This window comes from Vibrio sp. QJM3NY_15, assembly GCF_057785995.1.
Map to the genome: position 1 here is coordinate 865,072 of NZ_CM173518.1, position 115,343 is coordinate 980,414.

The window sequence follows — 115,343 nt, forward strand, 5'->3', positions numbered from 1 at the left end:
TTAACCGAAGTGTACGGACGAGATCTGCCACAGCCATGGTATTTCGGATCTGAGTGCGATGGTGGCTTTGCTGAGTACACCAAAGTGTCTGCGAAACACGCTTATGCGGTGAACAGTACTATGTCGGATGTTGAGCTAGCGTCTTTCCCATGTTCTTACTCAACAGCAGAGAACATGCTGACTCGCGCGAATGTGGCTGAAGGTGATCGCGTGCTTATCTCTGGTGCATCGGGCGGTGTGGGTTCGGCGGCGATTCAACTGGCGAAAGCTCGCGGTGCTTACGTGATTGCAATTACCAGCCCAAGCAAAAACCAGCAGTTATTGGAACTGGGTGCTGATGAAGTGATTGCTCGTGATGCTGATTTGGTTGAGGTTTTAAGCGCAAACAGTGTGCATGTGGTTATCGACTTAGTCGCCGGTGATAAGTGGCCGGAATTCCTTGAGGTGCTGAAACCACACGGTCGTTATGCCGTGTCTGGTGCGATTGGCGGTGCGATGGTTGAGCTTGATGTGCGTACTTTATATTTGAAAGATTTGAGCTTCTTCGGTTGTACAGTGTTGGAGCCTGAAGTGTTCCAAAACTTGGTTGACCGCATTGAGAAACAGCAGATTGGCGCAATTGTCGCGGAGTCGTTCCCACTTGCTGATATTCATACAGCACAAGACAAATTCTTGAAGAAAAAACACGTCGGTAAGATTGTGCTGGAAGTGGCTCAGCGTTAACTTTAGATAGAGTCACAAAAATAATCTATGAAAGAGCGAGCAGCGTTATTTGCTCGCTCTTTTTGTTTCTGGCCAATACCGACTAGCCTAGTCTTGTCGTCTGCCGAGTAACAGATCCTATACAGCGAAGAAATAAGTGATTCATTTATCATTGTATGGTTTATGAATTGTGTGTGCGATAATCGCCGCCGTTATATATCCCGATCTATGTTGTATTCATCTAGGAGCCGTATTGATGTTTAAAAGGGTATTGCAGGCACTATTTTCGCCTTTTGTTGATTCAAAAAACAAACCCTCTGCAGAGCCTGTCCAAAAAGAGCAACAACAAACCGTTGCTACTGATTCTGTTCAGTCTTCAATCTTTGTTCCGCCTTCGTCCGCCCAGCCATCATCATTAATCGTCGATAAGACACTTAGCCTTCACGACGGTGAATTTCTTGATTATCTGTTTGGCGAGTCACGTCTGAGAACAGAGTCAGACCCGTTTAGCAATTTTGTCGCCTGCCAAATCGAGCGCTTGATTCGCTCTCCAAAAGCGTTGCTTAACGAACTGCCAGTGATGCCAGCCTCTGTGACCACGTTAATGGCCGAATTACAGAGTGACGAATTTGATGTCGATGCATTGCTGAAAGTGATTGAGCGCGAGCCAAGCATGGCTGCCGATGTGATAAAACTGGCTAACAGTGCTTTTTATAAACGTGGTGAAAAACAGGTTACTGACCTAAAAACAGCATTCCTAAATATGGGTTCTCAAGGGCTTGTAGAAGGGGTAGTGAATAGCTACATGAAGAACTTCACGCCGGGCAACAATATTTACTGGCGTCATTTCGGTGAGAAAATTTGGAATCACAGTGTCCAAACGGCCTCTTTTACTAAGGAGTTGATGAAAGACTCTTCATCCCAAGAAGATCAAGCCGCGGCATATTTTGTTGGGTTGATTCGTAACTTGGGCAAGATGATCATTTTCCAGATGATGGTGGAAGCATTTAAGCATGTTGACCCTTCAGTGCCGCCTAACTCGTTGGCATTGAAGCGATTGATGAACAGCTATTCTATTCGCCTGACTTACACCATTGCTAAATTCTGGGAATTGCCAGAATCTGTACTGACCGCGATTGGCTACCAAGAATCGAGCCGATACGAATGTACACCACTTGGGCAAGCGGTGTTTGAGGCGAACTACTTAAGTGAGCTGCAATATCTGCTGGAAGTCAAAATGATTACGGCTGAAAATTTTGAAACCAGATGCCAACAAACGATAGCTACGCCTGCCGCCAACCTCGTGGCTAATCGTTTACTGAAAGAGTCCGAGCTAGCGCTTGTTGATTAGGTGAATCTGACTAAGAGATAAAGAAAATCGCCTCTCGAATTGAGAGGCGATAGATTTGAAGTTTGCTTAAGTAGACAAGCGAAGCAGGTGCGTGAAGCTAGGCTGACAAGTATAAAGTAGACGTATCAATGCAGCGTCGCGATGCTTATTGGATCTCAGCCAGCTCTTCCACTAAACGGTCACGTTCTGCAATTTCGTCTTCGATTTTACGTTGGTACTTTTTCACCTTCTGAGTCTTACCAGACTGTTTCGCTTCTTCGAGATCTTCTCGGTATTCTGCGAGATCTTCTTCACTCGATTCTATTTTTTCAGCGATTTTGTCTTTCAAGCCGTCATTGGTGCAGTTAGCTTTCACTTCTTTCAGTGCTTTGGTTAAGCCATCAACTTTGTGTTGATTGCCGTATTCCTTTGCTTTGTCTATTTGATACTCGATTTCACAGCTCTTTCTTTCACAGCCGGATAAGTCTTCACACTGCGAACTCGCAAAACTATGGAATGATAGAACGCATAGAGACAGTATTGAGCTCTTTAGAAGTAGTTTCATGCTTTAACCGTTTGATTTATAAATTGAGTTTAAGTGGTGCGATGTTATCAACAACACGAATAATTAGTTTGGCTCAACGTCACTTAATTTCCAGTCCGCCAAAGCTCTAATGTGTTTCGGCCCGATGCCACAACAACCGCCGACGATATTCGCACCCAGTGCATGCCAGCGTTTTGCGTAAACTAAGTAACCTTGGCCATCCAGCTCACGCATTTCTTGAAGCATGTCATTGGCCTCATGTTCGCTGCTGATCGGCGCAAAGTTGTTCGCATAGACACCGATTTCCAGATCACAGCCTAGTTCTTCGATCACTTTTTTAGTATCGATGATGGCTTGATCCATCACTTCAGGCACTGAGCAATTAAACATAATGCCTGTCGCGTTGGATTGGCAGGCCAGTTTGATGGCGTCTGTTACGCTCTCGCCAGAACGAATGCTGGCAGAATCGCCCTTGGTGTCTTCCAAACTAAAGGCGTAGTAACACGGTTTGTTTGATTGCTTGAGTACTGCATGAATGGATTCGAATTCTTGCAGGCTGCAAATCGTTTCCACGATCCAAAGGTCGATGTTTGGGTCTTGCGCATCATAAAGGGTTTGAATGATTGGCGCCGCCTCCTCTACCTTGAACAAGTCTGGTCGGTAGCTGCCAAATGGTGGTGGAATCGCGCCTGCTACTTTCACTGTGTGAGGGGCATTGTCAGCAACGGCTTTAGCCAGTTCGCCAGATAGCGCTGCTAATTCAAAACCTTGTTGTTTGAACAGCTCTTCACCCAAGTGAAAAGGTACACAGGCATAGCTATTGGTGATTAGGATTTCGGCACCTGCATCGACAAAGTTTTGATGCGCTTGGCTAACAAAATCGGGTGCCTCAATCAGCGCTTGAGCACTCCAAAGCGGTTGAGAAAATGGCGCGCCAATTTCTTTGAGTTCTCGGCCCATGCCGCCATCAAGTATGGTTAGTGTTTTCATATTCAATACTATCTAAACAATTGCTGAAGTTCTGCCGTCACCATATCAGACAACTTTGCTAGACAGAAGCCATCAAGACTCTATGTAATCGAGAATAAATCATGGCTTAAAAAGAGTAGTTGTAACTATGGTTGAGCACGAATAGAAGGAACAACCACTTTTAAGGTGCTTAACAATAGCTAACTTAATGGGAAGTTCAGAGTGATAACGAGCCTTTCGTAGGAGGTAATGTGTGCGTGAACAATTTCTCACTTAAAGTTTATGTTTTTCTATATATTACTCAGTTGGTTATAGGCAATCTTTTTGATATGTTTAGCTAAAGAATTCGTGCTCGCACGATGTTAAAATGTTAAGTGCAAGATGTACATTGGAGTTGTTTGTGATTATTGAGTTTCCGACAAAAGATGACTTTTATCATGCTGCTGATGGCTTCCTAAATTCCTCGTGGGACTCAGTGACTGAGCACTTATATGAATTTGAAGCGTTACGTGGTGTAATTGATGGTTTAGATCACGAAGATGAAAGTAATCGTTATTGGGCTTCAGCAAAACAGACGTTGGTCAGTGCCACGGCTTTAGTTCAACAAGCTGTTGAGTTTTATATTAAAGGGCGGATTGCAAATGTTTCACCTTATTTACTTATCTCAGGTAATCCCCAAACATGGCCAAGAGGCGCTAACAAAAAAGATATAGAGTTCTCAGCATTCCGCACTTTGGATGCTCAAGATTTAATAAAAGTTCACGATACAGTGTGTCCTGAACGTTTTAGCGATCAGTTTATTCAGTGGAATGAAGATATGAGAACAATTCGAAATAAAGTCATGCATACAGTCGATAAGTCTTTGGCTGTAACTCCGGAAGAGGTAATCAACTTCATCCTATACACGCATAGTTACTTTAATGCTTCAGAATGTTGGTTTAGTTCAAGGCGAAAGTATCTTGAAAATACACCTGCAAACTCGATGAAAAGTATTCGGTCTGAAGAAGATTACGAGTCTCATTTGGTTCACAGTCTTTTAATTAATTATCGTTTAACTATTGATGTATTGCCTCCTGCAGCATGCAAAAAGTATTTTGGCTACGATAAAAAAGCTAAATCATTTTACTGTCCAAGTTGTTCTCATACCGTTTCCCGCATGGATTTTTGGGATGATGAATTTATTCATGATTGTGCTAAAACCTATCAAAATCTACCTGAATCAGAAGTATATTTGTGTAGGCTGTGCGGACATGAGGGAAGGGTACTAGAGCGGAATTGTGAAGAAGACGGTTGTGAGGGAACTCTGCAGGATAGTGAGTACGGTACTTGTTTCTCATGTTTTGCGGAAAATGCGCTATAACAAAGCAATTAAGGTGACCCGTTACACTCGGCGGTTTTGGTATGAAGTTCGGTGTGCTTTGTTGGTTCAGGGCGGGGCGCCTTATTGCTGGTGTTATAAAGATGGAGAAGTCGAAGCATGGTTGATATGGTCATGAAGTACATTGAACAAGGAAATTACTCGTTTGTTTTCATTGTAATCGCGTTGTCTCTGGTGGTTAACCTTGAAAAAATAATCTCACTTTTTTCAGAGCATCGAAAGCAACGCTTAGCTACACTTGAGCAGACTTCTTCAATTAAAAATCTATCTCCTCGTTTACGAAAGCATATTGATGATGAAGTACAAGTTGAGGTTTTTTATTTAGCTCATGGTTTAAAGGTTAGTAAAGTAACTTTGAACGGTCTGTTAGCTTTAGAGGAACGAGTAGGGGCTCGAATTTCATTTAAGCATATCCTGCGCGTTGGCAGGATAGTACCTGATCTTGAAAAAGTGAAAGAGCAGACATTTCAAATAGAATTACCATGGTATGACAAACTTTATTCACTGTATAATTTGGTCATAGGATTCCCCGGTTTTATTCTCAGTATATTTTGGTTTGCATACAGCCTTTCAATTATTTTTACTGTTCCAAACTATCCCAGCTTAGTCGTTTCATCACTTGCTGTTGTGATTAGCTTAGGCCTGCTATATCAGGGCGCGCCTTATGTTTCTACAAGAATAGTCAATGCTGAATTAAGAAACATAAACGAATGTGGTACCGTCGAAGAATATTGATAACAAACGACTATGGCGTCAATGATTAGTTTTTGGCTGTGTTTTCATCCCACATGGCGCCATCTCTCAGCATAGAATTAAGGGTCACAACCATCTTTCGAACACACGCGATTATTGCGACTTTCTTAGGCTTTCCGGCAGCTAAAAGTCGAGCATAAGTCGCTTTGAATACGGGGGTTACATTGCATGGCTGACATCATTGCCATATATAACACAGTGCGTACTTGCGCTCGATCGCCTTGGATCACGCGCTTACCTTTGTAGCGTCCACTTTCGCGTGTGATTAGAGGGACACTAATGAGTACATATTTGCTATTGTAGTCAGTAGTTTAGAGCGGGTTACCGACTTATGAAGTATGACCTTACCATTTTGGTCTATGGCATGAAGACTAAAGTGGTTTTTAGCTAGGTCGATACCGCAGAAACAAGAATAATCAGACATGGTGCCTCCGATGCATTTAAGTACCACATAAGTGTGGCAAATCCTCGGTAGGAGGGAATCCATGTCATTCGTTATGTTACTAAGGAATATAGGAACACCGGTGAATAAAAACGTATTAGTTGGTTGTACATTATTAGGGGTCGTTGCTCTATTTCTTGTCGGTAAACGAGATGGGGAGGAGCTATCACTTCCTGTTTGTGAGTCAGCTGAAAAGGTAGAAACACCTGTACACTTCTTCACTGATGACTCCATTAGCGAGGATAGAATTAATGAGTTTATCGATTACTCTAACCTTGTCCTTGATAACTCATGTATCCCCATGAAACGCACATTGTCAGGTATTACTAAGCTTGATTTAAATGATTTTCAAAGCAAAGGAATTGGTAGCTTACATCAACAATTAGCGTTAAGTGTTGGTCATTCGACTCTGAAGCCAATGCAGCATGCGGGTAGCTATTATGTGCTGGTTCTTCCTAAGAATGCCCCTTTTTCTCAAAATGGTGCTGGAACGGCTCATATCAATTTCAGTCGCAGTTTTTTAGTTGTATCTTCTGATGCCGAAGCTTATGTTCTAGAGCATGAGTTGGGCCATTTAGCATGGGCGTGGCATAACGATACGCCGGAGTACTGGCTCAAAGGGCAACTCTTAGCTGAGCACCATAAACGCATTAAACCTTATGCATTTGGGGCATTGTGTCGTGAAGCAGGTACAATCATGACGTATGCAGATAAATCACTACCAGTCTATTCATCACCGAATATTCAATATTATGGTAAAGCTTGTGGTGATGCAGAAACAGCAGACAACGCACGACTTATGCGAGAGTTCGCTCAATCATTAAGGTCAGCACCGTAACATAACAAGGCACTCAAACTGGCCTCCAACATGTGGCATTTTTGCTTCGCAAAGTGTAGCCACATGTTTGCGGCAGCTTAGTGCAGCGTTATATTTCAAGGGGAATTATGTCAGTTAATATTACTATTTTGGATGCTACTGGAAAGCTTGCGAAGTATGAAAAGTTTCTAATGTCGCAATTAGATATGGCGGTTGAAGTGATAGGTTCTCACATAGAGATTAGTGATTTAGATGTCACAGTTAGTCCATTTTCTAATGAAAAAGTATCACCGTTTGGGATTGGTGGTTATGCGCTGAGTGCACATAGAGTTGAAGTGTTCTTGGACGTTAGTCGTGATGATATCGAAGATATTGTCGAAAACGAGTTAGTTGCTGTGTTGGGGCATGAAATTAATCATGCATTAAGAAAAAGTCATGGGCATAAAAATTCAACTCTTTTAGATAATTTGGTGATGGAAGGTTTGGCGTGTCATTTTGAAAGTGTTTTAAATAATGGGGGGGTGTCATCGATGTTCGTGGATATACAGGATGAAGACTGGATTCCTATCTACCAGAGAATGAAACCATTTTTAGAGAGCTCAAGTTTTCCATTTGAACAAATGTTTTTAGGTACAAAACTCGACGAATATCCACGTTATGCTGGGTATTGGGTTGGATATAATTTAGTCACTCAGTACTTGAGTAGAGTAAATACGAATATTTCCGATATTGTGGCTCTTGATTCATCTAGCTTTGTAGAAGCAATATAACAAGCGCTTCAAGTCGATTCGTAACGCTTAGCAATTTGGGTGTCAATTTCGGCTTATGTGATTACGATGTCCAAGTTAGGTTCAGTGTTGCGTTACTCACAACTTAAGCGGGCGTTAGGCAAATAGGAATAAATATGGATATTGCTGTACTAACTTTTAACGGATTTAATGAACTGGATTCATTTATAGCTGCGGGCATTTTGAACCGCATGAAAGACGCCGGTTGGAATGTGCAAATAACGAGTCCAACTCAATACGTCACTTCAATGAACGGAGTGACAATCAAATCTCAACAGCCTCTCGAGTTTGCTAACCAAGCCAACGTCGTATTATTTGGTAGTGGTGCACTAACGTGCGATATTGCGAAAGACAGAGATATACTTTCAAGGCTAAAGCTAAACCCTGCAACTCAGTTAATTGGTGGACAATGTTCAGGTACGTTGCTCATGTCAGTACTTGGTTTACTGCATCAAATACCTGCTTGTACCGATTTAACAACGAAACCTTGGGTTGTCGAATCAGGAGTTACCGTTTTAGACCAACCCTTTTATGCTAAAGGTAATCTTGCGACAGCAGGTGGTTGTTTGTCATCAAAGTACTTGGCTACCTGGGTAATTAGCAAGTTGTCGAGTAGGGCGGATGCTGAATCGGCAATTCATTATGTCGCGCCAGTCGGTGAAAAAGAAAGCACGGTTCAGCACTGTATGTCAGTAGTCGGTGCGTATCTGTAAATTTTGCCTAACAAACAACTATAGTGCCAATAACTAAATTTTAGTGCTGTTTTCATCCCACATAGTCCCATATGTCATCAACCACCCCAGAACGTTAAATGGTAAGTCACCACAATCTGTAGAGGAAAAGTGCATTGAAGTTAACGAATAAACTCGTACGTTACCCGCACATTGATGTTGATCGTGCGTTTGAAAAAGAAGATGAGTTATTGCAGCAGATACAGGCCGGTGAGATTGGACAAGCGTTGATGCTTTGGCAAGCAAAAACGCCGACACTCGTATTGCCTGCGGGTAAAAAGTGGCCAGTGACGTTAGAGTCTAGAAAGCAACTTGCGGCACAAGGCTGGCAACTCACCTCACGGAAAACAGGTGGCGCTCCCGTTCCTCAACTACCGGGGATCATTAACCTATCGCACATTTACCATTGGCCTCGCGATGAAGCCTACAATATCCAAAAAGCGTATCGACATTTATGCGATGTATTAACCCTGTTTTTTAAGGAACTGGGCATCGATGTGGATGTACACGCAACCCCCGGTTCTTATTGTGATGGTGACTACAACCTCAATATCAATAAACAAAAAATAGTGGGTACTGCGCAGCGTGTATTGCTTAAACAAGGGGGCGGCCAAATTGTACTTTCGCAAGCTTGTATCTTGTTAGATGCTGACTTAGAGAGCATCGTTGCGCCTGTGAATTTTTATAATCAGATTTGCGATAACCCGACCGTGGTGGATGCGCAGGTTCATACACTGTTGTCCGCACATTTGACGAGCCTCCCCAACGTAGACTCACTCTTTCAGCGGTTAAGCCAAGCTTTCATCAAGCATGCGTAATGTCTTCTTTTCGTTAACGCCATGCTAATTTGCCAAAGGGTGAACCATTTCAATACTATGTGTCGATGAGAACGAATGGGTTGAACTTGAGGGGGTGAGAACTTTATAATGTTACTTGTAACATAATAAAGAGTTCAAATAGTTATGACAGAACAGCAGAAGAAAACTCGAACCACACTTCAAGATGTTGCAGACCAAGTGGGGGTCACAAAGATGACCGTCTCTCGTTACATGCGCAATCCCGATTCAGTCGCAGCCAAAACGCGCGTTAAAATTGCTGCGGTTATTGAAGAGATGGGATACATCGAAAATAAAGCGCCAGCCATGCTCTCGAAGTCGTCGAGTAAAGCGATCGGTATCTTGCTCCCTTCGTTATCAAACCAAATCTTTGCCGCGTTTGTTCAAGGTATCGAAACGGTTACCAAAGAGAATGGCTACGAGACGTTACTTGCTCACTTTAGCTATGATGCTGTGGAAGAAGAGGAAAAAATTGCTTCGTTGCTTTCGTATCAAGTTGATGGGTTGATATTGACGGAAAGCCACCACACCCCCCGCACGTTACAGATGATCAAGAATTCAGGTGTTTCTGTTGTTGAAACAATGGAACTACCAACCAATCCTATCGATATGGTTGTTGGTTTGGACCATATTGATGCTTCTTACCATGTCGTGAAGCGAATGATTGAAGCTGGTAAACGCTCTATTGCTTACTTTGGCGCTCGACTGGATGCGCGAACTAAGCTGCGTTTGCAAGGTTATGACAAAGCGATGCATGAGGCTGGATTAAAGCCTAAGCATGTGTTGACTGAACAGCACTCTAACTTCTCTTTGGCTGAAGATCTGCTTGATCGCGCTCTTGCGGATTATCCAGATCTAGATGGCGTGTTCTGCACCAATGATGACATCGCGATCGGTACCTTGCTCATTGCCCAGCAACGTGGAATCCAAGTGCCGCAACAGCTATCTGTGGTGGGCTACAACGCGTTAGATATCGGTCAAACCATACGGCCAAAACTGACTAGCGTGGATACGCCACGTTATGAAATAGGTAAGAAAAGTGCCGAGCTACTGCTTGCCCGATTGAAAGGTGAGCAAGTCATGGAAACGGTAGTGGATATGGGCTATCGCATCACTGATGGTGAAAGCGTTTAACCAAGTATCGTGGGAACTGAAAGGGGCATCGAAATGATGCCCCTTTTGCTTTTACATTTAAGCGATGACACAGTTAGACGATAAAACTCGCCCCTTGTTCTGCACTCGAAACGCTTTGGCGCATCACGTTAAATAAGTTACGCCCCATGGTTTGTTGGTTGGCGTCTGCCTCAAATACCTTCGCTTGGCGAGATTGCATGTCGTTGAGGTTATTGAGTTCACCACTCGCGCAATCTAAGCGCAGGGTATCGCCTTCGCGAATAAGCCCAATGGCTCCGCCTCGAGTAGCCTCTGGTGAGACATGAATTGCGGATGGGATCTTTCCTGAGGCTCCGGAAAGGCGACCATCAGTAACCAGAGCCACTTTAAACCCTTGTTTCTGAACATTCCCCAAAATAGGCATGAGTTTGTGCAGTTCAGGCATACCGTTCGCAGCTGGGCCATTGTTTATCACCACAACAACGCAATCTTTGTTGAGTTGACCTCGTTGGTACGCGGCTTCTACCTTATGTTGGCAATCAAAAACTACCGCAGGTGCTTCGATAACACGTTGCTCTTCTGCGACAGCTGACACCTTAATCACTGCGTTGCCAAGGTTCCCTGAAAGGACTCGAGTTCCACCTGTGCTTTGGAATACTTGTTCTGGACCTGCAATTACCTCTGCGTCTGCTGACTGTTCGCACTTTTTCCACGTTAGCTTTCCATTTTCCAGTTCTGGAATACTCATTTGATCTTCAAACGAGCCAAAGGTAGGTGTGACATCTCGGTGCAGTAAGTTGGCTTGATCTAAACGGCGTAACAGCGCGGGAACTCCTCCAGCCGCTTGGAACGCATTCATATCTGCTGGGCCGTTGGGATAAACTCGAGCAAGTAAAGGCACCACATCGGATAGATCGCTGATGTCTTGCCAAGTCAGAATAAATCCTGCTGCGCGTGCTACCGCGACCATGTGAATGCTGTGGTTGGTACTGCCACCCGATGCGAGTAGGGCAACAATGCCATTGATTAAGCTTTTAGCGGTAAAGACTTCAGAGAGCGGGCGGAAGTTTGTGGCTTGTGGTGTCATTGAAGCAATTTCAATGGCGGCATGCTGAGTGAGTAATGCGCGCAATTCAGAGTCAGGATGAATAAACGCTGAGCCCGGAAGCATCAGCCCCATCGCTTCGAATACTAGCTGATTGGTATTGGCTGTGCCGTAAAAAGTGCAGGTGCCCGCTGAGTGATAAGCGTTGCACTCCATATCCAGTAAGGCACTTTTTCCTACGTTACCAGCCGCGTATTCTTGGCGAATGTGTACTTTCTCATCATTGCTGATGCCCGTTGCCATCAAGCCTGCCGGAACAAAGGCGGTTGGTAGATGCGCAAAAGAGAGCGCGCCCATCAGTTGTCCTGGAGCTATCTTGTCGCAAATGCCAAGTAATAGGGTTGAATCAAACACGTTGTGACTCAGTGAAAGAGCCGTCGACTGAGCAATCAAGTCCCTTGAAAACAAAGACATATCCATGCCTGGTTGCCCTTGAGTTACCCCGTCGCACATCGCGGGAACGCAGCCCGCTACTTGAGAGGTGTGGCCGAACTTAGCTAACGCCTTTTTGATCTGATCTGGATAGTGTTGATACGGCTGGTGGGCGCTTAACATATCGTTGTAAGAGCTGATTAACGCTACATTGGATTTAGTGAGATCAAGAATCGAGCGTTTCTCATCGGAACAAGAAGCCGCGACAGCGTGAGCCAAGTTGCCGCAAGAAAGCCCTTTGCCACCTTTGCCAGCAGAGGATTGATGTTGAGTTCGGTTTAGAAACGCTTCACGAGTCTCTTTGCTTCGTTCAATTAATCGTTGAGTCACCGCTTGGATGGTTGGAAGGGTCATGCTGTTTCTGCCTCATCAGTCATTGAAAGCACAATCGCAGCACAGTCCACAACGTCATCAATATCACCATCAATGCTGATGACAACCGTATCTGGTTCGTGATCGGGTCTTTCTAATGTTTCGAATTGGCTTTTAATCATGTTCTCTTTCATGAAGTGGCCTTGGCGCTGACGCATTCGATGCAAGATCAGGTCAACGTCGCCATCTAAAAAGAGAAAGGTGAGGTTCTTGTTCCCTTCGCGAATTTGGTCGCGGTACTTCTTCTTCAACGCAGAACACACAATAATGCCGTGCTCATTTTTACTTTCTAGGCTGTACGCTGCATCACGAACACGTTCCAGCCATGGAATGCGATCATCATCATTAAGAGGTTGGCCTGACGCCATTTTTTGAATGTTTGCTCGAGGATGAAGGTCGTCACCATCAATAAACTTACGCCCAAGTTTTTTTGCCAACTGCTCGCCTATCGTGCTTTTCCCGCAAGCACTGACACCCATGACGATGACACTACTACCAGCCATAACTCAATCCTCTTAACAAATTTGCGCGTGATCTCAATTTTGAACATCGCTTGTAAATATGGCTTTATCTTATAAGTGTTATCGGTAACATGTTACCGGTAACTTAAGGAAGTGTGATGAAGGACACAAAACAACAATTCACAACAATTGTGATTGTTTTTGCATCCTACTGACGGAAAATTAGTCACATCTCACTATATTCGCGTTTAAAAATCACTTGAAAGAGATCTTTGGGGGATAAAATGGCCAACGATTACCGCGCAATTGCGAAATCTGTTGTTGAGCATCTTGGGGGCAAGACAAATGTGGCTGCCCTAACACACTGTATGACTCGACTACGATTCGTTTTACACAGCCAAGATGGCGTCGATATCAACAAACTAAAAGCACTGAAAGGTGTGATGGGTGTTGTTGATAATGGAGACAAAGTACAAGTTATCATTGGTAACGAGGTATCGTATGCATACAAAGAAGTGATGGCGCTTTGTGAGCTATCCACTGTATCTGAGTCAGAGGTTCCTGCTAAAAAAGAGAAGCTAACGGCTAAATCAATCGGTGCGAAAATGTTGGACGCACTGGTAGGTACCATGTCGCCTCTTATCCCAGCAATCATTGGCGCTTCAATGGTCAAACTGCTCGCCATGGTACTTGAGATGCTGGGCTGGGTTGAGCCAAATGCGCCTACCTTGATTATCTTGAAAGCGATTGGCGATGGCGCCTTCTTCTTCCTACCGGTTATGGTTGCCGCTTCCGCATCGATCAAATTCAAGACCAACATGTCTCTTTCCATTGCGATTGCTGGTGTCTTGATTCACCCGAACTTTATGGAATTGATGGCGCAAGCTGCAGAAGGCAAGCACGTTGATTTCTTCGGTATCCCAATCACGTCAGTAAAATACACCTACACGGTTATTCCTGTACTTGTGATGACTTGGGCTCTTTCTTACATAGAACGTTGGGTAGATAGCATTACCCCTGCTGTGACTAAAAACTTCCTTAAACCTATGTTGATCGTATTGATTGCAGCTCCGGTTGCTATCGTACTTATCGGTCCATTTGGTATTTGGGTAGGTACTGCACTTTCAGCGCTTGTTTACACAATTCATGACACATTAGGTTGGTTGTCAGTTGCTATCATGGGTGCATTGTGGCCACTACTTGTTCTGACTGGTATGCACCGTGTATTTACTCCAACGATTATTCAAACGATTGCCGAGACTGGTCGTGAAGGTATGGTTATGCCTTCAGAAATCGGTGCCAACCTTGGTATGGGTGGCGCGTGTCTGGCTGTTGCTTACAAAACCAAAAACAGCGCACTTAAGCAGACATCATTGGCCGCGGGTGCTTCAGCTATCTTCGCCGGTATCTCTGAGCCTGCTTTGTACGGTGTGCTTGTTCGTCTTAAACGCCCACTTATCGCAACAATGATTACTGGTTTCATCGTAGGTGCATTAGCGGGTATGGGTGGTCTTGCGAGTCACTCGATGGCAGCACCAAGTCTGTTTACGAGCGTTCAGTTCTTCGATGTGAATGATCCGATGAGTATCGTTTGGGTGTTCGGTCTGATCGCATTGTCTATTGTGCTGTCATTTGTTTTGACCCTAGTTTTAGGCTTTGAAGATGTTCCAGAAGATGATGCCGATGAGAAAGCAACTTCAGAGCCAGCAAACAAAGAAGCTGGTAAGGCAGAAGACAAGCCGACAGTAGTGTCCGCGTCTTAATTAGAATTGATTAATTTATTCAGTCACCTTACTTCATCGTAAGGTGACTTTTATTGTTTCCGAGGTATTCAATGTCAAACATTCAATTTCCCGAAGATTTCTTATGGGGTGGCGCTATTGCCGCAAACCAGTCTGAAGGCGCTCACTTAGTGGGTGGTAAAGGCCTAACAACCGTAGATATGATCCCTTATGGTGAGAACCGCATGCCAATTAAGCTTGGTCAGGTTGATAAGGTGACGCTCAGCGAAGACGAGTTCTACCCAAGCCATAACGCGATAGACTTTTATCACCGTTACAAAGAAGACATCGCCTTGCTGGCAGAAATGGGATTTAAAGTCTTCCGCGTATCCATCGCTTGGAGCCGAATCTTTCCAAAAGGTGATGAGCTAGAGCCGAACCAAGCTGGCTTAGATTTTTACCGTGATGTTTTTGAAGAGTGTAAGAAATACGGTATTGAGCCGCTCGTTACCTTGTGCCATTTCGATGTGCCAATGCACTTGGTCAACGAGTATGGTTCGTGGCGTAATCGTAAGATGATTGAGTTCTTTAGCCGTTACGCGAGAACTTGTTTCGAGAACTACAAAGGCTTGGTGAAATACTGGCTAACCTTCAACGAAATCAATATTTTACTAGCGAGCCCGTTTTCTGGCGCTGGGTTGTTGTTTCAGGAAGGCGAAAATCACGATCAAGTGAAGTACCAAGCAGCTCACCATGAGCTAGTAGCAAGCGCTTTGGTAACCAAGATTGCTCATGAAGTTGATGAGCAAAACCAAGTGGGTTGTATGCTGGCGGGCGGTAACTTCTATCCATATTCATGTAAGCCAGAAGATGTGCTTATGGCGATGGAAAAAGACCGCGAGAACCTGTTCTTTATCGATGTTCAATCGCGTGGTTACTACCCATCTTATGCTCAAAAAGTGTTTGATAACAAAGGTGTGGTGCTTGAAACACAAGCAGAAGATTTCGAGATTCTAAAGAACACCGTCGATTTCATCTCGTTTAGTTACTACGCGTCACGCTGTGCTTCTGCCGACATGAATGCGGGTAACACCAGCGCGGCGAATGTTGTTAAGTCCATCAAAAACCCTCATCTTCCAGCAAGTGATTGGGGCTGGGTCATTGACCCGACAGGTCTTCGAATTACGATGAACACACTCTATGACCGTTACCAGAAACCACTTTTCTTGGTAGAAAATGGCTTAGGTGCTCGTGATACCTTGGATGACAATGGAGAAGTGAACGATGATTACCGCATTGATTACCTTCGTCAGCACATTGTTGCGATGCATGAAGCAATGGAAGACGGTGTACCACTGATGGGCTACACACCTTGGGGTTGTATCGATCTTGTTGCGGCATCGACCGGAGAGATGAGTAAGCGTTATGGGTTTATCTATGTGGACAGAGACAACCTAGGCAATGGTACGTTAAATCGTATTCCTAAAAAGTCATTCCATTGGTACAAGAAAGTGATCGCAAGCAACGGCAGCGACTTGGCTTAATTTGTCTGTTTGATAATGAGAGAAATGAACAATGAAAACAATTGAACAGCGACTCAAAGATATTCGCATCGTTCCGGTGATCGCCATTAATGATGTTGCTCAGGCTGTACCACTTGCGAAAGTACTGGTTGAGAATGGTTTGCCTTGTGCTGAAGTGACATTTCGCACAGAAGCGGCAGCAGAGTCTATTCGTTTGATGCGTGAAGCCTATCCTGAGTTACTGATTGGCGCAGGTACTGTGCTGAGCACAGAGCAGGTGGATACTGCCATTGATGCGGGTGTTGATTTTATAGTGAGCCCTGGTTTGAATCCAACCACAGTCAAATACTGTCAGCAAAGAGGGGTTACGATCGTTCCTGGAGTGAATAACCCAAGCTTGGTCGAACAAGCCATGGAAATGGGGCTTAATACACTAAAGCTCTTTCCTGCAGAGCCATCTGGAGGTGTTGCCATGTTGAAAGCACTTACGGCAGTTTATCCAGTTAACTTTATGCCGACGGGTGGTGTGAGCCCAGCTAACGTAGATGCTTACCTAGCGCTAAAATCAGTCGTTGCCTGCGGTGGAACTTGGATGGTTCCTACTGATAAAATGGACAAGGGTGATTGGGATGGAATCGCAGAATTAGTTCGAGCGATAACGACATAGATAGAAAATGAAAGGGCCAGTTGATACTGGCCTTTTTTATTTGCCTTCACTCAGCTCTCTGTAGATCGCCGGCTTGATATCCAATAGCGGTGTGTTGTTCAAGCAGTCCAAGCCTCTTACTGTCACTGTGACATTCTCTATTTTTTCAATCGGTAACACGGCAGCACCTATCGGGTTTGGTCTGTGCGGTGAACGTAGTGCGAAGGTGCCTTTGGCCGGTGTCTCTTCATCCCAGCTTTGTATCAGTTCGTCTCGTTTCGCACCTTCTAACCAATACAAGATCAAGATGTGGTCGCCACGATTTAAGCCGAGCAAGCCTTGCTGGTAAACGTCATCTAAGATGATTTCACAGATTGGGCCGTTGTCCAGTTGGATGTTATTCGGACACTCCGAAATCGAGTGATACGGCGTAGTAATTCGACCAATCAATTTTAGTTCTTCAGACATGTTTAGCTCCTATTTAATTCTTTATTTGTCATCATTTTTCATCGTCACTAAGGTGTAGATGAAGATCGTAATCAAGATCACCACACCACCGATAATACTGGTCGTTGGCGGGATCTCGGTGAAGAAGACAAACGCCCAAACTGGCGCTAACACCGTTTCTAACATCAGAGTCATTGATACCTCTGGTGCGGTAATGTGGCGTGTTGCGACCATAGATAACACTCGTCCAACCGGTGCGGTAAACAAGCCCATCATGCCCATGATTAACCACGTTTCAACGCTGTAGCTTGATGGTGTTGCGAAGAAAAACATCACAACCGCGAGCAACAAGCCACCTAGGCCAACGCTCGCCAATCGGCTGACGTCTTGATATTTACGCAGCAAGGTAAACATCATAGATAAACAGATCACAGCGAATACCGCTAAAGCATCACCCATCCAATTACCTGAAGAAAACGAGCCTGAAACGACAATCGTAATACCAATCATCACAGCCACAATCGCAATTAAGGTCGAGCGGCTGGTGGCTTCTTTCAAGATTAACCAACTGAAAATGGCGGCCACCGCAGGGGCTGCACTGAGGATCACAAAGGTATTAGCGATTGAAGTCATTTTGATGCTGAACACCAAGCCCGATGCGCTGCCGAGCATAAGAATACCCGCTGCCAACAATGGCCAACCGCTTTGTGCTACTGCCTTTCGTATTCCACGTTTATCGTTGAATTTAAGCAAAATCGGCATCGAAATTGCGCTGAATAAGCCGAACAAAAAGGCTGTATCAAATCCGCTGACACCCGCATAACGAATAAAGATGGGGTCAATACTCATTAATACGGCACCTGCGATCGCGAGGATAAAACCGAGGGTTCGAGTGTTTTTTACTTCAGTTTTAGGGAGGTTCATTGTTGTCATTTCTCTATCCAATTATCTGTCATCAATAAATCATACTAGTAAGTATGATTTTAAAAATTAGTTGAGTCAACACAAATCATACTTTAAAGTATGATCTCTGTTTTGGGGTGGATGAAGTAATGAGCAAGATTGAGCAGAACAAAGAGAAGAAACGACAGGCTATTTTGAAAGCGGCTAAAGCTGTTTTTTTAGCTGAAGGTTTTACGCTCGCGAGCATGGATGTGATCGCAAGTGAAGCCCAGATGACTAAACAAACGCTCTATCGATATTTCTCATCAAAAGACGTGTTGTTCAAAGCGACATTGCAGCAAATGGGGGCTCAGTTTGATGAGCATTCCGTCGAGCAGTTAAAAATCTCTGATAATTATCAGGCATTGTATGGGTTCGCGACGGCCTTTTTGGCGTTTCATTTGTCGGACGAACATATCGCTACGTTGAAGCTATTGATTGCAGAAAACGGTAAGTCTCCCGCTATCTTGGAAAGCTTTATGTCGGTAGGTGAAAACGAAACCGATATTGCACTCGCTCAGTTTTTCACGGATAGGTTTGATACCGAAGATGTCGCCACTAAGGTTACTCTTTGGACGGGGATGTTATTGAGCTTAAGAAGTGGTGTGTTAATGGGGATGCCAACCCCAAACCTACAAGATATTGAGCAACATGCTCGCGCAAGTACGGAATTTTTGTTGGCTGCGCTGAATACAGGTTGATGTTATGGGGTGCTCCTAAATATGGAGCACTCATTGTACCTGGCTAGCGAGAGTGGGATTTCAGCTAGAGCTTTTCTGTAAGCAACTGGTCGAGAGCCGTCACCAGCTTTTGATTTTTCTCCGTATTTAATGCATCAGCATGAGGATCTTTAAATAGCCCTGAGTCATTATCAAAATATTTCCCAGAAGCGTTGGAAAACTCATCAGATAATGCCGCTCGGCATAAGATATCAGCGCCGATTCCCAAGTCATTACCTTCTAGACCATACGCATCTTTAACCAATTTACTGCCAAGAAATGAGGCTGGATTAACGGGAATGATTAGGGGCCCTTGCTCTCCTAATTTGTGCGCAAGATGGATTGACCACATCGTTAACGCCAACTTACTTTGTGCGTAGATGGGGCCATCTAAAGCGTCAGGATTTGGGCTGACAAGTGCCTCGAGATCGACCGATGACTGAGCGGCTGAAGATAGATTGACGATGCGACCGTTGGCATCAAAAAGTGGTAGCAGCTTTTGAGTCAGTAAATAAGGGGCAATGGTGTTGACGCTAAATCGGACATCGAGATTGTCTTTGGTGGTGCTCTCGGAAACCTTGTAGACGCCAGCGTTGTTAATGAGTACATCGAGCTGTTCATGCTTCGACTTTATTTGGTTGGCGAGGGCTTCAACTTCAGAAAGAGAAGAGAGATCAGCAACATAACTTTCGATAGTCGCATCCTTGGATAATCGAGAAAGGCCGGTTTCTACTTTGCTGATTTTTGTTGGGTTACGTCCATGGATAAGGATGTGATGCCCTTGTTGGGCTAACATTTTCGCGGTCTCTAAACCGATACCATCTGTCGCACCTGTAATCATGATCTTTTTTCGCATCTTCCTTCCTTGAATAAAGAGTCCGGACAACTTTTATAACAAAGTTTGATTGCACAAAGTTTCTACTACTTCACATGCTGAGATATAGAAAGTACGGATGTGTATTGTGATTGAGAAACCGTGAAACAAGGATGTGGTTTAACAAACACAGTACTGTTTTTCTGGGCTTGATAAGAAGTTTTACTCAATGCTTTTTGAGTGTTGTGAGTAGGGTGTCTTATTTTATTTTCTTGATATCGAATAAAGCTCAAATCAAAAAAGCCTCAACCGGTTTAATGGTTGAGGCTTGGTCGTATTAGCCTTGTTTCAGCCTATTTAGGCCAGTTTGACGTTGTAATTATTTTACCTTAGTGAGCGTGCTCGTGTGAATCTTGGTACAACTCTGCATCAACTTCTTCGCCTTTGTTTGGACGAGGAACAATCTCAAAAGAGGTATCCGCTTCAGTCAATGAAGACAGCAGTTTGTTCAACGATGTTTTGTCTCCTTTCACGCCCGCTTGGCCATCTTCCAATAATTGGTTGAGTGTCGTTTTCTTCAGTACGATGTCTGATACATCTGATTTGTTGATGATCAGTGTGGTATCGGCACCTTGAAGTTCAGTTACTTGAATGTTGTTGAGGTTGCCGTTCGACATCTCTACGTAATAGAACTCTTTCACGTCAGGTAATTGGATATTCATGGTAAACGGCGTGTCTTGCGCCTTCAATGAATCCACTTTTACCGCTAAGTAATCCAGCAAGTTTTCGATGGTCATGTTCGCCAAGACATCCGGAGAAGCCGTTTTTGGTGCGCCCGGCTGTGTGCCGATACGCAGTTCTTGAGCACCCGTTAGGTAGATGTTTCTCCAACCTGCACCTTCTGATTGGTAGCCTAGCTGTTCATAAGTATCGGCCAGTAAACCACGCGCTTTTTTGTTCTCTGGTTCCGCTTGGACAACCTTGTTCAGTGCTGTTGCAACGAAGCGATATTCGCCTTCTTGGAAATCTTTCTGAGCTTTCTCAATCACCGCGTCGCTGCCACCCATGTATTCAACAAACTTAACCGACTCTGGGTGAATCTGTAGCGGGTTCAGATTCGCTGGGTTCATGTCGAAGTAACCAAGGTACATGTTGTACACCGCACGAGCATTGTGAGAGTAAGTACCGTGGTAACCATTAGTGTGCCAAGACTGTTGAATGCTGTCCGGCATTACCTTGTAAATCTCGTCCCCGATGTCTTGCAGAACCACACCGTTATTGGCTAAGCGAAGCGTTTGGTTATGAGTAAAACCGTAAGCGTCACGCTGCATTTTTAGGTAATCAGAGATCTCTTGTTCGCCCCAAATTGGCGATGAGTGAGAGGCAAATAGCACTTCGGTATCTTCACCCCAAGTAACCAACATCTCGTTGATTTTCTTAGACCACTTCAAGCCATCACGTACTTTTGCACCGCGCAATGTGTAGAGGTTGTGCATGCCTTGGTACGTTAGCTCACCAGTCCAAAGTGCCTTCATGCTCGGAATGTAGGTCACCATTTCTGATGCCGCTTCAGTGCCGGATGCGTCCATGAATTGCATTTCTAGGCCATCGATAACCAGCGTTTCAATTTCTTCGTTATGGTTAAGTTCGTAATCCGGCAATACGTAAGTAATGGTACCTGTCGACAAGCCTTTCGCGAGTGCCGCATCCACAATACCGTGCTCATGACGATTCAGTGTTGCGCCATATTGATAAGCGGTACGTCGAGACATCGCATTACCTGCCAGTACGTTTTCGTCGACGATTTCTTTGGTGATGTTTTTAGAACCGTACACTTTTACGTCTGGGTAAGCCTCTTTGATTGCTCGTGCACCACCAAAGTGATCGGCATGTGAGTGTGAGTAAATCATCGCTACGACAGGTAATTCGCCACCATCGGGCACGTTGTTCTTAAAGAACTTTAATGACTTAGCCGCGGATTCTTTTGTGAGAAGAACGTCGTAAGCAATCCAACCATTGTCACTGCGGATGAAAGAAATAGACGCCAGATCAGCACCACGAACTTGATACACTTTGCCTGGGACAACTTCGTATAAACCTTCAGCAGCTTGGTTCAGCACGGCTTGACGCCAAAGTGAAGGGTTCACTGAATCGGGCGCTTGATCGGCATTGTTCACGCTAGGGTCGATGAAGTTGAAGCTGTTACGAATAATATCGCCAGTTTCCTGATCGAAGCTCGCAATCAACCCTTTGTTGTTATTGTCGAATGCGCGAGTGTCTTCGAAGTTCAGCGCTTTCGCGAATTCTTGGTTTGCTTTCGTCGTCATTTCGGTCGCGTTTTTACCACCCTGATCGCCGATATCGCTAAAGTGTGCGTGGTCATGGTTAGCTGCAACAGCAGGAAACGCAAGAGAGATTGCTAGGAACAGTGATGCGTTTTTGAACGTGCGTGAAGTCGTCATAAGAGCCTCTTCAATTCGGGATTTCGTTTCGTTGAGGAAATTATATGACTAAGACATATAGCAAAAAATAAAGTAAGCTTTAGTTAATACATCACGATTGGCTATGTATTGAGTCGTGCAATGGTTAGGGAACGAAGACAAAACCTGACCTATGATTGGTTAAGACCACATTGACAGGGAGAGTAACGGTGAGCGACGTGGAAAAGTTGGATTTAAATCTATTGAGCGTGTTCTTAGAAGTGTATCGATTAAAGTCGATCACGCTTGCATCAGAATCGCTTGGTATGACTCAACCTGGAGTCAGTGGCGCTTTGAAACGGCTGCAAGCACAATTGGGAACAGACCTTTTTATTCGAGAGGGTAGAGGTATAACGCCGACCAATGCAGCGATGCAGTTGGCGTTACGTGTAGAGCCCGCATTGGACGGGATAACCAGCGCGGTCAGCACGCTAAAGCAGTTCGATAATCAGCAGCATCATGTGTTTCGAATTCTGGTCAACGAGATCGGTTTAACCAAGCTTCAGCCCCTTGTGGAAAAGGACGATACGCTTGGTAACATCTCAATTGAATTCAATATGGTGCCAAGCAATGAAGAAGATCTGCTGCAGAGTTTGAGCATGCAACAAGCCGATTTAGCGATCGATATTCACTATCCACAAGTGAATGGTTATATGAACCAGCAAGTGATCGAAGATGAGCTCGTGTTGATAGCCAAGAAAGGGCACCCAAGGATTGATGGATCGGTGACGGAAGCGCAGTATTATCATGAGAAACACATCACCTTCAGAATGCGTCGTTCTCGCCTTTATACCGCGGATTACTTTACGAAAAGCCCGATACAACAGCGAAAAGTCAGCTCCGAATGTGATTCATTAATGACGATGTGTGTGTTGGTCTCTGGCTCTGACTGTGTTGGTAGCACGTCTCGTGATTTTGCCAATCAATTCGCGGAGCGATTCCAACTGCAAGTGCTCGACCAGCCGTTTGAGGTCTTGCCCATGAAGCAGTATATGATTTGGCATAAACGAACAGACTTAAACCCGGCACATCAATGGTTAAGAACCAAAATTCAGCAATACATGACGAGCTCTCAAAGCTGTTAACGATTCAATAAAAAACGGCCTCCATTTGGAAGCCGTTTTGTCTCTGTTACTTGAGGGTTTTAATTAGGACTTTTGGGTTCAACCTGTTTATTGCGCGCGTTTTTGACGAGCGGCTTTGAGCATTTTCATTGGCGACATTCCAGTCACCAACATGGTACCTGTGATAACAAGAATCGAGCCAATGATCGTGTTGATGCCGATGGCTTCATCTAAGAACAAGTTGCCCCAAAGAATACCAAATACTGGAATCAGGAAGGTCACCGACAATGCTGAAGGTGCGCCCAATTCGGAGATGAGATTGAAATAAAGTAAGTATGCTAAACCAGTACACACCGCACCGAGCAAGATGACCGAGGTGGTGATCGTGAGATCGGGTGCTTCTCTCATCGGAATAAAGAACACAAATGGCAATACGGTCAATACTGCCGCCCACATACTGCCGTGTGCGTTATTGAACGCCTCAACTTTTGGTGCTGTTTTGGTGTAGTTAGAGGCGATGCCGTAGCTGAACGCAGCCATCACTGCAGCGAAAATTGGCACAATCGCTTCTTGGCCGATGTTCATCGCGTCCCAACCGACCAACACACATACGCCCGTTACACCGATACCTAACCCGAGCAACACCTTCTTTTCAAGTGCGGTTTTTGTCCAGATTGCCCCGATGATCGCTGCCCAAATTGGCGCTGTAGAGTTCAAGATGGCAAGGGTCGACGCATTTAGAGTTTGAGCCGCATAAGCGAAAAACAAAAAAGGAAGCGCAGTGTTAAACAAGCCAAGAATGAAAAAGTGTTTCGCATGAGAATTAAAAGAGAGCTTCCTTTTCAGGTAAAAAGAAACCAAGAGTAGGGTGATTGCTGCGCACAGAACTCGCGCTTCAATTAGGACTGCTGGGCCTAAAGGATTGGCTGCAATTCTCATGAAAAGGAACGAGCCTCCCCATATGGCAGCTAGCATGATCAGTTTTAAAAAGCTCACAGTTTAAATCTCGGATTGTGTAAAACACTGACTATTGATCAAAGCTATATATTACACAAGCTTAGATGTTAATACTGTGCAGCTAATTGTTGTGATTTTGATAACCAAATAACTTATTAAATAGGAACACCTTTGATGAATTCTGTTCTGTTTATCCTTCCTGATTTGGCGAGTAATCTAGTGTCATACGTAAACATTAGGTGATAAAAATGAAGATAGAACACATCGCAATTTGGACCAAACAACTCGAAGAACTTAAACGCTTTTATGAAGATTACTTTGGTGCGACGTCTAACCAGAAATATCACAATCCAAGCAAAGGCTTTTTTTCATATTTCTTGTCTTTTGAAAGCGGTAGTCGCTTAGAGATCATGGAAATGGATTCGGTTCCTGAATCGAAAGATGATATCTACGATCAGTTCACCGGCTTCATTCATATGGCGATTTCATTAGGATCTGAAGAGGCGGTCGATGAACTCACAAGTCGCCTAATTGAGGATGGATATGAGCGCCTAGACGGACCAAGACGAACAGGTGATGGCTATTATGAGAGCTGTGTACTCGATCCTGATGGTAATCGCTTGGAACTTACCGTTTAATGTAGAGACTTAATTGAGTTACTCATCTACTAACGGAACAGAGGTATGACAATGATGAAGCTTGCTGTGACTTTCCTTTTTAGTCTTGGGCTTGTGGGATGTGCTACCTCAGAACCGGTTTATGAACCAGAAGCTGACTCGAAGCCTGATCAACCATCACAGCCAATAGGTTACCTTGGTTTTAAAGCTCACCAAGAGTGGGCCATTCAATTTAACGACTGTACTGTCTATGATTTTACAGGAGCACAACCCTACCAGTGGTTTGATCGCACTTCAGCCTCTGTAAGCTGTTATACGTTTAAGCCAAACGATGTTATCGAGCCTCTGTTGGTATACTCCGATGCTGACTTCAACAGCAATAAACTGACTCCAATTGACCGTTTTCAAGAGTTGCAGGTATCAGAATCCGGCTGGGGCAGTTTCCCCATCGTCTACGAGACAAACGGCACCAATTGGTTGAGAGTCAAAGAGGGTTGGATTCACCTCACTTTAGCCGATCAGACACTTGTTCAGTTCTATCCTGGAACCCAAGACCAATCTGGCAAATCTCAACATGACCAGTATTTTGAGCAGCATTGATTCGAGAGGAAAGAGAAGCCCCAATTTAATACAATAGGGGCTTGATGGTATGGATGTAGCAGTGATTAGCTTCGAGCTATTTGCTCTTTTTGGCCTTGATTACAAAAGGCATGATGGCACTCAATACGATAACAGCTGCGCCAACTAAGGCGACAGAGTTCGGCAGTTCAGCAAACAGCAAGTAACCTAAGATCATGGAGTAGATCATCTGTGAATATTCGACATTGGATACTACATTGGCCTCGCCCCATTTGTAGGCCGTCACACCAAACCATTGACCAATAGACGAGATCACACCAACCAATATCAACAGCAGGAATTCAGAACCTGTTGGCCATTGCCACTCAATAATTGCCGGAACTAGAGCGACTGCGCCAACGAATATCGCTTGATAAGCCAACACTACAACCTTCGATTCTACATTGGCCATTTTTCTCACACAGATAACCGCTATCGCCGCTCCTAACGCAGCAACTAACCCCGTCCCGATATAGAACAAAGACTCACTTTCTAATGTCGGTTGCACGACCAACATCACCCCAGTAAACCCTGCCAATATGGTTGCCATTCGTGCCCAGCCTACGTTTTCTTGCAGGAACAGGCGGGAAATGACAGCCACAAATAACACCTTCATGAACCCTAACGCGGTCGCGTCGGCAAAGGGAATGTTACTCACGGTTAAGAGGCTAAAGTAGAGGGCGATGAACGCACCGGTGACGCGCCACACATGCATCGACACCATCTTAGGATTGAGCATCGCATCCATGTTACTGACGATAGAAGGCATTAACAGAGTCACAAAAACAAGCTGACGAAACAGTAGAATTTGGAATATGTCGATGGTTTGGCTTAGCTCTCGCACAATCACACCCACTAAAATAAACAGTGCGTTCGAGATAAGCGCGAGTGCAATTCCTTTGGCTGGGTCGGATAGCGAATGAAAAAATGACAGCAGTGGTTGAGGCACTGCAAAGGAACGATTGATAGACATGACATACCTCGATGTAAATTGAGCATGAAGTCTAAAGCCTACACTGGTAGACGGGTCAAACAGGCTTTTCAAAATATTGAGAGAAATTATTAATAAGAACTCATTAACTTGTCATTATTTATATTAATAGAAATCAGATAAAAACATATAAAATATTAAATTCTCGGTTAATAAATGAACATGTTCGTAATTACACGGCGACTTTCATATTTTGACGTAATTAACGAACTGGGTAAGTTCTGAGGGAATAAGCTGAATCATGAATATTCCCTTTTTATTGGTAAGGGTAATTATCTCGAATAGTTCTTGTTAATATAAAAACAATGTAAAATCAGTGATAGTATTAACAGTAAGGATATGTAACGGTGCGAGTCACAACAAATAAACATGCTGATTTATATAAAAAGTAATTCTCTCTCGATGCTGAACATGGCTATTACATGAATAAACTTGAAATGACGTTACATGTGGCGTCTTAAGTTGTTGTTTTATATTGGTATAATTTTTCATTGAATTTTGTGGTGTTGTTAGAGATAAGAAGGCTTGGAAATTTTACATTGATGAAATGATTAATTAAATTATCGCTGTCTGTTTAATCAATTAAATGGCGTGTAAGCAATGGTTATCAGAATGAATAATGGCACTTGTAATATTTTATAATGTGAATTTTAAAATAAGGTAGAGACCTTAGGGTGAATTTAACTATCAAAAAATTGTCATATCCAACGATAACGTTGTCTTTTCTTTAATTTCTTAACGAATAATATTTAAGGTCAACACTATGAATTTTTCGATGAAGAAGTCATTGTTAATAGCAATGTCGGCGTGTGTTTTTTCTAATGTAAGTGTTGCTGCAATTAATGGCGACTATCATGTGGTCGATGATGACTTGACGGCTGATCATAACGAAAGCAACGGTGTGCCGATGCCTTTTTATGCTAACGGGAGAATGCAGTCAAAACTCAGTGTTTCTGTTTCCTTCGCAGATAGCTACGGCAGACCAGTGACCGTATCTAAGAGTGACTTAGAGGGAGCGATATCTTTTTACCTTAAGAATAGCGAACAAGATCTAGGCAAAGATAAAGACTGTACCTATGGAAGAGATTGCTGGGGGTATACATTGAACCCAAATGACTATGCTCATCAAATGGGCAGCAATTATCGGTATTCTAAAGGCCTACCAACGTCTCGTGTTTCATCATCTGATACCAAATTAACCGCTTGGGTTTACAGTAACGAAATCGCTCAGCATCGTGAAGTTTGTATGAAAGTTAAATTTAATACTGGTAGCCAGTATGACAATAACTACTACGATAGCTGTGCTTATCCAAATGAATCAAGTGCCTTCTATCAAAGCGTGCAGCCTAAGTTCTATAGCGCTGCAGACTTTTCGGAGATTGGAGAAGGTGAGAAAGTATGGGAAGAAAGTAATGCTGATGGGTTCTATTTCGACAAAGCTGAGATGTATAACTTCTATGTGACGCCCAAAGATACTTCAGTGAAACTGGTCGAGGTTGCAATGGATAACTTCGACGAGTCGGACAGCGATAAGGTGTTCCTAAACGACGAATGGTTAGGTTGCTATTCAGATTGTCCTGATGATAACCGCTCAGTGAAAGGCTATGTGTTTGTTCCAGGTTCAGAACGCAATGTATCTGATGAGTATGTTTGGAATAGTGCTGCTGGTGAAGGGCGCACGGCGGTATGGCGAGTTAACCAACAACTAAGATCAGTAACTCTTAGCCAACTGCTTTATTCAAATAGCGGGACATCGAACAATGATTCTCAAAAAGAGTACCGATTTACTGTATTTGACCAATACGGAAATCAGGGACCACTAAAGCTTATTTATCCTCAAAGTGAATTTACTGGTGGCGGCCAGAAATGGGATTACACCCATTGGAATCTCGTTAGCCAATAACATCCAGACAAAACAGAGTTAGCTCATCCACTTTGAGCTAACTCAATCACTTTAGGGGAAATTTATGTCTAATTGGACTTCAAACGCTTTTAACTTTGATAGCTTTTGTTCGGGTGGCGTCGACCAAAGAACCAGAAGCTATTCATATCAAATCTTACTTGGCTCTCTCATTGGTAACTGGCTGAAGGGACCAAACCTCGATATATCCATTCAATTCTCACCTTACTCGACAGACAACCTTGGTTTCGGTAAAGGCTGGAAATTGAATCTTCCAAGATACGACATCGAGAACCAACAGCTCTATCTTGCAAATGGACAATCCTACCGTGCTGAATTAAATGCCAATATCGAAATGAGTATTCGCTACAAAAAGCTACTCGATTTTTCGGTATCGTCTAGCGCGAATGGTTATGAAATCACGTATAAAAATGGCCGTACTGATCTTTTAGATAAAGATGGCGACATCATTAAGATCACCCAAAGTAATGGTCATGCTCTCTACTTTTCTTGGCTCAACGTGGGACAAAATAAACGCCTAGATAAAATTTGGGATGGCAGAACAACCAAACAGACCGCACTGTTGTGGGTCGAATATATTTCGGTAGGGCGCGTTAATATTTTTACTAATATTGGCAGTACCCATGAAGCTTATTTCAGTCTTACTCTTAGCAATAACAAGCTCGTCAAATGCAATTTACCAGAACAAGCAGGTAGCTATAGTTTCGGTTATGAAAGCATTGGTTCATATACGTTAATCAATGAGGTAAACCACCCTTGTGGCTTGACCGAGCGTTTGAGATATAAGGCTGATGGTATTCGAGTCAACTCAATGACTTATTTACCAGCAGTGACAGCGCACGATGTCCTTACCCTTAATTCGCCAGTTATTAGCACAACCTACGACAGTGTTGGCACAGATAGTCGTAATTTTATGGGTTATGGCGTGCGTGGTGGTGAATTAAGTGAAGGGCTTGATAATTTGCTTGAGCGTGGTTACGAATATACTTATCGCGTACAAAAAATCGAAAATGGCTCTATTGTCACCGCTCAAACATACAATCAATTTCACCTACTCGTTGAAGAAGCCCGGCAGGTAAACGGAGACCTTGTTCATTTGAAAAGGCTGGAATACCCAGCGATTGATAACCAGCAGTTTTCGGATCAACCTGCTCAGTATTCTTTGATCAGTAAAGAGGAACAAATCTGGTTTTCTGGATCGGCTAGCCAAGCTCAAAGTCGATTATGGGACTACGACGAATATGGCAACATGCTTAAGTTCGTTGATGAGAATGACATTTCTGAACGTTACGAATATTACGCAAAAAATGGTGAAGCAAATTGCCCTGCATCGCCTACTGACATGGTGAATTTCGTAAAATCTCGTACGCTCAACAATGGATCAGAACAGAGAGTGATCTCTTATCAATACGCTTCTCTTGAGGGCTTGAATGGCCATCGTGATGTGGTTCTGAGTTTAGAAGAAGACGTCCAACGCTATAGAAGTCATTACGCTTATCAAACTGATACTGGTGAGACTTACTCTTTCGGCCGATTGGCTTCAGTCCAAAATGACATTCTTCATCCTAACGGCACGTATTCTGCTATTTCTCACTATCGCTATGAGTTGGATAACGATGTCCTGGAAGAACACGAAGAGCTGACCTGTCACGACAATACGAAAACCAATCTTGCGGTTGGGCACTACCTTGATATTGGAGAACTCGCGCGTCATGTCGATTCAGACGGAGTTAGCTGTGCATTTACTTATGATTCGCTTCGTAGAACTACTGAAGAACGGATTGAAGGAAGTGCAGCCCGTTCGTATCAATACATTGTTGATACTGGTATGAGTCGACAAACCTTGTTGCTAACGGATTGCAAAGGCAACTTGTGTGAACAAAGCTGGGATGGTCAAGGGCGCGAGCTAGAGGCCAAAGTTGGTAGCTCGGTCGTATGGACAAAAATGTACGATGCGTTGGGCAGACTCCAAAGCAAGAGTACCTACGATGTGCTGCCTGATCGCAATTCCAGATCGGCGCCTGTGGTGTTAACAGAAAGCTATGAATACGATGAGTGGGATCAGGTTAAAGCGACTCTGTTAGCGAATGGAAAACGTCGTGTCGAGTTCAATAACCTCGCCTCACGTAAGAAAACCCAAGGTATTGAAGGTTTGACCATGACGGTCAGTTCTCTGAATAGCTGGGGGCTAGAAGAGAAAAAAGAGCAAGGTATCAACAGTTGGAATTATGAGTACGACTCATGGGGAAGATTGATTAAAGAAACGAATCCTCTCGCTCGATCCAAGCATTACCATTACGACCGTTTTGATCGTGTTATTCGCATGACTCAAGCGAACGGCGTCGATCAAGATATCACTTACGCTGAACATACCGATCAGTCACAAGTTGTAGATCTGAAAATTGGTGGGGTGACTTTAGGGCAACGCGATATTGATGGATTGGGACGACCACGATCTCTGCGCAGAGGAGCGAGTCTCCAAGCTTCATTGGCGTGGACTTACGCGGATAGCAGCAATATCCCAGAAACTGAAACCAGCATGGCAGCCCCAACAAGGCTATTTACTCGCGATAGCCAATTGGGTGTGCTAAGTGCTAAGTCGTCTGATGGGCAGGCTTCTAGTTACAGTCATGACCCAATATCCGGCTTACCGACAGGGAGTCAGGACAGTGAAGGCAATCAAAGTACCATTACCTACTCGACTAAAGGCTTGCCTGAAGCCGAGGTGAATGATGGTCAGTCTCGCTATTACAGCTACTCCGATGGTGGGGTTATCGCTGCAATTGATAGTGACACGGACACTCGCCAGTATGGTTACGATGAACTCGGACGATTAGTGAAGTTGAGTTCAAATTCAACAACGGTTTACTACGAATATGATGAGTTTGATCGAGTGATACTAGAAACATTGATATCGGGTAATCAAACCCAAGTCACTGAACTCGAATGGGATGAATATAGTCGCGAAGTCAACCGAGCTATAGCCTTGAACGATAATTATATCTTTGAGCAGTCACAAGAATATAACGCGTTAGGGCTGCTTAATTCTCGTAAAAAGGAGTGCGCAACTTTAGGTAATCTGACGGAAATCTATACCTATGATGACCTCTCTCAGTTGACTAAAGTCGAGTTCTTCGGCGCGGGCCCACTGAGCGATTGGTCTCAGTCTATGACGTCTATTGATTGGAGCTATGATGAGCTAGGTAACATGCTGACGCAACGCACAGCTACTGCTGAATCTGAGGATTTCGCTCGTTACTTTTATGAGTCGGATGACCCTTGCCAGTTGACTCGTATTACCCATTCCCACCCACAACTCGACGGTCAGGTAACAGTGAAATACGACTTGAATGGCAACATGATTCAAGATGCGGATGGTCGAATTCTTGAATATGACAATTTCGACCGATTACAGCGTGTGTTAGCTGATAATACCGAATGGCTCTATCAATATGACAGCAACGACCGACTGTCTAAACAACAGTCCGTTTCTGAATCTCGTCACTTTAACTATCTATGGGGTGACCTCGCTTCGATCGAGGAAAATGGCAAACTCACTCAGTATATCTATCACGAAGGAGTGCCTAAATGGTCAGAGATGGACTCGGAAACCACGTTATTGGCAACGGATCAAAATGGTTCGGTAATCGCGTCAAATACGTCGGGTAAAACAGGGTCTATGTACCGTTACTCTCCATATGGGCAACGTGATCAAGCGGGGAATGCAAATGAACAATAAAGACTCGGTATTTATTACCCCACTTAATCGACGTGAGTTCCTGATTAAAATTGGTCAAACTGCAGCGGTGGCTGGTGGTATCTCACTGCTTCCGACTTCGGTTCGTTTGGCGATGGCGCAGTCGATGACCATCTCCCATTCGGAGATTGGCTTTAATGGCGAGTGGTTGGATCCTGTACTGCAAGGCTACCATCTAGGCCAAGGCTATCGCGTTTACCAGCCGAAGTTGATGCGCTTCAATGCACCGGACAGTTTGGCCCCTTTCAATGAGGGGGTTCACAATGCTTATGTGTATTGCCATAACGATCCGATTAACTTTACCGACCCAAGCGGACATCTGAATATCAGTAAGATCTTATTTGGTGCTTTTGGGGTTATCGCGGGTATTGTTGGTATTGCCTTAGCTGCACCAACGGGCGGTTCTAGCTTGGTATTAGCTGCAGGTATCATCGGTGGTATTGCAGGTATGACTAGTGGTGCGCTACAAATTGCCTCGGGAGTTATCGACGATGGGGATATCTCTCATAAACTCGATATTGCGACCATTCCATTCGATATCATTGGTGTGGTGAGTGGCGGATATTCAGCCTACAAGTCGGTTCAGAACTTACGTTGGGTAAGAGCGGGTGGGGCATTGGAAGATGTCACTCAGCCCGGTCTTGGTTCTCGTTTGATGAACAAGATTAGACCTTCTGGTGAGTACAATCTTGCATGGGCCTCTAAAACGAACCCAGCTATGCGTATAGGCAGCTCTAAGGGGCAGGTGATTGCGACCAGAATGACGCAGGGCGGTAAGACGATGACGTACACACCTCCTCCCATTCATGGTGGGTTTACCAAGATTCTTCTTGGACAAGTCAAAGTGGGTGCCCGAGGATATACCATCTATCAAGGCATAATGACGGCGCGCTCGATTGGTGGTTTAGGTTGGTCATCGGTTAAAACGATACCAGGGCGATTAGATCAGGAAAAGTCATCAGCGGATACCATGGTTACGGAAGGTCGGAGTGCCAACCCTGCAGCCAAGAAGACGCAAATGTACGCACTCGAGGAGACACGACAACGAATAAAGTATGGCAATGAGGTTCAGCAGATGATCCGTCAGTTGCCATTGTCGTAGTCTGATTTATTCTTTTTCTCTAACAACACAAAGCCAGCTCAATCCTCATTGAACTGGCTTTTTTGCATTCTGTGTAGGCGTTCTCGAACGTTATCCATCAACCATGAGTACTTTCCTTAGATCCCACTTCGTGATCAAAAAAAGATCAAAACCACCTTGCTGAAACCGGTTTCAATCTGTATCTTTGCTTTTATTGAAATCGGTTTCAGAGTTGTGAGCGCAGCTCTAATCCTGATCTTTTTTGCGAATAACTTGTAGCGAGTAATGGTATGAACAACGAATTTCCGAACGATTTTTTGTGGGGTGGTGCGGTTGCAGCGCATCAGCTTGAAGGCGGCTGGGATGCGAATGGTAAAGGTGTAAGTGTTGTTGATGTATTAACAGCGGGCGCTCATGGCGTGCAACGTCGAATCACCGATGGTGTGATTGATGGTGAAAACTACCCAAACCAAGTCGCTGTTGATTTCTACCATCGATACAAAGAAGACATAAAGTTATTTGCTGAGATGGGCTTTAAGTGCTTTCGTACCAGTATCGCGTGGACGCGTATTTTTCCTAATGGCGATGATGCCGAGCCGTGTGAAGCGGGTTTAGCGTTTTACGATGATCTGTTTGATGAACTTCTGAAATACGATATTCAGCCAGTGGTAACGCTGAGTCACTTTGAAATGCCTTACCACTTAGCCAAAGAATACGGCGGTTGGATGAACCGTAAAGTGATCGATTTCTTCGTTAAGTACTCGACTACGGTAATGGATCGTTATCAGCACAAAGTGAAATACTGGATGACGTTTAACGAGATCAATAACCAGATGAACACCTCGGCAGACATCTTCGGTTGGTTATGTTCTGGCGTGAAGTTCCCACAATGTGAAAAGCCGCAAGAAGCAATGTATCAAGCGGTTCACCACCAGTTTGTTGCAAGTGCTTTAGTGGTTAAGAAAGGTCACGAGATCAACCCAGATCTTCAGATTGGCGCAATGTGTGCGATGGTGCCTTTCTATCCTCGTTCTTCAAAGCCAGAAGACATTATGGTGGCACAGCAAGCGATGCGTGATCGCTACTTCTTCTCGGATGTAATGGTGCGTGGTCATTACCCAAGTTACGCAAAACGCGATTGGGCAATCAAAGGCTTCAACATTGAGATGCAACCTGAAGATGAGCAGATCCTAAAAGAAGGTAAAGCAGATTACCTTGGCTTTAGCTATTACATGTCGAATACCTTGGACTCGTCTTCGCATCAGTCGACAGAAGAAGCGATGGACGGCGGTCATGAAAACTCGGTCGATAACCCGTTCATCCAATCTAGCGATTGGGGCTGGCCAATTGATCCAACGGGTTTACGTTTCTGCTTAGCGTCTCTGTATGAACGTTATGAAGTGCCATTGTTCATCGTTGAGAACGGTTTTGGCGCTGTTGATACCATTGAAGAAGATGGCAGCATTAATGATGACTACCGCATTGCTTACCTTGGTGACCACATCAAAGAGATGAAAAAAGCCGTTGTGATTGATGGCGTTGACTTGATGGGCTACACCCCTTGGGGCTGTATCGACTTAGTGTCGTTTACCACCGGTGAGATGAAAAAACGCTACGGATTCATTTACGTAGATAAGCATAACGATCAATCTGGCTCACTAGAACGCAAACGCAAGAAGTCGTTCGAGTGGTACAAAGGCGTGATTGCATCTAACGGTGCCACTATTTAGAATGCATTTCCCAGCGCAGTTATGCGAACTGTGAGCTGTCATTTTGCAATGAATTAGTCGGCCTATGTCGGCTAATTTTTTATAAAGGAAAAGAAGCCAATGGTAACCATGCTTGATGTCGCAAACCGCGCAGGCGTATCTAAATCGACCGTTTCTCGTGTCTTAAATGGCAAGAACATCGTGCGTCCAGACGTGGTGAAAAAGGTATTTGATGCGATACAAGAAACGGGTTATCGACCAAATCTGTTGGCTCAGCAATTGGCGACCAAGAAGACTAACTTCATCGGCTTTGTAATCACTAATGAGTTGTTCAATGGCCCTTACTTCTCTTCCTTGATGTATCACGCCGCTTCCTACAGTGAAAAGTCGAATCACCAATTGGTGATCACCGATGGTAAACACAGCGCAGAAGACGAAAGAAAGGCGATCAACTTCCTGCTGGATATGAAGTGCGCGGGCATCATCATCTATCCGCAATGCTTAACCGAATGTGAGATTGCAAAGATCATCGAAAGCACAGACACACCGATTCTGGTGCTCAATCGCGAAATGCCATCGAAGCCTGAGCATGCTATCACCACAGACCATTACCAAAGTGCTTGTTTGATGGTTGAACACATCATCGAGCAGGGTCATACAGAGATTGCAGTGATTCGTGGTAAAGCCGGTTCTTCGACCGATGAACTGCGTTACCAAGCCTATCAAGATGTGCTAACCAAGCAAGGTATTGCACTAGATGAAACCAAAGTCGTTCAAGGTGATTGGACAATGGAGAGCGGTTATCACGCGGCTCAGGTTCTGGTAAAAAGCAAAGCAACATTCACTGCTATCTTGTCTGAAAACGATGACATGGCGATTGGCGCGATCAAGGCGTTAACCGAACTTGGGTACTCATTGCCTCAAGATGTTTCTATCGTTGGATTTGATAACAGCAAAGTTGGTGCGTTTCTAACGCCAAGCCTAACGTCTGTCAGCGTGCCATTAGAGCAAATGACACAAAAGGCGATTCTGAAAATTGTCGGTGATACTGAGCAAGCTGAGGCATTAAGTACTACTGGCAGTTTGGTGATTCGCGACTCGGTTGCCCCGCGTGTTTAGGCTCAGTTAACCGTGATTGAGTTTCATATTTTACCTACAAAAAGTGACGAGCTACGCATCTCTGAAACAGTGCTTAAACCTTGATTATTCACTGTTGTTTAGATGTGCGATATTGCGTTTTTTGGTGGTTGAGTTGACCATCATTAGGTAAGTAATGTGAAAGAGTAGGTAAGTAACGTGAAAACAGAAAAACAAAAAATGCTAGCGGGTGAACCTTATAAAGCTTGGGATAAAGAGCTTTATTCAGCGCGAATTGAGTGTAAGAAAACGCTTCAAAAACTTAATAACAGTATTCCCGATACACCAGAGTGGGAAGCGGCGACGCAAGAGCTGATTCCGGGTTGCGAGAACGCGCACTTAGAGCCCCCATTTCGTTGTGATTACGGCTCAAACATCAAGCTGGGTAAGAACTTCTACGCTAACTTTAATTGCGTGATTTTAGATGTGGCTGAAGTGACTATTGGTGACAATGTGTTGCTTGGCCCGAACGTTCAAATTCTTACCGCAGGCCACCCACTCGATGTGAAAGGCCGCGTTGAAGAAGGCGTTGAATTTGGCACGCCAATTAACGTTGGTGACAATGTTTGGTTAGGTGGTGGTGTGATCATCTGCCCTGGCGTGACCATTGGCGAAAACAGCGTGATTGGCGCGGGCAGTGTCGTAACTAAAGACATCCCAGCCAATGTGGTTGCAGTAGGTAACCCGTGTAAGGTTCTGAAAGCGATTGATAACGAGTAAGCATCGTTATTTTCGTTCGAGTGTAAGACCTACTTATATTTCAGGTAGGTCTTTTTGTATGTGTAATCACGATAACTCATCGAACCATAGGGGCTATGTGACGCTCCTTTGAACTTCAATAACTGTCGCCGTAGTTGCTCAAACTCATTGGTTTAGATAAGGGAACTTTGAACTAAATTTCGCCCTTGATTTTTAGCTTGATACAACATTTCATCTGCGGAAATAATGGCCTCTTCAATCGATTGCCCAGTCGATAAATCCACAAGCCCAAGCGAAGCTGATATTCCGCCTTTAATCATATTTCTGAGTTGTGGGTCGTAGGCGATTTTATCTCGGATACGGTCTGCCAGTTTAATGATATCTGATTGACTTTCTGTTTTGAGAATTACGATGAATTCATCTCCACCGATACGATAGCATTCATCGTTGTTTCTTACATTTTCCAATAATATCTCGCTTACCCGAACTAACACGTTGTCGCCGACATGGTGCCCGTAGTTGTCGTTGATCCGTTTGAAATGGTCTAGATCAATGGCAATGACTCCGATACAGCGATTGTTTTTACTCGTTCCATTATGACGAATGCGAGAGTTTGCACTTTCTAAGTAAGAGCGGTTCTTCAACCCTGTTAATGCATCTGATTCTAAAGCAATTGAAGTTCGATATTGATAATGAGAAAAGGCAATCAGTAACACATAGCCGATTCCTAACAATGCGATGACTTCAACAAAGCTTTGAATATCCCCCTTTATCTCAGCGACGGAACTGGTCATATTATCAAAGATAAAAAGGGTCGCACGGAGTTGTGGCAAAGGAACTTCAACGAGATGGAAGTACCGAGAATTGTCATTATTTAATCGGAAAAATATGACGTTTAGTAGTTTCACTTTACTTACATAGAAAGCGGAGTTTTCTGAAGTTTGTATGGCGTGCGTATTCGAGAAATCCAGATTTATCTTTTCTCCAGAAGGCATAAAGTATTGATGTTGATTGTCTCTTATCAAAAGAAGCGTATTGACCGTACCCTTGACTCCTGGGAAGTAATATTGCAGGTCGACACTTGCCTCGTGGTAAAGGGATGACTGCCGCGACACGAGCCCTGCGATTAAGCTGGTATGAGGCTTTGGATGATTGAAGTTAAATCCCCAGAGTGTCGTTTCCCCATTCTTCATGGCAAGAAATTGAGGTGATGACGTGCTGACATTGAATCGTTGTGCGATGCGTTGAGTGTCAGAATTTGAGAAAGGTTGTGCAGGCTGATAATAAACACCGCCCAGATTGGGTTTGTTGGAGTTTGTCGCTCCAGAGCGCAAAGAAGCGCCTAAAATATTCAATGTTCGAACGACATTACTTTGAACCAGCGTTTGAATGAGCTCGCTTCTGTGAGTTTGATCTTTTTCGATATAATGAATGGTTCTACGTATTTCACCAATATGAATATAAAGGATGACCAAAGCGAAGCAAGCCATTACCCAATGTCTTTGTTTCATAGCTAAATTGATAGCATTCATATTGGTGTACCTTTGTTAAAAATGTCACTGCGCTACTTTAGTAAATAGGATCTATTGCTTTCACTTGGATATGTAATTCGTCGCGGTAACTTCCTGCTCGTGACAGGTTGGTGTTGTCAGTGATCGAGAGTGAAAAAGGAATGATGTGCTGACCGCGATTATAGGTTTTTATGGATGTCATACGGTGCAATCTAGAGACCTCTGTTCCATCGGCGGTAAGCTGATAGGTAATAGTCCAATCAGGGTTCTGAGTGTTGATCAGTTTGCCATGTCGAGGTTTAACCCAAAGCTCTGTTTGAGAATTAGAACGGATCACAAAGTCCGCTTGATAGCGCTTGCCACTATATAGTTCACCGAGTTGCCAACTGTATCCTGTTGCTGAGCGGTGAATGTTGTTTCCACGGCCTGACCAATCAAAGGTAACGAAAGACTTTATCTTGTAAGTCGCGGTGCTTGTTAGCGTTGATACTGGGTTGTCCTCATACTTGAGCTTGGCAATAAAAGGTACGATGTATCTTGCAGCGTAGTTAATTTTTGCTCTCGGATCGACCAAGTAAAAACGGACAGGAGAATTGTATTTTGCGTATAGCAAGTACTCTCGTTCTTTGGGATCGTAAGCAAGTAATGTTTGGCTTTGGTTGACGAAATAAGGTCCGTTTTTGTCCTGTGTATTGAGGATTTTCAACCGAACCGATTTTAATGAACATTCGCCGCTTTGAGTGCGTAGCTTTTTGAGCTCGTATTGAATTTTCGCAAATCCCGATTTATCAAAGTCAATCGGACCATTGTTAAGTTGGGTTAAGCTCCATACTCCGTTGCAACTCTGCGCTAGCAATGGTGAAGGCAGCCAGAGAATGCATAATGTGAGCAGCCAATTAGTTTTTTTCATTGGAGGTACTTTGAACATTGTTTGCTCCTTGTTTTAGTTGAATATCAGAAAGCCTCAACAGGTTATCGTCTGATTCAGGGATGCTGATGCTCCCCGTTGCATCGGAGTTGATCGTTTCGATTCGATAATCACCGCTGCCTATACCTTCAATAACGAACCTTCCGCCTTTGTTGGTGAAGAATGGATAAGATGTGTCATCGAGATCGGTTAAATAGCCTTGAGTTAACGCAAGCGGTTGACCGTTAGCTAGCAGTAACTTGCCTATTATGGTTTTAGATTTATTGGACCCAACGGTGATGAGATGACTGGTATAGGCACCTGGGGTGATGTTGTACATATAATTGCCGATGTCATAACCAACAGGTGCGTCTGGCGCATCAACAGTAAAACTCTGAGTGATATGGGCTGTAGAGAGGCTGATAGCATTGGGGTAACCTTGCTGAGAAATCGCTTCTGCATGCGCGTCTTCATCGCTGTTTATCAGGGCATCCGACTCTAAGCTTTCATGAACTTGCACTAAAGCCGCCGCACCGTATATTGGGCGTGACCAAGAGAGATTGCTGTCACTAATCGTGAATGCTGTGCTGGGTCTGAACGAGGTGACTACAGTGTCTTCGGTATTGGTCGAGTTGTAATAATTGATGTCTCCATCATATCTAACCCGGTTGCCTATGTAGTCACCACGTAATTGGTACTGCCCTTGGCTTGATTCGATATCAGCAGATAGAGAATAGCCATATTGGCCGACTTGGTTTTTACTTGGCTTACTGAAGCTTGCTCGTAAGATCTCAGTATCGCTGGCGTATCCTGCATCTGCGGTATATTGGCCGTCATCAGAACTCCATGTCCAATCGACAGACACGATCCCCTCTGTGTTCGAAATCCCCTCATTTGGGTCTTCTTCATGAGTGATACCTAAACCAATCACTACATTGGAGTAAGACCAAGACGTTGAGGCTTCTGCGCTCCATTCCGTATCGAAACCACTCTGTTTATCAAGGTTATATGAGAGGGATAAGTAAACATCATCGATAATGCTTAAGGTATAGCTGACAGCTGCCGAATGGCCTGTCGTTCCTTCTTCTGTCCAGGGTTGATAGGAATAGGTATCATAAGATTCAAGCGCGATACGTAAGTTGGGGGCACTGTAATTGTTTTGATCCCAGAGCGAGGCGGCATAATCGATGCTTGCGATATAACCGGTTTCATCATATTCACTCGATTGGCTGCCTGATAGTCGAAAGCCAAGATTACCGATGGGGGTACCAAACGTAGAGATCCCTCCCAGTATGAATCCGTCTTTATGATAAAAGCCATTTAACCCAAGCGTTAAGTGTTCGGTTAAGCCATAGTCATAATAGGCACTGGTGATTAAACTTTGGGTATCGTACTTATAGTGGCTGTCTGCTATTTCTGAAGGAGCACCAAAATACACGCCAAAGTCAGATATACCCTCTTTAAGCAGTTTTGAATTGTAGAACACGCTGTAGAGAATGGAGTCTCGTCTTCCTGATTGATATTCAATATCCAAACGAACGTCGTTGCTACCTGAAGACAGCGGCAAGTTATCGAGCATGTAACGTCCTGGTGGAAGTCGAAACTCTGTCACGTAAGAACCATTAATGTACAGTTCGATATCGGCAGACTCTTCAAGCACTAAGGCTTGAGTGCCTCCTACCTGAATACTGCGATTCGGTTGTAATGCTGAGTAATTACGTTCGAACCCGATTCCGCCAAATTGCTGGCTAGGCAGGTGACCTGAAGTGCTGTTGACTTGGTCGCCAAAAGTCACTCGATAAGGGATTTCTGCACGATCAATAAAGGCCGATATATCACCACGATAGAAAGTTTGTTTCTCATCGGTGCCACCATCAAAATAGCCTGAAAGTTTATAATTAACTCCTCGTGCACCAGCAAAGTTCCCCGTAGAGACCCACTCTATATTCCACTTTTGTTCTTCACTTTGAGTCTCAACTCCTCGTGTATCAGATAGGCCAAAGTTAAAGTTATTGATGTTGGTGAAGAAGGCCGACGTAGAATAAATGGGAGGAGAGTAAGGGGCGCTGAAACTTAGCGCTTGCTCTTTTCGTGCATCTTGAACGAAAGATAATGAGATTGACATGTCAGACGATGAGAAGAAGAGCAACACGCCCCAATCTTTTAGTGTTTCAACTGAAATAAAAGTGTCGTTGTACGAAGATAACTTACCTGATACTTCATTTGTAAGCGCTGAACCAATCAGTGTATGCAGTTGAACAGTATGAACTTTGGAGATAGTTTTGCCATCAGAGAAAGCATCGATATCGCCCACAGTTGAGCCCAAATAGTTGATTGGGAATGGAAATAGCCAATCCGCGCAAAAGGCGTGAGGTTGGGTTAGCAAACATAGAGAGACGCACAGAAGAACTGTGTAGTATCGGCTCATGTTTACCTCCCAATAAAGCTCGTGTAGAAGCCGGTGGTTCAGTGTTAATCATTTTTTTTAATGGTGATACCAGTGACTTTTTTGAACTCGTTTGGAATAGGGTAATAGGCGGTGGCGCCAGGCATTAAGTAACCACTTGTCTTAGTGTCTATTTGGCTCCAAGGTAGGTCTTTTTTCTCGCCATTCATTTGAAGTTCGAATACTGAATGAAGCAAGTTCACTAAGACTTGGCTGGTGTTTTCTACCACTATGTTCGTGTCTTTAATCGAGGGCTTCATAGTCGGCTTTATTGAGTTAGGAGATACAAAAGCTAAGGTCGAAAAACTAAGAAGTGTTTTTATTTTACTGTCACTATCTTCAGGCCCTTCAACTTCTAGTTCGTTGAATTCGATTCGGTACAGTTTGGTCATTGTGAGAGCATCGCTAGGGATATAGCGCACCCGAATTTTTTGAGAACTTTGTGGATCTACCATTATCTGAGGAGGCAAAATGAGAAAACTATCCTCATTAAGCGTTAGCACCTCACCGGTTTCATCGTAACTTACGTCATACACCACAACTTCAATTGGAAGTGAGCGGTCTTGAGGATTATTGATCGTATAGCTTGAGAGAGCCTTTCCTCCAAATTCGTTCATTTCTTGATACATGGGGGTAATTTCGTAGCTGAAAGCGGCGGTGTGGAAGAGTAGCAGACTGATAAATAAAGTAATGTTTTTCATAAAACCCTTCCTAGGTAAAACGAGCCCACGTTTGCGGGCTCTAATTTATGAGCTAAAATCCACACATGCGATGACAAGTTTTCGCTTGGAGTTTCACATACACTGTAGAGCGATAATTACCGGCTCTTGCTAGAGCTGCACCCTCTGTAGTAATACTAAGAGGAACTTCTGCAATTCTTGCTTGTTGGTGTTCGCCACTCCATTTAACTTGGAAGTTACCTGTCGTATGACCAAACAAACCATCACTTGCATTGCTTGTATCGAAAATGTCAGTTTGATTTGCTTGTAGCGTGTAATCGATACGTTCTTTACCAATGGCCATGCCAAAACGAGTCATTTTGAAAGGTGTGGCTGTCATATCGACTTCCATTGATTTTCCGTAGTTACACCACGCGCGAAGGCTTGCAATTGGCTTACTAGCAGTTAGCCCTGGGATCAAATTCTTGCTATCTGCCAACATGTTCGTTAAGTGGATATCGCCATTCACAAACTCTCCGGCTTGTGCTGACTTTAAGTTGAGTACACAACGTTGTGGAATCGTGCCTTCCATGCGAATGTGTGCTCCATCAGTGTTACTTGCATTGGTGAGTAGGGCGCTAGTTGCACCACCAAACTGAACTACATTAGCTTCTAACTTGGTCCCACCTGAACCACCACTAGCAAAACTATTTACACTGAACATGACACCGGCTACTGCTACCGCTAATATTAATTTTTTCATAATTATTCCCTCATTACTCTTGTTATTCCAGACAACAAATACATAGTAATTAGGATTTTAAAAACATACCTCGCAACGAGGGGTGATATATCGAATAAATAAGTATGAAAACAGTGCTAGTTTTAAAAGGTTAATTCATGAGCTTTAGCGAATAGTTCATGTCGAGAATGTACATTCAACTTGGACATCACATTGTAAGCGTGTGTTTTTACTGTATTTATGCTGACATTTGTATCGTTTGCTATTTGTATATTTGAAAATCCTTGAATCATTAATTCAAAGACTCTTTGCTCTTTCTTTGTTAAAAAAAACTTTGATGTTACTTTTTCTGTGATGGAATACGATTTTTTATAAGCACTATTGATGCAAAGGTCAATAATGAAGCTTTCCATAATATGTCTAGGAAACCAAAGCTCTCCTTCTTGAACAGATTTAATGGCTTTTGGAATAAATTCAAAATGATTCACTTCTATTTGGCCAAAAAAACCAAACTTTAGGTAATCGTAACAAGAACTGCATTTAATATTGATGGCGATCCACTTATCTTTTCTATTGATAATGGAAACACCACACTTGTCCGGCATTGGTATCGTACTTCTGTCTAAAAGCACAATGCCTTTATACTCAAGATCAAGTTCAGAATACGATTCGATAACTTGAAGTTGATTGAGTGGGAAAGAAAGTTTCAATAAATCTCGGATTACTCGCGACAAGGTATTGCTGCGAGTGATCAAGCATGTGTAAGGTGCTGGTCGATTATTTTGCATACTTTGAGCCTTCCCTGGCAACAGAAGCGAATTAGATATAGGCAGAACGTATTGAAGGGCTTGTGAGCCACTGTCCTTGTCCAAATCGAGATATCAGTTGGTTTTGGTTTTTACATTGTGTTTTGTGAAGAATACTTTTGATTTGGGTTCTTACTGTTTCTTTGGAGACACTGCGTACTTGCGCCACTTCTGACCCCGTTAATCCCTTGATTATTAGTTCTAAAACATCAAGTTCTGACTTTGTAAGAATTGGGGGAAGGTCTGTGGTTGCAGGCTCTGCGTAGCGGTTCCAATGCAGTAACATTGTATGGTGAGCTATCCTAGAATTTGCCCAAGCGATAGTGATGTCACAGATGAGCTCAAGTAGACGGAGTTCTTCTGGTTTTAGTGCATTGATGCTGTGAAAAACAATGACGATCTCGTAATTGTAAGAAAGTTCATCTGTGATTGAGTAGTTATTTAGAGCATGTTCAAGGATTGACAGCTCTTGATGATCAAAAATTCGATTTTCGATTATTGTATCTTGATTATGGAATAATTGACCTTTTTTGTTCATTGAGATCAAAGATAGGTAAGAGTCAAGCTTCTCTGTCACTCGTTTTGAGATAGAAATTCGTCCATTAGTGCTTTTGATATATTTGAAAACAGGGTTTTTGCTTTTTGATATTATAACTAAAGTGGCATGTTCAATCCCAATACCTGTGAGGCTATCTTTAATTTCTTCTTCAAATTCAGAAGGGGATTTATTAAATCCATGACCCGGCGTAATAGTGTTTTCTGATATCTGCATCTCTCATTCCTTAAGCTTACAGCAAGTGGATAGTTTTATATTGTCTTATTTTTTACTATCTCATCTAGATATTAGTCAATAATTGACGACTTTATCATCACCCAATTGGGTGAAAAATAAATAATATAGCTTTGATTTGAAAGTTTTACATTATTAACAATTGGTTTTGATCCAAATCAAAGTTAGTGGGTAAATTATTAAAAAATAAATTAAATAACTAATTGGTATTAAAATTAATTATTTAATAATATCCGCTATTACTATTTCTGGACCAACGTTGATTATCTAATATTAGTTATTGCTGGCACACTTTTCGGTAAGGGTGATTTCCAATAAAGGGAATTGCGAATAGATAGGTCTATTCACCACTTTATTTTCAGTATGAACAACTAGATATTTTGAATAGTGGTGCTTGTTTTTTTGTCTCTATTATCTAACGCACCACTGAATCGAGTCAGAACAAGGGCGATCAAAACAATCACAGCACCTACCCAAGGGGTGTTCATTAATCCAGACTTAGCAACAATCAAACCACCACCCCACGAGCCTAATGCAATACCGACGTTGAAGGCGGCAATGTTCAACCCAGAAGCGACATCGACTGCGTCAGGTGTGTATTTCTCAGCCAGTTTCACAACATACACTTGTAGCCCCGGAACGTTACCAAATGCGAATGCACCCCAAACCAAGATGGTGACAACAGCTGCGCAAGAGTTTACTGCGGTAAAGTTGAATACCACCAGTACTGCGGCTAAACCAGAGAAGATAACGGTCAGTGCGTTAATCGGGCCCATCTTGTCGGCCATTTTTCCGCCCCAGATGTTACCTACCGCCACTGACACACCGTAAACGAGCATGATTAGACTGATTGAGCTCGAATCAAACCCTGATACGTTTTCCAGTATTGGAGCAAGGAAGGTAAAGGCTGTGAATGTGCCGCCATAACCTAGTGCTGTGATAGCGTAAACCAACAGTAAGCGTGGTTGAGTTAGAACCTTTAGTTGTGCTGAAATCTTAGCCGCTGGTGGTTGCTTAAGGTTGCTTGGAACTAAGATAGCGCTACCGATAAGAGCAATAAGACCAAGCAGAGCAACAATCAAGAAGGTCGCTTGCCAGCCAAAGGTTTGGCCGATATAAGTGCCCAGTGGTACGCCGGTTACCAATGCAACCGTTAAACCCGTAAACATGATCGCAATGGCACTGGCTGCTTTATCTTTTGAAACCAAACCTGTCGCGATCGTCGATCCAATCGAGAAGAACACACCATGGGCAAGGCCAGTCAAAATTCGTGCGGCGATCAGCGTGTTATAGCCCGGAGCTTGCCACGCCAATAAGTTACCAATGACAAACAATGCCATCACGGTCAGCAACACCGCTTTACGATTCCATTTTCCGGTTAATGCAGTTAACACTGGCGCACCAATAGCAACGCCAAGTGCGTATAAACTGACTAATAGACCTGCCGATGGCAGAGATACATTCAAGTCGCTCGCCATGGTAGGAATCAAGCCTACGATGACAAATTCTGTGGTTCCGATGGCAAAGGCGCTGAGCGTCAATGCGAGTAATGCTAGTGGCATAATCATCTCTCTTACTGTTCTTTGTTAAATACCGAGCGCGATAAAATGGGGCAGCTTGTGACTGCAATAGGAGCACTTCGTTTGATGGCGAGGATTATCTAGTAAAATATATTTGTGAAAAATGCTGTCATTAACAAATAACCTTTGTGATATTTGCAATAATTAGAGAGTTAGCCGATCATTGGATTAAGCTTATAAGAGCGAATAAACTCGGAAAATTTGAGCTGTGATGAGTACAAACGAGACGACATTAAACAACATGAAAATAGCGAAGGAGCCTCATGTTAACCCGTTCAGATGATTTAGAAATGGTACTCACCGTAGTCGATGCTGGTGGTTTTTCGGCGGCGGCAGAGGCGTTGGATGTGCAGGTCGCTAAGGTGTCTCGTGCGGTGAGTAAGGTTGAGTCGCAACTCGGCGTATCAATATTCAACCGAACAACGAGACGCGTGGAATTGACGGAGGAAGGGCGGCAGTTTGTCGATTCAGTAAGATTGGGGTTGCAGATGATTCAGAGCGCGGAAGAGGAAATCGTGTCGCGTGGTGAGTTACCAAAAGGTCGTTTAAGAGTCGATGCCGCCAGTCCATTCGTATTCCATCAGCTAGTGCCGTTGGTGCAGTCATTCAAAGAGGCTTATCCAGACATTGAATTGGAACTTACTTCCAACGAAGGCTTCGTTGATCTTCTAGAAAAAAGAACCGATGTTGCGATTCGAATCGGTAAGTTGTCCGATTCAACATTGAACGCTCGCCCGCTAGGAAAAAGCTTACTCCATATTGTGGCGTCACCTGATTATCTCGCTAAGCGTGGGCTACCCACCAAACCTGAAGATTTGAGTTCGCATCAAATTGTGGGTTTTGCAGGGAACAAAGTGCTTAACCATTGGCCTTTACCAAACCAAAGTTATGTCGCACCTACTGTGACGGCCAGTAATGGTGAAACCGTGCGTCAATTAGTCTTAGCAGGAAATGGGATTGCTTGTTTATCGGGGTTTATGGTTCAGGAAGATATGGCGGCGGGTCGTCTAATACCCATTTTGGAACAAGATAAACTTGCCAACACAGACCGAGAGCGAGTGAATGCGGTTTATTACAAGTCGTCCTCTGTCTCTAAACGTATCTCGGCGTTTATTGACTTTATTCAGCCCCGTTTGAGCTTGTAGGGAAGAATGAAACACTCTTTAGCAGCTCACTGCCAACCGTTATTTGAATCGTTTCAGGTTGGGTGTTCATGTCAATGAGTAGAGAGCACATGTTTGTATCAAGGCTTGATAGAAGGATGTGCTCTCAGCAGCGTTTACTCACTTTTACTGATTAAAATCCGCCCGCCCAAGCATCAAAGTCATCAATGTTGTCGAGTTCTTGCTGGCTTCTTGGCGCGGGGTAATAAGGCAGGGCTAATCTTTGAACGGAAGGTTGCAGTTCCCAATCGGGCGTAATCTTGAGTCGTGTTAACTCATCGTTGAGGCGCACAAACATATAGTAGCCGTCGGCATGGGTATTGGCGTAACTAGCGATGGTCGCAATGTCACCAGAAGGTAATTTTACGTCTCTGCCTAGTGGGTAAAGTTGATGCAAAGCGAAGCTGACTTTAGGGTCTTGCAACTTTCCTTGTTTAAAGCGTTCTAAGCCAATCGCGGTTGAGGTCGTGCGAGGCTTCCAACCTGTGAGGAATAATCCACTCAAGCTATCTTGGAACGGTTTACCCTTTCGATTGCCTTCATTGCTAATGAATTGAACCGTTAGTTTATCTCCTGACTCTTCCAGAATTTCTAAAAACTGTTCACCAGTGCGATCGACTAAAAGCTTCATAAGATCCAGATACCATTAAGAATGAGATGCGATAAATGGTACTACTTTAGGGTTGGTTTTGGTAGGTGCTATTTAAAAGGTGAGTGAGTACAAAAACGCTAAGTTTATATTGCCTGACACTCACTCAACTTAAGTGGTTTGTAGGCCAATTTACTGATCTTCAAATTTATACTGGATAATTACCTATAAATTTCAGGCTTTAGCAGTAATAATCAATGAATAGACCTGAACAGCTTGTGATCCGCAAAGCTGTCGGGACAGTTTCTAAAGACGTCATCGTGAAAAGGAAGTCAGACACATGCCTGTGCTCCAACGCATCAGTTTAACCTTAATTTTAGTCGCTATTCTCGGCGGTTGTTCTTCATTACCAGAAGGCATCGACCACCCTGCAGAACCGTACACCTCTTATGGACCAAGCACTTTGTCGGTTTTAGCGGATGAATATCAACCAGCATCAGAACAGGCGACTACCGCCGTTCGTTTACAAGAATCCGGTTGGGATGCTTTAGCGCAGCGATTGGCGTTGGTTGAAAGTGCAGAGCACACCATTGATATTCAATATTACATCTGGAACTCTGACGAATCGGGCAGGTACCTAGCGAGTCGTTTGTTAGCCGCTGCTGATCGTGGTGTTAAGGTTCGAGTGATGCTCGACGACATCAACCTTAACGAGCGTGAAGGCCTTTTATCGGCACTGGATGCACACCAAAACGTCGAGATCCGAATCTTCAACCCAACACCAACACGCCGTGGTTTCAGTAAGTGGTTAAGCTTCCTTGGGGATTTCTCCCGCTTAAACCGCCGTATGCATAATAAGTCGTTTACCGTCGATGGTATCTTGTCTGTGGTTGGTGGACGTAATATTGGTGATGAATATTTCGACCTTTCTGACGAGATCAACTTCCGAGATCGTGATGTATTAGTGATGGGCACGGTCGTTACCACTATCCAAACCAGCTTTATTGAGTATTGGGACAGCCGTTGGTCTTACCCTGTCGATATGTTGGGTGACGAAGAACAACCGGATCTTTCAAAGATTGACGATATCACCGTTCCACAATACAAAAACTACCCAGAGTTACCATTAAACAGTGAAGCGGCAGATGGCTTGTTGAAAGAGGCTCTTGATGAGATGACTTGGGTCAACGCTCGCTTTGCTTACGATCGCCCTGTGCCTATCGATTCAGATAATACCGATGAACCGAAAGCAACGGCGGTTCTTTTAGGGCAGCTTGCAAGTGAATCGAAGCAAGAGATCTTACTTGAATCCGCTTACTTGGTATTCGATGACGGTCAACTCGAAGAGTGGCAAGTGTTGAACAATAAGGGCGTTGAGATAAAAGCGCTCACTAACTCTATGGCGTCTAATGATCTTGTGACTAATCACTCGGCTTATGCGGGCAGACGTTACGACATGTTGGAGCATGGCATCGATCTGTTTGAGTTAAAACCAGAATCCAAGCTATGTGAAGCATCGACTCAAGACGCGTCGAAATGTGCGCCTGAGACGGCTTATGGCTTGCACGCTAAATCAGTCGTATTCGACCGCAGCATCGCGAGCATTGGCTCATTCAACTTCAACTTACGCTCTACCTACCTCAATACGGAATCGGTTTTGATCATCGAGAATAAAGAGATTGCTGAAACGCTAGCTGACACCATTGAGCAAGCGATGAGTGAAGACAACAGTTGGCGCTTGGAACTCGAAGACGGTGACGTGTATTGGTATTCAGGCGAGCAGAGTTGGGACAGCGAACCAGAAACCGGCAAGTGGGAACGAATGCAGTCTGGCTTTCTACAGCTGTTACCGATTGAGAAATACCTGTAAGAATGTCAGTACCTTAGAAATTACAAATGTCAGCGTATTATGCGCTGACATTTTTGTTTGTGATGACGAAACGGAGCTAACCTATCTGAACCTTTCTCTGTCTTCAGAGCTGCTCTCGAGCTATCGTTTGGTCAGTTGTTTACTGTTCAAGTAAGGCAGAATGTGCGGGCGAGATTCGCCAGACAACTTCTGTGTGATCTGTTGTGACCAACTGCTTTGCTTCTGATTGCTTGAACGGCTTGCGTAGTAGCTTTGCATTGAATCGTCGTAGCTGGCAATTTCATCTAGGCTCAGCGGTTGGTATTGGTTTTCGTGCATTACTACGTGAGCAGGAAGGCGAGGCTTAATCTCTGGTTGTTGTGCCGGGTGACCTAAGCACATTCCGAACAACACGGCGGTGTGTTGCGGTAGTTCTAATAGTTCATCGACTTGTTGTGCGCTGTTACGCAGCCCGCCAATGTATACACCACCTAAACCCAGTGACTCAGCAGCCAGCATGCAGTTTTGCGCCATGATGCCAGAATCTACCGCGCCAATCAGAGTCAGTTCAGTAAAGTCGGTCTTCACTTCAGGGTTGATCTGAGCGTGGCGTTGGTAGTCGATACAGAACACCAAAAACTCAGCCGCGTTTTCAACGTAAGCTTGATTGCCTGCGTATTCAGCTAGCAGCTTACGCTTCTCTTTGTCTGTCACTCTCACGATAGAAACAGCCTGCAGTAAGCTCGATGATGACGCGGCAAGGCCTGCTTGAACAATCACATCAAGTTGTGCTTTTTCAATCGGTTGATTTGTATATTGACGAATGGAGCGGTGCCCCAGAATAGTTTCAATCGTGCTGTTCATAACTCTCAGACAGTCCTTGTGATGATGACGTAGAGATTCACAATAACGACAATTACCATGAGCGTAAAGGGTGTTTGAGTCTTTCTGGTTGGCGGAATGATATTCATGAATTCAAAAGGATTGCTCTCACAGCCAATCCTTTTTTGTACCGTTTCCTGCTAGAAGCTAGAAGCTAGAAGCTAGAAGCTAGAAGCTAGAAGTTAGAATGGAACGCTCAAGAGTTCGCTTTAATGGCGAAGAGACAAAGTGATGAAGTGAACTCTGTTGGTCGAATAGCTGCCAGAAGGCTGAAATAGTCCTGAGTCAGCATTAATTTCACCATGGCCTAGATCTTGGTATTGGTAGCTCAATCCTAGATGTAAGTCATTGGATATCCTCTTCTCAGCGCCAAATCCGATACGCCACTGTTTATCGAGTGGGAGTAACACATCTCGGTTTTGACTGCTTAAAGGGCTAGTGTCACCGCTCAGTCCGCTGTACAGCAACCAATCCTCATAAGCGTATTCCACACCAACCCCAAGAGAATAGGTGGTTGAGTATTTGTCATCATAATCTTGCCATGTTTCCATGTTGGAGCTGAGTAGAAGGTTTAAATCTTCATTTAATGAATGCTTCAACCCTAAATTTAAGCTTCGAACCCAAGTCAGTTCAGAGCTAATTCCAAAAGCGTTGGCGTTATCAAGGGAAAGGTCGTGATCAAATTTGTCCTGATAACTGACACCCAATTGTGTGTTGTCATTTATGTGGAGATTGAGACTCAGGCCGAACCCTAGCTCAAGGCTATCTCCTTGCAGTTCGCGACCGTTCAAAGCTTGAGTTTCAAGCGCAGCGTGCTGCAATATCAAAGAACCACCAAGGGACAGTTGTTCACTAACTTCATACGACAATGACGACGTTAAGTTGAGTGCGGAAATGCTATTTTCCTTGATCAATAAAGCAGGGTGCGCGCCAACGCCGTGTGAGTATTCAACGCCAGTGCCGCCAGCTGCGTGCAATGCTGCGCCGACGACCCATTGGTCATTTAACCTTGATGCGTAAGACAGGTGAGGGAGAACATCGGCGCTGCTTCCTGTAGTCGAAGCCGAGTTATCGTCACGGACAAAAGTGGTTTCAACATCGAGGTATTGAACGCCGAGAATCCAAGCGCTTTCTTCAATAGCCGATAACCCCGCAGCATTGGTGATCACTGCGGATGCATCGTTCGCGGTGACGTTTCCTGCACCTGCTGTGCCAACGCTTTTGGTAGTCGCAATCTGAGATAGGTTTAACCCTCCCGCGTGCGCGAGAGAGCTGACTATCCCTGTTACTAACAGAGACAGTGTGATGAAAGGTGTTTTCAAGAATAGAACCTTATTTTCAGTGTATGAGTCATGTTTCTAGCAGTTTGAGTCATGTGTTTAGGGATAGAACGAATTACCACGAGCGAACACTAATAACGCCGTGGCAATTGACTTGATCGACTTAATTAGAGCTAGAGTTTTTCAACTTGTGGCAGTGGATATTCATTTTCGAGAACGGCTTGAGTCGGCTCATACAGACGCATGTGAAGATAGAAGTCATCTTGAGGTGCAGGCAGCCAGTTACACGTAGGATCGGTTGGTTTTGTGTATTGAATGCATATTGGCAAGGTGCCGTCTTCTGCGTATTTCAGTTCATCCTTACGATTGGTTGAAATGGAGTAGCGTTGAATGAAGTTCTCAACCATGAACAAGTTTTCAGCATCGTACATAGTCAATGACCAGAAGGCATCTGCGGGTGCATCAGCTGGCATGGTCATTCGATATTGATTGTCTCCCGACAGCTGCTCGCCATTCGAATCCGTGTATCTATTTGGGTAGAGTGCTCGCTCTGGCACATTCAAACCTGCCGCACGCATATTGATGCTCGCTCGGCTTAGATAATCATTTCCGTAACGGCCTCCCTCGTACATCATCGACCAGCCGTTATTGACATCGCCGATGCTTCGACCAGCGTATTGAATGACCTGTTGTGAAGACTCAATCGCGCGCATTAGCCCTTTTTTCTGTGCTGAAGTTAGCGCTTCAGGGTTGAAGGGGGTCGATCCTCCAATACCAATTTGTTGGAATTGATCAACGATGGCGGCATCTTCTGGAATTGGATTTTTACGTAGCTCGCGGTCAATCAATGAATACCACTCTAACCCTTCAGGCCTCGCCATGGGTGGGATGCGACCTGTCGAAGTTTTGAGTTCTACGATGTCATGCGCTGCGCCGAGTTGATCGAGTGGGTAGCTGAGGAATTTATCGTGAGTAACCAGTGCGTCATCGAGATCTTGCTCGCCAAACACGCCCGTTCGTTGAATCAACCAAACCATAGGAGTGCGAGACTCTACAACGCGATCAATCCCCTCTGGCACTTCGCCAGCCCATCCTTTGTTGACCAAAAGCACTTTTGAACCTTGGTCGCCGACATTCTTCACGTGCAGATCTTCAATCGAATCTGAGTAAGCATCCAATAACTGAACAATGTAGTAACGGTTATCGGTGCGAGGAATATCAATCACCATTGGGCCCGATAAATCCAGATCGTAGTGAGCTTGTGAGTAGAGCGTATCGTTGTTGACGGTAGGTACAATTCTATCCTGAGGTCCGGATAGAACGCGCGTTTTACCCATCTCATTCAATGGTGCCATGGCGTTGTCCATTGGCGCATCAACAGATGTGGTCGTTTGCCTAACCGCTGCCACGGTTAATGGGCCTGTACCATAGATAAATGCTTGAACACCTAGGTTGTAAGCGAGCTCTTCTTCAGGATTAATAGATTGTTGGGCAAGGGATGGCATCGCGATAATACTGGATAAAGAACACACTAAACTGGTCAGTACACTTTTCTTATAGAGGAGCTTTCTCATGGAACACCTTAGATCGTAGGAACAGGATTAGGCATTTATCATATGAGCAAGTGAGATTAAGGAGTGTAATAGCCGATATTAAGGATGTTAATAGTCTCTTTTTACCCTTCAAGTGTTTGTTTTAATTAACATTGATTTGGAGTGGTGAAGCGACTCGACGACGTGTGCAGGTAGGGTGCCTGAGACGCTATTGTTTGATTGATTTTCGGTTGATATGTTGGCAAAAAAGTACGGGAATCGATATGAACACATCCACTTATCCTTTTAGCTTATTCATTAAAGCAGAAGGGGCTCAGTGCAATCTGGATTGTAGCTACTGCTATTATCTCAATAGACAAGATGTCGATAAAAGATCTTCAATGTCTCTGGACATGATGGAGCAAATTGTCGGTGCTCATATCGACGCGCAGCCAATGAAAGATCAGCAAGTGGACTTTATCTGGCATGGTGGCGAGCCTATGTTAAGAGGGCTCAATTTCTATGAAGCAGCGATGAAAGCGCAGGCAAGTAAAGCGACCACAAAGCTCGTCGTGAATACGATGCAGACCAATGGAACCATGATTAACGATCGCTGGGCGAGTTTCTTTGCTAAACACAATTTTATGATGGGCATCAGTATAGATGGGCCCAATATTCTGAATGACATCGCTCGGATCGACAAAAATGGCGAGTCGTCTTTTGAACGCACAATGCGTGGGATGTCTTATCTAAAGAAGCACAATGTTGATTTTAATACGTTAACGGTCGTGAACAATAAAACCTACAAACACGGTAAAACGATCTATCAATTTTTGGTTGAAAATGGCAGTGGTTATATGCAGTTTCAGCCTTGTATCGATCATGAGTTGGACAGGCGAACAGGGCATGATTGGTCGTTAACGGGGGAGCAATGGGGGCAATTTCTTTGTGATTTGTTTGATGCATGGAGCGCCAAGGATGTCGGCAAAGTGTATATCCAGTTTTTTGAAAACTGTTTAATGGTGTTGATGGGCTACCGAAGCCAAATGTGCCATCACAGCGCGACTTGTGGGCAGCAATTAATGGTTGAGCATGACGGCAATGTTTACAGTTGTGACCATTATGGGTATCAAGATCATCAATTGGGCACTATGAACAGTGATAAGCTTGCAACCATGGCGAGCTCACCAGAACAAGTAGCGTTTGGCACCAACAAATATGATGAGTTAAACAGCACTTGTCGACGTTGTGATTTTGTTGAACTCTGCCAAGGTGGTTGTCCTAAAAACAGAATAGCAACAACCGTAGATGGCAGTCCGATGAATCATTTATGCCAAGGGTATGAGATGTTTTTTCGTCACGCATTACCCAAATTATTGCCTATGGTAGAAGCGATGAAAAAAGGGTATTCGCCAGCGTACTTTCCACTTTTCTAAATCACTTGGAGTAGGGCATGACCAAAGACTTAAACTTACTGCGGCTCATTTTGGTGCTTAACGAAACTCGTCAAACGGTGAGTGCAGCCAAAGCCTTGAACGTAAGTCAGCCGACGATCAGTGTCATGCTTCGTAAGCTCAGAGAACAATTTGATGATGAGTTGTTTGTTAGAGATAAAGCTAGGCTTGAACCTACCCCTAAATGCTTGAAGCTTATCGAATCGTTACCTCTGCTATTAGAACAGCTAGATAACCTTTACATACCCAATGATGAGTGGGGCTTGGAAGATTTAAAAGGGGAGGTTCAAATCATGTTGCCTTCCCCTCTGTTGATCCCAGTAGGTGTGCCACTAATCAAAAAGCTGACCAAAGAAGCACCGCAAGTGACCTTCCAATGCTCGCCTTGGTTAGATAATGGCGTCCAGTCCCTAGAGACCAACCGAATGTGTTGGGGAGTGAGCTATCTTCCTATGGACGTCAATAAAACCCTGACTGAGCGCCCAGTTGGCTTTGATAAGTTCATGTTGGTGCTAAGAGCTGACCACCCAATTCAAGGCAATTCCCTTGAGGAAATCCTGAAATACCCACTCTGTATCAATATGATCCCTGGTTACATTCAGCCGTCCAAGACGGAAATGTTGATCAAAAAATATGACTTAGATAAACACATTGGGCTCAGAAGCAACAATATGAATTTGATGCTAGAAGTCGTTAAGGACAGTGACTTCATCTATGTGACATCGTCGAAATGCCGTTATTTGCTTGATCACTCTTATCGTTGTATCGATTTACCGCCAGAACTGTTGAAAGACACCTATCGCCGAGAATTGGCACTGTTTACTCATCAAGCAAACCGTAATAACCCGTTCACTGATTGGCTTCAAAAAGAAATTACGTCGATTATTCAATCCTAGTGTCACGCTACTATTCTTTCTAAATAACGCCCCTTTATCACTGCCACTATTAAGAATCGTAATAGTGGCTATCAAGCCATTTTGGACCTCTTTCTTATACCATTTGCCTCAACAATGGTTCGCTGAGACATGCACAATTTTCGTTTTGACTTCAGCGATTTACTCATAGTGAATGAGGGTTATAAATGTATAAGTCTTTTGTTAAATCCGCTCTGGCGCTCTCGGTATTGGCGAGCGTCAACGTACATGCAGCGAGCCAACCCAATGTGGTTGCTATCATGCTTGATGATGTGAGCCCAACGGATTTGTCTGCATACCACCGTGGTTTAGGCGCGGTGGATACGCCGAACATAGATCGAATTGCCGAACGCGGCATGATGGTCAGCGATTACTACGCACAAGGCAGCTCTACCGCGGGGCGCTCTGCCTTTATCACAGGTCAATATCCTTTCCGAACAGGCTTAACGTCTGTCGGTCAGCCGGGCTCTTCACTTGGCCTTCAAAAAGAAGATCCAACCCTAGCCGAAATGCTGAAAGACAAAGGCTATGCGACCGTGCATGTCGGTAAAAGTCACTTAGGCGATAACAACAGTCACCTCCCAACGGTACACGGCTTTGATGAATTCTTCGGTTTCCTTTACCACCTCAATGTTATGGAGATGCCTGAACAGCCGGAATTCCCGACAGACCCTAACTTCAGAGGACGCCCTCGTAATGTTCTTCACACCCTCGCTACCGAGAGTGTGGATATGCAAGAAGACCCAAGGTTTGGTGTGGTTGGAAAGCAAACGATTGAAGATAAAGGCCCTTTAGGCGCTAAACGCATGCAAACCGTTGATGGCGAATTTTTGGAGTTTGCTACGAATTGGCTTGATAGACATGAAGCGGAGAAAGACGAACAACCTTACTTCATGTGGTACAACCCGACTCGTATGCACCAAAAAACGCACGTGCGTCCGGAATATCAAGGCGCGAGTCAAATCAACACCTACTACGATGGCTTGATCGAACTGGATGACCAGATTGGTGTGCTGCTCGATAAGCTTGAAGACTTGGGCGAAATCGACAACACCATTATTCTCTTCACATCTGACAATGGCGTAAACCTAGATCACTGGCCTGATTCAGGCTCTGCCTCATTCAGAGGACAAAAAGGCACAACATGGGATGGTGGTTTCCGTGTACCTATGTTGGTGAGTTGGCCTGATAAAATCCCTCAAGGTGAATACACCGATGGCTTCATGACTTCTGAAGACTGGGTGCCAACCATTATGGCTGCAGTGGGTGAAGGCGACATTAAGCAACAACTGCTTGATGGAAAAGAGTTAAACGGCGAGCGTTATCAAGTTCACTTGGATGGTTATAACCAGCTGGACATGTTGATCAAAGGTGAGCCGAGTCAACGTCATGAGTTCTTCTTCTACAACGAACAAGATTTGAATGCGTTCCGAGTTGATGATTGGAAAGTGCACCTAAAAACCAAAACGGAATGGATTGCGCCTCCTGAAGAGTGGCCACTAGGGATGCTCATCAACATCAAGGCTGATCCTTACGAGCGTAGCACTGATACTCGCGGTTGGTTCTTATGGATGAAAGAGAAGTCTTGGGTATTACCAAAATTGCACAAAGCAGCCGCGAAATATCAAAAGTCTCTTGAAGCGTTCCCACCAAGACAGAAAGCCGGTGGTATTGGTATGGCAGACAAATCAGTGATTGCTGACTAACGCCAAATACGACTCATGCAGGTGTGCTGTAACAAGCGCACCGTTTGCACTCCTTTTAGTTGGGATATCCAATGATGAAAAAAAAACATACTTGCGGCAGCACTAGCTTGTGCTTTCATGGTTGCACTTCCGTCTACGGTACTAGCGAGCCAATCCTTGGACGCGACGAGCGCAGCTATTGGGATCAAGACGGAAAATCTCCCCGTTGAGATGGCGAGTTTAGCGTCGCTCAAAAAGGATAATCAGCTATTGGCACAACTTGCCTACGAGTACGCGTACTCGATAGATGAAGCCTACAAATACTTTTACAAAACCGTGGTTGAGCAAGACTACCCTTTGAATCGATTCCAAAATATTCGAGTACTTGCTGACGACACTTACACTGCGCATCCGACGATTAACAATGACACATTACACTTGATGGGTTGGATGGACCTAGCGGCAGAGCCGGTCATCATTACGATTCCAGATCATGATGACAATCGATACTGGTTGTTCCATATCATGAATATGCAGCACTTTACTGACTCGGCTTTTGGCTCTCCACAGCGAGGCATAAAAGGCGGCAGTTTCATGTATGCAGTTGAAGGGTGGAAAGGTGAAGTGCCTGCGAGTGTCGATCAAGTCATCTATGTCGAGCACCCGCTGGTCAAAATGATGGGGCGAATCATGGACCTTGGCGGCGACGATTCTATAACTGCTCAAAAGTTAATGGATCAATGGAATATTAGGACGTTGTCGGAATACTTAGGCCAGAAAGGGCCAGATCCTGTTGTACGCGAGTATCCAGATCCTGAAGACTCTAATTGGGTCGAGCGAACCAATTTCATCCTGTCTGAAGGAGCAATGAAGGCGCATGACCAAAAGTTGCTTGAACTGTTCAAGTATATTGGCTTGGGAGATTTTGAACTAGGCAAAGCCAATCATCCATTTACGACAGAGCAGCTTCGTACGATCGAGTCTGGTCAAAAAGACGGACTGGAACGAATCATTAATGCGGGCTTTGATGATTCACGTGACGTATTAGGCACTCGCGATGAAATGACCAAGGTTCCAAGCTTTCAACACGCCTACGGCACGTTAATGGGCCAGTGGGGGCTACCTGCGAAGCACACTATGTATAGCGGTGACTTCGTTGATAGTGAAGGTGCTGTGCTCGATGGCGGAAAATATGATTACACGGTGAACTTCGATGCGCCACCGCTAGAAGAGGGTGGTTTTTGGTCATACACGGCTTACAGTGGTGAAACCCGATTGATGGAGAAAAACGAGTTAAACCGTCACTCCCGTGGAGACAGAACGTTAACGCCTAATGCTGATGGCAGTTACACCATTTACATGAGTAACGATGTAAAAGGGCATGAAGATGATCCTAACTTCTTACCTATCCCCGATCACCAATGGTATTCAGTGTTACGCATGTACACGCCCGGTGAAGAGGTAAGAACAGATAAATGGAAATCGACACCATTTACTAAGGTCAAAAAGCCCACGATAAAGTGATGACTTAAATCGCCTGTTTAAGGTTTTGTTTATAATCGATTAATGCCAGCTGTTATGTAGCTGGCATTTTGCATACTCAATGTGTAAGTTCTGTAATTGGAACGGATCTTTGACAGATAGGAGGTATGTACAGCTGAAGGTAAGACTCGGTTAAGCGGATTGCTTCGTTGGCAAGTTCTGGTGTGATACAGCCATGTTGGCGATAAGATAACGAGTATATTTTATCAGCGACTTGCAGTGAGATAGCGAAGACATTAATGGATTGTGGCAATTGAGGAACATCAAAGAACTGTCGATAAATCGTTTCTACTTCCTTACCAAGAATTAAGTCATTTTTAGTGTCCGCATGGCCTAATTCGGTGAATGTATGACGACCCAAAATAAGCTTTTTAGCAATCGGGTTATTGTTATAATAATTCACATAGGCTGTTTCAATCATACGATTGATATCAGTCCAATGACTAACATGCTCGGCATCTATACATTTACTGAGTAGAGAGTCGAAATCAATAAATACGTCATCTAACAGGTTATGGAATAAGTTTTCTATATTTGGATAGTGATGATAAACCGTGGACGTTGCCATTCCACACTCTTTAGCAACATCGTACATTGAAATATCCGTTGCTTCACGGCGTTCCATTAGTTGCACAACAGCATCATGAATTCGAATTAATTTTTCTTCGGTTGTTACTTTGCGCATCTAATGATCCTCACCTTTATTTGGAACACAAAAAACATAAAGGGTTTTCAAGCAAAGTTCCAATTAGAATATCAAAACTTAGACTTTGTGGCCCTTTATTTATATAAAGCATGATAAGCCGATGTTAGGCGTTAATATGTGTCCCCGTTTTCCCTTCAATGATCTCTAGTGCGCTCGATAGGTCACCAATGTGTCCGTGTTGTTTTGTCTTTTCAACAAAAAGACAGCATGCGTCGACCTTCGGCCCCATCGAACCGGCTGGGAACGTGTATTTCTTCATTTGTTCAACGGAAACGTTTTCAAGTTTCTCTTCTTTTGGTGTCCCCCAGTCTAAACAAACATGAGAACCGTCGGTGAGGATCAGTAAATGTTCTGCGCCGATTTCTTCTGCAATGAGTGCCGCTGTCATGTCTTTGTCGATTACTGCTTCAAAACCCACATAAGCACCATCTTTTTCTACGACTGGAGCGCCACCGCCACCGCCACAAATAATTAGGTGTTCTTTCTCTAGCAAGTCTTTGATAGCTTTTATTTCTAGCACTTCTTTTGGCGAAGGTGATGGCACCACGCGACGCCAGTGTGCGCCGTCAGGCTTCACAACCCATTGGTTGGCTTCTGCGAGTTGTTTAGCTTGTTCCTCGGTATAGATAGGGCCAATAAATTTGGCTGGGTCGGCAATCGCAGGATCGTTCTCGTCAATAACAATTCGAGTCAGAATCGTGGTTGTAAAGCGGTCTTTAATTGCAGCATTTAGCCCCTGTTGGATAAGGTAACCAATCATTCCTTGAGTCTCAGCGCCAAGTACATCAAACGGATAAGGGGGGCAATCTTTATAAGCATTGTTCTGCAATGAGAGTAGGCCTACTTGAGGGCCATTTCCGTGCACCACCACTAAACGGTAGTCTTTGCTTAGCTCAGCTAAAGAGCCTGCGGTTTGCGCGATGCTCTTTTTTTGGTTTTCGCAACTCATTACCTCACCACGTTGTAGTAAAGCATTCCCACCGACAGCAACAACAATAATAGGCTTCGACATGTTTAACTCTCCAAATAATATTTTGCTCAGTGCAAATAAGTTAGTTTGAATTGTATTTAAATATTGTCGGTGTCGTGGGGATAAAAATCACAATTCGATTTGTGCTCAATATTTGATGTTTTTAGTCGCCTATATGTCACAGAAAGCCTTAATTATCGCTAGATTAACTAGATATGTGATCTTGGTTTTGAATTAGAAAATGTATTTATTAATCGAATAGTTATTGACCAAAATCAAGTATTCCGACTTTTAGCATTATAAATCTAATATTTGTTGGGTTTATTTTGTTTTTGCCCTGAACTCTTTTATGTAAAACCGATATTCAATTTTCATCCCAGTTCACTTCATAGCTTTGCCGTTTAATTAATCCCGAATTAGAGATTAAGGAGCTAAGAGATGAGTAACGAAACGCAAGGAAAAATGGGGGTTACGGGAATTGCACTATTTACACTGTGTGCAGTTTTGGTCGTCGACACATTAACCGCGTCAGCCAGTATTGGTGTAAGTGCCATTGGCTGGTGGGTGTTAATGCTGGTCTTCTTTGTCATTCCATATGGCTTAATTACTTCCGAATTGAGTACCACCTACCCAGGTGAAGGTGGGATATACGATTGGGTAAAACAAGCCTTCAATTTTCAATGGGCAGTCAGAACAACGTGGTTTTACTGGATTAACGTTGGTTTATGGATGCCAGCGGTATACATCATGTTTGCAGGGATGTTTGCTGAGCTCTTCATGCCAGATCTGTCTTTATGGGGGCAAATCGCCATTTGTATATTACTGACGTGGCTAACGGTTTTGATTTGTAATGTGTCTGCCGACATCGGTGTTTGGGTCACCAATATTGGCGCTATATTAAAAATCATCGTGATCAGCACGTTAGGTGTAGGCGGCTTTATCTATGCAATGAAAAACGGCGTTGCAAACGAATTTACGTTGCCAGCAATGATGCCTTCATTGGATTCTGCGGTTTCTTTCTTACCAGCGATTGTGTTCAACCTAATGGGTTTTGAACTGGTTGCGACCATGACTAAAGAAATGAAAGACGTTCGTGATATGCCTAAGGCCGTCTTCCTCTCTATCGGTATCACCGCTTTCTTATACATCTTCGGTACGGTAGGTATTTTGATGGCGCTACCTGTCGAAAGCATTGGTTTGGTGTCTGGCCTTATCGATACGTTTAGAACACTTTTCGGCACTGGTGTGGTTGGTACAGCGATGGTGTACATCTTCGGTACTTTCGCTTTGTTAACGCTTATCGGCAACATGGTGAGTTGGACAATGGGCGCCAGCCGAGCTGCTGCTGAAGCCGCTCAAGAAGGTGAACTTCCAGCCCCTGTCGCGAAAGTGTCAGAGAAAGGTTCCCCGGTTGGTGCAAACAACATTACTGGCACGGTATCAACGGTCGTCATTCTGTCTTACGCGCTGTTTGCTCAGGGCAATGATGATCTGTTCTGGTCGATATTTGCCTTCTCTAGCTGCATTTTCTTACTTCCTTACCTGTTCATGTTCCCGGCATACCTAAAGCTTCGAGTGGTTGATGGTAAACGCGAACGCCCATTCAAGGTTCCGGGTGGTATGGCGGCTCAATGGGTGATGTCGATTGTTTGTTTCTTGGTCGTTCTTCAAGCCGTGATCTTGTTTATTTTCCCTGAGGCTCTTGATTTAACCGTTGCAGATTGGGGATACACAGGACCTGTTTTGATTGGCGTGATTGCCACCATCCTCGCTGGTGAGTGGATACTACTAGGCGCTCTAAAGCGTAAGAAACAGCAAGGCTCGGACGATAACGACACAGCCGATACGCAAGATAAAAAAGAAGCTCAAGCATAATTTAGGGGACATAACGATGAAAAAACTGATTGATACCACTCCAAAACATGATGGCTTCAGAATGCCAGGGGAACACGAGCCACACAGCGAAATTTGGATGGCTTGGCCAGAGCGCACCGACAACTGGCGCAATGGAGCAAAACCAGCACAAGCGGTGTTTGCTGATGTTGCCACCAAGATCAGCCATACGACACCAGTCACCATGCTCGCGAGTTCAGACCAATACGATAACGCAGTATCTCGTTTACCAGAGGACATTCGAGTATTGGAAATCTCGACTGATGACTCTTGGATGCGCGACATCGGTGCGACTTATGTTGTTGATGACAGCGGTGAACGCCGAGGAGTGGATTGGGAATTCAATGCATGGGGCGGGTTTGTGGATGGATTGTATTCACCGTGGAACCGCGACAACCAAGTCGCTCAAAAGATGTGTGAAACCATCCGTGACTCCAGATACCGCGCTCCGATCGTACTAGAAGGCGGTTCAATTCACGTTGATGGCGAAGGCACGCTCTACACAACAGAAGAGTGCTTATTACACGAAAGCCGAAACCCAGATATGAGCAAAGAAGATCTGACTGAAGTACTTTGCGAACACCTCAATGTTGAGAAGGTAATTTGGCTGCCACGTGGTTTGTACAACGATGAAACTAATGGTCACGTCGACAACATTCTCCACGTCGTGAAACCGGGTGAAGTGGTTCTCACGTGGTGTGATGACAAGAATGATCCTCAATATGAGATCAGCAAAGAAGCCTATGACTACATCACCAGCCAGACCGATGCCAAAGGCCGTCAAATAAAGGTACACAAGCTGCCAATGCCCGGCCCTCTATTCATGACAGAAGAAGAGGCAGCAGGCATTGATATCGCAGACGGAATGGAGCGAGAAGCGGGTGAGCGTTTAGCGGCGTCGTATGCCAATTACCTGATTACCAATAACCAAATTGTGTTGCCGCTTTTGGATAAGCGCTACGACAACGATGTTATCGGGATCTTGGAAGGCATTTATCCAGGCTACGAAGTCAACGGCGTTCCGGCTCGAGAAATTTTGTTAGGTGGCGGCAATATCCACTGCATCACCCAACAAGTACCAAGAGTTTAGTTACAACAGAAAAACCAATTTAATCCCAAACGTAGCGGTTCTTGAAAGTGATGGCATGTATTCAAAATCAAATCGCCATGAAAGAGAACTTAAAAGAACCGCGCACAAAATTATGAAAAATAGGAACTTATTATGAAATTACCTTCTTCTAGCGCAACTGAACTAAACAAAGCAAACCTAGAGCATATGGTTTCCATGAAAGACTTCTCTGTAGAAGAGATGGACAACATGATGGAGCTGATGACTCACCTGAAGCAGGCGCGCAAAGACAACGCAATTCCACCTCTGTTTAAAGGCAAGTCAGTTGGGATGATCTTCGAAGCGGGTTCTACTCGTACACGCGTTTCTTTTGAGGTAGCGGCAACATTACTGGGTGGTCATGCGCTATTCCTATCGCCAAAAGACATTCATTTAGGTGGCAAAGAGTCGATTGATGATACATCTCGAGTGCTATCACGTATGTGCGACATCATCATGGCTCGTACCAATAGCCCTGAAACACTAGATGGCCTACTTGAAATGTCGACAGTGCCAGTAATCAACGGCCTTGATACACGTTTCCACCCAACTCAAATGCTTGCAGATCTCTACACGATCAGAGAACACATCACTGATGGACGTAAGTTGTCTGATCTTACCTTGGCATTCATGGGGGACGCGACGGATGTGTGCCGTTCTTTGATGCTGACTTGTGCTAAGTACGGGATGGGCTTTAAGCAAATTGGTCCAAAGAAGTACCACATGGAGCAAGAGTGGATCGACATGGCGCTGAACTTCTGTGAAGAGTCTGGTGGCAAGATTGAAATTACTGATGATGTAGAGCGTATCAGTGACTGTGATGTGGTGTACGGCGATAGCTTCTATTGGGTGACGCAAATGGATGAGAAGGAAGAGCGTCTTGCGGCATTCATGCCTAACTACGTTATCACAGAAGAGCTAATGGCGAAGGCTCGCCCAGGCGCAATGCTGCTGCATTGCCTACCTGCGAATGACAAAGAAGAAGTGACTCGCGGCGCACTAGAAAGTGAATACTCAGTGGCGTTCGATGAAGCCGAAAACCGACTCACTGCTCAGATGGCGATTTTGGTGTACTTCACACATAAAGATGCGGTTATCCCAACACAAGAAATCGTTAAGCATCACGAAGAAAAAATCAGCAGCTTCCTAAGCACGCTGTAGATGTTTATTCGTGGGGGCATCAGTGCCTCCATTGTTTAAAGTGAATTAAGCTGAACCAGTATTTAAGACGATTTATTGGTTCGGCTATTTTTGTGCCTTTTATTTTGAACTGTCGATAAACACGTGGCCGATTGGCTCTATCTGACATCAATACTCGAATAGGAGATGTATCGACATGAGTGCCGATATTATTAAAGTTTCAAGAAACACGGAAGATGCACCACTGAGCCCTTTCTCAACACAATCGGTGGCATTCTCACACTACAATAACCTCTCTGCTCAATTACCTATTGACCCTAAAACAGGCAGCCTGATCTCTGGCTCTTTAGAAGATCAAACCAAGCAGTGTTTGTTAAACATTCAAGCGATTGTGGAGAGTATTGGACACCGTATGCATGATGTTGTGAGAGTGAATATATACCTGAAAAATATAGTGGATATAGACTCGGTCAACGAAATCTATGCATCGTTTTTCCAACACTACGTACCAACGTGCACGACACTCGCTGTCGCTGATTTGCCGCTCGAAGGTGCTCACTTGCAAATGGATGCGGTGATCTCTAATGGTGAAGGCACTTACCCACAAGCGGCTTGTGAGTTAGTTAAAATTGCAAGAAACACCCAACACGCACCAGTCAGTTCTTTATCGACTCAGACGGTGGCTTTCTCTCACTATAATCACATTTCAGCCCAGTTACCGATTGATCCTCAATCGGGTAGCATCGTCGCTGGTGGAGCAAAAGAGCACGCGATTCAATGCCTCAAAAACATCAAATCGATACTGGAAAATGTAGATGTTCCGTTTGATGACATCGTGAAAGTGAATATCCATGTGAGAAGCCTTGATGACCTTGCAGCAGTCAATGAAGTGTATACCACCTTCTTCCCAGACTCCGCGATTGCAAGGGCTGTCGGCTATATGCCTGCGCGCTCGGTGACGGTGGTTGAAGGCCTAGCAATGGGAGCGTTAGTGCAGATGGATGCGACCGTGTCACACGGCGATGGCACTCCGCCACAAGCGGTTGAAGATCGACATGGAATAGTGATTAAGGCAAACAATACCAAAGCTGCGCCAATCAGTGAGAACTCCACGCAAACCGTGGCTTTTTCTCACTACAACAATATCTCCGCTCAGTTGCCGCTAGACCCAACAATTGGGGCAATTGTTACGACAGGCGCAAAAGAACAGACAATGCAGTGCCTAAATAACATTAAAGAAGTGATTGAAAGCGTCGGCCACGTGATGGATGACATCGTGAAGTTGAATATCCAATTAAGAGACATGGCAGATCTAGATGTGCTTAATGACGTTTGCACGCACTACTTTGACGGTCCATTGCCTGCGCGCACGGTTATCGGTGTCTCTGATATTTCTATGGGTGCCTTGGTGCAAATTGATGCGATTGCTTCCAATGGAGAGGGAACCCCACCGAGTCTTTAAGCTTTTTTCGGGCATTAGAGAACGAGGGCTAGCTGTGAGGCTAACCCTCTTTTTACGACAGCCCCAACGACAATATGAGTATTGGTTATAGTGTCCATAAGTGGAAAATCAGAGTAGACCAACTAGGATGAATTGAATTAAACCCTACAATTAATTCAACAACATGGTAGTTGCTATGAAGAAAATAACCCTTTTGTCTGTCGCGATTTTATCTAGTCTCTCTTTCTCATCTTTTGCTAAAGACTGTGACCCTAACTTGCTGCCTTCTTGGAAAGATAGCGAGAGCAAATCCGCTATCGTCGACTATGTTGGGCAAGCCACCAAAGCTGAGTCTGATACGTTCGTGGCAATTGAAGATCGTATTGCCGTGTTCGATAACGACGGTACGCTTTGGTCGGAAAAGCCTTACTACTTCCAACTGGCTTTTGCGTTAGACCGTGTAAAAGAGATGGCACCAGATCACCCTGAATGGAAAACCGAAGCACCGTTTAAGTTTGTACTTAAAGATGATATTGAAAGTGTTCTGGGCAGTGGCGAAGAAGGGTTATTGAAAATCATTATGGCGACACATTCTGGTATGACAGTAGAACAATACCAGCAAGACGTTGAGCAATGGTTGGCGGTAGCAAAAGATAAACGCTTCAATAAAGCTTACACAGACCTTACTTATCAGCCAATGAAAGAGATGCTGACTTACCTGCAAGAGAATGACTTCAAAACTTACATTGTGTCGGGAGGTGGCGTTGATTTCATGAGAGCGTGGGCTCCGCAAGCTTACAACATTCCTACAGAACAGATCATCGGCAGCGCGCTCAAATACAATTACAGCTACAACGATGGTAAGCCGACGGTTACTAAGGATTCGTCCATTTTGACCATTGATGACAAAGCCGGAAAGGTCACTAACATTCAGCATATTATCGGTAAGAAGCCTATTTTAGCCGTAGGCAACTCAGACGGTGATCAAGCCATGATGCAATGGGCAACCAGCCAACCCAACTCAATGGCTATGATTGTTCACCATACCGATGCCGAGCGAGAGTGGAAGTACGATCGTGAGTCTCACGTTGGTAAGTTGGATAAAGCGCTAGATGAGGCGAATTCCAGAGAGGACTGGACGCTGATAGACATGAAATCAGATTGGTGTGAGGTGTACTAACGCTTAGTTTACCTTTGGTCAAATCATAAAGGCTCGGATTTTTAATTCGAGCTTTTTTGTTCGCGGACGTTTTTGAAGTCAGAGGCTTGGAATGAAGGCTTAATGCCTCGCTATAAGCAAGAACGTACTATAAGTTCTTAACTCATGACGGTTTAATCGGATAGTCGAAAAAATAAAGGAATAGAAACATGAAAACGATCGGTTTGCTCGGCGGTATGAGTTGGGAGTCGACAGTAAGCTACTACAAATCCATCAACGAGGGCGTTAAAGCGACCCTTGGTGGGCTCAATTCTGCAAAGGTTTGTATGTACAGCGTGAACTTCGATGAGATAGAAAAGCTCCAACATCAAGGTCGTTGGGAAGAGACAGCCGACATCTTATCGGACGCGGCTTTATCGGTAGAGAAGGGTGGGGCTGATTTCATTCTGATTTGTACCAATACCATGCATAAGGTCGTTCCTGAGATCGAAGAGAAGATCACGATCCCTATCTTGCACATCGCAGATACCACCGCGCAGAAGCTGCTCGAGCAGGGCGTAAAGAAAGTAGGATTACTCGGTACCGCTTTCACGATGGAACATAAATCAAAAAGGGCGCCTGACTAACAAGTTCGGTATTGATGTTGTGATTCCAGATGAGAGTGACCGACAGAAAGTGCACAACATCATTTATCAAGAGCTGTGTCGAGGCGAAGTAAAAAAAGAGTCTCGAGATGTATATCGTCAAATCATCGAGAAGCTAAGCCAGCAAGGTGCAGAGGCCGTTATTTTGGGATGTACTGAAATAGCCCTGCTGATTCAGCAACAACATACCGATGTGCCACTGTTTGATACCACTGCCATCCATGCGGAAGCGGCAGTACGTTTGGCGACTAGCCTATAGTTAACTTCCAGAGTATTAAGCTTGTCTTTCGAGCATGCTACAACCATTAGCTGACTGGTGGTGCCAATTATTGGCCGCGGGGTGATGTATGGTTAAAAGTATATAACTTTCAGAAGGTTGTTGATTTTTCTCTGAGAGCGAATTAAGAGTAACTTTTCTTTTAATGGAGACCAAAATTAAGTTTAATAAGCACTCTGTATCACACTTTTTATAAATTATCAGGTGTGATGGTACACATTCATCTGTCTCATGAATAGAATCTCGGCCTAGTGTTATTTTGGCTATGTAATTGAATGAGAATAAAAATGAAATTGAAACCTATTTTTTTGGCTTGTCTGTCTGCAACAATCCTGTCTGGCTGTTTGACTGTCCCAATTGAAGAGTTACAACCAACGGCAGACCAAAAAACAATTGATACCGCTATTGAGTATCTAAGCGATATAAAAGGTATAACGATTACAGAAAATGGCGTGATTTATTATGTTGAGTCACTGCCGGGCAACTCTCGATGGGCAACAGCGCATATTTTGGAGTCTAGCTATCGCTACTCTTGCCAAGATCTTCGCTGGTATGTAGATCGAGGTATGATCGTTAGAATGAGATTCCAAGGTAATAGTGGCACGACGCAAGATTATGATCTTGAGCGTTGTGAAACGGAAGTCCCTACAAGATTATATGAACCTAAACAATAGTTTCTCGAGCCCCTGCAATAAGGTTGAAAGTTTTCTCTGATTTGCAGAACATAGATGCCCTCTCCATCTGGTGAGGGTATTTTATTTAAAGTCTATAAACTGATTCGAAATTTGTTTCTATTATCAACACTTTCCTATGTTGTTAAACGACTCTCGTGAGCTAATTCCGTTATTGAGATAATTTAAATCAACACCCTCATTTTTCTAGGTATATGTTGTAAATTTGTGAATCTGAATTGTCTATATTCTAGGCTGTGTACTGGATCTCATTTGTTATTTGAAGCACTTGCTAAGGTTAAGAATGAAATGTGCTTAATACCAATCACTTTACTCAACTTAAGAGGTTTCTATGCTAGGTGAAAATCACTCTCTTGTTCACGAATTTCCTGAAATGAAAGACAAAATTGCTGAGCTTGCTAAAACTGACGATGGCTTTGCAGCAGATATGAAGACATACGACAACCTTGATAAAGAGATTCGTAAACTAGAGCTGAAAGATTCACCCATTGATGACGGCTCGATGCACCAACTAAAACATGATCGTTCTGAGCTTAAAGATTCACTGCATGCTCGCTTAATTGCCTAGCTAGCGGGTTATTTTGCTGAATAGCTAAATAGTTAGTTAGCGAATTGCAGATTTAGACGATAAAAACTCCTTCGGGAGTTTTTTTCGTTTCTGCGTTCCAGTCCCTATCTGAACGCATAAGAATGTTTGGATACAAGAAACCGTAGATATAGGCAAACTCAATTAGCACTAAGGTTTTGTAAGTAGGGCGGATATAAAAAAAGCTTAGCGCGGGGGACGCTAAGCTTCGTTGTTAAGTATGTTCTTGAACCATGTTTAGGCTAGTGGGATTAGCCTACTTGAGAAAAGCTCACTACTTTGCTTTGTAGCTTCTCTTTCAGGTAATCCGTTACTGCTTGCTGCTCTGATTCACTCATGTACAGGCCGAGCTTAGTTCTGCGCCACAAGATGTCTTCGTCAGTCATCGCCATCTCTTCATTGATCAAGTAATCGATTTCAACTTGATAAACGCCATGAGCTTCGCTTGAGAATTGGCTGCCAAGGTCAGCTTCGCTATTCGCACCTTCCAGTAGTTTCCACGTGTAAGTACCAAATTGAGTCACGTAGCGAAGCAGCAACGCTTCAGATGCCCAAGGGTATTTAGTATGGATCATCTTCGCAAGTTGCTCTCTGCTACAGCTGAAGTTTCCGCCTGGAAGCGTATTGTTGGCTGTCCAAGGCGCACCCATGTTGGTTAGGTGTGGCTCAAGCTTCTTAAGTGCCGCTTCGCCGAGTTTACGATAAGTGGTCAACTTGCCACCGAAGATCGAAAGCAGTGGCGCTTGATCTAGCTCTGCGTCCAACTCCAATGTGTAGTCACGAGTGATCGCTTGCGGTGAATCAGATTCATCGTCACAAAGCGGTCTTACGCCACTGTATGTCCAAACTACATCTTCACGGCCAAGCTGTTTAACAAAGTGTTGGTTAACGATATCAATCAAGTAATCCACTTCGACATCATCAATGGCAACGTTACGTGGGTCGCCTTTGTATTCAAGATCGGTAGTGCCGATGATCGAGAACTTATCTAGGTAAGGGATCATGAACACAATGCGATTGTCTTTATTTTGCAGAATGTACGCTTGAGGTTCGTCATGAATGCGTGGCACAACAATGTGTGAGCCTTTGATCAGACGAATATTACGAGGCGAAGCCTGCTCTAATCCATCATCAAAGAACTGTTTAACCCAAGGACCAGCCGCGTTAACAAGTGCTTTTGCTTTGCGTTCAAAGCGTTGGTTTGTCATGACATCAAGGATCGTCACATGCCAAATACCACCTTCACGGTGCGCTTTTTCAACACGGCAGTAGTTACGTACTTCTGCGTTGTTTTCTTTTGCTGCCAAAACGTTGAGCAATACCATTCGCGCATCGTCAACCCAGCAATCTGAGTATTCGAAACCGGTCTTCATTTCTGGCTTCAGTAAACCTGATTTAGCCAAGTTCACCGTTTTACTTCCAGGAAGTGTGGTGCGTTTACCCAAGTTATCGTAAAGGAATAGGCCACAGCGGATCATCCAAGCTGGGCGTAAAAATGGTCGATGAGGTAAACGGAAACGCATTGGTTGAGCAACATGGGGTGCTTTTCTTAACAATACTTCGCGTTCTGCAAGCGCTTCCGAAACCAAACGAAACTCGTAATGTTCAAGGTAACGTAAGCCACCGTGGATCAGTTTTGAACTTGCAGATGAAGTAGCAGAAGCAAAATCATTTGCTTCGTATAAGCCAACGTTGAGACCACGACCTGCTGCATCTGCCGCGATACCTGCACCATTGATGCCGCCGCCAATCACGATCAAGTCTAAAGTGGAAGATGTACTGTTGTTTGAATTATTTTGTTGAGCACTCATGATTTTGACCTCTTGCTGAGCGAACGAGCATTTTAGAACATAATTGAATCCTATCTTAACTTTCGTTTGCGGTCATTTATTATTTTCGTTTATGCGCGTTTTATGTGATTTGGACATAAAAAAACCTCTGCTTATGAAAGCAGAGGTTCAAATAAATCTAATTCGAGCATAGAAGCGACACTGGTAGTGAGCAAGTTTTACTTTTTTAACTTTTCTATAAAGAATCATGATTCGTTTAAGAAAATGGCGTCACTGAGCACTGATGTTGAGTTATTCGCTCACAGGCCGAGCGGTATCGATCACTTCTAATGGTATTGCTGAATCTTTAAGGATGTTGAGAATCTCTTCCGGTGGCTGCTTATTAGTAAACACCATGTGTGCTTGAGAGATATTGCCGAGCTTAACCATCGCGTTACGACCAAACTTAGTGTGGTCGACGGCTAAGAAGATACTGCGGCTGTTTTCGATGATAGCTTGTTTCACACGAACTTCGTGGTAATCAAAATCGAGCAACGAGCCGTCAAAGTCGATGCCACTGATGCCCAAGATACCGAAATCGAGGCGGAACTGCTTCACGAAATCGAGTGTCGCTTCACCAACAATACCACCATCGCGGTTACGTACTTCACCGCCCGCCAAGATAACCTTGATCTCTGGGTTCGGTAGAAGGATGCTCGCAACATTGATGTTGTTGGTCACGACTCTCAATTGTTTGTGATTTTTGTTGAGTGCGCGGGCGACCGATTCTGGTGTAGTGCCTATATCAACAAACAGAGTTGCACCATCTGGAATGTGTTTAACCAGTTCATCGGCGATCACGTCTTTTTCGTTGAAGTTAAGCGCTTTACGCGTGTTATAAGAGGTGTTTTCTGAGCTTAAAGGAATGGTTGCACCACCATGATAGCGACGAATTTTGTTGCTATCGGCAAGTTCATTGAGGTCTCGTCTGATGGTTTGTGGGCTGACATCAAACTTTTCAACGAGCTCTTCGGTACTCACATATCCTTGTGTTTTTACCAGATCTACAATCTGCTGGTGTCTTGGTATCTGCTTCACTTAACTTACCACTCCCTGCGCGCAAAGGGCTCTAGCGCGTCAAAATCGAAAATATAAACTCACGCTATTGTGCTCGAATTGATGAAAAGAGAGAAGTAATGATGGTAAGGAATCATGTCTAAACCGCAAAAACGCTGCTCAAAACATGGAATTTGAGCCTGAAACGCAAAAAAGAGCACAAAATAGTGCTCTTTTTAGTTTCGTTTGCTGAGGTTCGAACAATCTAATCGATTAATAAGGGATTATTCGTGCTCCTCTGTTAACTCACGCTTAGATTACTCTTCGTCGTCATCGTGCAGTTCAGACCAAACCTGTGCACACTTGATAGCACGCTTCCAACCTTTGTAACGGCGGTTACGCTTCTCTTCGTCGTGGTGTGGCATGAAAGTGCGGTTAAGAACGGCTTTGTCTTGAAGCTCATCAATGCTGTCCCAGAAACCAACCGCTAGGCCAGCAAGGTAAGCGGCACCCAGAGCAGTTACTTCCGTTACTTCAGGACGGTGAACTTCAGTATCAAGCACGTCTGATTGGAATTGCATTAGGAAGTTATTCGCTACTGCGCCGCCATCAACACGTAGTTTCGCTAGCTTGATGCCCGAGTCAGCTTGCATCGCGTCTAGTACGTCACGAGTTTGGTAAGCAATACCTTCCAGCGTTGCACGGATGATGTGGTTAGAGTTAACACCACGAGTTAGGCCGACAATCGTACCGCGAGCATAAGCATCCCAGTATGGTGCGCCTAGGCCAGTAAATGCAGGAACCACGTAAACGCCGTTTGAAGAGTCTACTTTGGTTGCGAAGTACTCAGAGTCTTCTGCACCAGCCAGTAGCTTCATTTCATCACGTAGCCATTGGATAGATGCGCCACCCATGAATACCGCACCTTCAAGCGCGTATGCAGGTTCGCCTTTAGGGCCACATGCTAGTGTTGTTAGTAGGCCATTCTTCGATGTTACTTTCTCTTGGCCTGTGTTCATTAGAAGGAAACAACCCGTGCCGTAAGTATTCTTAGCTTGGCCTGCTTCTACACACATTTGACCGTAAAGTGCAGCTTGTTGGTCACCGGCAATACCCGCGATTGGGATACGCGTACCGCCTTTACCACCAAGGTTCGTTTGACCGTAAACCTCTGAAGAGCGCTTCACTTCAGGCATCATGACTGCTGGAATGCCCATTTCATCAAGTAGCTTCTGGTCCCAGCATAGGTCATTAATGTTGAACAACATAGTACGTGACGCGTTGGTGTAATCCGTAACGTGAACACGTCCTTGCGTCATTTTCCAAACCAGCCAAGTATCAACCGTACCGAACAGTAGTTTGCCAGCTTCAGCGTCTTCACGAGCGCCTTCAACGTTGTCTAGAATCCATTTTACTTTGGTACCTGAGAAATACGGGTCAAGGACTAAACCTGTATTGTCACGTACGTAGTCTTCTAGGCCACGCGCTTTAAGGTCTTCACAGATATCTGCTGTACGGCGACACTGCCATACGATTGCGTTGTAAACCGGTTTGCCAGTTTCTTTGTTCCAAACAATGGTGGTTTCACGTTGGTTAGTGATACCAATACCCGCTAGCTCGTCGCTGCGAATGCCTGCTTTAGCAAGTGCTTCAACCAATGTAGAGCTTTGAGTTGCCCAGATTTCCATTGGGTCGTGCTCAACCCAACCCGCTTTCGGGTAAATCTGAGTGAATTCTCTTTGAGAAGAGCTAACGATGTTTGCATCGTGGTCGAGGATTACAGCGCGAGAACTTGTGGTGCCTTGGTCTAGGGCAACAATGTATTTTTGCTCGGTCATGGTAAGAATCCTTTTTCTTTCGTTATTTATATTTTAGTAAATGTAAGGTCGCTTAGGGATTAAGCTTGAGCTTGTTCAGCTTCTTCTTCTGTTTCACATTGGTTTGGAATTGTGCAGCCTTGGCCTTCTACTGGTAGGTAAGCGCCGATAACACGTGGGTACAACCAACCACCAAAACACGCACCAGCAATTGGAGCAAGAATTGGAACGATGAAGTAAGGAATATCACGAGCACCGCTTAGTGCGAAATCCCAACCTGCAAAGTAAGCAAAAAGTTTTGGCCCAAAGTCACGAGCAGGGTTCATCGCAAAGCCAGTCAGTGGACCTAAAGAACCACCAATTACTGCGATAAGAATACCGATCAGTAGAGGATTCATTGCACCGCGAGATGCGCCGTTGTTTTCATCACCTAACGCTAAGATAGCGAACATCAAAACAGCAGTAATCACAAATTCCACAGCAAAAGCGCCAAAGAAAGAAAGTGAAGCATGTGGGTATGTTGAGAAAATACCTGCTGTTGATAGTGCGTCTTGGCTGCTACGAACAAAGTTATGTGCGATTTCGTAATCAGTAAATAGGTTGCTGTATAGGCTGTATACCAGCGCAGCAGAGCAGAATGCGCCAAGCAGTTGCGAAATGATGTAAGGCACCACTTTCGCTTTATCAAAGCCATGGAACATGGCCAGTGCGATGGTTACCGCCGGGTTAATGTGTGCGCCAGAAACGCCAGCAGTACAGTAAATTGCAATCGCAACGCCGAAGCCCCAGATGATGCTGATTTCCCATTGTCCGAATGTCGCACCGGTTAATACCAGAGCGGCCACACAGCCAACGCCAAAGAATATGAGTAATCCTGTACCGATAAATTCAGCCAAGCATTGCCCAAATAAAGAAGGGTGTTTGTTTGTTGTCATGTTCGAGTCCTTTTTAGTTTTGCTTATCTAGCACGTGTATTGTGCATATATTTGCGAACTCGAAAATAAACGAACATCAAAAGTGAGCGTTTGAGCATAAAATTGTTAATTAAAGTCACTTGAAATGTTAATCCGAACACTTTTGCTCGAAAAAGATGCTCGCATGAACGTCATTGCTCGAATTGATAGGTTGCGAAGTCGCTCAAACTACCTATATGTAAATGAATGCGCAACTGGTACGAGGAGTTTATGTTTGGATTTGTGATGCTACTTCGTGAGTGGTGGATTATTAGACGTAGCTTGATGATATTTAACGCGCCTTAACATCTGTACTAAACAGAATGTTCTAAATGTGATGTGATACTGGACTTTGTTTTACTATTGTTACTTATGTTGTTGAAATTGTCGTCACTCTTGAGAACAATCACTTTCTTTATGTGGGGGTAAGATGCGAATACTAGTAGTAGAAGATGATCGTTTGATCAGTGAAGCCATAGAGCAGCGCTTTATTGACCTCGGCCATGGTGTTGATTGTGCCTATGATGGTGCGGTCGCGTTTGCGATGATCAGCCACACCGATTTCGATTTGGTGGTTCTTGACTTAAACCTCCCTAATAAATCAGGTGAGCAGATCATCAAGCGCATTCGTCAGTCTTCTGATACGCCTGTCCTTATTCTTACCGCCCGCAGTGAAGTCTTTGACCGAATTCAACTACTGGATTTGGGTGCCGATGACTACCTCACCAAACCTTTCGATTTTGGAGAATTGGAAGCACGCTGCCGCGCGATCGTTCGACGTCGTCAAGGCAGCGATCAGAACACAGTGACGTTTGGTGACATTGAGTTCGATAGTGCAGGGTGCATTGTGAAAGTGAAGGGCGAGGTCATTGAGCTTAAACAGCGTGAATATCGCTTATTAGAAATTTTCCTGAACCACCTCAATCGTGTGATGAGTAAAGAAGAGATCATCGATCACTTATACAACTTCGATAACCCACCCAACACTAATGCGATTGAAACCTACGTTGGTCGTTTGAGGAAGGCGCTAGCCAATAGCAATGTCGAGATCAAAACCCTACGTGGCCTTGGTTATGTGCTCAATAAAGTCGAAGACTGAGCTGAGGTGTATTAGGTGACGGCACTGACCAAATCTGTCCGCTTTCGTTTTCGAACAAAATCGCTGAGATTTCAATTATTGTTCTCTGCGACCTGTCTATTGTGCCTGATTAGTTTACTCACTTTGGTTGCGGTAAAGCGCTACGCCTATCAAACCACTCAGATGTTTTATGATCGCCAGTTGAATAACGCGGCTCTGCAGATCATAGAGCAGGTTCGTTTTAATGGCTTAACATTCAGTGTCGACATTCCCACTGCGGCCTTTAAATCACTGGCAGATTCCCCAAGAGATAAGGTTTTCTATTTGGTTGCTAGTTCTCCGAGTTCATCGGAGTCTGGTTACATTACGGGTTATAAAGAATTGCTTGATGACCAACTGGTGCGTGACCAAATTGAGCAATACCAGATAAAACTCGAACCAGAGGCCGCTTATTTTTACTTAACCTTCAAAGATGAATGGGTGCGTTTGTCTTTGGTCAGTCGCATAATGAATACCCGTGAAGGGCCTCAGAACATCTACGTGCTGGTCGGGCAAACCACACAAGCGAGGCAAGTATGGGAGAAGCAACTCTCGGACCACGCAGTCAAGCTTCTGCTTGCGGTGATGTTAAGTGCGTTGTTGGTGATTTTTGTGTTGATTGTAAAGGTGCTCAAGCCCGTCAATGAGATCAACAATAAGATGGAAAGGCGTTCCAATCTCGACCTAACTCCAATCAATCTCGACGCTCCTGAAGAGGTTGAGCACTTGGTAGACACCATTAATGTGTTTATGTCTCAGCTCGATAAGAACTTAACCAATCTTAAGAACTTTACCGGCGAAGCTGCGCATCAGTTAAAGACACCAATCGCAGGGATTAAAGCCCAAATCGAACTGGCTAAAAGTAAAGCGAGTGAACGTCACACGCTCGATTATTTGGATAAAGTCACCGGTGCGTGCGAGGTGCTTGAGCGCACGGTTGAGCAGCTTCTGAACCACGCGACGATTCGCCATCGTTATCAAAGTATCGAACCTACAGATATTGATTTTAATGAGTTAGTCAAACAAACCAGCCGTGGCTTGGCGATGAATGCACTCAATAAAGACATCGAATTGAGCTACATAGAATCACTTAAATTTCACATTCGAGGCGACAGCTTCGCCTTAACTCAGATGCTGACGAATCTCATTGAAAACTCAATCAAGTATTCCCCCAAAGGCAGCACTATCGAGGTTGAATTAGTACAGCAAGGCAGCAAAGCGGTGCTGTATATTCGCGATTTCGGGCCGGGCATTGATGAGCAAGATAAGCCTCATGTGTTCGAGAAATTTTATCGCAGCCCGAATGCGATTAGCCAAGGCACAGGGCTAGGGATGAGTATCGCGTTAGATGTTGCCCAAAAATCCAATGCAATTCTGAGCTTGGAAGACACTACATCAGACAAAACGGATAATCGCGGCCTTACGGTGAAAGTCCAGTTCCCGCATACCTATTGGTGGGAGGTTTAATGATGAAATCTTTACGGATTTGGATCGCAGGGCTAACTTCGGCGGTGTTGTTAGCAAGCACTCTATTCGTTACCAATGCCACCGCACAAGCTAATCAAGGCTCAGGTCCCCAAGATTCGGTTCTTCAAGACTCTGTTCACCAAGACAATAGCAACCAAGGTGATGACAATGAAGATGCGTTGGTGATCTATGGTGCAGCCTATTTGTCAGAAATGAAGCCACTGCTCGATGACTTTCAACGTAGAAATCCAGAAATAACCGTGCGCTATCAAGCGATGAGCAGCAATGTATTAGATGCTCATATCCGAGACCAAAAGCCGGACCAACCCGACATCACCATCAGTTCGGTGATGGATTTACAATTGCGACTTGTTAATGATGGCTATGCGCTGCCTTACCAAATAAATGTGCCGGGCTATGGCTCTCAATCGGGTATTGTTCCGCACTGGAGCCAATGGCGAAATGAGCTGTTTGGTTTTAGCTATGAACCTGCTGTGATCGTGTTTAATGAGTCTTTTCTTGAAGGAAAGGAAGTCCCGTTGAGCCGTGTCGAACTGTTGAGTTTTATTCGCCTCCATAGTGATGAACTGATGGGGAAGGTAGGGCTGTTTGATATTCGAGATGTTGGTATCGGTTATCTACTTTGGTCATTTGAACGTGCTCAAACGAGCAATTACGGACAATTCTTGGAGCTGTTTAATCTCCATCAGGCTCGCACCTTTGATAGCTCTGCGTCGATGCTCCAAGCGCTGACTGATGGTGATATTGCGATTGCCTACAACATCATGGGCTCGTATGCGAACTCGTGGGAATCGAAGCACAAAGATGTGGTGATTGTGGCGGCCAACGACTACACACCTGTGGTCATTCGAACTGCATTTATTAATAAAACTACGCCTAGGCTAGAACAAGCTCAAGCCTTTATTGATTACTTATTTTCCTATTCAGGGCAGAAGCTGATGGCAAAAGAAACCAATATGCCCCCGGTGCGTACCGATATAAAAAGTGCTAAATCGGCAGCGGTTTTACGTGAGCAGTTTGCCAATCAACTCAAGCCCCTTCCGTTAGATGTCAGCCTGTTGATCTTCTCGGATCAAAGCAAAAAATCCTTAGTGGTAACCGAATGGGAGAGTGCTCTTAAAAGCTACGATTAGTTTAGTTGGTAGTTAATTCGATTGCTTTGCAGTAACCCGATCTTGGCTTGGTCATTCAACCGAAATACCGCCGAGTCAGCTACATGACAGTTTCGTTTTTTACTCTTGAAGTCCAAAAATGAGCATGGAATTGCTCTTTCACTTTAAGAGTAAGAGGTTGAAAACGGTCATGAACGAGAATATTTCCTGCATGTTGATCCGCGGTGGCACATCGAAAGGCGCGTACTTTCTAGCGAGTGATTTACCTGAAAGTGAGCAAGAGAGAGACGATCTGCTTGTGCGTATTATGGGTTCAGGCGAAGGCCAACAAATCAATGGCATCGGCGGCGGCACGTCGCTGACGAGCAAGGTCGCAATTGTGTCTAAGTCGGATCAAGAAGGGACAGATTTAGATTATCTCTTTGCTCAGGTCGCGGTCGATAAGAAAGAAGTCGATACCAAACCTTCGTGCGGCAATATTCTCTCAGGCATCGTGGCGTTCGCCAGTGAAAATAATTTGGTTAAGTTAAGCAGTCCATCGACCATGTTGCGTGTCAGAAACATCAACACTAATACTATTATCGAAGTTTCCGCCGAAAGCCCAAATGGCCATTTACGTTATGACGGTGATGTGCGTGTGGACGGTGTTCCTGGAACTGGCTCACCTGTTTTGCTTAACTTCTTAGATGTCGGCGGTTCGAAAACAGGCAAGCTATTCCCAACCGGCAACGTGCGTGATCAAGTTGAAGGTGTTGAAGTTTCTTGCTTGGATGCAGCTGTGCCTATGGTGCACATTAATGCCAAAGACCTTGGCTTAGCAGGTAACGAGACCAAGCAACAACTCGATGATAATGCCGAGTTACTTGAGCGAATCGAATCTATCCGTTTATCGGCAGGCCGTTTAATGGGCATGGGTGATGTGACAGGAAGCGTGGTACCTAAGGTATCTTTACTATCACCACCAACCAAAGATGGACACATTACCTCTCGCTACTTTGTTCCTCAAAACTGTCATGCTAGCCATGCTGTGACGGGCGGGATCTGTGTTGCGGCGGCTTGCATGATTCCGGGTACTGTCGCGCATGAAGTGTGCCAAGGCATTAACTCTGAAACGGTCGTTATTGAGCACCCTAGTGGACAAATCCAAGTCAATATCAAAGTAGAGCCAGGGGAAATTGAGCCTGCGGTTCGTCAAGCGGCTTTGGTGCGTACAGCGCGTCCACTGTTCAAAGGTCAGGTTTACCCGACGTTTTAATCTCAAGCTGCTTTTATGCGTATTCATAATCGCTGGCCATTTGGTTGGCGATTTTTTTTCATTCTCACATTCACACCCACACTCATATTCTTTGTTCGTTCTAATATCTTCCCCGAACCCTAGTAAAACCTCGAGGTTTACTGCACCAATTCGGCGCGCGGTGCTCTGTTTTTGTGCCTTAAAGGGCGATCTTTGTAACACTTTTGTTATCAAAGTGCAGCGTGTCAGTTGGATGACAGGTTCGGTGACTAATTTGTCAGAAACCACAAAAAACAGTCCAGCTGCAGATAACACGCAGTAAAAAGGATATTAGGAGGCACGATGCTGAACGTTCAACTACCCGGCAATACACAACCATCAACTAAGGGTTCGTTAATCTCAAACGGCTCTTTTCTTATGACTCAAAAGCTGTCTAAGTTAAAAGTTTGCCAATCACTCTTGGTCACGCTACTTGGTGTGGGGGCATTATCTCATCATGCACAAGCCGAAGAGGTTTCATTTAAAGGTGAGCGTGTCGAGTTTGTGATGCCTTACAAAGAGGGCGGCGGTACCGATACATGGGGGCGTTTCTATGCACCTTATTTGTCTCAATCGTTACCGGGCAATCCAGTAGTAGTGGTGAAAAACATCCCGGGTGGCGGCTCAACAAAAGGCGCTAACCAATTTGCTCGCCGTGCGAAAGACAACGGCCTCAACATCTTTGCAAGCTCAGCATCAACCCAATATCCCTATCTTCTTCAAGATCGCCGAGTTCGTTACGACTACAACGATTGGAGCGTGATTCTCGCATCCCCAACTGGCGGCGTTGTGTATGTTTCGCCTAAAACGGGCATCGAGAACGTACAAGATCTTTTCGATAAGAAAGACCAAATCAAGTTTCAATACGCAAGCCAAGGTGCGACCTCTATTGATTTAGTGCCGCTGTTAGCGATGGACCTACTTGGCTTAGACGTACAAGCGATCTTTGGTATGCAAGGGCGTGGTGCTGGTCGACTGGCGTTCGAGCGCGGCGAAGTGAATATCGATTCTCAAACCAGCTCATCTTACATCGACAAAGTGACACCGTTAGTCAATGAAGGTAAAGCGATTCCTTTGTTTAGCTTCGGTGTATTGGGTGAAGACGGCAAGTTGAAACGTGACCCTAACTTCCCAGAGCTTCCGCACTTCGCTGAGGTGTACCAGCTGTTCCACCCTGAAGAAGCAGAAACACAAGGCTATGCGGTTTGGCGCTCATTCTTTATGGCCGGGTTTGCCGCTCAGAAGATGATTTTTGTGCCTAAGTCGACACCAGAAGAGATAGTTGCAGCATGGCGCGCATCGGCTTCTGAATTAGTCTCTCAACCTGATTTTCAAAAACGCGCCGTCGAAGTATTGGGTGATTACCCTCAGCTGACTGGCGAACAAGCACAACTCGCACTTAAAGCGGCTATGTCGCTTGATGAAAGCAACCTTGAATGGGTCAGAAATTGGCTCACTACAAACTACAACACTCGTTTCTAAACAGGCTATCCAGAAGCCCAAGAAAATATGAGTCTTAACAACGCTCAGTATTAACTGGCGGTGAGACCGCGGCGCAAGATCGTGGCTCACGCCTTTTCATCTCACTTTCTCTGTCGCAACGTAGCTAACGAGTGATTCGATTAAATCGTTAACTCAGTGAGTGCTTCACTCCCATTGTATCGCCGCTGTACGGGTAACACCGTAGGGCTTTGTGCATCAAGGGCTAAGGAAAGCAGTGGTCACGAAAGCGAAAGTGAGTCTCATGATAGAAAGGATTCAACGATGTTTAACGAACTCTTTGCTGCACTGGAAACCATATTAAGCGTTCAGCACATCACCTTTATGTTAGGTGGTGTATTGCTGGGTCTCGCGATTGGTATCTTTCCGGGGCTTGGCGGTATTGCAGGCTTATCATTACTGCTACCGTTCTTGTATGGCATGGACCCAATTTCAGCCTTGGCGATGCTTATCGGCTTGGTTGCGGTTATTCCCACTTCCGACACATTCACTTCCGTATTAATGGGGATCCCGGGCTCAAGTGGCTCACAAGCAACCGTGCTTGATGGCTTCCCAATGGCGAAGAAAGGCGAGGCGGCTCGTGCGCTTTCTGCCGCGTTTACTTCATCGCTTTTCGGTGGTTTGTTCGGTGCGGTGATACTGACGGGTTTTGTGCTGATCGCTCGACCAGTGATCCTCGCTTTCGGTTCTGGTGAGTTGTTCATGCTGACCTTATTAGGTTTGAGCATGGTCGGTGCGTTGGCAGGTAAGAGCTTGGTAAAAGGTTTGTCGGCGTGTGGCATGGGTGTATTGCTTGGCAGTGTCGGTAGTGCCCCTGCAACTGGCGAATATCGAATGACCTTTGACAACTTCTACCTAATGGATGGCATTCCTCTGGTAGTCGTTGGCTTAGGTATTTTTGCGCTTCCTGAGATTATCGATCTGCTTCGTCAAAATAAGCCAATCGCCAATGCTAGTAAACTTGGCAAGGGTTGGTCTGCGGGCGTTCGTGACTTCTTGGAAAACAAATGGCTCGCAGTGCGTTGTAGTGTAATCGGCTGTATTGTTGGTGCACTTCCCGGCCTTGGTGGCAGTGTAGTGGACTGGATCGCTTATGGTCATGCGGTACAAACGACTAAGAAAGATCCTGAATTCGGCAAGGGCGATGTGCGTGGTGTTATTGCACCTGAATCGTCGAACAATGCGAAAGAGGGCGGTGGCTTAGTCCCTACGCTGTTATTCGGTATTCCAGGTTCGGGTAGCATGGCAGTGTTCCTTGGCGGCATGGTGTTGGTGGGTTTAGAACCGGGTCCTGCGATGGTGAGTACTGACCTCGATATTACTTACACCATCGTTTGGTCTTTGGCACTTGCGAACGTGTTTGGTGCTGGCGCTTGTATGCTGATTTCACCTTGGGTAGCTAGGCTAACCACGGTTCGTTACACCTTGCTTGCCCCATTCATGGTAATGGTGATTTGTTTTGCTGCATTCCAAGCAACACGCGACCTTGGCGACTTAGTGACCCTATTAAGTATCGGTACGTTAGGTGTGTTGATGAAGCGTTTCGACTGGCCTCGCCCTGCGTTCTTGATTGGTTTTGTACTGGCAAATGGCATGGAAACCTACCTGTACCAAGCGGTTCAGTTTGATGGTGCTGCATTCTTACTACGCCCGGGTGTGATGATTATTGGTGCGCTGACTGTCTTCTCTCTGTTTTTCATGTGGCGTCAAAGCGCGAAGAGGAACAAGCAGAGCGAAGCACAAGACGCTTCGATTGAAACTACTCAACCTTCAGTAAGAATCAGTAACCGCAAGCCTCAGGTTATCTTCGCTGCCTTGGTCAACATCGCGTTTATGTACGGCATTTACGATGGCTACCAACAGAGCTTCTTAGGTGGTGTTTTCACCATCATCATCGCCAGCATTATGTGGGTGTTGTCTGCGGTGGTGCTATTCCAACTGCTGACTAAGCCAGAAGGCGATGCTGTCTATTTTGATAACGAGTATGAACAAGGCTACGCCTTTGATACCAACAGCATCAGCATGATGCATTACCTGTACTGGCTCGGTGCGTTGATCCTTGGTTGTTACTTTGTCGGCTACGTGATTTCTATCAGTGTGTTCTTCTGCCTGTTCCTGATGAGCAAAGCAGGACTGAGCTTGATACGTTCCGCATCGGTAACGGTTGCCGCGACAGGGTTCTTACTGGGTCTAACTCATCTCATGGTTTTGGATTTACCGATTGGCTTGTTGCAAGAGACGGTTGATCTGCCTTGGCCGATTGGATAACGGAAGGAAAGTAATTATGACGATTCGAACTATTATTATGCCCTTCGCTTCTACGGCAAACTCTGCGGAAAGGTTAGAAGGTGCATTGAGCATTGCTCAGTACTTTGGTGCACATTTGGATGTGTTGCATGCTCAAATTAGCTCGCAACAGTTAATGCCTGAAGAGCGTCAATTACTACCAAGTAAATGGCTTAGCCGTATCGACCAGTTGGTGAATAACTACGTTGCAGAAGACATGAACCAGTCTGAGTTTGAGTTCACTACCTTGTGCGATAAGCTCGAAGTACCGCTGTGTGACAGTGATAACCTAGTGATGAATGAGGCCAATAAACACGTGAGTGCCCAATGGCATAATCTAACGGGTTATCGAGCGGATGTGGTGTCTGAACGCGGTAAGGTGTCTGATCTCATCATCATTCCTAAACCACTGAATGGCAAAAGTAGCGTCAGTTTTGATGTGGCAATTGAACATGGCAGTCGCCCAATCTTATTGATGCCCCGTGAACAGAAAAGCTTTAATCCAGAGTGCATCATGATTGCTTGGAACGGTGATGATCCGGGTGCAAGGGCTGTGAAGGCTGCGATGCCACTGCTACGAAAAGCGAAGAATATCGTGGTGGTGACGAGTGAGCGCTCACTCAATAAAAAGCCTAACCAACAAGACTTAAAACGCTACTTAGGGCTGCATAACATCGAGGTGGAGTGTATCTCGTTCAAAGAGGGCAGAATTAAAACGCCTCAAGCGATCCTTGCTCACGCTGAACAATTTCATGCGGACTTGATTGTGGCTGGCGCATTGGCTCATAAGAAGATGCATCAACAGATGCTGGGTGGCGTAACCAGAAGGCTCCTTAGTAAAACTAACGTGCCCTTGTTCATGGTGAGCTAATAGATCGGTGAGTGATTTGTTCCCACGCGTCACTCACTGATTCATTGAAATTTAATTGCTGTCATGTCAGGCGCATGACAGCTTAGATTGTTAGAGTAAACTCATGGGCTAGCTGATATGTGACCCGTCCGTCTATGTTTATGTGGTCATCGTATTTTTTCTCCTTTTACGATGACCTATTACCAGTTAGCCCCTTTTTATTTCAATGGATGCAGCTCTAAACCAGAGCTGCGACCTTTCCTCTCGCAACCAACTGAGCTCGGATCGAGTCATACACCCAGTTGAACGCAATCGCGTACAGCACGAAGAAGATAACAATTCCGATATCCATCATTAGTACTGTCCAGAAATCGAGTTGAAGTACCCACATCAGTAGCGGGAACGTCACCAGCATCAAACCCAGTTCGAAACCTAAGCCGTGCAGAATACGTGTTTTCTTGGTTCGTTTGCTGCGGTCAGCGCCGTAAATCTTGTCGTAACCGTAGTTATAGACGTAGTTCCACGTCATCGCAATCAGCGACAAAGACAGCGCCAAGCCTGCCATTTTTACAGCTCCGCCCCCAACAATGTAAGTTGCCGCTACGGCCATCAAAATCAAAGCTGCTAATTCAAATAGCACCATGTGTAACATGCGTTCTTTATGTGACATCTTTTTACTCTCTTTATGTTTTCTAGCCTCTATGGGCTAATGACTTGTCTAGATAATATCTATTTAAGTGATAATATAAAGATAGTTAGCATCACATATGGTGATAGTAAGTATTGGGAGAAACTGAATGTACAACATAGAACAGTTGAAGATGTTTGTGTATGCCGTTGAATTAGGGTCATTTTCTGCCAGTGCTCGTGAGTTGGGCAAGGTGCAGTCGGCGGTGAGCCAAGGTATCAGTAATCTTGAAATAGATTTTAATGTTCAACTTTTTGATCGTTCGACACGCAAGCCAACGCTGACGGCGCAAGGTCAGCAGATTTTCAAGCAGGTCAAAGCGATTATTCTACAAGTGGAAGATCTCAATTCATCGGTCAATGCCATCAATAATCAAGAGGAAGGGCTACTGCGTATCACTTTAGATGATGCCTTATTACTTCCTTCATTGCCCAAGGTGTTGGATAAGTTCAGCCGAACATTCCCAGCGACGGAAATTGAGTTAATGGCAGCGGCGAGTACTGATGTGAACCGCTTGGTGTCACAAGACCGCGCAGATATCGGCCTGATGTTTACTGACCTCGCTTTTCATGCCGATTCAGAGCCGTGCTTTATCGGTAATCTGCCTTTTGTTGCTGTGTGTCATCCAAGCCATGCTTTAGCTGAAGTGTCGGTTGCGAAGTTGCCCGACTTTATTTCTCATCGACAGCTTATTCTACGAGGCAACAAAGGTAAGGTGATTGACCATTTCCCTGTGGTTGCGGGCAAGGTGTGGTGGGCGAACAGCTTTGTTGCTATCAAGGAGATGATCGTACATAGCTCGGTGGGTTGGGCATACTTGCCGAGTTACTTGGTAGAAGAAGATATTCAACAGGGAAAGCTTAACCAGATTAATGTCTCGTTTGACCATAAAACATGGTCGCCTCCTGTCGATTTAGTGATCTCCAAGAAAGCGATGAAAGGGCCGGGCTTGCTGTGGTTGGAAGACAACCTCAAAACCTTACTCGATTGATCTTTTCCAAACCGAAGACAAATGAAAGGGCTTACCCCGAAAGGTAAGCCCTTAGTTTTTCTAATCTTCTGCTAGATGCTAGATTTAACCGTTAGACCGTTGTAGTACTTGTCTTTCATCTTAAGCGCAACGTTCACTAGGTAAATCAGCACGGGCACTTCAATCAGTGGGCCGATAACGCCTGCAAACGCTTGGTCTGAGTTGATACCGAATACTGATATAGCAACGGCAATCGCTAGCTCGAAGTTGTTGCCTGTTGCTGTGAATGCGATTGATGCGTTTTTGTCGTACTCAATGCCCATCTTCTTACCAATGAAGAAGCTGATGAAGAACATTGCTGTGAAGTAGATAGTCAGTGGAACCGCAATCAACAATACGTCCATTGGCAGTTCAACAATCATCTCGCCTTTTAGGCTGAACATCAGCACGATAGTCGCCAGTAGAGCAATCAGTGTGATTGGTGAGATACGTGGAATGAACACATCGATGTACCACTGCTCGCCTTTCATCGACACTAGGATCTTACGGCTTAGGAAACCCGCTAGGAATGGGATACCTAGGTAGATAAGTACACTGTGTGCTATATCGATCATCGAGATATCAACCATCATGCCTTCGTAACCAAATACCGGTGGTAGAACGCTGATGAATAGCCACGCCATAAAGCTGTAGCTCACCACTTGGAATGCACTGTTTAGAGCAACTAATGCCGCACCGTATTCTTTGTTACCGCCGCCGATGTCGTTCCAAACCAGAACCATTGCCACACAACGAGCAAGACCAATCAGAATCACGCCGACCATGTAACCTGGGTGGTCGCCTAAGAATGTTAGCGCCAACACAAACATCAGAATTGGGCCGACAAACCAGTTCATGATCAAAGATAGTTTGATCGCTTGCTTATCTTTTACCACGGTGCCTAACAGGCTGTAGTTAACCTTAGCCAGAGGTGGGTACATCATTAAGATAAGGCCAATTGCCAGTGGAATGTTGGTTGTGCCAACAGACATTGATTCGTTCCACTGTTCGATTTGTGGGAACAAGGTGCCAAGCAGTACACCAATGCCCATGGCGATGAAGATCCACAGCGTTAAGTAGCGATCGAGAAAACCTAATTTTGGTTTCATTATATTATCTCTTTGGTTGTTATCGTCAATCGTCGAAAAACGATATTTAAAGGCAAAAAATACGCTTAGTCTATTGTGTTCGACAAACTAAGCGTGGTTAATCTATTTTAAAATGGTGTCGATAAGCGATTCAAATTGCTGAATATTATCTCGGTTAATGCGATAGCACATCTTCGGTGGTATCGATTCGGCAGTGATGAAGCCAGAGGTTTTCAAGATTCTTAGGTGCTCTGATACTGTTGATTGAGCCAAACCTAATTCACTCACCAAGTCACTGTTCAAACAGCCGCCCGATTTTTCTAACGTTGAAAGGATACTCAATATACGAACTCTTGCCGGGTGAGCGAGCGCTTTCGCTAGAGTTGCCATTTGCTTTTCAGCTTCGACATCACCATGTCCGATTGGCAGAGCACAGCCACCAGTTGTAGAGCAAGTTTCGTTCATATTGATGTTTCGCTTTCCATAATCGTTAAAAGACGATTAATAGTAAGCCCATTTTATATAAGGGTCAATGTGATCTTTCAATTTGCTTTTAAATTGGATGTCAAAATCCATATTTATCATTGAAATTCAATGGACTAAGACTTGGATGAACCAAACCAGTATAACGGCCACTTTTGTTGTGAATCGCTGTTATTCAATAGCACACTGATACCAATCAAAGCGATGCTGCCTACTAATACGGGAGTGAATAAGAACGTCCAATCCACATGCGTGGTACCCGCTAAAGCTATCACAATCGGATTAGCGCCAGCGGGTGGGTGAACCGCACGAAAGTATTGCATTAGCATGATGGATGAGCCGACAGCGATTGCCATGGTCAAATAAGAATCCCCAAAGCCATATAACGCGATTAAGCCCACAGCAGCCGAAATAAAGTGACCCGCAATGACGTTTCTAGGTTGAGCTAACGGCGATGTTGGCACCGCAAACAGCAGTACGCACGTCGCACCAAATGGAGCCATTAACCACGGGAACCCAGAGCTTTCTGCTAATAAGCACAAGATTAAGATACCGAGCGTACCGCCAATAAAACCTTTAACAAGCTGGCTTATGCTTGCTTTCGGAGGAAGGGCTCCACCACCAGATAGTTTGCTGATCATAATCGTTTCCTCTTCGTTTTCTGTTTTTTATTGAAAGTGTACAGATCTGTACCGTTTGATTTGGATGATACAGATCTGTACACTTCTTGCAACGAGAAATTGAGCTCTACGATTTCAGAGCGAGTCGAGGTTGATGAACGATGAGTAAAAAAGATCTGATTCTGGATGTAGCAGAATCGTTGTTTAATCAGTTTGGTTATACCGCTGTTGGGGTGGATATGATTAGAGATGAGGCAGCGGTTTCCAAAACATCCATGTACCGCCACTTTGGATCGAAAACCAAGCTGATTGAAGCCGTGTTAGAAAGGCGTCATCAGCGTTTCGAGTCGAGTTTAGAAGCGGCACTATCATCAACTTCTGGATTACAAAACCAACTCGATGCGCTGTTAGATTGGCACCTTGCATGGTTTGAACAACCTGACTTTAAAGGCTGTATGTTCATGCACGCGCTGGCTGAATTTAAAGAGTCTGAAGATGACATTGCGATGCTCTCGCGACAGCACAAGGTTTGGCTCAAAAATAGCATTCGTGATGTGTTAAGAGGTAATGAAGAAGTCGACACTGCAATACTCGAATTACGCAGTGAATCGGTTATGACTTTTATCGAAGGACTTATTGTAAGAGGTGAATTTGGTCAGCTTGATTCAAAGTCAGACTCAAACAGACAAGCCTACCGAAAAGCATTGCATTCACTGGCTATTCTAGCGATATAATCGAACGTAGAACCGTTACACAAGATAACGAAAAATCATAATTTACACTTTAATCTTTACTTATAGGTAAGCCCTGAAATGCCACAACAGAACATCAAATTTATCGCTGCTGATATGGACGGCACTCTGCTTAATGAACACGGAAAGTTAGACCCAGAATTCTTCAATCTTTATGAGCGACTAGAAGCTCAAGACATCATTTTTGCTGCGGCATCGGGCCGCCAGTACTACAGCTTGATGGAAACCTTTTCCCCGCTAAAAGATCGCATGATGTTCGTTGCTGAAAACGGCACATTAGTGATGCACAAAGGCCAAGAGCTCTACAGCTGCTTACTTGATACTGATGCCATCAAAGAAATCATTAAAGAAGCGCGCGCGATTGAAGGTGCACATGTGGTGCTTTGTGGTAAGAAATCAGCGTACATCGAAACCAAAGATGAGCGTGCTTTAACGGAGATCTCTAAGTACTACCATCGCCGTGAGCAAGTAGAAGACTTACTGGCGGTAGAAGACGATTTCATCAAGGTGGCTATCTGTCACTTCGACGGTTCACAAGAGAAAGTGAACCCAACTATTGATGCCAAATTCGGTGAGAACTACCAAGTGGTTGTGAGTGCAAAAATTTGGTTGGATGTGATGAACGCTGAAGCGTCAAAAGGTGCGGCGATTAAACATCTACAGAACACATTAGGTTTCACTTACGAGCAGACCATGAGCTTTGGTGATTACCTGAATGACTTGGAAATGCTAAAAGAGAGCTACCACTCTTACGCGATGGAAAACGCCCATCCTAAGCTGAAAGAGATTGCTCGTTTTGGCGCACCGAGCAACGTTGATGCCGGTGTGTTCCAAGTGCTTGAGAAGCTGCTAGCGTAACGCGGTTAAGCTCCAACAGATTTTTATTAAAGCCAACTCGTGAACATGAGTTGGCTTTTTTGTTGGTGAGCCTGAGCTTTATAATCCGTCTTAACATTGATTCGCCAACGTACATTCAGGTTTGATTTGTTTACCAAGTTTACTCATCCAAAATGTAGCAGCTAGAACCACAATCCCTGCAATGGTAAAACCGTACACAATGGCATCTGCTTGCGCCAATACCGCAATCAACACATAGCTTAGGCTTTGTGTGAGTGTGGCAAATAGGGCTAGCCCTCCATCCACTCTTCCTCGCTGTTTCATTGCCACCGCGTGGTGCATCCAATTGGTACGTGCGATTCTATTGAGCGCGTTGAATGCCCCGAAGATGAATGTCAGCACAATGATATACGCTGGGTTTTCTACTTGGCTCATGAGCAGTAAAGAGACGGCGATAATCACCATGGCTATTTGGATGATTGTTTTGTGGGAAGCGGACTTTAGAATTAATGGTAAAGACACGCCAATGATCAATGCACCCATGCCGAGTGAGATGTTGTAAAGCGCGAGCCAATCTCCGGTCACATTGAGCTCTGAAAACCAGATAGGAACCAATCGACTTAAAAAAGTCATCATCGGATATGAGAGACAAGAAACAATCAGGAATCCGTAGAATTGTGGCGACTGAGAAAATACTTCCTTAATCTCGGTTAGCTGCTGCTTGAAAGGTGTGTTGACGCTGTCCTTGATTCGTCTTCTGTACGGTGTCATTAGGTAGCTGATAGCTGAAATGGTCGAAGCAATACCTGCAAAAATCGCAAACTCATTGATGCTCCATTGTTCTAGTAGCACAACGCCCAAAGCCCCTGCACCTAATGTTGTCGACTGCAGAATAATTTCTTGGTGGCTAGAGATTTTGGCGTATTCGTGGTGATCGTAATTTTCTTGTGTAAAGGCGTTGTTGGTGTGCCATGCAAGGCTACTTGAGACCCAAAAGATCAGCTGAGCCGCACCTAACACCATAATCGAGCCAAATCCGAGCCAATATATAGCTGCGACAATAAATGCGGTTGAAGCTTGAATTATCTGCGCGATGATCAGAATGTGTTTACGAGAATGGCGGTCGATCAACGCAGAAAAATACGGGGTTACTAGAAAAGTTGTGACGGTACAAAGCAGGGCGGTCAGTGCGACAAAAGTCCCCATGTTAGGTGTCGCTAGCATTAACCAAGGCAGCGCTAACATAAACAGTCCTGAGCTGATGCCATCAAAGAAACGTCCGGTAAGGTAGGGTGGTGTTTTTCTCTTCATATCGTTGTCTCATAGTCTCTGTTTTGCATAACTCTACAACTTAAAGTTAACTTTAAGTCAAAGGTTAATTGGCAGAAGTTGAAGTTATTTTGGAGGGAAGATATTGATATTTGAACGATTGTTCAATTTATTGTAATCTTAGTGACAAAGATGGGTATCCACTTTGAATTGGATACGCCTTAGCAACGATATTTGGAAAGATTATGAGCAAGAAACTTCAACTTGATATTATTTCTGACGTAATGTGCCCATGGTGCGTGGTCGGCTACAAAAACTTAGAACAAGCCATTACGGAACTTGGCTTAGCGGAGCAAATTGAACTTGAATGGCAGCCGTTTGAGCTTAACCCTGATATGCCGCAAGAGGGTGAAAACCTGCGTGAGCATATCATGAGAAAATACGGCTCTAGCGCAGAAGAGAGTCAAAGTTCACGCGAACAGCTTGCGGCGCGTGGCAAAGCGGTTGGTTTCGATTTCAATTTCTATGACAGCATGAGAATGGTCAATTCACGTCACCTGCATGTGTTGCTCGATTTTGCTCTAGCGCATGGCAAACAGACTGAGTTAAAGCTACGCTTCTTTACTGCTCATTTTTCAGAGCAGAAAGATCTGTCCGATCTTGAGGTTATCGCACAAGAGCTTGAAGCGGTTGGGCTAGATTCGACGAAGGCATTGAAACGCCTAAAGAACATCGATAACTTGAAGCAAATTGAAGCGCAAGAGTTTGAATGGCAACGCATGGGAATCTCAGCGGTTCCTACCGTGGTATTCAACCGTAAGAGTGCAGTCACTGGTGCGCAGACGATAGAAACGTATAAGCAAATCCTGCAAGAGCTTATTGCTGAATCATAAGCCGATTATTGGTATCAATTAGAGTCTGAATTACATGGAATCATTGTCACTCGCTCAAGCGCAAAAAATTGTACTGCTTTCGCAAAAATTGCCACCTAAAAAGCAACGCAATGGAGGCACTTTGGCGAACACGCTGTCTGCGATTGAAAACCTTGGGTATGTTCAAATTGATACCATCTCTGTGATTCAGCGAGCTCACCATCATACGCTGTGGAATCGTAATCAAGACTACAAGCTTGATCATCTCGACAGGCTGCTAGAGCGTCGAGAAGTGTTTGAGTATTGGTCGCACGCCGCTGCGTATTTACCTATGCGTGATTACCGTTTCAGCTTGCATCGAAAGAACGGCTTTGCGAGCGGTAAGCTTAAGCATTGGTATAAAAAGGATGATGCACTGATGGCGCATGTTCTCAAACGTATTGAGAGCGAAGGGCCATTAATGGCGAAAGACTTTGAAGGGGATAGACCAAACCCCGGCGGATGGGGCGGTAAACCTGCCAAACAGGCACTAGAGACTTTGTTTATGCAAGGTGACTTAATGGTGCCGAGCCGAGTGAACTTCCATAAGGTGTATGACCTAACCGAACGAGTTTTGCCGAGTGGTATTGATACCTCAGAACCAACGGAACAAGAGTACATTGAGCATCTAATTACGCGTTATTTAGAAGCCAATGGTGTGGGAATAGCGTCGGAAATGAGCTATCTACTCAAGAACACAAAACCTCTGATTCAGGCAACACTCCAGCAGATGCTTGAAGACAAACAAGTGATGAAAGTGGATATTCAAGGCTCTGATTATTATGTGTTGCCGGATGCTTTTGAGCTGTTGAATCAACCTCTTTCTAGAACCAAGTTAAAGATACTGTCTCCGTTTGATAACTTGCTGATTCAACGTAAGCGAATGCAATCATTGTTCAACTTTGATTACCTTCTTGAGTGCTATGTTCCAGAAGCTAAGCGCCAGTTTGGTTATTTTAGCTTACCGATTCTCTGGCAAGGTGGGCTGGTGGCACGAATGGATTGTAAGGTCGATAGGAAGACCCGTTTACTCAATATTCGTAACTTGGTTGTTGAAGACAGAGTTAAAACTCATGAGTCATTGATTTACGCTTTATGCGAAGAACTAAAGCACTTCATGGTGTTTAACCAATGTGATGAAATGATCGTCCATAACACCACGCCCTCTGATCTTGGCAAGCGCTTAATGAGCCATTGGCAAACAGTCTAGCGGCTTTGTTGTTAAAAAAACTCTTCGTTACTTAGAAGCCTCTTTGCTAATTCGTCAGCGCTTAGTTACTCAGAAAGAGTAGCTAACAAGAATTCGACAAAGGTTCGGTTCTTCAATGACAGTTGCTTAGTTTTGTACAACAAGTGGATCGGTTTAGGTAACGGTGCCATGCCGGGCAAGATCTCCAATAGCATCCCACGCTCAATTTCTTCTGTAACTAAGATAGTCGGCTGTAACAACACGCCTACGCCTTGCAGGGCTGCATATCGCAAGACATCCCCATTGTTTGACATCAAACGTACTTGCCCTTTATTCCCCGCGTTAAGTGTTGCTTGGTGGTTCTGAGGGGCTAGGAGTTGCGACTCACTGTTTTGATTATTACGTAGTTGAGTATCACGACCATTCACATCACGACGACTGCTATAGCTGAAGCCAAGCGATGGGTGTTGTGCGAGATCTTCTAACACGCAGATCTCAGCATGTTGGTTAAGGTACTCAGGAGCCGCGCAGTAACACATCTCATAATCCCCTAAGTATCTGGCGACTAAACTGGAATCAGACAGGTCACCGATTCGCACAATCAAATCAATATCGGATGAATAAGGATCGACAAGGTCGTTGTTCAGCACCAGTTCGACATTAATCGTTGGGTGATGCGCGAGGAACTTAGCCACAATCGGGGCAAGTACCTTGTTCCCATAGGTGACCGGGCAGTTTATCTTTACCGTCCCTTGTGGCTGGTTTTCCAAGGTTTGAATCAAGTTTTCAGCGTTGCTGATGTCTTCGAGAATTCGCTTACATTCTCGATAATAAAGTTGACCTGAATCGGTTAAAGACTGCTTACGCGTGGTGCGATGAATCAGTTGAGAGTTGAGGCTCGATTCAAGATGATGGACATGTTTACTGATCATGGTCGCCGACAAGTTGAAGTGGTTGGCGGCGCTGCGAAAGCTGCCTTGCTCGACCACGTAAATGAAGACTTTCATGCTGGTTAACTTATCCATTAAACACTCTTGGTTGATAAACAATAAACAAAAGGTGAGTTTATCAATTATTAGGGGTTAATTATATTAATGGCAAACCGATAATTAACTAAAATAAGAGCGTGAAATGCCTCAAACAAACGAAACCATCTTTGTTACTGCTGAACTTAAGATTAAAACCAACATTGATCGTGAGGCTGCGATTGAAGCCATCGAACAGTTTTGCCTAGATATGCAGAGTGAGCCGGGCTGCTTACAAGCGATTGCAACCTATGATCAAAACCAAAGCGATCGCGTGATCTTGCTAGAGCAATACGTTAACCGTGAAGCGATCAATCAGCACTTTGGAATGCCTCATACTCAAGCGTTTATTGAGCGTGATATAACGGAATTAGTACAAGCATTTGAAACTCATAAGAAGGAGATCTAAGCCATGAAATGGGGAATCCTAGGAACCAGCTTTATCTCAGGCGTAATGGCGGATGCGATCAAAGGCGATGCTCAAAGTGAACTGTATGCCGTCGCAGGGCGCACAGAAAAAACATTGAACGAGTTTGCAGCCCAATACCAACCAACACGAACCTTCAACAGCTATGAAGCCCTGATTGAAGATGAGTCAGTCGACATTATCTATATTGCTCTACCAAATCACGTTCACCACGAATACGTGATTAAAGCGGCTCAAAAAGGCAAAGCGATTCTGTGTGAAAAATCGATATCGGTTGATATGGAAAAAACCGAACAAGCTCTGCAAGCGGTAAAAGAAGCGGGCGTATTTTTCGCAGAAGGTTTGATGTACTTGAATCATCCATTGATCGCCAAGCTTCATCAAGAATTAGCGACAGGTGAGATTGGCGAAGTGCGCTCAATCCAAGGTTCCTACGTTGCGGCGATTGATCAGTTCGTGAACCCAGCAAGTAAAGGCGCGCTATATAACCTTGGCTGCTATCCAATGTCGCTGATTCACTCTGTTGCGCAGCAGCAATTTGGCGAGAGTGTGTTTGATGATCTGCAGATCTCAGCAATTGGCCGACGAGGCCAAGATGGCAATATCTGTGAATCGTCGGCGATGATGCGCTTCAATGACCGTTTTACCGCGCAAATCCATACCGCAGAGGACCACGGCTTAAAGCATGGTTTTACGATTCTAGGTAGCAAAGGCTGCATCACTCTTGATACTAACCCGTGGCTGCCGACCGAAGACAACACATTCACGGTTGAGATTTACGAAACATCGAAACGTGAAGTGAAAGTCGAAGCGCAAGGCGACGGCTTCCACTATCAAGTTCGCAATATTCGCCGAGCGGTTGAGCAAGGTGACACACAACTTGTAGCGCCAATGGCGACTCACCAAGATTCTCGCGTAATCATGAAGTTACTGACTGATTGGGAACAAGCGGCGAGCTAAGATCTTCGTAAATTCTATATTCGGCTCATGTTTGATTACCTCGTCAGTGATCAAGCATGAGACGTTTCCTCTAAATCTTCTCGCCAATACTCTCCCACAAATACTTTGCATTTGAAACAGCCACAGTGTCCAATGTCGGTTAAGACAATATTGACCAAAAAACCTTATTTTTTAAGGTGTTAAATAGGAACTTTGCTTCATGCGCAAATCAGATAAGAAGATCGAAAATCAAATCAGAGACGTGTTAACGGACGTGTGTGAAGATACGTTGAAAAGTTACGATGGTTTTCTTTGGGTGACTCATACGGTCAATTTCTCTTCATTCCCGCAAAGTTTGAAAATCGTCTGCGTATTCGATACCAATCAGGATAGAACGAACTTCTTAGAGGGAGGAGGTCAGCAGGAGGTTCCTGTTGCTATCCAAAAGGCGTTTAGTCAGGTTGGGATTACATTGAAGAATATCAATAAGCACGTCAGTTACGATACACAAGAAAATTGCGACCGCGACCATCAAGGGAAGTGGAACCATAGACTTTAAGAAGCTTTCGTAAGAGTCCTTATTGGTTCGTTAACTAAAGAACGAAAGCCTACGCGAGGTAGGCTTTGTTACTGAATTTTGTTTTGTTATTTAATTGCGGTGCAGAAGCTAACGTCTGAATGCTGAGTTTGTTGATCGTAGCTGTGGTAAAGCTCAAAGCAAGGGCGGTCTTCGGTTTCGATACCGGACTCTATCACCTTACTCATCAGGTCGTCCCAAGCTTTAGCGTATTGGCTTGGCTCGGTGATGGTTTGGCGCATCACTGCATATTGTCCGCCGGGAAAATCTTTCAATTCGATTCCATTTGGTACTTCAGTGTCGTCTGAGACCATCAAGCAGATGTCAGTACGGCATTTATCATTCGGCGTGATTTCTGGATTGTCATGATAGATAAAGATGCAGCTGTTACCTGCCAATCCTTTCATTTCGGCCCATTGATAAAGACGACCGCTTGGCTCTTCATAACCCTGTCCATAGGGGCCGGTCACTCGTACATACGCTAGTTTTGATGGTTCGAATTGTTGTGTTTTCATTGTCCTACTCCATGTTGTTGGTTCGGAGTCAGTATATGAATTGCTTGGGGTTGCTGCGTTTCCATTCTTGCGCAACGTGTGTCCAATCTTGCTATTTCGCGTCAACTCAGAAAACGCTTGGTAATCTTCACAATCACGAAATGCCGTAGGAGTTACTCCAAAGTGCTGTTTGAATGCTTTGGCCAAGCTTTGCGAGGACGAGAAACCATATTCCAGAGCGATATTCAGGACTGGTTGCTTGGATTTGAAAAGATCATCAGCTGCGGATTCAAGCCTCAGTCGCCTGATGAAATCAGCAAGCGTTTCGCCTTGAACGGCTTTAAAAGTGCGATGAAAATGGTAGGGTGAAAAGTTGGCTAACGCCGCGACTTCGATTAGGTTGAGTGGCTCGTTAAAGTGTTTCTCTAAATAGCGGACAACGGGAATCAGCCGCTTATGATAGTCAACGTACATTGCTTTCTTTACCACTCTCTATCGTCATTGTTCCTATATAGCTTCCGAGACTAACCTATCCCAATTGAGTTTCAATAGAGTGGCATTGAAACTGAGATTAGATGCAGTAAATCCAGTTCACGCGTTCCGTTTTCCTTCGACCAACAAGATTAACCTATCCCAAACTGAGTTGCCTTTTTGGCTATCGTGCGTTCGCTGTTCGTTCGACTTAATTCTCATAATGAGAAAAAGTGAAGCAGAGAATCGTGACACTCGAATACTTGGCTTGTCAGCAAAATTAAGATTATAAGTTTTTAGCTTTCTTTCTAACGTACTGACTTAAATCGGGTATTCAAAGTCGTTTTTGGATAGCGAGTTAACAAGACACCTTGACGCTTGATCAATGCACATTTCTAACCGATACTTTTTTCGTATTTTGATTCCTAAATTGACACGTAAGTTGGCTGACTTTTCGTCTCGTATTTCGAGTAACGGCTGTATCGATTAGGACAATTTAATAATGAAAACCTACATTTTATGGTTACTAGCTCTCATTCCTTCATACCTAACCGCTAGTTACTCTTTTGCTGCAGGCACTGCGATTGTTTTACCTGGATTACATCAGCAGGCTGTTGATTTAGACAACTCTCCAATGTCTGAACGTGAAATTATTGATTGGGAAATTACCAACAATGACATCGTGTTTGGCTCTTATGCAGATAAATCTGACAATGAACGAATTACTGCGATTGGTTACATGTACAACCAAAAGTTGGAACTCAACTCTGGTTGGCTAGAAAACGATCTTCGTAATAACGCAGCGCTAAATGGCGTTAATTTTGAAGATTTTTTCCTGCACTTCTCTGAAGATACTGTGATTGCTGAAGTCGACAAAACTCACGGTGAAAACACTCTCCTAAATCGCAAGCCCATGATCGTCGGTTATACCGCAAGTGAAGATCACGCAGGCTTTTGGCTCTATCAACAACCGCCTTGGGATGCAGATGTGTTTGAGAATTTCGAACAAGGCGGTGCGCTTTATGTGTATCACGCTGAGCAGTTCGATAGGTTGACGCTGAAGTTCTCTCAGTTTGGCTCGGGTGGTCAGTTTTGGCTTGAGTATCCAACCGAAGTGGATGCCTATGGTCAGGTTTCACAATGGTCTGTGTTGGATTTAAAGAAAGACAAAACCCTTAATATGACTAAGAACCAAGCTGTGCTGTGGAATCTTCCATCTGATTGGGTTAGGGCAACCACACACGATGGTAGCGGCGCCAGCTATGGAAGCGGTCAGTATTTTGGATCGACTTTTGTGCGCGATGGCGGGCGTTTGTATGTGGTGAGAATCCGTTGGCAAGGTGATAACGCAGATGATAGACCGCACCTTAACGAAGTGAAGTTGAGAAACAGTTTTCCGGTGGTGAAGGTAACCAATGCATCGGAAGTCACACCAGATGGCAGTGCTATCAACCAGTGGCGTAAGATCCGTGGTTTTGATGTCTCGGCCGATCTTAATCAAGACAATTACTTGTCACAAAGTGAATATAAAAATCGCACCAATAAAAAAGCCACCGCTCGATTTCGTTGGGAGTCTCGTGTGGTGCCATTCGGGCGAATGTGGAGTCAGAACTCTTCATGGGCACTGACTAACGTCGCTAATCCTGACTACTTATCGGCGGTTCACGCTTACTATCAGCAAAGCTGGGCTGAGCAGGGACTAAATGGCGCTTACAATGATGACACCAACAAGTTGCTTGGCGAAAACCAGTTCTATGTTCATTCGGGCGGTACTGTTCAAGAGCTTGGGTTGATTGCTGGCTCGCCAGAAGCGGATCAGCTCTATAAAACACAATTTGCTCACTTTCTAAAAAGCCTTTCTTCACTCAATAGTGATGCTCTCATTGCTTTGAATATTGGAACGGCCAATTTGTTTGGTCGTAATGGTCAATCTCATCTTATTGAGGCTGGTTCCTTGTACCTCAGAGAGCATTATTTGTTCCCGTCTACAGGCTTTAGTGGCTATTCAGGTATCTCTAAATCTTGGGATAACTCCGCATTGGCGTATGCCGATCAAAGTGTGATTTTCCAAGCGACGACTCGTTTTGGTAGGGTTCATTTCTTTGGAAGCAGTGAACAGAACTGGAAACAGGACCAATATTCAGCGTTGGCTATTTACTATCTTAATCATCACGCGCAACACAGCTATTTTAATCAATGGAACAATAGCTATGTCTATGGGAGTGACAACACGACTCAAGACAATTTCTGGAAGAGTGGGGTACCCAAAAACGTCGCCTATCAACCCAGTTCGTTATTGGCTGTCGATTTAGGTGAGCCTAACGCACGAATACCTGACGGTTTTAATGCCATTCCTTTGATGATGTCGACCAGTACACCAGAGCCTAAGGATTACACTATCGTCGGTGATTCGTCGATGAATGAAGTCGTGCACGCCGACCTACCCAATGGACTGACTCACCTGTCTCCCACGCACACCTATTTCTTGTATCAGTCTGCACGTTCAGTCGTGGCTGGTGGCCCTGAGGATATGGTATTGGCAAGAGAGTTTAGCAGTGGACGAGTGCTATATCGCACTGATTTCCACGGTAAGAATATGAGCTTTTATGAAACGCCAAAGCTGACGATTACACTGGATGTGCCAATGAAGCCCGTCGATGAAAATGGCAACATCGGTGAGTATGTGACTGAGATTCAAATTGGCGGTTATGAAGGGCTATTTTTGCTCTATTAGAGAGTATTAGAGCGTACCTGAGCTAGGATAAATACGAATTAGCGTTATTTTGAACTCACGCTAATTCGAGCTTAAGTTCTTGAAATCAGCTTGTTGCTTTTACACTGTTTGAACTCTTTGGCGATCCAAGATTGTTCGTTTAAACCGTTGTCGATCAAAGCAAACAAGTAGCCATCGACTTTGCTTGAGGCTGCCGGATATTCTTGAAAAACATGTTTTGGATAACCGGGGTAATCGGTCTCATATTTTTTGTCTAGTTGCTTGCCAAGTTTACGCCATTTGACGAACAATTCGGAAGAGGATGTCTCAACTTGGTATTGCCCTAAAATGCGTTGGTGATGAGTTAATGCCACCTTAGCGCAGTGGTTGGTTTGCACTACTTTTTGTATCAATTTAACCTGCGTATCCGTCATGGTTTTCGCAAGCGCATTTTCTTGTCTGATACGTTCCATTCGCTTATTAAATGTTTCGGCCTGTGCAGGAAGCACAAAAGTAAGTGGTAAAGCCAATGGCAAAAGGTACTTGTAGAACATAACCAGACTCGCTGAAGGGATTTGTGACCATTATGTCGTCTGATGACAATATTATTAATGAATATAAACGCTTAATTGTAAGAATTATTTTTGTCGAGTGGATAAGGGAATGTTTCGGAGCGGGTAATTAAGTCTGGAACGCTTGATATCAAGTCTCTAGATACGTGATTACAAATGTTGAATATCAATGGAGTGATAAGGGAAGCCGATCGCTTTTGCCGCGTTCAACAACGCCTGTTGAGTCTTAAACACTCTAGGTTGCATCTTTCTGTCGGACTCGAGAAAACTGTTCACGCCCCATTTGTTACTCTTCACCATTAAGTAATAACCATTGGCTCCTGGTGAAACGACACCAATTGCGGCTTTAAGGTCGCCACGACTAAAGTGGCTTTTGAACTCACGCAAGACCATATCAATATCCTTATTCGATGATTAAAAAAGGGAGCGAATCGCTCCCTAGATAATGTTGATCTTAATGATTACAAAAATGCGCGGTATGGCAGTTCTGGGTCATTTTTAAAGATATCTGCAAAGCCGCGGAAGTGTTGGTAGTGCATGCGACCTTTATCTGTTGGGTAAGTGTATCGACCACCGACTTGCCAGAAGAAAGGTGCGAAGCCATATTGCAGACGCTCTTTTTTCATGTTCCACAGCATTTCAATTTCACGTGGGTCATTTTGGAAGTTAGCCCAGATATCGTGGTGGAAAGGAACCACGACTTCACAATCCAACGATTCAGCGGCACGTAAAATGTCTGAAGACGTCATTTTGTCAGTCACGCCACGTGGGTTCTCACCGTAAGAAAGCAGTGCAACGTCGATCTTGTGGTCATTACCGTGCTTAGCGTAGTAGTTTGAGTAGTGAGAATCACCAGAGTGGTAAACTGAACCGCCTGTCGTTTCTACTAGGTAGTTAACTGCACGATCGTCCATGCCACCTAAGATATCAGTGTCTAAAGAAGAAGTGCCTTCAGGAAGTGTTACAAGTGCAGTACGGTCGAATGCATCAAGAACCTTAATATTGACGTCTTTGATCTTAATCTCGTCGCCAACTTTCGCGATAACACAACGATCTTCTGGCACACCCCATTTCATCCATAAATCAACACACGCTTTAGGACCAATGAATTTAACGTGCTCGCCACAGTTTTGTAGAACGGCTGCAGCAACGTTGATGTCAATGTGGTCGCCGTGATCATGAGATGCCATAACCGCATCGATCTCTTTAATAGCGAAAGGGTCCAATGGGAAGATTGCAGTACGTAGGTTTGGCTGAAGTGCTTCAACACCGCCCATACGCATCATTTGGTGCTGGTTTTTCATTTTTTGAACAGCTTGTGTTTTTTTACCAGTACCACACCAGAAGTCCATTGATAGGTTTGCACCACCTTCTGATTTTAGCCAAATACCTGTACAGCCAAGCCACCACATAGAAAATGTATTCGGTTGCACGACGGTTTGCTCGATCTCTTCATTTAACCATGTGCCCCACTCAGGGAATGTATTTAGGATCCAAGACTCGCGAGTGATTTCGTTTACGTTGCTCATGATAATACCTTTTATTTCAATAATTTGATTAATTTTGGATGTAGGGAGCCGAGCGCCTTAATTTTGATTAAGGCACTGAGCTAAATTTATTATTATTGGTGGGCTAGTTAGCCCTTCGATTTAAACTAGGATGACTTGCGTCCCTTGAGCTTCAATCAGCTTAACGACTTCGGGGTTGGCATCTTTACCAGTGATGACGATGTCTATTTGCTTGGTGCTGCAAAATAGCATTCCGGTACGTTGTCCAACCTTTGAACTGTCGACAACAACAACGAGTTTATCGACCTGTTCAAGCATTTGTTGCTCGGCGACTGCGGTTAACATGTCGGCTTTGTAGAGCCCTGCATCGGTTAAGCCTTTACCAGAGGTAAACATCCAGTTTCCGGCATAGCCACCTAATGAATTCGGTGCTGGGTTTAAAAAGATGTTCTGTGCTTTGTTGTATTGACCGCCAATGATGATGACATCGTCATGATCTTCGTTGATCAAGTAGCTTGCGAGTGGGAAGTAGTTCGTTACGATCTGTACATCTTCCCCACATAACTGTTGTCCAAGTAGGAACGCAGTAGAACCACAGTTGATCACAACGGTATCTCCAGCCTCGCAAAGTCCAGCTGCTGCTTGCGCAATCTCAGCTTTCTCTTCATAGAACTCAGTGCTGTTGATATTGAGTGGTGACCACTTTCTCTTCTGGTTCTCTACTCGTTCAGCGCCATTTCGAACTTTTCTAAGTCGGCCAACTTCATCTAATTTAGCGATGTCACGTCTTGCTGTAGCAGGTGAAACACTAAATTTATCAATAATATGTGAGACGTTTATTGTCTGCATATCTTCTAATAGCGACACGATGCCGTTATGTCTTTGTACTTCATTCATATTTATCACTCTTTATGTCGTTGTGACAATTTGATGATTACTTTTGATTTGTTTTGATTCTAATAATCACCATCGTGATTGTCAAACCACATTGCTATAAAAACTAGATCTTAATCACAATGATTTTTAAGTAATTGATTTTATTTGATTTGTTGTTTTTTGATGTGATCCGAAGCTCAATTAGGCACATTCTGGGTATGGTTAATTGATATAAATCAAAGTAATCACAAGTGAGCATTGAATGATTACTTTTGATTGGTAAAGTCTAGTTCGTGAGCAAAACTAGACATCATCACATCCTACATACCATTAAAATTAAAAATTAATCAGGGGTAAAGATATGGAATTCTTATATGATATTTTCTATATTTTTTACAGTCAGGTAATGACCAAAGCACCGTTGCTACTCGGTCTTGTTACTTGTCTGGGTTACATTCTACTCAAGCGTGACGCAACAACTATTATCTCCGGCTCTATTAAAACCATCGTTGGTTTCATGATAGTGCAGGTAGGTGCGGGAACATTGGTAGCGGGTTTTAAACCGGTTATCGAGAAAATGAGTGAAATACATGGATTGACAGGGTCGGTGATTGACCCGTACACATCCATGATGTCCACCATGGAAACTATGGGCGACAATTACTCTTGGGTTGGTTATGCCGTATTAATGGCACTTGGGCTCAACATTCTACTGGTTGCCTTCCGCCGTATTACTGGTATCAGAACCATCATGCTGACGGGACATATCATGTTCCAACAAGCTGGCCTCATTGCTGTTTTCTACTTCGTGCTTGGCGCAGGTATGTGGGAAACCATCATCTATTCTGCAATATTGATGGCGTTGTACTGGGGTATCTCGTCAAACATCATGTTCAAGCCGACTCAAGAAGTGACTGGCGGAGCGGGTTTCTCGATAGGTCACCAACAACAGTTTGCATCATGGATAGCAACCAAGGTTGCTCCTAAGCTTGGCGACAAGAATGACAGTGTCGACCACATTAAACTGCCTAAATGGTTACACATTTTCCACGATAGCATTGCGGCGACAACGCTCGTAATGACGGCTTTCTTTGGCATCATTCTTCTTTCGTTTGGTCTTGATAACCTTCAAGACATGGCAGGTAAAACACACTGGTTTATCTACATTTTCGAAACTGGTTTGAAATTCGCAGTAGCGATTCAAGTTATCGTTACCGGCGTTCGTATGTTCGTAGCGGAATTGTCCGAGGCCTTTAACGGTATTTCTCAACGTCTTATTCCTAACGCTGTGTTAGCAATCGATTGTGCAGCTATCTACGCATACTCTCCAAACGCAATGGTGTTCGGCTTCATGTGGGGTGCGGTTGGTCAATTCACCGCTGTTCTTGCAATGTTAGCGTTTGACGCACCAATCATGATCATCCCTGGCTTTATTCCAATGTTCTTCTCGAACGCGACCATCGGCGTGTTTGCTAACCACTTTGGTGGCTGGAAAGCAGTAATGAAGATTTGTTTCGTGATGGGCATCATCGAAGTGGTTGGTTCTGCTTGGGCAATCCACATCTTTGCTCAATCTGGTACTGAGTTTAACGGCTGGATGGGTATGGCTGACTGGGCTCTGGTATTCCCACCCATCATGCAAGGTATCTCAAGCTCTAGCATGTTCTTCTTTGTGATTTTGGCTCTGGCTGGTGTCTACATGTTCTTCGCTTCTAAGCAACTACGAGCAGAAGAAGACGCAGAAGCTGCCGCTGAAACAATGACCGCAGTAACACCTGAGGGCATTGAGGTTGAAGTCGCTGTACCACAACAATCGACAGCAACAGCTCAAGCTCCATCTGCTTCTGCAACGACAGCTTCTACAACATCCGAAAATCGAGTCTCACCAGCAGCTGATCAGAAACCAGTCCGTGTCTTAGTGTGCTGTGGTTCAGGGCAAGGTTCTTCAATGATGTGCTCTAAGAAAATCAAAGAGTACTTGGACAAGAAAGGCATCCCAAGCTCGACCTTTAACAGCGCTATCACTGATTACAAATCGCACCTTGGTTCATTCGACATCATCGTTACTTCGGTTGCTTTGGCTGCGAAGATCACGGGTCTGCCGGAAGGCAAGCAACAGTTAGCGGTTAAGAACATGATTATGGTGAAAACTTTCGGCGACGAGCTTGTTTCCATCATCGAGAACAACTTCCACAAATAATGATAAACGGCTCAGTGGTATCGCACTGCTGAGCCAATAAAAACAATTATATAAGTGAGCAATAACATGAACTTAAAAGAATCTCTTATCAAGAATAACTCTATCCTACTGAACGCAAAAGCCACTGACTGGAAAGCGGCGATCAAGCTAGGTACTGACGCATTGGTTAAAGCCGGTGTTGCTGAAGAGCGTTACTACGACGCGATTACCAAAGCGATTGGTGAAGAAGGCCCTTATATCTGTATTCACGATGCGTTCGCTCTGCCTCATTGCCGCCCTGAAGATGGCGTGATTCGTACCGGGTTTGCGTTAACCGTGCTTGAAACACCGATTACTTTTGAAGGTGTTGATGAGCCTGTTGATGTACTGATCACGCTAGCGGGTAAAGATTCAGAAGAACACATCGAAGGTACCATGCAAGTGGCGAACTTAATTGAATTCGATGAAGACTTCTCAAAACTTCGCGCATGCAAAAGCCCGGAAGAAGTGGCGCGTTTAATTGATGCTGCGTTACTGCAAGCGGAAGCAGCGTAAGGAGACAACTATGTCTAAATATAGCCAACTGAAACAACGCGTCTTAGAAGCTAATTTGCAGCTTCCGAAGTATGGTTTGGTGACATTCACTTGGGGCAATGTCTCTGAGTTTGACCGTACTAATGGCGTGATAGCGATTAAGCCATCAGGTGTCGAATACTGCGATATGACAGCTGAAGATATGGTGGTCGTCGATCTAGAAGGCAACATTGTTGAAGGGAAACTTAATCCTTCAAGTGATACCGCAACTCATTTAGAGCTTTACAAAGCTTTCCCTGAGGTCAGTGGCATTGTTCACACGCATTCACGCAGTGCCACAATTTGGGCGCAAGCCGGCATCGATATTCCAGCCTTGGGCACCACTCATGCGGACTATTTCTACGGTGACATCCCATGTACACGTCGATTGTCTCACTCTGAAATTGCTGAAGAGTACGAGAAAAATACTGGCTTGGTGATCATTGAAGAGTTCAAGCAGCGTCGAATCGATCCAATGGCCGTTCCCAGCGTGATTGTTGCAGGACATGCGCCTTTCTCTTGGGGCAAAGATGCCAACGATGCGGTTCACAACGCGGTGGTATTAGAAGAAGTTTCTGCAATGGCGCTGGCAACCCGCACCTTGAATAGCGGCATCAAAATTCAGCCAGAACTATCCGACAAACACTACTTACGTAAGCACGGTGAAAATGCTTATTACGGCCAACAGTAAATCGGCTTTTTGTTTAAATAAGCCGTTTACGAGCTTCGGCTCTAAGTAGTTTCAATATTGATTAGGCCCGACTTCAGGGAATAAGTGAGAGGACTCTATGTATAAAGTGCTGGCGTTAGATCTCGATGGAACCGTGTTAAAGGATGATCACACGATTCATCCAGAACTGAAAAAGGCGATCCAAGAAGCCAAACAAAGTTGTCATGTCGTGATTGTGACTGGTCGACACCACACAGCAGCACGACCTTATTACTACGAATTGGGGTTAGATACGCCAATCATCTGCTGTAACGGCACTTATGTTTACGACTATCAGACTGAAACGGTACTGACTCAAAACGCGATAGATAAAGACAAAGCGCTGACCTTCATCGATATGGCAGATGAGTTTCAGCTCAAAATGGTTATGTACATCACGCATGCCATGACGTACTCACACTACAACCCATTTGCCTACATGTTGGCATTGGAAAGTTGGGCAGAAACGGCACCAGAGCAACATCGCCCTCAAATTTACCAAGTGGAATCATTCATTGAAACGGCTCAGCAAGTCGAACACGTTTGGAAGTTTGTGGTGGAAGGTAGCCAAGACTCAGTAGACCGTTTAATGCAACACCCATGGATAGAAGAGAACTTCAACGGTGAGCGCTCTTGGTCAAACCGAATCGACTTTGCTGCGAAAGGTAACAGTAAGGGCCTACGCCTTGCTGAATACATCGCAGAACTCGGTTATCACGCCGATGACGTGATTGCCGTCGGTGATAACCATAACGATATATCCATGCTTAAGTACGCCGGGTTAGGCGTAGCGATGCTCAATGCTGATGACATCGTCAAGTCACACGTTCAGTGCGTGTGCTCAACAGATAACAACCATGATGGCTTAGCCCGTCTAATACGTGAACAAATTAAAGGATAACAACATGACTAAACCAATGATTCAGATCGCCCTAGACCAAACAAATCTTCCTGCTGCAATTGAAGTGGCAAACAACGTTGAAAGCTTTGTTGATGTGATTGAAGTGGGCACTATTTTGGCGTTTGCAGAAGGCATGACGGCGGTTTCTACGCTTCGTAAGAATCACCCAGACCATATCCTTGTGTGCGACATGAAAACAACAGATGGTGGCGCTATTTTGGCTCGTATGGCATTCGAAGCGGGCGCTGATTGGATTACCGTTTCTGCTGCTGCACACATCGCAACCATTGGTGCATGTAAGAAAGTCGCTGATGAATTTAACGGTGAAATCCAAATCGAAATTTATGGTAACTGGACAATGGACGATGCTCAATCTTGGGTCGACCTAGGTATCTCTCAAGCTATCTATCACCGTTCTCGTGACGCTGAATTGGCTGGTGTAGGCTGGACTGAAGAAGATCTTGTGAAGATGCGTGCATTGTCTGAAATGGGCATCGAGCTTTCTATCACAGGTGGCATCGTGCCTGAAGACCTATACCTATTTGAAGGCATTAAGGCGAAAACCTTTATCGCAGGTCGCGCACTTGCGGGTGACAAAGGTAAAGAGACAGCAGAAGCACTAAAAGCTCAGATCGATCGCTACTGGAACTAGGAGGCGTTATGTATCAAAACTTGTTACGCCACCGTGTTGGGCTTTATGAGAAGGCTCTACCTAACGAACTCAGCTGGGAAGATAAACTTAAGCAAACCAAAGAACTCGGCTTTGATTTTCTTGAGATATCGGTAGACGAATCAGACGAGCGTCGCAGCCGATTAGATTGGAATGACGAAGAGGTTTATGCCTTGCGTCATCTTTGCGAAAAGCATGGTGTACCGCTGCAATCCATGTGTTTAAGCGCGCATCGTAAGTTCCCATTTGGTTCAGCAGATCCGGCGATTCGTGAACAAGCTGTCATCCATATGGAAAAAGCTATCTCACTCGCTTACAAATTGGGTATTCGTACCATCCAATTGGCTGGGTATGACGTTTACTACGAGCCAGCCGATAAAGTGACTCACCAGAGGTTCATTGAAGGAATGAAGCTTTCTGCTCAGTTGGCGGAAAGATCAGGGGTAATGCTTGCTGTGGAAATCATGGATACCGATTACTTGAACTCTTTGAGTAAGTTCGAAGTGCTGAGTCGCGAAGTTAATTCACCGTATTTCACGGCGTATCCGGATGTGGGCAATATCTCTGGTTGGAATTACGACATAGTGACTGAGCTAAAACTGAGTAAGCCTCATATTACTCAGATCCACCTCAAAGACACTTATAAAGTGACTGACGAGTACAAAGGGCAGTTTCGAGACTTAGTGATTGGTGATGGCGAAGTTGACTTCAATGCTATTTTTGAAACGTTGAAAGAGACTGAGTGCGTTGTACCACTGGTGATCGAGATGTGGGCTCAAGATGAATGTTGGAAAGATAACATTCTCACGGCACAAAAACGTTTGAATGATGTTTGTGTGCAAACGGGTGTTCCGAGATTGTTTGACCACTAACTCTACCTAGAATGATTACCGGGTTTCTCTTTGCGTTCTCGATGCTCCTAACGAAAAGAGAAAATGCAGCATATTGCCCCCAATATGCTGCATTTTTATATCAACTCGGCGCTTTAAGCTATTTAAAGCAGCAGAAGTTATGTCAATTTCGCAATAGCTACAGTATTTAAACAGCGATCGTTACATGATCACGGCCCACTTCAGCCATCTGAATCAGGTAGTCCGTATGGTACTTCTTCTTGATGATGATTTGGCTACCGATTTCAGCAACAATCTTTACCACTTCCAACGCATCAGAAGGATGCAATGAAGAGTCTTTTGAAATTTCGATATTAACGCCTAAATTTGCCAATTTGATGATGTCGCTAGAATGCATGGTAGTGTCCAAGGTATTTGATTTTCGTGGACTATATCATCTTCAATTTATGCAACTCTACTTGGTTTAAGTAAAAATGGGTGAGATGTGCTCAAAATATGATTTCAATAGTAAAACAACGGCTTTTATTACATCAATTCGTTTAATTGTCGGATTGTTGAATAAGATCATATTAAGGCGATCATGAATAGGTTTTATGTATGGTGATTAGTAGTATGAGTCTCAAAACAATATGAGAGATTGACGATGCCAAAGTTAGATAAATATAAAGGAATTATTTTTGATCTCGATGGGACTCTGGTCAATTCTATGGTGGCACACGCTCATGCATGGGAACAAACTTGTCAGAAGTTTGGTATTCCCTACGACAAAGAGTGGCTCGATCAACTTGGTGGGATGCCATCGCGAAAAGTGACTCAAGAGATCCTTAAGCGTTACGATCTAACTCTTGATGCTCAACAAATTACTTCGGACAAAATCGCTAACTTTGAAGCTATTGAGCACAAAGGGGATGTTATCCCGGAGACATACGCACTCTTACAGCAACAGTATCAGTTAAAAAAGATAGGTATCGGCACTGGTGCTCAAGCCAAGCATGCAAGGGCGATTTTAAAGACGACCGATATCCCATCAATGATACGTACGATTGTGACTTCAGATGACGTAGAAAATCACAAACCTAACCCGGATACTTTTCTGAAAGTCGCTAGCCAGTTAGAGCTTGAACCGAGCGATTGTGTGGTGTTTGAAGATACGATTATAGGCCAGCACGCAGCGACATCGGCAGGCATGGATTGCTACATGGTTGAAAACGGGCAGATAACTAAATTTGTTCCAGCGAGCTAAATAGAATTTAACGATACAAAAATAACTAGGAAAAAAATGAAACAATATCTTATCGCACCTTCGATTCTTTCTGCTGATTTGGCGCGTCTTGGTGAGGATGTAGAACGCGTTCTTGTTGCTGGAGCTGATGTTATTCATTTTGATGTTATGGATAACCACTATGTCCCTAACCTGACTTTTGGTGCGCCAGTATTAAAGGCACTGCGGGATTATGGAATTACAGCGCCGATAGATGTGCATTTAATGGCGAAGCCTGTGGATCAACTGGTACCAGAGTTCGCTAAAGCGGGTGCGACTATGATTACTTTTCATGTCGAAGCATCAGAGCACATCGATCGTACTTTACAGCTAATTAAAGAGCACGGTTGCCAAGCTGGTGTGGTACTCAACCCTGCAACGCCATTGAGTTACCTTGACTACATCATGGATAAGGTTGACCTGATATTGGTTATGTCGGTTAACCCAGGTTTCGGTGGTCAATCTTTTATCCCTGCCACGCTCGATAAACTGCGGTCAATAAGATCGCGCATTAATGAATCAGGCCGAAATATTCGTTTAGAAGTCGACGGTGGTGTGAAAGTTAATAACATAAAAGAGATTGCTGAAGCGGGTGCCGATATGTTCGTTGCGGGCTCTGCTATTTTTGATAGTGAAGATTATCAACAAGCTATCGATTCAATGCGAGCGGAGTTAGCTCAATTGAATTAAGTAGTGTATCGACTGCTGTATAAAGGCTCGAAGTGTTCTGTGTATCAGGCTTCGGGCTTTTTTTGTATCTAATAGATGTTGATTTAATGAAAAACCCCGTGGAGTAAGGGAGGTTGCGTTGTTGGAGTTCTCTTCAGTTATAGATTTTTCATTGTGTAATAAAACTACAGTTATTATTGACTTTGGTCACATAACGGCGCAAAATTGACCTTAGATCACACAACGATGAGAACACAGTATGAACGCTACAGTAATCACAAATGAAAACAACGCATCACTAGCAAAACCTTCAGTAATGAATGAAGTTCTATTTTTTGCTAAGTCTACCGTTATCATGGGTGCAATTATCCTACTTGTTGCTTCTGCTTGGGTTTAATTTCTTAAATAACCCGCGTTAAGTGTGATCAGTGGTGGTGATTAGCCACTCACTGATTCAAACTAACGTCAGAAGCACCAAATTCATTTCCTTATCTTTCTCCAGTTCACTTTCTCTATCTTCTAGGCCAATCAGGCCGACTTTTAGTCATCGACTTAGTTACTGAATCAAGTGATTGACTAAACCAAGTTACCTCTCTAAACCAACAGTTTAAACACGATGCTTTAAACTAGACCAGTACAAAACTATCATTAATACATACGCTAATGCGGGCGCAATATAACTCGTGCTCAACGAAAGCTCATCAATCAAACTCGCCTGTACGAATGGTAAAACAACCCCTCCAATTGAACACATAATGAGAATTGCTGCTCCTTGTGAGTTTTGCTTACCTGATGCATGTAGCGCTTGTGCGTAAATGATAGGGTAGAGCGCAGAATTACATAACCCTACGACAAGCATCAAATAGCCAATCCAAACATAATTTTGATAGACCGCAACGGCACTAATCAAAGCCGCGATAACGCAAGACAGTGAGAAGAGATAGTGCTTGTTTACAGTGTTTCCAAACTTGGCGAATAACACTCTTCCAACAAACATTAATACCCAATAAAGAGCGATGATCTGTGTTGCGAGTACCAAACCAAGGTCGCCATATTGCTGGTCGGCAAGATACGTAATAGTAAAAGTACCAAAACTGACCTCTACACCGATGTACAGCAACAGTACCAACGCTAACTTCATAAACTGCTGATTTTTAATTAGAAGCTTTAACCCTCGCCAAAAGCCAGTCATCTGTTTTGGTTTGATATCTGGAAGCGTCATTTTGCTAAAAAATACCAGCAAGCCGAAAAAGAACAGGGCGATGAGTAAAAACAGAAACGAAACTTGATGGGCGGTGTTGTCGACGTTAAAACTTGCTGCCACAAGAATGACAGCGGTAAGCACTAGCGGGCCAAGCACAGTGCCAACAGAGTTCGATGCCGTTGCCACACTTTGACGTATAACACTCTTATCAGGTGTCGAGAGTAGTGATACGTAAGGTGAACTCACTACTTGAATTGCTGACACACCTGAGGCCATCAATAAGATCCCAATGAGTGTTGGAACAAGCTCTTCTCCTCGCACTAAATATGCCATGGCTAGACAGCCCAGAAGGCACCATATCAAGCAGAACTTCAGCGTAGTTCTATAGCCAATTTTTGCCATGACAAATGACGTTGGAAGCGACACCGTAATTCGGGTGATAAAAAAGGCCATGGGAAATAGCATCGCCATTTTATAATCGAGAGAGAAAGCTTCTTTGTAATGTGGAATTAGCGAGTTACTTGAAACGGTAATTAAACCCCAGATAAAAAAGATCAGTGACAGTAAGACCAGTGGGGCATCTTTTAACGGGAATACTTTCATAGTGATTCCTTAATAATAGCGATAAAAAAAGCAGAAGATGATCTTCTGCTTTTCGATTGAGACTTTACGGTGTATTGCCTATTAAGCGGTTAATCACGAACAAAATTGATGTGATGAACATGAATGTTGTATTTCTCAATAATCACTTTGGTCGCATGCATACTTTTGATTCGTTGCTCAGAATCTAAAGCGGCAGCCATTGCTGACTCGTTCTCGTAGCTGTGCTGCATCATCAGCAGTAGGTTTTTATGGCTCTCAGCTTCAATCGCCTCAGGCTGGTTCAGCGTTAGCCCTTGGTTATTCGGAAATGTGCGAATAATAGGCGCGACTTCGTTTTCCATGTATTGGTAGAAGTCTTGCTTTTGTTCTTCAGTTAAATCGGCTTCAAAAAAAGCGGTGCGAAAAATTGTCATGGTCGTCTCCTTACAGTTCAAAGCCAGATTGGTTAGCGATAGATTTCAACGTTGCTTTTGCTTGTTTGATATCTTCGAACCAGTTGTCATTTTGAGCCCACATTTCAATCACTAATGGCGCGCTGTAATCAATTTCAGCGAGTGTTTTGAAAATAGCTGGGAAGTCGACTTGGCCTTCGCCTATAACAAGATCTCGGAACTGGCCTTTGCAGGTTTCTGAAACTCGCAGTGTATCTTTTAGGTGCACTTGTACTAGGTGATCACGGCTTAGCTTTAGTTCGGTACACACGTCGTAGTTCCAACCAGAAATATTGCCTACATCTGGGTAAGCCATGAAGTAAGGTGATGGGATCTCGCGCTTAAGCACTTCAAACTTACTTAATGAGTTGAGGTACGGAGTATCCATGATCTCTACACCTAACATGATGCCTGCACGTTCTGCCATTTTGGTGGCTTGTTGCATGCCTTCAATGAAGCGAGCGTGAGTTTCAGCCGATTGCGGTTCGTAATACACATCGTAGCCCGCCATTTGAATACAGCGAATACCAAGCTTATAAGCCAATGAAATCGCTTTTTCCATGATGATCAGCGATTCAGTGCGAATAGCATCATCCATTGAGCCAAACGGAAACTTACGGTGTGCGCTTAGGCACATTGATTGGAAAGGCATTTGGTGCTTTTCACATAGACGGCGAAGCTCATAAATTTCTTCGTCTGACCAATCTAAACGAGCACGTCGCTCATCGGTTTCATCCACTGAAATTTCTACAAAGTCGAAGCCAGCTTCTTTAGCGTGAATCAAACGCTCTTCCCATGTAAGGGTGGTTGGCATCGCTTTTTCGTAAATACCTAATCTGAATTTGTTTTTAGAATCAAACATTCTTTTTCCTTAAAAGAGTTGTTGTTCTATACGCGTTGTTATGTCTTGAATTCTGCTAGCGATCTCTTCGTAGCCGAGAGCTTTCATTTTTGGCGTAAGCGAAGAGACGCTAACCGCGTATACAGGAGAATTGTTCTTGTCAAAAATAGGGACAGCAACACAAGAAATACCCGCTTCGTTCTCTTCATCATCGAGCGCATAACCACGGCTCTTAATTTTATCGAGAACACCAAAAAACTGAGACTTGTCGAGAATCGTGTTTTCAGTTAACGGCTTCATTGTGCTGACATTGCGTTTCCAATAGGTTTCTCGAACGCTGTCAGAGCTAAATGCTAGGTAACATTTTCCTGCCGCTGAGCAGTACATTGGAGAATGCAGCCCTACGTAGGTTCGAGTTCTAAAGGAAGAATTAACGGGTTCAAACTTGTCTTTAAAAATGATGTTGTCAGCATCAAAAGAGAGGAAGTTAACCGTTTCATTCACATCGTCGAGTAGCTCAGATAGGTATGGCTTAACGGTGCCGGTGACATCAGAGTTGATAGCAGCGTGTCCAAGCTGAACCAACTTCATTGTTAAGCGATATTCTTTACCTGAACACATTTGAGCAACATAACCAGAGTCTTCAAATGTTGCTAAAATACGGTGGACAGATGACTTGTTGAAGCCAGTCCCTTCAGACACTTTTTGTAGCGAAACGCCATTAGGATAATTCCCAAGGAATTCCAATACGGTCAGTGCTTTAGACAACGATTTAATTTGCTCACTCATATATGTGCTACCAGTGTTTACCTATTTCAGTATGGAAGTTTTCTGCGATGTCACGTCCATTGCTACCAGCTAACGCTCGGCCAGCAATAAACGATTTTGCAGACAGATTCTTAAACAAATGCAGATCGTCAGGAACAATACCACCAGTAATGGATAGTTCAATTCCAATATCCGATAATTTCTGCATTTTTATCAAATCTTCTTCGGTCCAGCTCACACCAGCAAGTTCCGCATCACGAGAACGGTGATAAATTGCTTGTTTAATGCCCATGTCGACCCAAGCTTGCGCATCTTCCATTGTCCAGTGTCCATACAGCTCAATTTGCACTTCGCCGTCGAATTCATCCGTTACTTTCTTCGCTGAACGAATAGTTTCGATGTGTGCTGCTGCACTTACTGTTACCCAGTTAGCGCCGGCATCCATCGCCAG

The 115,343-nt window shown here is 44.3% G+C and carries 105 protein-coding genes and 3 pseudogenes (2 of these 108 only partly in view); 61 read left to right on the forward strand and 47 right to left on the reverse strand.

Annotated features, from left to right (window positions below; all coding sequences use genetic code 11):
• Nucleotides 1-723, forward strand: the 3' portion of a protein-coding gene (locus tag AC3CKG_RS20265) for an alcohol dehydrogenase family protein (protein ID WP_488529911.1). 333 nt of this gene lie to the left of the window's left edge; 723 of the gene's 1,056 nt are visible here — the last part of the coding sequence; its start codon lies off the left edge, out of view; its stop codon occupies nt 721-723.
• Between the two features lie 235 nt (nt 724-958).
• Nucleotides 959-2,053 carry an HDOD domain-containing protein gene (locus AC3CKG_RS20270; RefSeq protein WP_488529912.1) on the forward strand — a complete coding sequence of 365 codons (1,095 nt, stop codon included), beginning with the start codon at nt 959-961 and terminating at the stop codon, nt 2,051-2,053.
• Between the two features lie 145 nt (nt 2,054-2,198).
• Here AC3CKG_RS20270 and AC3CKG_RS20275 read toward each other — a convergent pair whose 3' ends face one another.
• Together AC3CKG_RS20275 and AC3CKG_RS20280 are read right to left on the reverse strand one after the other, a co-directional pair.
• Complete coding sequence (locus tag AC3CKG_RS20275; RefSeq protein ID WP_076671048.1) at nt 2,199-2,597, reverse strand: DUF1090 domain-containing protein; 399 nt, start codon at nt 2,595-2,597, stop codon at nt 2,199-2,201.
• A 63-nt stretch (nt 2,598-2,660) separates the two neighbouring features.
• Entirely contained in the window at nt 2,661-3,566 is a 906-nt protein-coding gene (locus tag AC3CKG_RS20280) for a homocysteine S-methyltransferase family protein (protein WP_488529913.1), read from the reverse strand.
• Between the two features lie 379 nt (nt 3,567-3,945).
• Here AC3CKG_RS20280 and AC3CKG_RS20285 point away from each other — a divergent pair, with 379 nt between their 5' ends.
• A complete protein-coding gene (locus AC3CKG_RS20285; RefSeq protein WP_488529914.1) occupies nt 3,946-4,905 on the forward strand; it encodes a hypothetical protein in 960 nt (319 codons plus the stop codon).
• A gap of 117 nt (nt 4,906-5,022) precedes the next feature.
• Nucleotides 5,023-5,658, forward strand: a complete 636-nt coding sequence (locus tag AC3CKG_RS20290; RefSeq protein ID WP_488529915.1) for a hypothetical protein — start codon at nt 5,023-5,025, stop codon at nt 5,656-5,658.
• A 25-nt stretch (nt 5,659-5,683) separates the two neighbouring features.
• Here the strand turns inward: AC3CKG_RS20290 and AC3CKG_RS20295 are convergent.
• Both AC3CKG_RS20295 and AC3CKG_RS20300 read right to left on the reverse strand, forming a co-directional pair.
• Nucleotides 5,684-5,942 (reverse strand): annotated as a pseudogene (locus tag AC3CKG_RS20295) (transposase); the annotation flags it as partial.
• Between the two features lie 20 nt (nt 5,943-5,962).
• Nucleotides 5,963-6,100, reverse strand: a pseudogene (locus tag AC3CKG_RS20300) (IS110 family transposase); the annotation flags it as partial.
• Nucleotides 6,101-6,200: 100 nt separating this feature from the next.
• Here AC3CKG_RS20300 and AC3CKG_RS20305 point away from each other — a divergent pair.
• The 5 genes from AC3CKG_RS20305 to AC3CKG_RS20325 all read left to right on the forward strand — a co-directional run bounded on the left by AC3CKG_RS20305 (nt 6,201) and on the right by AC3CKG_RS20325 (nt 10,424).
• Complete coding sequence (locus AC3CKG_RS20305; RefSeq protein WP_102279967.1) at nt 6,201-6,956, forward strand: hypothetical protein; 756 nt, start codon at nt 6,201-6,203, stop codon at nt 6,954-6,956.
• A gap of 107 nt (nt 6,957-7,063) precedes the next feature.
• The gene (locus AC3CKG_RS20310; RefSeq protein WP_102279965.1) at nt 7,064-7,705 is read left to right on the forward strand and encodes a DUF2268 domain-containing putative Zn-dependent protease; all 642 of its coding nucleotides are present in this window, start codon (nt 7,064-7,066) and stop codon (nt 7,703-7,705) included.
• A gap of 134 nt (nt 7,706-7,839) precedes the next feature.
• A complete protein-coding gene (locus AC3CKG_RS20315; protein ID WP_488529916.1) occupies nt 7,840-8,436 on the forward strand; it encodes a DJ-1/PfpI family protein in 597 nt (198 codons plus the stop codon).
• Nucleotides 8,437-8,570: 134 nt separating this feature from the next.
• Nucleotides 8,571-9,272 carry a lipoate--protein ligase family protein gene (locus AC3CKG_RS20320; RefSeq protein ID WP_488529917.1) on the forward strand — a complete coding sequence of 234 codons (702 nt, stop codon included), beginning with the start codon at nt 8,571-8,573 and terminating at the stop codon, nt 9,270-9,272.
• A gap of 144 nt (nt 9,273-9,416) precedes the next feature.
• Nucleotides 9,417-10,424 carry a substrate-binding domain-containing protein gene (locus tag AC3CKG_RS20325; protein ID WP_488529918.1) on the forward strand — a complete coding sequence of 336 codons (1,008 nt, stop codon included), beginning with the start codon at nt 9,417-9,419 and terminating at the stop codon, nt 10,422-10,424.
• Nucleotides 10,425-10,497: 73 nt separating this feature from the next.
• Here AC3CKG_RS20325 and edd read toward each other — a convergent pair whose 3' ends face one another.
• On the reverse strand, nt 10,498-12,294 hold the full coding sequence (gene edd / locus AC3CKG_RS20330) for a phosphogluconate dehydratase (RefSeq protein WP_488529919.1): 1,797 nt from the start codon (nt 12,292-12,294) through the stop codon (nt 10,498-10,500).
• Complete coding sequence (locus AC3CKG_RS20335; RefSeq protein ID WP_017631475.1) at nt 12,291-12,815, reverse strand: gluconokinase; 525 nt, start codon at nt 12,813-12,815, stop codon at nt 12,291-12,293. The genes edd and AC3CKG_RS20335 overlap by 4 nt, the downstream gene beginning before the upstream one ends.
• A 242-nt stretch (nt 12,816-13,057) precedes the next feature.
• Here AC3CKG_RS20335 and ascF point away from each other — a divergent pair, with 242 nt between their 5' ends.
• From ascF to AC3CKG_RS20350, 3 genes are all read left to right on the forward strand, one after another.
• Entirely contained in the window at nt 13,058-14,536 is a 1,479-nt protein-coding gene (gene ascF / locus AC3CKG_RS20340; protein ID WP_248382755.1) for a PTS cellobiose/arbutin/salicin transporter subunit IIBC, read from the forward strand.
• A 71-nt stretch (nt 14,537-14,607) separates the two neighbouring features.
• Nucleotides 14,608-16,038, forward strand: coding sequence for a 6-phospho-beta-glucosidase (gene ascB / locus AC3CKG_RS20345; RefSeq protein WP_102542098.1), 1,431 nt, complete (start codon nt 14,608-14,610; stop codon nt 16,036-16,038).
• A gap of 31 nt (nt 16,039-16,069) precedes the next feature.
• Nucleotides 16,070-16,684: a bifunctional 4-hydroxy-2-oxoglutarate aldolase/2-dehydro-3-deoxy-phosphogluconate aldolase gene (locus AC3CKG_RS20350; protein ID WP_488529920.1), complete on the forward strand. Its 615-nt coding sequence runs from the start codon at nt 16,070-16,072 to the stop codon at nt 16,682-16,684.
• Between the two features lie 36 nt (nt 16,685-16,720).
• On the opposite strand, the gene tsaA is transcribed toward AC3CKG_RS20350, so the two are convergent.
• The gene (gene tsaA, locus AC3CKG_RS20355) at nt 16,721-17,131 is read right to left on the reverse strand and encodes a tRNA (N6-threonylcarbamoyladenosine(37)-N6)-methyltransferase TrmO (protein ID WP_488529921.1); all 411 of its coding nucleotides are present in this window, start codon (nt 17,129-17,131) and stop codon (nt 16,721-16,723) included.
• Nucleotides 17,132-17,152: 21 nt separating this feature from the next.
• Nucleotides 17,153-18,043 carry a DMT family transporter gene (locus AC3CKG_RS20360; RefSeq protein WP_488529922.1) on the reverse strand — a complete coding sequence of 297 codons (891 nt, stop codon included), beginning with the start codon at nt 18,041-18,043 and terminating at the stop codon, nt 17,153-17,155.
• A gap of 119 nt (nt 18,044-18,162) precedes the next feature.
• On the opposite strand from AC3CKG_RS20360, the gene AC3CKG_RS20365 reads away from it, so the two are divergent.
• Nucleotides 18,163-18,753 carry a TetR/AcrR family transcriptional regulator gene (locus AC3CKG_RS20365; RefSeq protein WP_488529923.1) on the forward strand — a complete coding sequence of 197 codons (591 nt, stop codon included), beginning with the start codon at nt 18,163-18,165 and terminating at the stop codon, nt 18,751-18,753.
• A gap of 64 nt (nt 18,754-18,817) precedes the next feature.
• Here AC3CKG_RS20365 and AC3CKG_RS20370 read toward each other — a convergent pair whose 3' ends face one another.
• Both AC3CKG_RS20370 and AC3CKG_RS20375 read right to left on the reverse strand, forming a co-directional pair.
• Nucleotides 18,818-19,627 (reverse strand): SDR family NAD(P)-dependent oxidoreductase, encoded by an 810-nt coding sequence (locus tag AC3CKG_RS20370; RefSeq protein WP_488529924.1) that lies wholly within the window; start codon nt 19,625-19,627, stop codon nt 18,818-18,820.
• Nucleotides 19,628-19,974: 347 nt separating this feature from the next.
• Nucleotides 19,975-22,047, reverse strand: a complete 2,073-nt coding sequence (locus tag AC3CKG_RS20375) for an alkyl/aryl-sulfatase (RefSeq protein WP_488529925.1) — start codon at nt 22,045-22,047, stop codon at nt 19,975-19,977.
• A gap of 188 nt (nt 22,048-22,235) precedes the next feature.
• Between AC3CKG_RS20375 and AC3CKG_RS20380 the strand changes: the two genes are divergently transcribed.
• On the forward strand, nt 22,236-23,150 hold the full coding sequence (locus tag AC3CKG_RS20380) for a LysR family transcriptional regulator (RefSeq protein WP_017108860.1): 915 nt from the start codon (nt 22,236-22,238) through the stop codon (nt 23,148-23,150).
• Nucleotides 23,151-23,237: 87 nt separating this feature from the next.
• On the opposite strand, the gene AC3CKG_RS20385 is transcribed toward AC3CKG_RS20380, so the two are convergent.
• On the reverse strand, nt 23,238-24,125 hold the full coding sequence (locus AC3CKG_RS20385) for a DMT family transporter (RefSeq protein WP_488529926.1): 888 nt from the start codon (nt 24,123-24,125) through the stop codon (nt 23,238-23,240).
• Nucleotides 24,126-24,334: 209 nt separating this feature from the next.
• Here AC3CKG_RS20385 and AC3CKG_RS20390 point away from each other — a divergent pair, with 209 nt between their 5' ends.
• Together AC3CKG_RS20390 and AC3CKG_RS20395 are read left to right on the forward strand one after the other, a co-directional pair.
• A complete protein-coding gene (locus AC3CKG_RS20390; RefSeq protein WP_488529927.1) occupies nt 24,335-24,724 on the forward strand; it encodes a VOC family protein in 390 nt (129 codons plus the stop codon).
• 51 nt (nt 24,725-24,775) lie between these two features.
• Nucleotides 24,776-25,303, forward strand: coding sequence for a hypothetical protein (locus AC3CKG_RS20395; protein WP_488529963.1), 528 nt, complete (start codon nt 24,776-24,778; stop codon nt 25,301-25,303).
• 76 nt (nt 25,304-25,379) lie between these two features.
• Here the strand turns inward: AC3CKG_RS20395 and AC3CKG_RS20400 are convergent, their stop codons facing one another.
• Nucleotides 25,380-26,294 carry a DMT family transporter gene (locus AC3CKG_RS20400; protein WP_488529928.1) on the reverse strand — a complete coding sequence of 305 codons (915 nt, stop codon included), beginning with the start codon at nt 26,292-26,294 and terminating at the stop codon, nt 25,380-25,382.
• A 793-nt stretch (nt 26,295-27,087) separates the two neighbouring features.
• On the opposite strand from AC3CKG_RS20400, the gene AC3CKG_RS20405 reads away from it, so the two are divergent.
• From AC3CKG_RS20405 to AC3CKG_RS20430, 6 genes are all read left to right on the forward strand, one after another.
• Nucleotides 27,088-28,215: a hypothetical protein gene (locus AC3CKG_RS20405; protein WP_488529964.1), complete on the forward strand. Its 1,128-nt coding sequence runs from the start codon at nt 27,088-27,090 to the stop codon at nt 28,213-28,215.
• A 64-nt stretch (nt 28,216-28,279) separates the two neighbouring features.
• Entirely contained in the window at nt 28,280-31,972 is a 3,693-nt protein-coding gene (locus AC3CKG_RS20410) for an RHS repeat domain-containing protein (protein WP_488529929.1), read from the forward strand.
• Nucleotides 31,962-33,092, forward strand: coding sequence for an RHS repeat-associated core domain-containing protein (locus tag AC3CKG_RS20415; protein ID WP_029226069.1), 1,131 nt, complete (start codon nt 31,962-31,964; stop codon nt 33,090-33,092). Before AC3CKG_RS20410 ends, AC3CKG_RS20415 begins: the two co-directional genes overlap by 11 nt.
• A 269-nt stretch (nt 33,093-33,361) precedes the next feature.
• Complete coding sequence (locus tag AC3CKG_RS20420; RefSeq protein WP_488529930.1) at nt 33,362-34,801, forward strand: 6-phospho-beta-glucosidase; 1,440 nt, start codon at nt 33,362-33,364, stop codon at nt 34,799-34,801.
• A 99-nt stretch (nt 34,802-34,900) separates the two neighbouring features.
• Nucleotides 34,901-35,899, forward strand: a complete 999-nt coding sequence (locus AC3CKG_RS20425) for a LacI family DNA-binding transcriptional regulator (protein WP_488529931.1) — start codon at nt 34,901-34,903, stop codon at nt 35,897-35,899.
• A gap of 177 nt (nt 35,900-36,076) precedes the next feature.
• Nucleotides 36,077-36,637: a sugar O-acetyltransferase gene (locus AC3CKG_RS20430; RefSeq protein WP_076671081.1), complete on the forward strand. Its 561-nt coding sequence runs from the start codon at nt 36,077-36,079 to the stop codon at nt 36,635-36,637.
• A 152-nt stretch (nt 36,638-36,789) separates the two neighbouring features.
• Here the strand turns inward: AC3CKG_RS20430 and AC3CKG_RS20435 are convergent, their stop codons facing one another.
• From AC3CKG_RS20435 to AC3CKG_RS20470, 8 genes are all read right to left on the reverse strand, one after another.
• On the reverse strand, nt 36,790-38,148 hold the full coding sequence (locus AC3CKG_RS20435) for a GGDEF domain-containing protein (protein ID WP_488529932.1): 1,359 nt from the start codon (nt 38,146-38,148) through the stop codon (nt 36,790-36,792).
• 37 nt (nt 38,149-38,185) lie between these two features.
• On the reverse strand, nt 38,186-39,055 hold the full coding sequence (locus AC3CKG_RS20440; RefSeq protein ID WP_102307789.1) for a hypothetical protein: 870 nt from the start codon (nt 39,053-39,055) through the stop codon (nt 38,186-38,188).
• Entirely contained in the window at nt 39,024-41,462 is a 2,439-nt protein-coding gene (locus AC3CKG_RS20445) for a fimbria/pilus outer membrane usher protein (protein ID WP_488529933.1), read from the reverse strand. The genes AC3CKG_RS20440 and AC3CKG_RS20445 overlap by 32 nt, the downstream gene beginning before the upstream one ends.
• Before the next feature lie 44 nt (nt 41,463-41,506).
• Nucleotides 41,507-42,181: a fimbria/pilus periplasmic chaperone gene (locus AC3CKG_RS20450; protein ID WP_488529934.1), complete on the reverse strand. Its 675-nt coding sequence runs from the start codon at nt 42,179-42,181 to the stop codon at nt 41,507-41,509.
• A 52-nt stretch (nt 42,182-42,233) separates the two neighbouring features.
• Nucleotides 42,234-42,902: a hypothetical protein gene (locus AC3CKG_RS20455; protein ID WP_065111566.1), complete on the reverse strand. Its 669-nt coding sequence runs from the start codon at nt 42,900-42,902 to the stop codon at nt 42,234-42,236.
• 122 nt (nt 42,903-43,024) lie between these two features.
• On the reverse strand, nt 43,025-43,669 hold the full coding sequence (locus tag AC3CKG_RS20460) for a helix-turn-helix transcriptional regulator (protein ID WP_488529935.1): 645 nt from the start codon (nt 43,667-43,669) through the stop codon (nt 43,025-43,027).
• 31 nt (nt 43,670-43,700) lie between these two features.
• A complete protein-coding gene (locus AC3CKG_RS20465) occupies nt 43,701-44,459 on the reverse strand; it encodes a helix-turn-helix transcriptional regulator (protein ID WP_488529936.1) in 759 nt (252 codons plus the stop codon).
• A 389-nt stretch (nt 44,460-44,848) separates the two neighbouring features.
• Nucleotides 44,849-46,039, reverse strand: coding sequence for an MFS transporter (locus AC3CKG_RS20470; RefSeq protein ID WP_488529937.1), 1,191 nt, complete (start codon nt 46,037-46,039; stop codon nt 44,849-44,851).
• Nucleotides 46,040-46,320: 281 nt separating this feature from the next.
• On the opposite strand from AC3CKG_RS20470, the gene AC3CKG_RS20475 reads away from it, so the two are divergent.
• Entirely contained in the window at nt 46,321-47,202 is an 882-nt protein-coding gene (locus AC3CKG_RS20475; RefSeq protein WP_102361967.1) for a LysR family transcriptional regulator, read from the forward strand.
• A gap of 151 nt (nt 47,203-47,353) precedes the next feature.
• Here the strand turns inward: AC3CKG_RS20475 and AC3CKG_RS20480 are convergent, their stop codons facing one another.
• Nucleotides 47,354-47,851, reverse strand: coding sequence for a hypothetical protein (locus AC3CKG_RS20480; protein WP_102361968.1), 498 nt, complete (start codon nt 47,849-47,851; stop codon nt 47,354-47,356).
• 298 nt (nt 47,852-48,149) lie between these two features.
• Here AC3CKG_RS20480 and AC3CKG_RS20485 point away from each other — a divergent pair, with 298 nt between their 5' ends.
• The gene (locus tag AC3CKG_RS20485) at nt 48,150-49,679 is read left to right on the forward strand and encodes a phospholipase D family protein (RefSeq protein ID WP_488529938.1); all 1,530 of its coding nucleotides are present in this window, start codon (nt 48,150-48,152) and stop codon (nt 49,677-49,679) included.
• A 120-nt stretch (nt 49,680-49,799) separates the two neighbouring features.
• Here AC3CKG_RS20485 and nfsA read toward each other — a convergent pair whose 3' ends face one another.
• The 3 genes from nfsA to AC3CKG_RS20500 form a co-directional block, all read right to left on the reverse strand.
• On the reverse strand, nt 49,800-50,522 hold the full coding sequence (nfsA, locus tag AC3CKG_RS20490; RefSeq protein ID WP_488529939.1) for an oxygen-insensitive NADPH nitroreductase: 723 nt from the start codon (nt 50,520-50,522) through the stop codon (nt 49,800-49,802).
• A gap of 227 nt (nt 50,523-50,749) precedes the next feature.
• Nucleotides 50,750-51,862, reverse strand: a complete 1,113-nt coding sequence (locus tag AC3CKG_RS20495) for an OmpP1/FadL family transporter (RefSeq protein WP_488529940.1) — start codon at nt 51,860-51,862, stop codon at nt 50,750-50,752.
• 131 nt (nt 51,863-51,993) lie between these two features.
• Complete coding sequence (locus AC3CKG_RS20500) at nt 51,994-53,394, reverse strand: DUF1254 domain-containing protein (protein WP_488529941.1); 1,401 nt, start codon at nt 53,392-53,394, stop codon at nt 51,994-51,996.
• A 242-nt stretch (nt 53,395-53,636) separates the two neighbouring features.
• Here AC3CKG_RS20500 and AC3CKG_RS20505 point away from each other — a divergent pair, with 242 nt between their 5' ends.
• The 4 genes from AC3CKG_RS20505 (at nt 53,637) to AC3CKG_RS20520 (ending at nt 58,929) form a co-directional block, all read left to right on the forward strand.
• Nucleotides 53,637-54,788: an anaerobic sulfatase maturase gene (locus AC3CKG_RS20505; RefSeq protein ID WP_488529942.1), complete on the forward strand. Its 1,152-nt coding sequence runs from the start codon at nt 53,637-53,639 to the stop codon at nt 54,786-54,788.
• Nucleotides 54,789-54,805: 17 nt separating this feature from the next.
• Nucleotides 54,806-55,702: a LysR family transcriptional regulator gene (locus AC3CKG_RS20510; protein ID WP_076668502.1), complete on the forward strand. Its 897-nt coding sequence runs from the start codon at nt 54,806-54,808 to the stop codon at nt 55,700-55,702.
• Nucleotides 55,703-55,887: 185 nt separating this feature from the next.
• Complete coding sequence (locus AC3CKG_RS20515) at nt 55,888-57,426, forward strand: sulfatase-like hydrolase/transferase (protein WP_488529943.1); 1,539 nt, start codon at nt 55,888-55,890, stop codon at nt 57,424-57,426.
• Nucleotides 57,427-57,543: 117 nt separating this feature from the next.
• Nucleotides 57,544-58,929, forward strand: coding sequence for a DUF1254 domain-containing protein (locus AC3CKG_RS20520; protein WP_488529944.1), 1,386 nt, complete (start codon nt 57,544-57,546; stop codon nt 58,927-58,929).
• A gap of 76 nt (nt 58,930-59,005) precedes the next feature.
• Here the strand turns inward: AC3CKG_RS20520 and AC3CKG_RS20525 are convergent, their stop codons facing one another.
• Both AC3CKG_RS20525 and arcC read right to left on the reverse strand, forming a co-directional pair.
• Nucleotides 59,006-59,632 carry a TetR/AcrR family transcriptional regulator gene (locus tag AC3CKG_RS20525; protein WP_076668499.1) on the reverse strand — a complete coding sequence of 209 codons (627 nt, stop codon included), beginning with the start codon at nt 59,630-59,632 and terminating at the stop codon, nt 59,006-59,008.
• A gap of 124 nt (nt 59,633-59,756) precedes the next feature.
• A complete protein-coding gene (arcC, locus tag AC3CKG_RS20530) occupies nt 59,757-60,665 on the reverse strand; it encodes a carbamate kinase (RefSeq protein WP_099167059.1) in 909 nt (302 codons plus the stop codon).
• 396 nt (nt 60,666-61,061) lie between these two features.
• Between arcC and AC3CKG_RS20535 the strand changes: the two genes are divergently transcribed.
• The 8 genes and pseudogenes from AC3CKG_RS20535 to AC3CKG_RS20570 all read left to right on the forward strand — a co-directional run bounded on the left by AC3CKG_RS20535 (nt 61,062) and on the right by AC3CKG_RS20570 (nt 69,545).
• The gene (locus AC3CKG_RS20535; protein WP_488529945.1) at nt 61,062-62,498 is read left to right on the forward strand and encodes an APC family permease; all 1,437 of its coding nucleotides are present in this window, start codon (nt 61,062-61,064) and stop codon (nt 62,496-62,498) included.
• A 16-nt stretch (nt 62,499-62,514) separates the two neighbouring features.
• Nucleotides 62,515-63,606, forward strand: a complete 1,092-nt coding sequence (gene aguA, locus AC3CKG_RS20540) for an agmatine deiminase (RefSeq protein ID WP_488529946.1) — start codon at nt 62,515-62,517, stop codon at nt 63,604-63,606.
• 132 nt (nt 63,607-63,738) lie between these two features.
• Nucleotides 63,739-64,785, forward strand: coding sequence for an ornithine carbamoyltransferase (gene argF, locus AC3CKG_RS20545; RefSeq protein WP_488529947.1), 1,047 nt, complete (start codon nt 63,739-63,741; stop codon nt 64,783-64,785).
• Between the two features lie 175 nt (nt 64,786-64,960).
• Nucleotides 64,961-66,226 carry a RidA family protein gene (locus AC3CKG_RS20550; RefSeq protein ID WP_488529948.1) on the forward strand — a complete coding sequence of 422 codons (1,266 nt, stop codon included), beginning with the start codon at nt 64,961-64,963 and terminating at the stop codon, nt 66,224-66,226.
• Nucleotides 66,227-66,401: 175 nt separating this feature from the next.
• Nucleotides 66,402-67,385, forward strand: a complete 984-nt coding sequence (locus tag AC3CKG_RS20555) for an HAD family hydrolase (protein ID WP_488529949.1) — start codon at nt 66,402-66,404, stop codon at nt 67,383-67,385.
• A 188-nt stretch (nt 67,386-67,573) separates the two neighbouring features.
• A pseudogene (locus AC3CKG_RS20560) lies at nt 67,574-68,267 on the forward strand (aspartate/glutamate racemase family protein).
• A gap of 305 nt (nt 68,268-68,572) precedes the next feature.
• Nucleotides 68,573-68,959, forward strand: a complete 387-nt coding sequence (locus AC3CKG_RS20565) for a hypothetical protein (protein WP_017108877.1) — start codon at nt 68,573-68,575, stop codon at nt 68,957-68,959.
• 349 nt (nt 68,960-69,308) lie between these two features.
• Nucleotides 69,309-69,545 carry an HP1242/YdcH family protein gene (locus AC3CKG_RS20570; RefSeq protein WP_012600119.1) on the forward strand — a complete coding sequence of 79 codons (237 nt, stop codon included), beginning with the start codon at nt 69,309-69,311 and terminating at the stop codon, nt 69,543-69,545.
• Between the two features lie 269 nt (nt 69,546-69,814).
• On the opposite strand, the gene glpD is transcribed toward AC3CKG_RS20570, so the two are convergent.
• From glpD to AC3CKG_RS20590, 4 genes are all read right to left on the reverse strand, one after another.
• Nucleotides 69,815-71,374 carry a glycerol-3-phosphate dehydrogenase gene (gene glpD / locus AC3CKG_RS20575; protein ID WP_048669081.1) on the reverse strand — a complete coding sequence of 520 codons (1,560 nt, stop codon included), beginning with the start codon at nt 71,372-71,374 and terminating at the stop codon, nt 69,815-69,817.
• Nucleotides 71,375-71,644: 270 nt separating this feature from the next.
• Nucleotides 71,645-72,430 carry a DeoR/GlpR family transcriptional regulator gene (locus tag AC3CKG_RS20580; protein WP_004732237.1) on the reverse strand — a complete coding sequence of 262 codons (786 nt, stop codon included), beginning with the start codon at nt 72,428-72,430 and terminating at the stop codon, nt 71,645-71,647.
• Nucleotides 72,431-72,705: 275 nt separating this feature from the next.
• The gene (glpK, locus tag AC3CKG_RS20585) at nt 72,706-74,226 is read right to left on the reverse strand and encodes a glycerol kinase GlpK (RefSeq protein WP_017108454.1); all 1,521 of its coding nucleotides are present in this window, start codon (nt 74,224-74,226) and stop codon (nt 72,706-72,708) included.
• A 59-nt stretch (nt 74,227-74,285) separates the two neighbouring features.
• On the reverse strand, nt 74,286-75,140 hold the full coding sequence (locus tag AC3CKG_RS20590) for an MIP/aquaporin family protein (protein WP_004732234.1): 855 nt from the start codon (nt 75,138-75,140) through the stop codon (nt 74,286-74,288).
• Between the two features lie 448 nt (nt 75,141-75,588).
• Here AC3CKG_RS20590 and AC3CKG_RS20595 point away from each other — a divergent pair, with 448 nt between their 5' ends.
• From AC3CKG_RS20595 to AC3CKG_RS20625, 7 genes are all read left to right on the forward strand, one after another.
• Entirely contained in the window at nt 75,589-76,257 is a 669-nt protein-coding gene (locus tag AC3CKG_RS20595) for a response regulator transcription factor (protein ID WP_488529950.1), read from the forward strand.
• A 15-nt stretch (nt 76,258-76,272) separates the two neighbouring features.
• Nucleotides 76,273-77,742 (forward strand): sensor histidine kinase, encoded by a 1,470-nt coding sequence (locus tag AC3CKG_RS20600; RefSeq protein WP_488529951.1) that lies wholly within the window; start codon nt 76,273-76,275, stop codon nt 77,740-77,742.
• On the forward strand, nt 77,742-78,896 hold the full coding sequence (locus AC3CKG_RS20605; protein ID WP_488529952.1) for an ABC transporter substrate-binding protein: 1,155 nt from the start codon (nt 77,742-77,744) through the stop codon (nt 78,894-78,896). The genes AC3CKG_RS20600 and AC3CKG_RS20605 overlap by 1 nt, the downstream gene beginning before the upstream one ends.
• A 169-nt stretch (nt 78,897-79,065) precedes the next feature.
• Nucleotides 79,066-80,130, forward strand: coding sequence for a 4-oxalomesaconate tautomerase (locus AC3CKG_RS20610; RefSeq protein WP_102550739.1), 1,065 nt, complete (start codon nt 79,066-79,068; stop codon nt 80,128-80,130).
• A gap of 321 nt (nt 80,131-80,451) precedes the next feature.
• The gene (locus tag AC3CKG_RS20615) at nt 80,452-81,630 is read left to right on the forward strand and encodes a Bug family tripartite tricarboxylate transporter substrate binding protein (RefSeq protein WP_231110921.1); all 1,179 of its coding nucleotides are present in this window, start codon (nt 80,452-80,454) and stop codon (nt 81,628-81,630) included.
• Between the two features lie 282 nt (nt 81,631-81,912).
• Complete coding sequence (locus AC3CKG_RS20620) at nt 81,913-83,916, forward strand: tripartite tricarboxylate transporter permease (protein WP_123961551.1); 2,004 nt, start codon at nt 81,913-81,915, stop codon at nt 83,914-83,916.
• A 16-nt stretch (nt 83,917-83,932) separates the two neighbouring features.
• Nucleotides 83,933-84,805, forward strand: coding sequence for a universal stress protein (locus AC3CKG_RS20625; RefSeq protein WP_065111549.1), 873 nt, complete (start codon nt 83,933-83,935; stop codon nt 84,803-84,805).
• A 217-nt stretch (nt 84,806-85,022) separates the two neighbouring features.
• On the opposite strand, the gene AC3CKG_RS20630 is transcribed toward AC3CKG_RS20625, so the two are convergent.
• Nucleotides 85,023-85,454 (reverse strand): PACE efflux transporter, encoded by a 432-nt coding sequence (locus tag AC3CKG_RS20630; RefSeq protein ID WP_488529953.1) that lies wholly within the window; start codon nt 85,452-85,454, stop codon nt 85,023-85,025.
• 127 nt (nt 85,455-85,581) lie between these two features.
• On the opposite strand from AC3CKG_RS20630, the gene AC3CKG_RS20635 reads away from it, so the two are divergent.
• Nucleotides 85,582-86,463 (forward strand): LysR family transcriptional regulator, encoded by an 882-nt coding sequence (locus tag AC3CKG_RS20635; RefSeq protein WP_488529954.1) that lies wholly within the window; start codon nt 85,582-85,584, stop codon nt 86,461-86,463.
• Nucleotides 86,464-86,534: 71 nt separating this feature from the next.
• On the opposite strand, the gene arsB is transcribed toward AC3CKG_RS20635, so the two are convergent.
• From arsB to AC3CKG_RS20650, 3 genes are all read right to left on the reverse strand, one after another.
• Nucleotides 86,535-87,590: an ACR3 family arsenite efflux transporter gene (arsB, locus tag AC3CKG_RS20640; protein ID WP_488529955.1), complete on the reverse strand. Its 1,056-nt coding sequence runs from the start codon at nt 87,588-87,590 to the stop codon at nt 86,535-86,537.
• Between the two features lie 102 nt (nt 87,591-87,692).
• On the reverse strand, nt 87,693-88,034 hold the full coding sequence (locus tag AC3CKG_RS20645; protein ID WP_016794841.1) for an ArsR/SmtB family transcription factor: 342 nt from the start codon (nt 88,032-88,034) through the stop codon (nt 87,693-87,695).
• Between the two features lie 134 nt (nt 88,035-88,168).
• Nucleotides 88,169-88,693: an HPP family protein gene (locus tag AC3CKG_RS20650; RefSeq protein WP_488529956.1), complete on the reverse strand. Its 525-nt coding sequence runs from the start codon at nt 88,691-88,693 to the stop codon at nt 88,169-88,171.
• A 140-nt stretch (nt 88,694-88,833) separates the two neighbouring features.
• Here AC3CKG_RS20650 and AC3CKG_RS20655 point away from each other — a divergent pair, with 140 nt between their 5' ends.
• Together AC3CKG_RS20655 and AC3CKG_RS20660 are read left to right on the forward strand one after the other, a co-directional pair.
• The gene (locus tag AC3CKG_RS20655) at nt 88,834-89,406 is read left to right on the forward strand and encodes a TetR/AcrR family transcriptional regulator (protein ID WP_016789949.1); all 573 of its coding nucleotides are present in this window, start codon (nt 88,834-88,836) and stop codon (nt 89,404-89,406) included.
• Between the two features lie 78 nt (nt 89,407-89,484).
• Nucleotides 89,485-90,282 (forward strand): Cof-type HAD-IIB family hydrolase, encoded by a 798-nt coding sequence (locus AC3CKG_RS20660; RefSeq protein ID WP_488529957.1) that lies wholly within the window; start codon nt 89,485-89,487, stop codon nt 90,280-90,282.
• Between the two features lie 90 nt (nt 90,283-90,372).
• Here AC3CKG_RS20660 and AC3CKG_RS20665 read toward each other — a convergent pair whose 3' ends face one another.
• A complete protein-coding gene (locus AC3CKG_RS20665) occupies nt 90,373-91,572 on the reverse strand; it encodes an MFS transporter (protein WP_102344334.1) in 1,200 nt (399 codons plus the stop codon).
• A gap of 203 nt (nt 91,573-91,775) precedes the next feature.
• On the opposite strand from AC3CKG_RS20665, the gene AC3CKG_RS20670 reads away from it, so the two are divergent.
• Both AC3CKG_RS20670 and AC3CKG_RS20675 read left to right on the forward strand, forming a co-directional pair.
• Nucleotides 91,776-92,423 (forward strand): DsbA family oxidoreductase, encoded by a 648-nt coding sequence (locus AC3CKG_RS20670; protein WP_099167044.1) that lies wholly within the window; start codon nt 91,776-91,778, stop codon nt 92,421-92,423.
• A 34-nt stretch (nt 92,424-92,457) separates the two neighbouring features.
• Nucleotides 92,458-93,651 carry a winged helix-turn-helix domain-containing protein gene (locus AC3CKG_RS20675; protein WP_099167043.1) on the forward strand — a complete coding sequence of 398 codons (1,194 nt, stop codon included), beginning with the start codon at nt 92,458-92,460 and terminating at the stop codon, nt 93,649-93,651.
• Nucleotides 93,652-93,716: 65 nt separating this feature from the next.
• Here AC3CKG_RS20675 and AC3CKG_RS20680 read toward each other — a convergent pair whose 3' ends face one another.
• Nucleotides 93,717-94,655 carry a LysR substrate-binding domain-containing protein gene (locus tag AC3CKG_RS20680; RefSeq protein ID WP_099167042.1) on the reverse strand — a complete coding sequence of 313 codons (939 nt, stop codon included), beginning with the start codon at nt 94,653-94,655 and terminating at the stop codon, nt 93,717-93,719.
• Between the two features lie 106 nt (nt 94,656-94,761).
• Here AC3CKG_RS20680 and AC3CKG_RS20685 point away from each other — a divergent pair, with 106 nt between their 5' ends.
• The 3 genes from AC3CKG_RS20685 to AC3CKG_RS20695 all read left to right on the forward strand — a co-directional run bounded on the left by AC3CKG_RS20685 (nt 94,762) and on the right by AC3CKG_RS20695 (nt 96,580).
• Entirely contained in the window at nt 94,762-95,064 is a 303-nt protein-coding gene (locus AC3CKG_RS20685) for a putative quinol monooxygenase (RefSeq protein WP_102344338.1), read from the forward strand.
• A gap of 3 nt (nt 95,065-95,067) precedes the next feature.
• Nucleotides 95,068-96,042, forward strand: coding sequence for a Gfo/Idh/MocA family protein (locus tag AC3CKG_RS20690; protein WP_488529255.1), 975 nt, complete (start codon nt 95,068-95,070; stop codon nt 96,040-96,042).
• Between the two features lie 199 nt (nt 96,043-96,241).
• A complete protein-coding gene (locus tag AC3CKG_RS20695; RefSeq protein WP_488529256.1) occupies nt 96,242-96,580 on the forward strand; it encodes a Fis family transcriptional regulator in 339 nt (112 codons plus the stop codon).
• An 86-nt stretch (nt 96,581-96,666) separates the two neighbouring features.
• On the opposite strand, the gene AC3CKG_RS20700 is transcribed toward AC3CKG_RS20695, so the two are convergent.
• Nucleotides 96,667-97,566, reverse strand: a complete 900-nt coding sequence (locus tag AC3CKG_RS20700) for an AraC family transcriptional regulator (RefSeq protein ID WP_102339987.1) — start codon at nt 97,564-97,566, stop codon at nt 96,667-96,669.
• A 499-nt stretch (nt 97,567-98,065) separates the two neighbouring features.
• Between AC3CKG_RS20700 and AC3CKG_RS20705 the strand changes: the two genes are divergently transcribed.
• Nucleotides 98,066-100,297 (forward strand): hypothetical protein, encoded by a 2,232-nt coding sequence (locus AC3CKG_RS20705; RefSeq protein ID WP_488529257.1) that lies wholly within the window; start codon nt 98,066-98,068, stop codon nt 100,295-100,297.
• A gap of 71 nt (nt 100,298-100,368) precedes the next feature.
• On the opposite strand, the gene AC3CKG_RS20710 is transcribed toward AC3CKG_RS20705, so the two are convergent.
• The 4 genes from AC3CKG_RS20710 to ulaR form a co-directional block, all read right to left on the reverse strand.
• Nucleotides 100,369-100,830: a hypothetical protein gene (locus AC3CKG_RS20710; protein WP_017108894.1), complete on the reverse strand. Its 462-nt coding sequence runs from the start codon at nt 100,828-100,830 to the stop codon at nt 100,369-100,371.
• A 168-nt stretch (nt 100,831-100,998) separates the two neighbouring features.
• Complete coding sequence (locus tag AC3CKG_RS20715; protein ID WP_192853642.1) at nt 100,999-101,241, reverse strand: hypothetical protein; 243 nt, start codon at nt 101,239-101,241, stop codon at nt 100,999-101,001.
• A gap of 68 nt (nt 101,242-101,309) precedes the next feature.
• Nucleotides 101,310-102,377, reverse strand: coding sequence for an L-ascorbate 6-phosphate lactonase (gene ulaG / locus AC3CKG_RS20720; RefSeq protein ID WP_017089479.1), 1,068 nt, complete (start codon nt 102,375-102,377; stop codon nt 101,310-101,312).
• Between the two features lie 120 nt (nt 102,378-102,497).
• A complete protein-coding gene (gene ulaR, locus AC3CKG_RS20725) occupies nt 102,498-103,253 on the reverse strand; it encodes an HTH-type transcriptional regulator UlaR (protein WP_065111534.1) in 756 nt (251 codons plus the stop codon).
• Nucleotides 103,254-103,593: 340 nt separating this feature from the next.
• Here ulaR and AC3CKG_RS20730 point away from each other — a divergent pair, with 340 nt between their 5' ends.
• The 6 genes from AC3CKG_RS20730 to AC3CKG_RS20755 all read left to right on the forward strand — a co-directional run bounded on the left by AC3CKG_RS20730 (nt 103,594) and on the right by AC3CKG_RS20755 (nt 109,136).
• Entirely contained in the window at nt 103,594-105,432 is a 1,839-nt protein-coding gene (locus AC3CKG_RS20730; RefSeq protein WP_102299209.1) for a PTS ascorbate-specific subunit IIBC, read from the forward strand.
• Nucleotides 105,433-105,498: 66 nt separating this feature from the next.
• Nucleotides 105,499-105,966, forward strand: a complete 468-nt coding sequence (locus tag AC3CKG_RS20735) for a PTS sugar transporter subunit IIA (protein WP_017092749.1) — start codon at nt 105,499-105,501, stop codon at nt 105,964-105,966.
• Between the two features lie 10 nt (nt 105,967-105,976).
• The gene (locus tag AC3CKG_RS20740; RefSeq protein WP_016787381.1) at nt 105,977-106,675 is read left to right on the forward strand and encodes an L-ribulose-5-phosphate 4-epimerase; all 699 of its coding nucleotides are present in this window, start codon (nt 105,977-105,979) and stop codon (nt 106,673-106,675) included.
• Between the two features lie 97 nt (nt 106,676-106,772).
• Complete coding sequence (locus AC3CKG_RS20745; protein WP_488529258.1) at nt 106,773-107,594, forward strand: pyridoxal phosphatase; 822 nt, start codon at nt 106,773-106,775, stop codon at nt 107,592-107,594.
• A gap of 4 nt (nt 107,595-107,598) precedes the next feature.
• Entirely contained in the window at nt 107,599-108,246 is a 648-nt protein-coding gene (locus AC3CKG_RS20750; protein WP_009845897.1) for a 3-keto-L-gulonate-6-phosphate decarboxylase UlaD, read from the forward strand.
• A gap of 8 nt (nt 108,247-108,254) precedes the next feature.
• On the forward strand, nt 108,255-109,136 hold the full coding sequence (locus tag AC3CKG_RS20755; RefSeq protein WP_280619371.1) for an L-ribulose-5-phosphate 3-epimerase: 882 nt from the start codon (nt 108,255-108,257) through the stop codon (nt 109,134-109,136).
• Nucleotides 109,137-109,302: 166 nt separating this feature from the next.
• On the opposite strand, the gene AC3CKG_RS20760 is transcribed toward AC3CKG_RS20755, so the two are convergent.
• A complete protein-coding gene (locus AC3CKG_RS20760; RefSeq protein WP_017092753.1) occupies nt 109,303-109,512 on the reverse strand; it encodes a hypothetical protein in 210 nt (69 codons plus the stop codon).
• A 246-nt stretch (nt 109,513-109,758) separates the two neighbouring features.
• On the opposite strand from AC3CKG_RS20760, the gene AC3CKG_RS20765 reads away from it, so the two are divergent.
• The 3 genes from AC3CKG_RS20765 (at nt 109,759) to AC3CKG_RS20775 (ending at nt 111,442) form a co-directional block, all read left to right on the forward strand.
• A complete protein-coding gene (locus AC3CKG_RS20765) occupies nt 109,759-110,358 on the forward strand; it encodes an HAD family hydrolase (RefSeq protein WP_048609861.1) in 600 nt (199 codons plus the stop codon).
• A gap of 36 nt (nt 110,359-110,394) precedes the next feature.
• A complete protein-coding gene (gene rpe / locus AC3CKG_RS20770) occupies nt 110,395-111,066 on the forward strand; it encodes a ribulose-phosphate 3-epimerase (RefSeq protein ID WP_488529259.1) in 672 nt (223 codons plus the stop codon).
• 238 nt (nt 111,067-111,304) lie between these two features.
• Nucleotides 111,305-111,442, forward strand: a complete 138-nt coding sequence (locus tag AC3CKG_RS20775; RefSeq protein ID WP_009845892.1) for a hypothetical protein — start codon at nt 111,305-111,307, stop codon at nt 111,440-111,442.
• A gap of 210 nt (nt 111,443-111,652) precedes the next feature.
• Here AC3CKG_RS20775 and AC3CKG_RS20780 read toward each other — a convergent pair whose 3' ends face one another.
• From AC3CKG_RS20780 to AC3CKG_RS20800, 5 genes are all read right to left on the reverse strand, one after another.
• Nucleotides 111,653-112,852 (reverse strand): MFS transporter, encoded by a 1,200-nt coding sequence (locus AC3CKG_RS20780; RefSeq protein ID WP_488529260.1) that lies wholly within the window; start codon nt 112,850-112,852, stop codon nt 111,653-111,655.
• An 89-nt stretch (nt 112,853-112,941) separates the two neighbouring features.
• On the reverse strand, nt 112,942-113,265 hold the full coding sequence (locus tag AC3CKG_RS20785; RefSeq protein WP_488529261.1) for a hypothetical protein: 324 nt from the start codon (nt 113,263-113,265) through the stop codon (nt 112,942-112,944).
• Between the two features lie 10 nt (nt 113,266-113,275).
• Nucleotides 113,276-114,145, reverse strand: a complete 870-nt coding sequence (locus AC3CKG_RS20790; protein ID WP_012600141.1) for an L-ribulose-5-phosphate 3-epimerase — start codon at nt 114,143-114,145, stop codon at nt 113,276-113,278.
• A 9-nt stretch (nt 114,146-114,154) separates the two neighbouring features.
• Complete coding sequence (locus AC3CKG_RS20795) at nt 114,155-114,913, reverse strand: IclR family transcriptional regulator (protein WP_009845888.1); 759 nt, start codon at nt 114,911-114,913, stop codon at nt 114,155-114,157.
• Between the two features lie 7 nt (nt 114,914-114,920).
• Nucleotides 114,921-115,343 carry the 3' portion of a 3-keto-L-gulonate-6-phosphate decarboxylase UlaD gene (locus tag AC3CKG_RS20800; RefSeq protein ID WP_102279851.1) on the reverse strand. 264 nt of this gene lie beyond the right edge of the window, so the window shows 423 of its 687 coding nt (coding positions 265-687); the start codon falls outside the window, past its right edge; the stop codon is at nt 114,921-114,923.

Excerpts from the sequence above, each read along its gene's own strand:
- AC3CKG_RS20760 (WP_017092753.1), bottom strand. The coding sequence starts at position 109,512 with ATGCATTCTAGCGACATCATCAAATTGGCAAATTTAGGCGTTAATATC.
- ascF (WP_248382755.1), top strand. The coding sequence starts at position 13,058 with ATGGCCAACGATTACCGCGCAATTGCGAAATCTGTTGTTGAGCATCTT.
- nfsA (WP_488529939.1), bottom strand. The coding sequence starts at position 50,522 with ATGAACAGCACGATTGAAACTATTCTGGGGCACCGCTCCATTCGTCAA.
- AC3CKG_RS20500 (WP_488529941.1), bottom strand. The coding sequence starts at position 53,394 with ATGAGAAAGCTCCTCTATAAGAAAAGTGTACTGACCAGTTTAGTGTGT.
- AC3CKG_RS20390 (WP_488529927.1), top strand. The coding sequence starts at position 24,335 with ATGAAGATAGAACACATCGCAATTTGGACCAAACAACTCGAAGAACTT.
- AC3CKG_RS20395 (WP_488529963.1), top strand. The coding sequence starts at position 24,776 with ATGATGAAGCTTGCTGTGACTTTCCTTTTTAGTCTTGGGCTTGTGGGA.
- AC3CKG_RS20365 (WP_488529923.1), top strand. The coding sequence starts at position 18,163 with ATGAGCAAGATTGAGCAGAACAAAGAGAAGAAACGACAGGCTATTTTG.
- AC3CKG_RS20405 (WP_488529964.1), top strand. The coding sequence starts at position 27,088 with ATGAAGAAGTCATTGTTAATAGCAATGTCGGCGTGTGTTTTTTCTAAT.
- AC3CKG_RS20555 (WP_488529949.1), top strand. The coding sequence starts at position 66,402 with ATGAAGAAAATAACCCTTTTGTCTGTCGCGATTTTATCTAGTCTCTCT.
- AC3CKG_RS20470 (WP_488529937.1), bottom strand. The coding sequence starts at position 46,039 with ATGCCACTAGCATTACTCGCATTGACGCTCAGCGCCTTTGCCATCGGA.
- AC3CKG_RS20620 (WP_123961551.1), top strand. The coding sequence starts at position 81,913 with ATGTTTAACGAACTCTTTGCTGCACTGGAAACCATATTAAGCGTTCAG.
- argF (WP_488529947.1), top strand. The coding sequence starts at position 63,739 with ATGAAATTACCTTCTTCTAGCGCAACTGAACTAAACAAAGCAAACCTA.
- AC3CKG_RS20570 (WP_012600119.1), top strand. The coding sequence starts at position 69,309 with ATGCTAGGTGAAAATCACTCTCTTGTTCACGAATTTCCTGAAATGAAA.
- AC3CKG_RS20480 (WP_102361968.1), bottom strand. The coding sequence starts at position 47,851 with ATGAAGCTTTTAGTCGATCGCACTGGTGAACAGTTTTTAGAAATTCTG.
- AC3CKG_RS20645 (WP_016794841.1), bottom strand. The coding sequence starts at position 88,034 with ATGAACGAAACTTGCTCTACAACTGGTGGCTGTGCTCTGCCAATCGGA.
- AC3CKG_RS20335 (WP_017631475.1), bottom strand. The coding sequence starts at position 12,815 with ATGGCTGGTAGTAGTGTCATCGTCATGGGTGTCAGTGCTTGCGGGAAA.
- AC3CKG_RS20325 (WP_488529918.1), top strand. The coding sequence starts at position 9,417 with ATGACAGAACAGCAGAAGAAAACTCGAACCACACTTCAAGATGTTGCA.
- AC3CKG_RS20400 (WP_488529928.1), bottom strand. The coding sequence starts at position 26,294 with ATGTCTATCAATCGTTCCTTTGCAGTGCCTCAACCACTGCTGTCATTT.
- AC3CKG_RS20670 (WP_099167044.1), top strand. The coding sequence starts at position 91,776 with ATGAGCAAGAAACTTCAACTTGATATTATTTCTGACGTAATGTGCCCA.
- arsB (WP_488529955.1), bottom strand. The coding sequence starts at position 87,590 with ATGAAACCAAAATTAGGTTTTCTCGATCGCTACTTAACGCTGTGGATC.
- AC3CKG_RS20715 (WP_192853642.1), bottom strand. The coding sequence starts at position 101,241 with ATGGTCTTGCGTGAGTTCAAAAGCCACTTTAGTCGTGGCGACCTTAAA.
- AC3CKG_RS20440 (WP_102307789.1), bottom strand. The coding sequence starts at position 39,055 with ATGTTCAAAGTACCTCCAATGAAAAAAACTAATTGGCTGCTCACATTA.
- AC3CKG_RS20775 (WP_009845892.1), top strand. The coding sequence starts at position 111,305 with ATGAACGCTACAGTAATCACAAATGAAAACAACGCATCACTAGCAAAA.
- AC3CKG_RS20615 (WP_231110921.1), top strand. The coding sequence starts at position 80,452 with ATGCTGAACGTTCAACTACCCGGCAATACACAACCATCAACTAAGGGT.
- aguA (WP_488529946.1), top strand. The coding sequence starts at position 62,515 with ATGAAAAAACTGATTGATACCACTCCAAAACATGATGGCTTCAGAATG.
- AC3CKG_RS20280 (WP_488529913.1), bottom strand. The coding sequence starts at position 3,566 with ATGAAAACACTAACCATACTTGATGGCGGCATGGGCCGAGAACTCAAA.
- AC3CKG_RS20590 (WP_004732234.1), bottom strand. The coding sequence starts at position 75,140 with ATGACAACAAACAAACACCCTTCTTTATTTGGGCAATGCTTGGCTGAA.
- AC3CKG_RS20415 (WP_029226069.1), top strand. The coding sequence starts at position 31,962 with ATGAACAATAAAGACTCGGTATTTATTACCCCACTTAATCGACGTGAG.
- AC3CKG_RS20525 (WP_076668499.1), bottom strand. The coding sequence starts at position 59,632 with ATGCGCAAAGTAACAACCGAAGAAAAATTAATTCGAATTCATGATGCT.
- AC3CKG_RS20410 (WP_488529929.1), top strand. The coding sequence starts at position 28,280 with ATGTCTAATTGGACTTCAAACGCTTTTAACTTTGATAGCTTTTGTTCG.
- AC3CKG_RS20650 (WP_488529956.1), bottom strand. The coding sequence starts at position 88,693 with ATGATCAGCAAACTATCTGGTGGTGGAGCCCTTCCTCCGAAAGCAAGC.
- rpe (WP_488529259.1), top strand. The coding sequence starts at position 110,395 with ATGAAACAATATCTTATCGCACCTTCGATTCTTTCTGCTGATTTGGCG.
- AC3CKG_RS20630 (WP_488529953.1), bottom strand. The coding sequence starts at position 85,454 with ATGTCACATAAAGAACGCATGTTACACATGGTGCTATTTGAATTAGCA.
- edd (WP_488529919.1), bottom strand. The coding sequence starts at position 12,294 with ATGACCCTTCCAACCATCCAAGCGGTGACTCAACGATTAATTGAACGA.
- AC3CKG_RS20680 (WP_099167042.1), bottom strand. The coding sequence starts at position 94,655 with ATGGATAAGTTAACCAGCATGAAAGTCTTCATTTACGTGGTCGAGCAA.
- AC3CKG_RS20445 (WP_488529933.1), bottom strand. The coding sequence starts at position 41,462 with ATGAGCCGATACTACACAGTTCTTCTGTGCGTCTCTCTATGTTTGCTA.
- AC3CKG_RS20460 (WP_488529935.1), bottom strand. The coding sequence starts at position 43,669 with ATGCAAAATAATCGACCAGCACCTTACACATGCTTGATCACTCGCAGC.
- AC3CKG_RS20745 (WP_488529258.1), top strand. The coding sequence starts at position 106,773 with ATGTATAAAGTGCTGGCGTTAGATCTCGATGGAACCGTGTTAAAGGAT.
- AC3CKG_RS20750 (WP_009845897.1), top strand. The coding sequence starts at position 107,599 with ATGACTAAACCAATGATTCAGATCGCCCTAGACCAAACAAATCTTCCT.
- AC3CKG_RS20550 (WP_488529948.1), top strand. The coding sequence starts at position 64,961 with ATGAGTGCCGATATTATTAAAGTTTCAAGAAACACGGAAGATGCACCA.
- AC3CKG_RS20635 (WP_488529954.1), top strand. The coding sequence starts at position 85,582 with ATGTACAACATAGAACAGTTGAAGATGTTTGTGTATGCCGTTGAATTA.
- AC3CKG_RS20375 (WP_488529925.1), bottom strand. The coding sequence starts at position 22,047 with ATGACGACTTCACGCACGTTCAAAAACGCATCACTGTTCCTAGCAATC.
- glpK (WP_017108454.1), bottom strand. The coding sequence starts at position 74,226 with ATGACCGAGCAAAAATACATTGTTGCCCTAGACCAAGGCACCACAAGT.
- AC3CKG_RS20435 (WP_488529932.1), bottom strand. The coding sequence starts at position 38,148 with ATGAATGCTATCAATTTAGCTATGAAACAAAGACATTGGGTAATGGCT.
- ascB (WP_102542098.1), top strand. The coding sequence starts at position 14,608 with ATGTCAAACATTCAATTTCCCGAAGATTTCTTATGGGGTGGCGCTATT.
- AC3CKG_RS20465 (WP_488529936.1), bottom strand. The coding sequence starts at position 44,459 with ATGCAGATATCAGAAAACACTATTACGCCGGGTCATGGATTTAATAAA.
- AC3CKG_RS20370 (WP_488529924.1), bottom strand. The coding sequence starts at position 19,627 with ATGCGAAAAAAGATCATGATTACAGGTGCGACAGATGGTATCGGTTTA.
- AC3CKG_RS20730 (WP_102299209.1), top strand. The coding sequence starts at position 103,594 with ATGGAATTCTTATATGATATTTTCTATATTTTTTACAGTCAGGTAATG.
- ulaG (WP_017089479.1), bottom strand. The coding sequence starts at position 102,377 with ATGAGCAACGTAAACGAAATCACTCGCGAGTCTTGGATCCTAAATACA.
- AC3CKG_RS20755 (WP_280619371.1), top strand. The coding sequence starts at position 108,255 with ATGTATCAAAACTTGTTACGCCACCGTGTTGGGCTTTATGAGAAGGCT.
- AC3CKG_RS20315 (WP_488529916.1), top strand. The coding sequence starts at position 7,840 with ATGGATATTGCTGTACTAACTTTTAACGGATTTAATGAACTGGATTCA.
- arcC (WP_099167059.1), bottom strand. The coding sequence starts at position 60,665 with ATGTCGAAGCCTATTATTGTTGTTGCTGTCGGTGGGAATGCTTTACTA.
- AC3CKG_RS20360 (WP_488529922.1), bottom strand. The coding sequence starts at position 18,043 with ATGACAACAATGAACCTCCCTAAAACTGAAGTAAAAAACACTCGAACC.
- AC3CKG_RS20520 (WP_488529944.1), top strand. The coding sequence starts at position 57,544 with ATGGTTGCACTTCCGTCTACGGTACTAGCGAGCCAATCCTTGGACGCG.
- AC3CKG_RS20455 (WP_065111566.1), bottom strand. The coding sequence starts at position 42,902 with ATGAAAAAATTAATATTAGCGGTAGCAGTAGCCGGTGTCATGTTCAGT.
- tsaA (WP_488529921.1), bottom strand. The coding sequence starts at position 17,131 with ATGTCTGAAGAACTAAAATTGATTGGTCGAATTACTACGCCGTATCAC.
- AC3CKG_RS20740 (WP_016787381.1), top strand. The coding sequence starts at position 105,977 with ATGTCTAAATATAGCCAACTGAAACAACGCGTCTTAGAAGCTAATTTG.
- AC3CKG_RS20535 (WP_488529945.1), top strand. The coding sequence starts at position 61,062 with ATGAGTAACGAAACGCAAGGAAAAATGGGGGTTACGGGAATTGCACTA.
- AC3CKG_RS20425 (WP_488529931.1), top strand. The coding sequence starts at position 34,901 with ATGGTAACCATGCTTGATGTCGCAAACCGCGCAGGCGTATCTAAATCG.
- glpD (WP_048669081.1), bottom strand. The coding sequence starts at position 71,374 with ATGAGTGCTCAACAAAATAATTCAAACAACAGTACATCTTCCACTTTA.
- AC3CKG_RS20270 (WP_488529912.1), top strand. The coding sequence starts at position 959 with ATGTTTAAAAGGGTATTGCAGGCACTATTTTCGCCTTTTGTTGATTCA.
- AC3CKG_RS20350 (WP_488529920.1), top strand. The coding sequence starts at position 16,070 with ATGAAAACAATTGAACAGCGACTCAAAGATATTCGCATCGTTCCGGTG.
- AC3CKG_RS20735 (WP_017092749.1), top strand. The coding sequence starts at position 105,499 with ATGAACTTAAAAGAATCTCTTATCAAGAATAACTCTATCCTACTGAAC.
- AC3CKG_RS20660 (WP_488529957.1), top strand. The coding sequence starts at position 89,485 with ATGCCACAACAGAACATCAAATTTATCGCTGCTGATATGGACGGCACT.
- AC3CKG_RS20605 (WP_488529952.1), top strand. The coding sequence starts at position 77,742 with ATGATGAAATCTTTACGGATTTGGATCGCAGGGCTAACTTCGGCGGTG.
- AC3CKG_RS20700 (WP_102339987.1), bottom strand. The coding sequence starts at position 97,566 with ATGTACGTTGACTATCATAAGCGGCTGATTCCCGTTGTCCGCTATTTA.
- AC3CKG_RS20765 (WP_048609861.1), top strand. The coding sequence starts at position 109,759 with ATGCCAAAGTTAGATAAATATAAAGGAATTATTTTTGATCTCGATGGG.
- AC3CKG_RS20780 (WP_488529260.1), bottom strand. The coding sequence starts at position 112,852 with ATGAAAGTATTCCCGTTAAAAGATGCCCCACTGGTCTTACTGTCACTG.
- AC3CKG_RS20420 (WP_488529930.1), top strand. The coding sequence starts at position 33,362 with ATGAACAACGAATTTCCGAACGATTTTTTGTGGGGTGGTGCGGTTGCA.
- AC3CKG_RS20675 (WP_099167043.1), top strand. The coding sequence starts at position 92,458 with ATGGAATCATTGTCACTCGCTCAAGCGCAAAAAATTGTACTGCTTTCG.
- AC3CKG_RS20595 (WP_488529950.1), top strand. The coding sequence starts at position 75,589 with ATGCGAATACTAGTAGTAGAAGATGATCGTTTGATCAGTGAAGCCATA.
- AC3CKG_RS20310 (WP_102279965.1), top strand. The coding sequence starts at position 7,064 with ATGTCAGTTAATATTACTATTTTGGATGCTACTGGAAAGCTTGCGAAG.
- AC3CKG_RS20795 (WP_009845888.1), bottom strand. The coding sequence starts at position 114,913 with ATGAGTGAGCAAATTAAATCGTTGTCTAAAGCACTGACCGTATTGGAA.
- AC3CKG_RS20785 (WP_488529261.1), bottom strand. The coding sequence starts at position 113,265 with ATGACAATTTTTCGCACCGCTTTTTTTGAAGCCGATTTAACTGAAGAA.
- AC3CKG_RS20485 (WP_488529938.1), top strand. The coding sequence starts at position 48,150 with ATGCCTGTGCTCCAACGCATCAGTTTAACCTTAATTTTAGTCGCTATT.
- AC3CKG_RS20710 (WP_017108894.1), bottom strand. The coding sequence starts at position 100,830 with ATGTTCTACAAGTACCTTTTGCCATTGGCTTTACCACTTACTTTTGTG.
- AC3CKG_RS20685 (WP_102344338.1), top strand. The coding sequence starts at position 94,762 with ATGCCTCAAACAAACGAAACCATCTTTGTTACTGCTGAACTTAAGATT.
- AC3CKG_RS20665 (WP_102344334.1), bottom strand. The coding sequence starts at position 91,572 with ATGAAGAGAAAAACACCACCCTACCTTACCGGACGTTTCTTTGATGGC.
- AC3CKG_RS20690 (WP_488529255.1), top strand. The coding sequence starts at position 95,068 with ATGAAATGGGGAATCCTAGGAACCAGCTTTATCTCAGGCGTAATGGCG.
- AC3CKG_RS20610 (WP_102550739.1), top strand. The coding sequence starts at position 79,066 with ATGAACGAGAATATTTCCTGCATGTTGATCCGCGGTGGCACATCGAAA.
- AC3CKG_RS20515 (WP_488529943.1), top strand. The coding sequence starts at position 55,888 with ATGTATAAGTCTTTTGTTAAATCCGCTCTGGCGCTCTCGGTATTGGCG.
- AC3CKG_RS20790 (WP_012600141.1), bottom strand. The coding sequence starts at position 114,145 with ATGTTTGATTCTAAAAACAAATTCAGATTAGGTATTTACGAAAAAGCG.
- AC3CKG_RS20655 (WP_016789949.1), top strand. The coding sequence starts at position 88,834 with ATGAGTAAAAAAGATCTGATTCTGGATGTAGCAGAATCGTTGTTTAAT.
- AC3CKG_RS20625 (WP_065111549.1), top strand. The coding sequence starts at position 83,933 with ATGACGATTCGAACTATTATTATGCCCTTCGCTTCTACGGCAAACTCT.
- AC3CKG_RS20695 (WP_488529256.1), top strand. The coding sequence starts at position 96,242 with ATGCGCAAATCAGATAAGAAGATCGAAAATCAAATCAGAGACGTGTTA.
- AC3CKG_RS20565 (WP_017108877.1), top strand. The coding sequence starts at position 68,573 with ATGAAATTGAAACCTATTTTTTTGGCTTGTCTGTCTGCAACAATCCTG.
- AC3CKG_RS20510 (WP_076668502.1), top strand. The coding sequence starts at position 54,806 with ATGACCAAAGACTTAAACTTACTGCGGCTCATTTTGGTGCTTAACGAA.
- ulaR (WP_065111534.1), bottom strand. The coding sequence starts at position 103,253 with ATGAATGAAGTACAAAGACATAACGGCATCGTGTCGCTATTAGAAGAT.
- AC3CKG_RS20705 (WP_488529257.1), top strand. The coding sequence starts at position 98,066 with ATGAAAACCTACATTTTATGGTTACTAGCTCTCATTCCTTCATACCTA.
- AC3CKG_RS20450 (WP_488529934.1), bottom strand. The coding sequence starts at position 42,181 with ATGAAAAACATTACTTTATTTATCAGTCTGCTACTCTTCCACACCGCC.
- AC3CKG_RS20275 (WP_076671048.1), bottom strand. The coding sequence starts at position 2,597 with ATGAAACTACTTCTAAAGAGCTCAATACTGTCTCTATGCGTTCTATCA.
- AC3CKG_RS20475 (WP_102361967.1), top strand. The coding sequence starts at position 46,321 with ATGTTAACCCGTTCAGATGATTTAGAAATGGTACTCACCGTAGTCGAT.
- AC3CKG_RS20505 (WP_488529942.1), top strand. The coding sequence starts at position 53,637 with ATGAACACATCCACTTATCCTTTTAGCTTATTCATTAAAGCAGAAGGG.
- AC3CKG_RS20290 (WP_488529915.1), top strand. The coding sequence starts at position 5,023 with ATGGTTGATATGGTCATGAAGTACATTGAACAAGGAAATTACTCGTTT.